105 protein-coding genes, 1 tRNA gene and 2 pseudogenes are annotated in these 104,771 nt (G+C 66.2%); 39 read left to right on the top strand and 69 right to left on the bottom strand.

Annotated features, from left to right (window positions below; translation table 11 throughout):
• Positions 1-457: pseudogene (locus HUU99_RS06260) on the top strand (peptidylprolyl isomerase); the annotation flags it as partial.
• 10 nt (positions 458-467) lie between these two features.
• Positions 468-1,979, top strand: coding sequence for an anthranilate synthase component I family protein (locus HUU99_RS06265; protein ID WP_174285809.1), 1,512 nt, complete (start codon positions 468-470; stop codon positions 1,977-1,979).
• Between the two features lie 10 nt (positions 1,980-1,989).
• Here HUU99_RS06265 and HUU99_RS06270 read toward each other — a convergent pair whose 3' ends face one another.
• Entirely contained in the window at positions 1,990-2,574 is a 585-nt protein-coding gene (locus HUU99_RS06270; protein ID WP_368039928.1) for a hypothetical protein, read from the bottom strand.
• On the opposite strand from HUU99_RS06270, the gene HUU99_RS06275 reads away from it, so the two are divergent.
• Genes HUU99_RS06275 through moaC form a run of 4 tightly spaced genes read left to right on the top strand, consistent with a single transcriptional unit; the run spans position 2,555 to position 5,371 of the window.
• Positions 2,555-3,139: an anthranilate synthase component II gene (locus tag HUU99_RS06275; RefSeq protein ID WP_174285718.1), complete on the top strand. Its 585-nt coding sequence runs from the start codon at positions 2,555-2,557 to the stop codon at positions 3,137-3,139. The two genes, HUU99_RS06270 and HUU99_RS06275, sit on opposite strands and share 20 nt — an antisense overlap.
• Positions 3,136-4,131 carry an anthranilate phosphoribosyltransferase gene (gene trpD, locus HUU99_RS06280; protein ID WP_174285719.1) on the top strand — a complete coding sequence of 332 codons (996 nt, stop codon included), beginning with the start codon at positions 3,136-3,138 and terminating at the stop codon, positions 4,129-4,131. The genes HUU99_RS06275 and trpD overlap by 4 nt, the downstream gene beginning before the upstream one ends.
• Positions 4,128-4,904: an indole-3-glycerol phosphate synthase TrpC gene (trpC, locus tag HUU99_RS06285; RefSeq protein ID WP_174285720.1), complete on the top strand. Its 777-nt coding sequence runs from the start codon at positions 4,128-4,130 to the stop codon at positions 4,902-4,904. Before trpD ends, trpC begins: the two co-directional genes overlap by 4 nt.
• Complete coding sequence (moaC, locus tag HUU99_RS06290) at positions 4,901-5,371, top strand: cyclic pyranopterin monophosphate synthase MoaC (protein WP_174285721.1); 471 nt, start codon at positions 4,901-4,903, stop codon at positions 5,369-5,371. Before trpC ends, moaC begins: the two co-directional genes overlap by 4 nt.
• Positions 5,372-5,391: 20 nt before the next feature.
• Here moaC and HUU99_RS15705 read toward each other — a convergent pair whose 3' ends face one another.
• Positions 5,392-5,520 carry a hypothetical protein gene (locus HUU99_RS15705; protein WP_302479977.1) on the bottom strand — a complete coding sequence of 43 codons (129 nt, stop codon included), beginning with the start codon at positions 5,518-5,520 and terminating at the stop codon, positions 5,392-5,394.
• Positions 5,521-5,670: 150 nt separating this feature from the next.
• On the opposite strand from HUU99_RS15705, the gene HUU99_RS06295 reads away from it, so the two are divergent.
• Positions 5,671-6,864: a molybdopterin molybdotransferase MoeA gene (locus HUU99_RS06295; protein WP_174285722.1), complete on the top strand. Its 1,194-nt coding sequence runs from the start codon at positions 5,671-5,673 to the stop codon at positions 6,862-6,864.
• A 55-nt stretch (positions 6,865-6,919) separates the two neighbouring features.
• Positions 6,920-7,582, top strand: coding sequence for a transcriptional repressor LexA (gene lexA, locus HUU99_RS06300; RefSeq protein WP_174285723.1), 663 nt, complete (start codon positions 6,920-6,922; stop codon positions 7,580-7,582).
• Between the two features lie 16 nt (positions 7,583-7,598).
• On the opposite strand, the pseudogene HUU99_RS06305 reads toward lexA, so the two are convergent.
• A pseudogene (locus tag HUU99_RS06305) lies at positions 7,599-9,665 on the bottom strand (ComEC/Rec2 family competence protein); the annotation flags it as partial.
• Between the two features lie 96 nt (positions 9,666-9,761).
• Between HUU99_RS06305 and gltX the strand changes: the two are divergent.
• The 3 genes from gltX to HUU99_RS06320 are packed head-to-tail and all read left to right on the top strand — an operon-like array spanning position 9,762 to position 12,751.
• On the top strand, positions 9,762-11,243 hold the full coding sequence (gene gltX, locus HUU99_RS06310) for a glutamate--tRNA ligase (RefSeq protein WP_174285724.1): 1,482 nt from the start codon (positions 9,762-9,764) through the stop codon (positions 11,241-11,243).
• A gap of 15 nt (positions 11,244-11,258) precedes the next feature.
• Entirely contained in the window at positions 11,259-12,542 is a 1,284-nt protein-coding gene (locus tag HUU99_RS06315; protein WP_174285725.1) for a citrate synthase, read from the top strand.
• Positions 12,542-12,751 (top strand): hypothetical protein, encoded by a 210-nt coding sequence (locus HUU99_RS06320; RefSeq protein ID WP_174285726.1) that lies wholly within the window; start codon positions 12,542-12,544, stop codon positions 12,749-12,751. Before HUU99_RS06315 ends, HUU99_RS06320 begins: the two co-directional genes overlap by 1 nt.
• On the opposite strand, the gene HUU99_RS06325 is transcribed toward HUU99_RS06320, so the two are convergent.
• Genes HUU99_RS06325 through HUU99_RS06340 form a run of 4 tightly spaced genes read right to left on the bottom strand, consistent with a single transcriptional unit; the run spans position 12,707 to position 16,741 of the window.
• Positions 12,707-14,098, bottom strand: coding sequence for a sensor histidine kinase (locus HUU99_RS06325; protein ID WP_174285727.1), 1,392 nt, complete (start codon positions 14,096-14,098; stop codon positions 12,707-12,709). The genes HUU99_RS06320 and HUU99_RS06325 overlap by 45 nt on opposite strands.
• Positions 14,095-15,201: a DUF2336 domain-containing protein gene (locus HUU99_RS06330; RefSeq protein WP_254602973.1), complete on the bottom strand. Its 1,107-nt coding sequence runs from the start codon at positions 15,199-15,201 to the stop codon at positions 14,095-14,097. Before HUU99_RS06330 ends, HUU99_RS06325 begins: the two co-directional genes overlap by 4 nt.
• A 21-nt stretch (positions 15,202-15,222) precedes the next feature.
• Positions 15,223-16,410, bottom strand: a complete 1,188-nt coding sequence (locus HUU99_RS06335) for a hypothetical protein (protein ID WP_174285728.1) — start codon at positions 16,408-16,410, stop codon at positions 15,223-15,225.
• 37 nt (positions 16,411-16,447) lie between these two features.
• Entirely contained in the window at positions 16,448-16,741 is a 294-nt protein-coding gene (locus tag HUU99_RS06340; protein WP_174285729.1) for an Hpt domain-containing protein, read from the bottom strand.
• A 103-nt stretch (positions 16,742-16,844) separates the two neighbouring features.
• Here HUU99_RS06340 and HUU99_RS06345 point away from each other — a divergent pair, with 103 nt between their 5' ends.
• The gene (locus HUU99_RS06345; RefSeq protein ID WP_174285730.1) at positions 16,845-19,157 is read left to right on the top strand and encodes a hypothetical protein; all 2,313 of its coding nucleotides are present in this window, start codon (positions 16,845-16,847) and stop codon (positions 19,155-19,157) included.
• Positions 19,158-19,502: 345 nt separating this feature from the next.
• On the opposite strand, the gene HUU99_RS06350 is transcribed toward HUU99_RS06345, so the two are convergent.
• The 35 genes from HUU99_RS06350 to relB all read right to left on the bottom strand — a co-directional run bounded on the left by HUU99_RS06350 (position 19,503) and on the right by relB (position 48,061).
• Positions 19,503-20,306 (bottom strand): DUF4886 domain-containing protein, encoded by an 804-nt coding sequence (locus HUU99_RS06350; RefSeq protein WP_174285731.1) that lies wholly within the window; start codon positions 20,304-20,306, stop codon positions 19,503-19,505.
• 120 nt (positions 20,307-20,426) lie between these two features.
• Positions 20,427-20,816 (bottom strand): hypothetical protein, encoded by a 390-nt coding sequence (locus tag HUU99_RS15375; protein ID WP_217430797.1) that lies wholly within the window; start codon positions 20,814-20,816, stop codon positions 20,427-20,429.
• A complete protein-coding gene (locus HUU99_RS15380; RefSeq protein ID WP_217430798.1) occupies positions 20,813-21,052 on the bottom strand; it encodes a hypothetical protein in 240 nt (79 codons plus the stop codon). The genes HUU99_RS15375 and HUU99_RS15380 overlap by 4 nt, the downstream gene beginning before the upstream one ends.
• A 348-nt stretch (positions 21,053-21,400) precedes the next feature.
• Complete coding sequence (locus tag HUU99_RS06360; protein WP_174285733.1) at positions 21,401-21,688, bottom strand: DUF1467 family protein; 288 nt, start codon at positions 21,686-21,688, stop codon at positions 21,401-21,403.
• A 7-nt stretch (positions 21,689-21,695) separates the two neighbouring features.
• On the bottom strand, positions 21,696-23,333 hold the full coding sequence (locus HUU99_RS06365; protein WP_174285734.1) for a ribonuclease J: 1,638 nt from the start codon (positions 23,331-23,333) through the stop codon (positions 21,696-21,698).
• A 65-nt stretch (positions 23,334-23,398) separates the two neighbouring features.
• Complete coding sequence (locus HUU99_RS06370; protein WP_174285735.1) at positions 23,399-24,175, bottom strand: type III pantothenate kinase; 777 nt, start codon at positions 24,173-24,175, stop codon at positions 23,399-23,401.
• Positions 24,176-24,185: 10 nt separating this feature from the next.
• Positions 24,186-24,980 carry a biotin--[acetyl-CoA-carboxylase] ligase gene (locus tag HUU99_RS06375; protein WP_254602976.1) on the bottom strand — a complete coding sequence of 265 codons (795 nt, stop codon included), beginning with the start codon at positions 24,978-24,980 and terminating at the stop codon, positions 24,186-24,188.
• 13 nt (positions 24,981-24,993) lie between these two features.
• Positions 24,994-26,439 carry an NADH-quinone oxidoreductase subunit NuoN gene (gene nuoN / locus HUU99_RS06380; protein WP_174285736.1) on the bottom strand — a complete coding sequence of 482 codons (1,446 nt, stop codon included), beginning with the start codon at positions 26,437-26,439 and terminating at the stop codon, positions 24,994-24,996.
• On the bottom strand, positions 26,439-27,959 hold the full coding sequence (locus tag HUU99_RS06385) for an NADH-quinone oxidoreductase subunit M (RefSeq protein ID WP_174285737.1): 1,521 nt from the start codon (positions 27,957-27,959) through the stop codon (positions 26,439-26,441). Before HUU99_RS06385 ends, nuoN begins: the two co-directional genes overlap by 1 nt.
• A 1-nt stretch (position 27,960) precedes the next feature.
• On the bottom strand, positions 27,961-30,039 hold the full coding sequence (gene nuoL / locus HUU99_RS06390; RefSeq protein WP_174285738.1) for an NADH-quinone oxidoreductase subunit L: 2,079 nt from the start codon (positions 30,037-30,039) through the stop codon (positions 27,961-27,963).
• 115 nt (positions 30,040-30,154) lie between these two features.
• Positions 30,155-30,463, bottom strand: coding sequence for an NADH-quinone oxidoreductase subunit NuoK (gene nuoK, locus HUU99_RS06395; protein ID WP_174285739.1), 309 nt, complete (start codon positions 30,461-30,463; stop codon positions 30,155-30,157).
• Entirely contained in the window at positions 30,460-31,071 is a 612-nt protein-coding gene (locus tag HUU99_RS06400; RefSeq protein WP_174285740.1) for an NADH-quinone oxidoreductase subunit J, read from the bottom strand. Before HUU99_RS06400 ends, nuoK begins: the two co-directional genes overlap by 4 nt.
• Before the next feature lie 123 nt (positions 31,072-31,194).
• The gene (nuoI, locus tag HUU99_RS06405; RefSeq protein WP_174285741.1) at positions 31,195-31,680 is read right to left on the bottom strand and encodes an NADH-quinone oxidoreductase subunit NuoI; all 486 of its coding nucleotides are present in this window, start codon (positions 31,678-31,680) and stop codon (positions 31,195-31,197) included.
• On the bottom strand, positions 31,677-32,729 hold the full coding sequence (gene nuoH, locus HUU99_RS06410; RefSeq protein WP_174285742.1) for an NADH-quinone oxidoreductase subunit NuoH: 1,053 nt from the start codon (positions 32,727-32,729) through the stop codon (positions 31,677-31,679). The genes nuoI and nuoH overlap by 4 nt, the downstream gene beginning before the upstream one ends.
• The gene (locus tag HUU99_RS06415; RefSeq protein WP_174285743.1) at positions 32,726-33,127 is read right to left on the bottom strand and encodes a clan AA aspartic protease; all 402 of its coding nucleotides are present in this window, start codon (positions 33,125-33,127) and stop codon (positions 32,726-32,728) included. Before HUU99_RS06415 ends, nuoH begins: the two co-directional genes overlap by 4 nt.
• Positions 33,127-35,121, bottom strand: coding sequence for an NADH-quinone oxidoreductase subunit NuoG (nuoG, locus tag HUU99_RS06420; protein WP_174285744.1), 1,995 nt, complete (start codon positions 35,119-35,121; stop codon positions 33,127-33,129). Before nuoG ends, HUU99_RS06415 begins: the two co-directional genes overlap by 1 nt.
• Position 35,122: 1 nt before the next feature.
• Positions 35,123-35,836 (bottom strand): hypothetical protein, encoded by a 714-nt coding sequence (locus HUU99_RS06425; RefSeq protein WP_174285745.1) that lies wholly within the window; start codon positions 35,834-35,836, stop codon positions 35,123-35,125.
• Positions 35,833-37,134, bottom strand: coding sequence for an NADH-quinone oxidoreductase subunit NuoF (gene nuoF / locus HUU99_RS06430; RefSeq protein ID WP_174285746.1), 1,302 nt, complete (start codon positions 37,132-37,134; stop codon positions 35,833-35,835). The genes HUU99_RS06425 and nuoF overlap by 4 nt, the downstream gene beginning before the upstream one ends.
• The gene (locus HUU99_RS06435; RefSeq protein ID WP_174285747.1) at positions 37,124-37,402 is read right to left on the bottom strand and encodes a hypothetical protein; all 279 of its coding nucleotides are present in this window, start codon (positions 37,400-37,402) and stop codon (positions 37,124-37,126) included. Before HUU99_RS06435 ends, nuoF begins: the two co-directional genes overlap by 11 nt.
• A complete protein-coding gene (locus HUU99_RS06440) occupies positions 37,395-38,069 on the bottom strand; it encodes a complex I 24 kDa subunit family protein (RefSeq protein WP_174285748.1) in 675 nt (224 codons plus the stop codon). The genes HUU99_RS06435 and HUU99_RS06440 overlap by 8 nt, the downstream gene beginning before the upstream one ends.
• Positions 38,062-38,601, bottom strand: coding sequence for a hypothetical protein (locus tag HUU99_RS06445; protein WP_174285749.1), 540 nt, complete (start codon positions 38,599-38,601; stop codon positions 38,062-38,064). The genes HUU99_RS06440 and HUU99_RS06445 overlap by 8 nt, the downstream gene beginning before the upstream one ends.
• Before the next feature lie 2 nt (positions 38,602-38,603).
• Complete coding sequence (locus HUU99_RS06450) at positions 38,604-39,818, bottom strand: NADH-quinone oxidoreductase subunit D (RefSeq protein WP_375380083.1); 1,215 nt, start codon at positions 39,816-39,818, stop codon at positions 38,604-38,606.
• A 17-nt stretch (positions 39,819-39,835) separates the two neighbouring features.
• Positions 39,836-40,681: an NADH-quinone oxidoreductase subunit C gene (locus HUU99_RS06455; protein WP_174285751.1), complete on the bottom strand. Its 846-nt coding sequence runs from the start codon at positions 40,679-40,681 to the stop codon at positions 39,836-39,838.
• On the bottom strand, positions 40,678-41,217 hold the full coding sequence (locus tag HUU99_RS06460; RefSeq protein WP_174285813.1) for a NuoB/complex I 20 kDa subunit family protein: 540 nt from the start codon (positions 41,215-41,217) through the stop codon (positions 40,678-40,680). The genes HUU99_RS06455 and HUU99_RS06460 overlap by 4 nt, the downstream gene beginning before the upstream one ends.
• A gap of 17 nt (positions 41,218-41,234) precedes the next feature.
• Positions 41,235-41,609: an NADH-quinone oxidoreductase subunit A gene (gene ndhC / locus HUU99_RS06465; RefSeq protein WP_174285752.1), complete on the bottom strand. Its 375-nt coding sequence runs from the start codon at positions 41,607-41,609 to the stop codon at positions 41,235-41,237.
• A gap of 129 nt (positions 41,610-41,738) precedes the next feature.
• Complete coding sequence (locus tag HUU99_RS06470; protein WP_174285753.1) at positions 41,739-42,551, bottom strand: inositol monophosphatase family protein; 813 nt, start codon at positions 42,549-42,551, stop codon at positions 41,739-41,741.
• Positions 42,552-42,694: 143 nt separating this feature from the next.
• Positions 42,695-43,258: an elongation factor P gene (gene efp / locus HUU99_RS06475; protein ID WP_174285754.1), complete on the bottom strand. Its 564-nt coding sequence runs from the start codon at positions 43,256-43,258 to the stop codon at positions 42,695-42,697.
• Between the two features lie 71 nt (positions 43,259-43,329).
• Positions 43,330-43,926 carry a M23 family metallopeptidase gene (locus HUU99_RS06480; RefSeq protein WP_174285755.1) on the bottom strand — a complete coding sequence of 199 codons (597 nt, stop codon included), beginning with the start codon at positions 43,924-43,926 and terminating at the stop codon, positions 43,330-43,332.
• Positions 43,927-43,930: 4 nt separating this feature from the next.
• Positions 43,931-44,968 carry a L,D-transpeptidase family protein gene (locus HUU99_RS06485; protein WP_174285756.1) on the bottom strand — a complete coding sequence of 346 codons (1,038 nt, stop codon included), beginning with the start codon at positions 44,966-44,968 and terminating at the stop codon, positions 43,931-43,933.
• 62 nt (positions 44,969-45,030) lie between these two features.
• On the bottom strand, positions 45,031-45,708 hold the full coding sequence (gene thiE, locus HUU99_RS06490) for a thiamine phosphate synthase (protein WP_174285757.1): 678 nt from the start codon (positions 45,706-45,708) through the stop codon (positions 45,031-45,033).
• Positions 45,701-46,177, bottom strand: coding sequence for a hypothetical protein (locus HUU99_RS06495; protein WP_254602979.1), 477 nt, complete (start codon positions 46,175-46,177; stop codon positions 45,701-45,703). Before HUU99_RS06495 ends, thiE begins: the two co-directional genes overlap by 8 nt.
• 38 nt (positions 46,178-46,215) lie before the next feature.
• On the bottom strand, positions 46,216-46,542 hold the full coding sequence (locus tag HUU99_RS06500) for a DUF2834 domain-containing protein (RefSeq protein WP_217430799.1): 327 nt from the start codon (positions 46,540-46,542) through the stop codon (positions 46,216-46,218).
• 2 nt (positions 46,543-46,544) lie between these two features.
• The gene (locus HUU99_RS06505; protein ID WP_174285759.1) at positions 46,545-47,453 is read right to left on the bottom strand and encodes a class I fructose-bisphosphate aldolase; all 909 of its coding nucleotides are present in this window, start codon (positions 47,451-47,453) and stop codon (positions 46,545-46,547) included.
• A gap of 18 nt (positions 47,454-47,471) precedes the next feature.
• Entirely contained in the window at positions 47,472-47,798 is a 327-nt protein-coding gene (locus HUU99_RS06510) for a type II toxin-antitoxin system PemK/MazF family toxin (RefSeq protein ID WP_174285760.1), read from the bottom strand.
• Positions 47,795-48,061 (bottom strand): type II toxin-antitoxin system RelB family antitoxin, encoded by a 267-nt coding sequence (gene relB, locus HUU99_RS06515; RefSeq protein ID WP_174285761.1) that lies wholly within the window; start codon positions 48,059-48,061, stop codon positions 47,795-47,797. Before relB ends, HUU99_RS06510 begins: the two co-directional genes overlap by 4 nt.
• Positions 48,062-48,229: 168 nt before the next feature.
• On the opposite strand from relB, the gene HUU99_RS06520 reads away from it, so the two are divergent.
• On the top strand, positions 48,230-48,718 hold the full coding sequence (locus tag HUU99_RS06520; protein WP_375380084.1) for a TlpA family protein disulfide reductase: 489 nt from the start codon (positions 48,230-48,232) through the stop codon (positions 48,716-48,718).
• Here the strand turns inward: HUU99_RS06520 and HUU99_RS06525 are convergent.
• Together HUU99_RS06525 and gap are read right to left on the bottom strand one after the other, a co-directional pair.
• A complete protein-coding gene (locus tag HUU99_RS06525) occupies positions 48,715-49,905 on the bottom strand; it encodes a phosphoglycerate kinase (RefSeq protein ID WP_174285763.1) in 1,191 nt (396 codons plus the stop codon). The genes HUU99_RS06520 and HUU99_RS06525 overlap by 4 nt on opposite strands.
• A gap of 108 nt (positions 49,906-50,013) precedes the next feature.
• The gene (gap, locus tag HUU99_RS06530; RefSeq protein ID WP_174285764.1) at positions 50,014-51,024 is read right to left on the bottom strand and encodes a type I glyceraldehyde-3-phosphate dehydrogenase; all 1,011 of its coding nucleotides are present in this window, start codon (positions 51,022-51,024) and stop codon (positions 50,014-50,016) included.
• Between the two features lie 191 nt (positions 51,025-51,215).
• On the opposite strand from gap, the gene HUU99_RS06535 reads away from it, so the two are divergent.
• The 4 genes from HUU99_RS06535 to HUU99_RS06550 all read left to right on the top strand — a co-directional run bounded on the left by HUU99_RS06535 (position 51,216) and on the right by HUU99_RS06550 (position 52,727).
• On the top strand, positions 51,216-51,401 hold the full coding sequence (locus tag HUU99_RS06535) for a hypothetical protein (protein WP_174285765.1): 186 nt from the start codon (positions 51,216-51,218) through the stop codon (positions 51,399-51,401).
• Positions 51,401-51,709: a cell division protein ZapA gene (locus tag HUU99_RS06540; RefSeq protein WP_174285766.1), complete on the top strand. Its 309-nt coding sequence runs from the start codon at positions 51,401-51,403 to the stop codon at positions 51,707-51,709. Before HUU99_RS06535 ends, HUU99_RS06540 begins: the two co-directional genes overlap by 1 nt.
• Positions 51,710-51,987: 278 nt before the next feature.
• Positions 51,988-52,536 (top strand): 5-formyltetrahydrofolate cyclo-ligase, encoded by a 549-nt coding sequence (locus HUU99_RS06545; protein ID WP_174285767.1) that lies wholly within the window; start codon positions 51,988-51,990, stop codon positions 52,534-52,536.
• Positions 52,533-52,727: a DUF2842 domain-containing protein gene (locus HUU99_RS06550; RefSeq protein WP_174285768.1), complete on the top strand. Its 195-nt coding sequence runs from the start codon at positions 52,533-52,535 to the stop codon at positions 52,725-52,727. The genes HUU99_RS06545 and HUU99_RS06550 overlap by 4 nt, the downstream gene beginning before the upstream one ends.
• A 223-nt stretch (positions 52,728-52,950) precedes the next feature.
• Here HUU99_RS06550 and HUU99_RS06555 read toward each other — a convergent pair.
• Both HUU99_RS06555 and HUU99_RS06560 read right to left on the bottom strand, forming a co-directional pair.
• A tRNA-Asp gene (locus HUU99_RS06555) sits at positions 52,951-53,027 on the bottom strand.
• 45 nt (positions 53,028-53,072) lie between these two features.
• A complete protein-coding gene (locus tag HUU99_RS06560) occupies positions 53,073-54,227 on the bottom strand; it encodes an AI-2E family transporter (protein ID WP_174285815.1) in 1,155 nt (384 codons plus the stop codon).
• Between the two features lie 143 nt (positions 54,228-54,370).
• Here HUU99_RS06560 and glpK point away from each other — a divergent pair, with 143 nt between their 5' ends.
• Positions 54,371-55,834, top strand: coding sequence for a glycerol kinase GlpK (glpK, locus tag HUU99_RS06565; protein ID WP_174285769.1), 1,464 nt, complete (start codon positions 54,371-54,373; stop codon positions 55,832-55,834).
• Positions 55,835-55,878: 44 nt separating this feature from the next.
• Here glpK and HUU99_RS06570 read toward each other — a convergent pair whose 3' ends face one another.
• Positions 55,879-56,184 carry a hypothetical protein gene (locus HUU99_RS06570; RefSeq protein ID WP_174285770.1) on the bottom strand — a complete coding sequence of 102 codons (306 nt, stop codon included), beginning with the start codon at positions 56,182-56,184 and terminating at the stop codon, positions 55,879-55,881.
• Between the two features lie 11 nt (positions 56,185-56,195).
• On the opposite strand from HUU99_RS06570, the gene HUU99_RS06575 reads away from it, so the two are divergent.
• A complete protein-coding gene (locus HUU99_RS06575; protein WP_254602981.1) occupies positions 56,196-57,083 on the top strand; it encodes a Crp/Fnr family transcriptional regulator in 888 nt (295 codons plus the stop codon).
• Between the two features lie 47 nt (positions 57,084-57,130).
• On the opposite strand, the gene HUU99_RS06580 is transcribed toward HUU99_RS06575, so the two are convergent.
• Entirely contained in the window at positions 57,131-58,837 is a 1,707-nt protein-coding gene (locus HUU99_RS06580; RefSeq protein WP_174285817.1) for a class I adenylate-forming enzyme family protein, read from the bottom strand.
• 172 nt (positions 58,838-59,009) lie between these two features.
• Here HUU99_RS06580 and HUU99_RS06585 point away from each other — a divergent pair, with 172 nt between their 5' ends.
• The 5 genes from HUU99_RS06585 (at position 59,010) to HUU99_RS06605 (ending at position 65,830) form a co-directional block, all read left to right on the top strand.
• The gene (locus HUU99_RS06585; protein ID WP_254602983.1) at positions 59,010-60,245 is read left to right on the top strand and encodes a serine hydrolase domain-containing protein; all 1,236 of its coding nucleotides are present in this window, start codon (positions 59,010-59,012) and stop codon (positions 60,243-60,245) included.
• A 113-nt stretch (positions 60,246-60,358) separates the two neighbouring features.
• Positions 60,359-62,374 (top strand): 3-hydroxyacyl-CoA dehydrogenase NAD-binding domain-containing protein, encoded by a 2,016-nt coding sequence (locus HUU99_RS06590; protein WP_174285772.1) that lies wholly within the window; start codon positions 60,359-60,361, stop codon positions 62,372-62,374.
• 110 nt (positions 62,375-62,484) lie between these two features.
• Complete coding sequence (locus tag HUU99_RS06595; RefSeq protein WP_174285773.1) at positions 62,485-63,678, top strand: acyl-CoA dehydrogenase family protein; 1,194 nt, start codon at positions 62,485-62,487, stop codon at positions 63,676-63,678.
• Between the two features lie 105 nt (positions 63,679-63,783).
• A complete protein-coding gene (locus HUU99_RS06600; RefSeq protein WP_174285774.1) occupies positions 63,784-64,911 on the top strand; it encodes an acyl-CoA dehydrogenase family protein in 1,128 nt (375 codons plus the stop codon).
• Positions 64,912-64,954: 43 nt separating this feature from the next.
• The gene (locus HUU99_RS06605; RefSeq protein WP_174285775.1) at positions 64,955-65,830 is read left to right on the top strand and encodes an acyl-CoA thioesterase; all 876 of its coding nucleotides are present in this window, start codon (positions 64,955-64,957) and stop codon (positions 65,828-65,830) included.
• 86 nt (positions 65,831-65,916) lie between these two features.
• On the opposite strand, the gene HUU99_RS06610 is transcribed toward HUU99_RS06605, so the two are convergent.
• From HUU99_RS06610 to HUU99_RS06630, 5 genes are all read right to left on the bottom strand, one after another.
• Complete coding sequence (locus HUU99_RS06610) at positions 65,917-66,714, bottom strand: SDR family NAD(P)-dependent oxidoreductase (RefSeq protein ID WP_174285776.1); 798 nt, start codon at positions 66,712-66,714, stop codon at positions 65,917-65,919.
• A 17-nt stretch (positions 66,715-66,731) separates the two neighbouring features.
• Positions 66,732-67,496 carry an SDR family NAD(P)-dependent oxidoreductase gene (locus HUU99_RS06615; protein WP_174285777.1) on the bottom strand — a complete coding sequence of 255 codons (765 nt, stop codon included), beginning with the start codon at positions 67,494-67,496 and terminating at the stop codon, positions 66,732-66,734.
• A 102-nt stretch (positions 67,497-67,598) separates the two neighbouring features.
• Positions 67,599-68,651, bottom strand: coding sequence for a phosphotransferase family protein (locus HUU99_RS06620; RefSeq protein ID WP_174285778.1), 1,053 nt, complete (start codon positions 68,649-68,651; stop codon positions 67,599-67,601).
• A gap of 112 nt (positions 68,652-68,763) precedes the next feature.
• Positions 68,764-69,846 (bottom strand): Zn-dependent alcohol dehydrogenase, encoded by a 1,083-nt coding sequence (locus HUU99_RS06625; protein WP_174285779.1) that lies wholly within the window; start codon positions 69,844-69,846, stop codon positions 68,764-68,766.
• Between the two features lie 97 nt (positions 69,847-69,943).
• The gene (locus HUU99_RS06630; RefSeq protein ID WP_174285780.1) at positions 69,944-71,227 is read right to left on the bottom strand and encodes an acyl-CoA dehydrogenase family protein; all 1,284 of its coding nucleotides are present in this window, start codon (positions 71,225-71,227) and stop codon (positions 69,944-69,946) included.
• 163 nt (positions 71,228-71,390) lie between these two features.
• On the opposite strand from HUU99_RS06630, the gene HUU99_RS06635 reads away from it, so the two are divergent.
• Positions 71,391-72,629 (top strand): TetR/AcrR family transcriptional regulator, encoded by a 1,239-nt coding sequence (locus HUU99_RS06635; RefSeq protein WP_174285781.1) that lies wholly within the window; start codon positions 71,391-71,393, stop codon positions 72,627-72,629.
• A 162-nt stretch (positions 72,630-72,791) separates the two neighbouring features.
• Here HUU99_RS06635 and HUU99_RS06640 read toward each other — a convergent pair whose 3' ends face one another.
• A complete protein-coding gene (locus tag HUU99_RS06640) occupies positions 72,792-74,036 on the bottom strand; it encodes a metal-dependent hydrolase family protein (RefSeq protein ID WP_174285782.1) in 1,245 nt (414 codons plus the stop codon).
• A 51-nt stretch (positions 74,037-74,087) separates the two neighbouring features.
• Between HUU99_RS06640 and HUU99_RS06645 the strand changes: the two genes are divergently transcribed.
• A complete protein-coding gene (locus HUU99_RS06645) occupies positions 74,088-76,280 on the top strand; it encodes a penicillin acylase family protein (protein ID WP_174285783.1) in 2,193 nt (730 codons plus the stop codon).
• A gap of 95 nt (positions 76,281-76,375) precedes the next feature.
• Here HUU99_RS06645 and HUU99_RS06650 read toward each other — a convergent pair whose 3' ends face one another.
• A complete protein-coding gene (locus HUU99_RS06650; protein ID WP_174285784.1) occupies positions 76,376-76,936 on the bottom strand; it encodes a DUF4337 domain-containing protein in 561 nt (186 codons plus the stop codon).
• Positions 76,937-77,058: 122 nt separating this feature from the next.
• Between HUU99_RS06650 and HUU99_RS06655 the strand changes: the two genes are divergently transcribed.
• From HUU99_RS06655 to HUU99_RS06675, 5 genes are all read left to right on the top strand, one after another.
• Positions 77,059-77,580, top strand: coding sequence for a 2Fe-2S iron-sulfur cluster-binding protein (locus HUU99_RS06655; protein ID WP_174285785.1), 522 nt, complete (start codon positions 77,059-77,061; stop codon positions 77,578-77,580).
• Entirely contained in the window at positions 77,577-78,590 is a 1,014-nt protein-coding gene (locus tag HUU99_RS06660; protein ID WP_174285786.1) for an FAD binding domain-containing protein, read from the top strand. Before HUU99_RS06655 ends, HUU99_RS06660 begins: the two co-directional genes overlap by 4 nt.
• Positions 78,587-80,920, top strand: a complete 2,334-nt coding sequence (locus tag HUU99_RS06665; protein WP_174285787.1) for a xanthine dehydrogenase family protein molybdopterin-binding subunit — start codon at positions 78,587-78,589, stop codon at positions 80,918-80,920. Before HUU99_RS06660 ends, HUU99_RS06665 begins: the two co-directional genes overlap by 4 nt.
• Before the next feature lie 110 nt (positions 80,921-81,030).
• Positions 81,031-83,904 carry a M16 family metallopeptidase gene (locus HUU99_RS06670; protein ID WP_217430800.1) on the top strand — a complete coding sequence of 958 codons (2,874 nt, stop codon included), beginning with the start codon at positions 81,031-81,033 and terminating at the stop codon, positions 83,902-83,904.
• Positions 83,901-85,082 (top strand): CaiB/BaiF CoA transferase family protein, encoded by a 1,182-nt coding sequence (locus HUU99_RS06675; RefSeq protein WP_174285789.1) that lies wholly within the window; start codon positions 83,901-83,903, stop codon positions 85,080-85,082. Before HUU99_RS06670 ends, HUU99_RS06675 begins: the two co-directional genes overlap by 4 nt.
• A gap of 25 nt (positions 85,083-85,107) precedes the next feature.
• Here HUU99_RS06675 and HUU99_RS06680 read toward each other — a convergent pair whose 3' ends face one another.
• The 8 genes from HUU99_RS06680 to HUU99_RS06715 all read right to left on the bottom strand — a co-directional run bounded on the left by HUU99_RS06680 (position 85,108) and on the right by HUU99_RS06715 (position 91,311).
• Positions 85,108-85,518 carry an Hpt domain-containing protein gene (locus HUU99_RS06680; RefSeq protein WP_254602985.1) on the bottom strand — a complete coding sequence of 137 codons (411 nt, stop codon included), beginning with the start codon at positions 85,516-85,518 and terminating at the stop codon, positions 85,108-85,110.
• A 116-nt stretch (positions 85,519-85,634) separates the two neighbouring features.
• The gene (der, locus tag HUU99_RS06685) at positions 85,635-87,014 is read right to left on the bottom strand and encodes a ribosome biogenesis GTPase Der (RefSeq protein WP_174285791.1); all 1,380 of its coding nucleotides are present in this window, start codon (positions 87,012-87,014) and stop codon (positions 85,635-85,637) included.
• 131 nt (positions 87,015-87,145) lie between these two features.
• Positions 87,146-88,468, bottom strand: a complete 1,323-nt coding sequence (locus tag HUU99_RS06690; protein ID WP_174285792.1) for an outer membrane protein assembly factor BamB family protein — start codon at positions 88,466-88,468, stop codon at positions 87,146-87,148.
• Positions 88,465-89,184 carry a tetratricopeptide repeat protein gene (locus tag HUU99_RS06695; protein ID WP_174285793.1) on the bottom strand — a complete coding sequence of 240 codons (720 nt, stop codon included), beginning with the start codon at positions 89,182-89,184 and terminating at the stop codon, positions 88,465-88,467. The genes HUU99_RS06690 and HUU99_RS06695 overlap by 4 nt, the downstream gene beginning before the upstream one ends.
• A 70-nt stretch (positions 89,185-89,254) precedes the next feature.
• Positions 89,255-90,115, bottom strand: coding sequence for a 3-methyl-2-oxobutanoate hydroxymethyltransferase (gene panB / locus HUU99_RS06700; protein ID WP_174285794.1), 861 nt, complete (start codon positions 90,113-90,115; stop codon positions 89,255-89,257).
• A 33-nt stretch (positions 90,116-90,148) separates the two neighbouring features.
• Positions 90,149-90,583 (bottom strand): hypothetical protein, encoded by a 435-nt coding sequence (locus HUU99_RS06705; protein WP_174285795.1) that lies wholly within the window; start codon positions 90,581-90,583, stop codon positions 90,149-90,151.
• A gap of 78 nt (positions 90,584-90,661) precedes the next feature.
• The gene (locus HUU99_RS06710; protein ID WP_174285796.1) at positions 90,662-90,943 is read right to left on the bottom strand and encodes a DUF427 domain-containing protein; all 282 of its coding nucleotides are present in this window, start codon (positions 90,941-90,943) and stop codon (positions 90,662-90,664) included.
• Between the two features lie 11 nt (positions 90,944-90,954).
• Positions 90,955-91,311, bottom strand: coding sequence for an ArsC family reductase (locus tag HUU99_RS06715; protein ID WP_174285818.1), 357 nt, complete (start codon positions 91,309-91,311; stop codon positions 90,955-90,957).
• Positions 91,312-91,390: 79 nt separating this feature from the next.
• Here HUU99_RS06715 and HUU99_RS06720 point away from each other — a divergent pair, with 79 nt between their 5' ends.
• The 4 genes from HUU99_RS06720 (at position 91,391) to HUU99_RS06735 (ending at position 96,258) form a co-directional block, all read left to right on the top strand.
• Positions 91,391-93,442, top strand: coding sequence for an NAD(+) synthase (locus HUU99_RS06720; protein ID WP_174285797.1), 2,052 nt, complete (start codon positions 91,391-91,393; stop codon positions 93,440-93,442).
• Positions 93,443-93,513: 71 nt separating this feature from the next.
• Positions 93,514-94,392, top strand: a complete 879-nt coding sequence (locus HUU99_RS06725) for a CDP-alcohol phosphatidyltransferase family protein (protein WP_174285798.1) — start codon at positions 93,514-93,516, stop codon at positions 94,390-94,392.
• Positions 94,392-95,483, top strand: a complete 1,092-nt coding sequence (locus tag HUU99_RS06730; protein WP_174285799.1) for an inositol-3-phosphate synthase — start codon at positions 94,392-94,394, stop codon at positions 95,481-95,483. The genes HUU99_RS06725 and HUU99_RS06730 overlap by 1 nt, the downstream gene beginning before the upstream one ends.
• A gap of 4 nt (positions 95,484-95,487) precedes the next feature.
• Positions 95,488-96,258, top strand: a complete 771-nt coding sequence (locus HUU99_RS06735; RefSeq protein WP_174285800.1) for an NTP transferase domain-containing protein — start codon at positions 95,488-95,490, stop codon at positions 96,256-96,258.
• On the opposite strand, the gene HUU99_RS06740 is transcribed toward HUU99_RS06735, so the two are convergent.
• The 5 genes from HUU99_RS06740 to HUU99_RS06760 all read right to left on the bottom strand — a co-directional run bounded on the left by HUU99_RS06740 (position 96,186) and on the right by HUU99_RS06760 (position 99,536).
• Complete coding sequence (locus tag HUU99_RS06740) at positions 96,186-96,608, bottom strand: winged helix DNA-binding protein (RefSeq protein ID WP_174285801.1); 423 nt, start codon at positions 96,606-96,608, stop codon at positions 96,186-96,188. The two genes, HUU99_RS06735 and HUU99_RS06740, sit on opposite strands and share 73 nt — an antisense overlap.
• A gap of 33 nt (positions 96,609-96,641) precedes the next feature.
• Positions 96,642-97,085, bottom strand: coding sequence for a hypothetical protein (locus HUU99_RS06745; RefSeq protein WP_174285802.1), 444 nt, complete (start codon positions 97,083-97,085; stop codon positions 96,642-96,644).
• Positions 97,086-97,137: 52 nt separating this feature from the next.
• Positions 97,138-97,479, bottom strand: coding sequence for a hypothetical protein (locus tag HUU99_RS06750; protein ID WP_174285803.1), 342 nt, complete (start codon positions 97,477-97,479; stop codon positions 97,138-97,140).
• 48 nt (positions 97,480-97,527) lie between these two features.
• On the bottom strand, positions 97,528-98,052 hold the full coding sequence (locus HUU99_RS06755; RefSeq protein ID WP_174285804.1) for a sigma factor-like helix-turn-helix DNA-binding protein: 525 nt from the start codon (positions 98,050-98,052) through the stop codon (positions 97,528-97,530).
• An 89-nt stretch (positions 98,053-98,141) separates the two neighbouring features.
• Positions 98,142-99,536, bottom strand: a complete 1,395-nt coding sequence (locus HUU99_RS06760) for an APC family permease (RefSeq protein WP_254602987.1) — start codon at positions 99,534-99,536, stop codon at positions 98,142-98,144.
• A gap of 174 nt (positions 99,537-99,710) precedes the next feature.
• Between HUU99_RS06760 and HUU99_RS06765 the strand changes: the two genes are divergently transcribed.
• The 3 genes from HUU99_RS06765 (at position 99,711) to HUU99_RS06775 (ending at position 102,607) form a co-directional block, all read left to right on the top strand.
• Positions 99,711-100,763: an acetamidase/formamidase family protein gene (locus HUU99_RS06765; RefSeq protein ID WP_254602992.1), complete on the top strand. Its 1,053-nt coding sequence runs from the start codon at positions 99,711-99,713 to the stop codon at positions 100,761-100,763.
• 72 nt (positions 100,764-100,835) lie between these two features.
• Positions 100,836-101,285: a DUF2231 domain-containing protein gene (locus HUU99_RS06770; protein WP_174285805.1), complete on the top strand. Its 450-nt coding sequence runs from the start codon at positions 100,836-100,838 to the stop codon at positions 101,283-101,285.
• The gene (locus HUU99_RS06775) at positions 101,285-102,607 is read left to right on the top strand and encodes a PQQ-dependent sugar dehydrogenase (protein WP_174285806.1); all 1,323 of its coding nucleotides are present in this window, start codon (positions 101,285-101,287) and stop codon (positions 102,605-102,607) included. The genes HUU99_RS06770 and HUU99_RS06775 overlap by 1 nt, the downstream gene beginning before the upstream one ends.
• A 42-nt stretch (positions 102,608-102,649) precedes the next feature.
• On the opposite strand, the gene HUU99_RS06780 is transcribed toward HUU99_RS06775, so the two are convergent.
• Positions 102,650-103,930, bottom strand: a complete 1,281-nt coding sequence (locus HUU99_RS06780; RefSeq protein ID WP_174285807.1) for a glycoside hydrolase family 130 protein — start codon at positions 103,928-103,930, stop codon at positions 102,650-102,652.
• A gap of 143 nt (positions 103,931-104,073) precedes the next feature.
• Here HUU99_RS06780 and HUU99_RS06785 point away from each other — a divergent pair, with 143 nt between their 5' ends.
• Entirely contained in the window at positions 104,074-104,760 is a 687-nt protein-coding gene (locus tag HUU99_RS06785) for a retropepsin-like aspartic protease family protein (RefSeq protein WP_174285808.1), read from the top strand.
• The last annotated feature ends 11 nt before the right edge of the window (positions 104,761-104,771 follow it).

Consider the following 104,771-nt stretch of genomic DNA (forward strand, 5'->3'; position numbering starts at 1 on the left):
TCGTGCGAGCCAGGCGGCGCGGGTCATGGCGACCGCGGTCGTCGCCGCGGCGAACAGGGGCACCCCGCTTGCGAAGGCCGTCGCCGACAGCGGTGCGAAACTGCCCGCGCCGCGCCCGATCACCGCCACGCGCGCGCAGATCGCGGCCAACCCGCGCGCCGTCCCCGCGCCGCTCGCGCTGATGTTCTCGATGCCGGCGAACAGCACCAGGATGCTCGAAGCACCGGCCGGTGCCGGCTATTTCCTGGTGCGGGTGGATCGGGTCGTACCCGGCAATGCGACCGGCAACGCTGCCGTCATCGCCGCGACCCAGCGCGACATGGGCCACGGCGTCGGCGGCGAATATGTCGAGCAATTCATCAAGGCGGTCCGTGCGCAGGTCGGCGTGAAGACCGACCCGGGTGCCGTCGCGAAAGTGCGCGCCGACCTGCTGGGGCAGACCAATTCCGGCAACTGACCGGGCGGCGATCGGCGGCGGCAGTCGTACCGCGGAGGCCGTCGCGGCGGTCGCCGGCGGGCAGCCCACGCTCGTGTGGCGGCGGACGATCGCGGACACCGAAACGCCCGTCGCCGCCGCGCTGAAGCTGATCGAGCCGGGGCGCGGCGATTTCCTGCTCGAATCGGTCGAAGGCGGAACGACGCGCGGGCGGCATAGCCTGATCGGGCTCGCGCCGGACCTGGTGTTCCGTGCGGCCGGACAGCAGGCGGCGATCAACCGACGCTGGGCGATCGACCGCGCGGCGTTCGAACCCTGTGCGCAGCCGACGCTCGCCGCGCTTCGGGCGTTGGTCGCGGAGATCGCCGCCGACGTCCCAGCCGAGTTGCCACGTGCGCTGGCGTGTCTGGTCGGGTATTTCGGGTACGAGACGATCGGACTCGTGGAGACGTTGGCACAGCCGGATGCCAATCCGCTGGGCCTGCCCGACATGATGTTCGTGCGACCGTCGGTCATATTGGTGTTCGACCGGTTGACCGATGCGCTGTTCCTGGTCGCGCCGGCCTGGCCCGATCCTGCGCGCGACCCTGCCGCCATTGTCGCAGCGGCGGCGGAGCGTCTCGATGCCGTCGCCGCGCGGTTGGCGAGCGCAACGTTGCCTCCGCCGGCCCGGACCGATGCGCCATTGCCCGAATATACGCCCGCAATGACACCCGATCGCTACGCAGCGATGGTATCTCGTGCGCAGGACTATATCATAGCGGGGGATATTTTCCAGGTCGTGCTGGCGCAGCGGTTTTCGACGCCCTTTCCGCTTCCCGCGTTCGAACTCTATCGTTCGCTTCGGCGGATCAATCCATCGCCGTTCCTCTACCATCTCGACCTGCCTGGCTTCGCGCTGGTCGGCTCCAGCCCCGAAATCCTGGTTCGGGTGCGCGATGGAGAGGTCACGATCCGGCCGATCGCCGGCACCCGCCCGCGCGGCAGGACCGAAGCCGAAGACGAGGCCAACCGCGCGAGCCTGCTCGCCGACGCGAAGGAACGCGCCGAACATCTGATGCTGCTCGATCTGGGGCGCAACGATGTCGGGCGTTCAGCGTCACCCGGCAGCGTCCGGGTGACGGACAGCTACACGGTCGAACGCTATAGTCATGTCATGCACATCGTCTCGAACGTCGTCGGGCGGCTGGCAGACGGCAGGGACGCGCTAGACGCGCTGTTCGCCGGGTTCCCGGCGGGCACCGTCAGCGGCGCGCCGAAGCTGCGAGCGTGCCAGATCATCGCCGAACTCGAACCCGAACGCCGCGGTGCGTATGCCGGCGGCGTCGGCTATTTCTCGCCGGACGGATCGATGGATTCGTGCATCGTCCTCCGCACCGCAGTGGTGAAGGACGGCACGATCCATGCGCAGGCCGGCGCGGGCATCGTCGCCGAGAGTGTGCCCGAAAACGAGCAGCGCGAATGCGAAGCGAAGGCCGGCGCGATCCTGGCCGCCGCACGCGAGGCGCTCACCCGTGCGGGCAATGCCGGGTTCGGTCAATAGACCGGTCGGATCAGGGGACCTGGCTGGCCTCCGCCGCCCTGGCACGACGATCCGCAGCCCATTGCTGATTGGCTTGGAGCGCACAACCGCTCTGCCCGCCCGTCCCGACCGGCGAACAGGTATCGGGCAAACCACCCGCCTCGCGCCCGATATGGTCGAGTTCCGCAGCGGTATTTGCCCAGCTTTGGCGCGAAGCCGGGATCGGGCCGGAATCACGAAGCGTCTTGGGAATGCGATAGGGTTCCGGGATCGTCGAGCAGACGACGATATCCGTCGCCGTCGATTCTGGGCATTTCTGCCCATTGGCCAAGGTAACGCTGCGAATGCGCTCCGGTGGCTTCCCGGTCTCCGCCTGCTTGTCCGGCGTCGCCGCCGTCGTGGCGGCGGGAACGGTCTGGGCCGATGCCATGGCGGGCAATGCCGTCAGCGCAATGGCGAATGATATACGGAACATTTGCAATCTCCTGACAGCCACAACGTCTCGCACGTCGCATTGCTCCCTCCTGAATACGTCTGCATCGATTTCACGAAACGGCGACATTGCGCCCGCGCCGCCTTCGTCTATGGCGGCGCGCATGATCCTGGTGATCGACAACTACGACAGCTTCACCTGGAACCTGGTCCATTACCTGATGGAGCTGGGCGCGCCGGTCGAGGTCGTGCGCAACGACGCGATGTCGGCGGGCCAGGCGCTGTCCAGCGGGGCGGATGCGTTCCTGATCTCGCCGGGGCCGGGCACGCCGACCGAGGCCGGTATCTCGCTCGATCTGGTCGCCGCCTGTGTCGATGCCGGACGGCCCTTGCTCGGCGTGTGCCTGGGCCATCAGGCGATCGGCCGGTATTTCGGCGGGCAGGTGGTGCGCGGCGGTCTGATGCACGGCAAGACATCGCCGATCGTCCATGACGGCACGGGCCTGTTCGCCGGGTTGCCCTCACCCTTCGTCGCGACGCGCTATCATTCGCTGATCGTCGAAGACGTGCCTGCGGACCTGATCGCCAATGCGCGAACGGAGGATGGCATCGTCATGGGATTGCGCCACCGCACGCTGCCGATCCACGGGGTCCAATTCCATCCCGAAAGCGTCGCGACGGAACATGGCCACGCGATGCTGGCCAATTTCCTGGCGATCGCGGGCATGTCCGCGAAGGCGATCGCATGACGACGATCGCGCTGCTGCCCGACCCGTCGTCGCCGCTTTCGCACGAAACCGCGCGGGCGGCCTTTGCCGACATGCTCGACGGGCACGCGAGCGAGGATGCGATCGCGAAATTTCTGATCGGACTGACCGACCGCGGCGAGACCGCGATCGAAATCGCCGAGGCCGCGCGCGCGCTGCGCCGACGGATGATCCCGATCGACGCGCCGGCCGGTGCGATCGACGTCTGCGGAACGGGCGGCGACGGCCATCACACCCTCAACGTATCGACCGCCGTCGCGCTGGTCGTCGCCGCTTGCGGCGTACCGGTCGCCAAGCACGGCAACCGCGCCGCTTCGTCCAAGGCGGGTGCAGCGGACACGCTGGAGGCTCTGGGGCTCGACCTGGAGATTGCGGGCGCGACCGCCGAGGCGAGTTTGTGCGACATCGGCATCGCCTTCCTCTTCGCCGCCAATCACCACCCGGTCATGCGGCGGATCACCCCGATCCGGCAGCGGATCGGCCGGCGGACGATCTTCAACCTGATGGGGCCGCTGGCGAACCCCGCCGGCGTGACGCGCCAGTTGATCGGCATCGCCCGCCCCGATTATGCGCCGCTCTATGCCGAGGCTCTGGCGCAACTGGGTAGCGAGGCCGCATTGGTCGTGTCGGGCGAGGAGGGGCTGGACGAACTGTCGGGCACGGGGCCGAGCGTTGCGGTGTCGGTCGGCACGGTCGATCTTTCGACGCTCATCACGCCGGAAGATGCCGGATTGTCCCGCCACCCCGTGACCGCGATCCGCGGCGGGGACCCGGCGCACAATGCGGCGGCACTCCGGCGATTGCTGGGCCGCGAGGGCGGCGCGTATCGCGACTCGGTCCTGCTGAACGCCGCCGCCGCCCTCGTCGTCGCGGGTCGTACCGACGCATTGATCGATGGCGCCGCCATGGCCGCGGAGGCGATCGACGACGGCCGCGCCGCCGCGCTGCTCGACCGGTGGATCGCCTACCGATGAACATGCTCGACCGCATCATCGAGACCAAACGCGCGGAGGTCGCTGCGCGCAAGGCCACGACCTCGCTCGCCGGTCTGGAAGCGGGCATAGCCGCGATGTCCGCGCCGCGTGGGTTTCGTGCCGCGCTCGATGCCGCACCGGGCCATGCGCTGATCGCCGAGATCAAGAAGGCGAGCCCGTCGAAGGGTCTGATCCGCGCCGATTTCGATCCGCCAGCGCATGCGCGCGCCTATCAGGCCGGCGGGGCGGCGTGCCTGTCGGTGCTGACCGACGAGGCGTGGTTCCAAGGCGCGGACAGCTATCTGGTCGCGGCGCGCGAGGCGGTCGCGATCCCGGTGCTGCGCAAGGATTTCATGATCGATCCCTGGCAAGTGACCGAAGCGCGCGCGATCGGCGCGGATGCGATCCTGATCATCGTCGCCGCTTTGGACGACGTGCGGATGGCGGAGATCGAGGCGTGTGCGATCGATTGCGGCATGGACGTGCTGGTCGAGGTGCATGACGAGCGCGAACTGGGGCGGGCGCTGAAGCTGAAATCGCGATTGATCGGGGTGAACAATCGCGATCTCCGCGACTTCTCGATCGACTTTCAGCGGACCTACGAACTGGTCGGCAAGGCACCCGCCGGCTGTACCTTCGTCGCCGAAAGCGGACTGGCGACTCGCGCCGATCTCGATTCGATGGCTGCGCATGGCGTGCGCTGTTTCCTGATCGGCGAGGCGCTGATGCGGGCAGAGGATATCGAAGCGGCGACCCGGGGATTGTTGGGATGAACGGCCTCACGCATCTGGACGCCGACGGTGCCGCGCGCATGGTCGATGTCGGCGGGAAGCCGGCGACGCGGCGCGAGGCCGTCGCGACCGGCCGTATCACGATGTCCCCCGACGCGCTGCACGCCATCGCGGACGGCGCGACGAAGAAGGGCGACGTGCTCGCCGTCGCGCGCGTCGCCGGCATCATGGCGGCGAAGCGGACCAGCGAGCTGATCCCGCTATGTCATCCGCTGCCATTGTCCCGCGTGGACATCGCGCTGGCGATCGGTGAGGATTCGATCATCGTGACCGCGACCGCAGCGACCGAGGGACCCACCGGGGTCGAGATGGAAGCGCTGACCGCCGCAACCGTCGCGTTGCTCACGATCTACGATATGGCGAAGGCGATCGACCGGGCCATGACGATCGAGGGCATTCGCCTCTTGCGCAAGAGCGGCGGACGATCGGGCGACTGGACGACGCCTTAGCGTCGGAACCTATCCGCCGTTCAGATGAAACCCAGCGCCGTTGCCAGAAACAGAGACGCGCAGATGGCGACGCCCGATCCGAACATCGTCGCGCCGTCGCTCATTCCGCGGTTGAGACACGTGCATACGACCTGGCTGAAATGTTCCATCATCCGCACTCCTGACCGACGGCACTCTATTGGCATCTCCGATCCGACCGCGATGGTGCGACTCGTCCCCGGCCGCGTCAAGACAGCGACGCTGCCCCATCATAGAGAAACCTTGCGCCATGCCCCGCCGCCCGCTTACGCCGCGCCAGGATGACCGCCGCTCCTCCCCTTCGCCCCGTGGCCGACGCGCAGGCGCGTCTGTTCGCGATGGCGTCGCGCGTTTCGCGCGAGGACCTGCCGATCGCCCGCGCGGCGGGGCGCTGGACGCGTGCGCCGGTCGTGGCCCGGCGGACTCAGCCTGCCGCCGATCTGTCGGCGATGGACGGTTATGCGATCCGCTTCGCCGATCGACCAGGGCCCTGGCATGTCGTCGGGGAAAGCGCGGCGGGTCGACCGTTCGCGGGCGCGATGCTGCCCGGTCAGGCGGTACGCATCTTCACCGGTGCCGCGATGCCCGATGGCGGCGACAGCGTCCTGATCCAGGAAGAGGCCGGCCGCGACGGCATCATGCTCCATCTGGCAGGCGAAGGGCCGGTTCGGAAGGGCGGCAATGTCCGTCCGCGCGGGCTGGATTTCCACGAGGGCACCGTCCTGATCGAGAGGGGCGAGCGGATGACCCCGGCGCGGATCGCGGTCGCGGCCACCGGCGGCGCATCCACCATCGGCGTCGGCCGACGGATCCGCGTGGCGATTGCCGCGACGGGCGACGAACTGGTGCCGGCGGGACATGCAACGGACGGCATGGCGCTTCCCGAATCGAACGGCATCATGCTCGCGGCGATGCTGGCGAACGATGCCGTCGACGTCGTCGATCTCGGCATCCTGCCCGATCGGCTGGACGTGATGACCGACGCCTTTGCGGCGGTCGATGCGGATATGCTCGTGACGACGGGCGGAGCGTCGGTCGGGGATCACGATCTCGTCCGTCCCGCGTTGCTGGCGGCGGGCGGCACGATCGATTTCTGGCGGATCGCGCTGCGGCCCGGCAAGCCGATGATCGCCGGGCGGCTGAAGGATGCGATCGTGCTGGGACTGCCAGGCAATCCGGTTTCCGCCTTCGTCACCGCGACGTTGTTCGTCCGTCCGCTCGTCGCGTATATGGCGGGTGCCCGCGATCCGTTGCCGCGAACCCTATGCGTGACGCTCGGGGAGGCCCTGCCCCCGAACGGCCCGCGCACCGATTATCTGCGCGGCGAAATCCGCGACGGGCTGGCTTACGCCTCCACCTTCCAGGACAGTTCGATGCTCCTGACGCTCGCACGGTCGAATTGCCTGATCGTGCGGCCCGGAGGCGCTCCGGCCGCGCTACGCGGCGACTTGGCGGACATCCTGGTCATCGCTTGACGACGCTGTTTATGTTCCATATAGGTTCCGCGTCTGTTCTGGACGGAGGAACGCCATGCTCACGCGCAAACAGCACGAACTCGTCTGCTTCATCAACGATCGTCTCAACGATACCGGCGTTTCGCCCTCGTTTGAGGAGATGAAGGACGCGCTGGACCTGAAATCGAAATCGGGCGTCCACCGCCTCATCTCGGCGCTGGAAGAACGCCACTTTATCCGCCGCCTGCCCAACCGCGCGCGCGCGCTGGAGATCTTGCGCATGCCCGAGCGGCCGGAACGCAAGGTCGCGCCGTCCCGCCCGACGAATATCCGCCCCGCCCCCGAACCTGCCAATGACGTGGTCGAGATCCCGCTGCACGGGCGGATCGCGGCGGGTGTGCCGATCGAGGCGTTCGAGGGCAGTGCGATGCTCGCCGTGCCCGCGGCGCTCCTCGGATCGGGCGAGCATTACGCGCTCGAAGTCGCGGGCGACTCGATGGTGGAGGCCGGCATACTCGACGGCGACTATGCGCTGATCCGCCGGACGGAGACGGCGCGCGACGGCGAGATCGTGGTCGCGCTGATCGACGACAGCGAGGCGACGCTCAAATATTTCCGGCGCGAGGGGGCGATGGTCCGGCTCGATCCGGCGAACCGCGCCTATGATCCGCAGCGTTATTCCCCGGCACAGATCCGCGTACAGGGTAAGCTTTCCGGCCTGTTGCGCCGGTACGATTGAGCCTGACGGGGTCGCGCCAGGGGTGACGGTCGCCGGGCTGTTCCACCGTCGTGACCGTAGCGCGCGATAGTAAGATCGCGATCCCTCCGGTCTTCGCGAGCATCGGCTTGTCCAGCTTGAGCCAGCGCGGGGTGCAGGTCCGCGGCAGGCGACGATCGCTGATCACGATATCGGCGTCACCGCATGCGGCGACGAAGGGTGCGATCGGCATCGGATAGGCGCTGCGCGTAGCGGCGATCCGCCAGCGACGGCCAGCGACGATCCGGTCCGCGACGCACATGTCGCGACTGCACCGCGTGCCGGGATCGTCGGACATCAGTCCCGCTTCGGCCAGCACGCCGCTATTCTCGCCGAGCGTCGCGCGGGCGTAATCGCCGGTCCGGTCCCGCAGCAGCGCCAGCCCGCCTCCGGCGGTGCGCAGCGCCACATGGCGGCCGTCCCCCGTCACCAGGAGGTCGGGCGCGCGCGTCGTCAACGACCAGCACGCGCCGACGATGATCGCCGCCGACCCCCACCACCGCACCCGCGTCCGCCACAGCGCGAGCCACGTCATGCCCGCCATCATCAGCGCGAAGGTGCCGGTCGACATGGCGGGCAATGCGGTCACCGATCCCGGCGCCGCGGCGGTGATGTGCGCAATCCACAACAACAGCGCGAGCGACTTGGCGGTCAGCCACCAGAAGGGCGCGCCGAGCCCGGCCGTGTTGAACAATAGCGCCAGCGCCTCCACCGGCATGACGACGAAGGTCGTCAGCGGGATCGCGACGATGTTGGCGACCGCGCCGTAGACGCCCGCCTTGTGGAAATGGAACACCGCGATCGGCATCAGTGCCAGTTCGACGACGATTCCCGTCAGCAGCAACGATCCGCCTTCGCGCAGGATGCGCCGCGCCCTCCGCTCCTCATGCGCGCCGAACAGCGCCGCGATCCGCGGATGTTCGTGAAGCGCCATGATCGACGTGACCGCGGCGAAGGACAGCTGGAAACTGGGCCCCGAGATCGACTCGGGCCAGAACAGCATGACGACGACCGCCCCCGCCGCCACGAGCCGCAGCGTCATCGCCTGCCGCCCCAGCGCCAGCGCCACCAGCACACCGAGCGCCGCCACGCACGACCGGATCGTCGGCACCTCCGCCCCGGTCAGCAACGTATAGCCGATCGCCGCCACCGCCCCGGCCAGCGCGGCGATCAATGGCAGTCGCGTGTTGAGCGCCAGCCACGGCGAGAGCGCGAGCAGCCGCAACACCACCAGCATCGTCGCCGCGACCGCCGCGGTGATGTGCAGCCCGCTGACCGACAATAGATGCGCAAGCCCCGCCTTGCGCAGCGCATCCGAGTCGGCCTGCGTGATCGACCCGACGTCGCCGGTGGCGAGCGACGCCGCGATGCCGCCCGCGCTGCCCGCGATATGATCGGTTATGATTCGCGTCAGCCCGGCGCGAAGCCCGGAACTCGCACCGCCCGGCGTCACGATCGTCACCGGCGCGAAGCCGCGTCCGGTCGCGCCGATCTGCGCGAACCACGCGGTCTGCGCGAAATCATAGGCACCGGGTACTGCGGGTCCGGGCGGGGGCAGCAACCGCGCTCGCAGCTTCAATACCGCCCCGGGGGTCAACCCGATCGGGGCATCGGCCGTCGCGAGATTGACCCGTATCCGCGGCGGCAATCTGGTCGGCTTGCCGCCAGCATTGGTAGCACCCGGCAGCGGCAGCAACGTCAGGCGCACGAGATCGCGCGCGGTCAGCGGCTCGATCCGCTCCACCCGCGCGGTCATCGATGCCACCACGGGTCCGCCCAGCACCGGTGCCGCGACGCGTTCCGAACGCGACCAGACCAGCCCGAGCCCAAGCGAGGCCGACAGTGCGGCGATCGCCACCGCTCGGGACGTCCGGTCGCCCCGCCCCGCGGCAGCCGCACCGGCCGCGATCGCCGCGAAGCACAGCGCCGCGATCGTCCAGTCGTGCGCGTCCGGCAGCAGGAACCAGGCGGCGACCCCCGCCCCCATCGCCACCGGCACCCACAAGGCAAGCTGGTCGCGCTCGGCCTCGAGCCAGGTTTCGAGGACCGCATACGCGCGCGACATTCTCGCCCGCGCGCCGAATTGTCGGCGCGCGGGACGCATGCTAGGGGCTGCCACGGCTGAACTGGCCATCGATCCTCAGTCTGGGAGCACGCGCGTTTGGGCGCAACCGTCGATACCGGCACGGGGGCACCCGCCGCCGAACCTGCCGCCAGTCCAAACGTCACCGGCGGCAAGGTCGTCACGCGTTTCGCGCCTTCGCCGACGGGATATCTGCATTTGGGCGGCGCGCGTACCGCGTTGTTCAACTGGCTCTATGCGCGTCATCATGGCGGCACTTTCCTGTTGCGGATCGAGGACACCGATCGCGCGCGGTCGACGCAGCAGGCGATCGACGCGATCCTTCAGGGGATGCACTGGCTCGGGCTCGATACCGACGCGGCACCCACCTATCAGTTCGCGCGGGCCGAACGCCATGCAGCGGTCGCGCATGCGATGGTCGCGCACGGTCACGCCTATCGCTGCTATCTGACACCCGACGAACTTGCTGCGATGAGGGCAGACGCACAGGCGGCGAAGAAACCGCTTCGCGTCCGCAGCCCCTGGCGCGACGCCGGCACCCAGGCCGCAGACCGCCCCTTCGTCGTCCGGCTGAAAGCCCCGCAGGACGGCGAGACGACGATCGACGACCGGGTGCAGGGCACGGTTACCGTCCGGAATGCCGAACTCGACGATCTCGTCCTGCTGCGATCGGACGGTACGCCGACCTATATGCTCGCGGTCGTGGTCGACGATCACGACATGGGCGTGACGCACGTCATCCGCGGCGACGATCACCTGAACAACGCGTTCCGCCAGTTGCCGATCATCCGTGCGATGGACGCGATCGAGACGCGAGAGGGCTCGGGCGGCTGGCCCGATCCTGTCTACGCGCACATTCCGCTGATCCATGGATCGGACGGCGCGAAACTGTCCAAACGGCACGGCGCGGTCGGGATCGAGGCGTACCGCGACGAGATGGGTATCTTGCCGGAAGCGCTCGACAATTACCTGTTGAGGCTCGGTTGGGGACATGGCGACGACGAGATCATTTCGCGCGACGATGCCGTCCGCTGGTTCGATCTGGCGGGCGTCGGAAAATCGCCATCGCGTTTCGACCTGAAGAAGCTGGAGAATCTGAACGGCCACTATATTCGCGAGGCCGACGACGCGCGGCTCGCGGCGCTGGTGGCGGGGATGGGCGGGTATCCCGATGCTACGCTGCTCGAACGCGCGATGCCGTCGTTGAAACCCCGCGCCGCCAATCTGAACGAATTGTCCGATAGCGCGATCTTCCTGTTCGCGACCCGCCCGCTCGTTCCCGACGAAGGCGCAGCAGCACTGCTGACCGCCGATGCGCGTATCATTCTCGTCGCCGCCCACGCCGCGCTTGACGCGGTGCACAACTGGGATACGGAAGCGCTCGAAGCCGCAGTGCGGCGGGTGGCGGAGGACCGGGCGGTGAAGCTCGGTCAGGTCGCGCAACCGCTTCGTGCCGCGCTCACCGGACGCAAGACCTCGCCCGGTATCTTCGATGTCCTTGCGCTGCTCGGGCGCGAGGAAAGCCTGGGTCGGATCGACGACGCCATGCGCGCCATTTAGGGAAGGACGAACGCCATGACCGACGCTGCAAAGATTGCCCTGGGCGACGCCAGTTTCGAATATCCCGTGCTGTCGGGCACCGTCGGTCCGGATGTCGTGGATATCCGCAAATTCTACGGCCAGACCGACGCTTTCACCTATGATCCAGGCTTCACCTCGACCGCGAGCTGCCAGTCGAAGATCACGTACATCGATGGTGATGAGGGCGTACTGCTCCACCGCGGCTATGCGATCGGCGAATTGGCCGAGCAATCCAGCTTCATGGAAGTCTGCTATCTGCTGCTCAACGGCGAACTGCCGTCGGCGGACGAATTGAAGGTCTTCAGCCGGACGATCACCCGTCACACGATGGTGCACGAACAGCTTGCCACCTTCTTCCGCGGATTTCGCCGCGATGCGCATCCGATGGCGATCATGTGCGGCGTTGTCGGTGCGCTCAGCGCCTTCTACCACGATTCGACCGACGTCCATGATCCCGAACAGCGCGTGATCGCCAGCCACCGGCTGATCGCGAAAATGCCGACGCTTGCTGCGATGGCGTATAAATACAGCCTGGGGCAGCCCTTCCTCTATCCCGACAATTCGCTGAGCTACACCGGCAATTTCCTGCGCATGACGTTCGGCGTGCCTGCCGAGCCCTACGAGGTGAACCCGGTGATCGAGCGGGCGATGGACCGCATCTTCATCCTACACGCCGATCACGAACAGAACGCCTCGACCTCGACCGTTCGCCTTGCGGGGTCGTCGGGGGCCAATCCGTTCGCATGCATCGCGGCGGGGATCGCCTGCCTGTGGGGGCCGGCGCATGGCGGGGCAAACGAGGCGGCGCTGAATATGCTGCACCAGATCGGCACGCCGGACCGCATTCCCGAATTCATCGCGCGGGCAAAGGACAAGAACGATCCTTTCCGGCTGATGGGTTTCGGCCACCGCGTGTACAAGAACTACGATCCACGCGCGACCGTGATGCAGCAGACGGTGCGCGAAGTGTTCGAGGAACTGAACGTCAGCAACCCGGTGTTCGACGTTGCGCTGCAGCTCGAGGAAATGGCGCTCAACGATCCCTATTTCGTCGAGAAGAAGCTGTTTCCGAACGTCGATTTCTATTCGGGCGTCATCCTGTCGGCGATCGGGTTCCCGACATCGATGTTCACCGTGCTGTTCGCTCTCGCCCGCACGGTGGGCTGGGTGGCGCAGTGGAACGAAATGATCACCGATCCCGACCAGAAGATCGGTCGTCCGCGCCAGCTCTACACCGGCGCGACGCAGCGCACATACGCTCCTGTCGGTCAGCGCTGATGGGCGTTCTGCGTGGCGTCCTGATCCTGGTCGGCGCGCTTGCGATCTTGATGGGGTTGTTGTGGATCGGCCAGGGATCCGGCCTCGTCCACTGGCCGGCGTCCAGCTTCATGCTGGACCAGCGGCCCTGGGCCTATCGCGGGTTGGTGCTGGCCGGACTCGGTCTAATGACGGTGCTGATCGCGCGCCGGATCGGTCTGCGCCGGTAGCGTCAGCGTGAACGACGCGCCGGCGTCCGGCGCGCTTTCCACCGTCAGATCGCCCGACATCGCACGTGCCAGCCGCCGCGCGATGTAGAGGCCGAGGCCGCTGCCACCCGGTTCGCTGGTATCGACACGCTCGAACTTGTCGAAGATTCGCGCCTGGTCTTCGGACGCGATCCCCTTGCCGGCATCGATCACGGTGACGGTCGCCAGCGTGCCATCGCCAGCCGCTCGCACGACCACCTGCGATCCACGCGGCGAATAGCGGACCGCATTGCCGATCAGATTGACCAGGATTTGCAGCGTGCGCCGGAAGTCTCCGGTCGCGGGAACCGCCAGATCGATCGGCGGCCGATCGATCGCGACCCCCGCGTTCGCCGCGCGGACGCCGAGCAAACCAGCCGCTCGGCGCGCGACATCGGCAAGGTCGATCGAATCGCGGGGTAGCGTGAAATCCGCCCCTTCCACCGCCTGCAGATCGACCAGATCGTCCACCAGCCCGAGCAGATGACGGCCCGCCCCCGCGATATCCGCGGCATAGTCCGCATAATCCTGGCGAAGGGGGCCGTCCGCTTGCGCGTTGATGCTGTCGGCGTTCGCGATGATCCGCGCGAGCGGCGTGCGCAACGCCTTGTCGAGCCCCGATGCGAACGCGGCGGACAAGGGCGGCGGGGCCGGCGGCGGCGGGGCGACCTCCTCCTCCGCCATCCGCGCGACACCGACATAGCCGGCAAAACCGCCTGCATCGTCGAGCCGGACCGACGCGGACAACAGAACGGATCGCCCATTGGCTTTCAGCGTCGCCGCGACCGAATCGATCGCTCGCCGCCGGGCGAAGGTGCCGAGCAGCGGCGTCGCCCCTTCGGCGATATGCAGCGAAAACAACGCGGTCAGCGGCTTGCCCAGGACCGCCAATGTGTCGAACCCATAGGCCGGCCCGGCGCTCAGCGTCACGAACGTCAGTCTTTGTGCGGCGTCGGTCTCCCAACGCCAATCGCCGCCGGCGCGAACGAAGTCGAACGCCGCGCGTCCGCTCGCGTGCGATGCCCCGCGCCATGGCTGCACCTCGCGCCAGCCGCTCGCGGACAATCGGACCCGATCGCCCTCGGGCTGCGCGCGTACCCACAGATCGATATCCGCCTCGTCGGCCGCGACCACGACGCCACGCGACACGACGATGCCGAGCCGCCGGGCGAGCCGCGCGATCGTCGCAAGTTGCGGCACCGCGAGCACCGCGCCGATCGTACCGCCGGCGCGGACGTTGAGGCTTGCGATCGCGGGATCGGCCTCGACCAGCCGCCCGTCACGATCGATCGTCGCATGCGCGACCGCCTGTCCGGGGATCGCGTTCATGCCGGATGCCTCGCCAGCGCCGCGAGCGCAGCGCGGAAATCCCGGTCGAGCGACAGCGGGGCCAGCGCCGCCGCCGCTTCCCCGGGATCGACTGCGGCGATATCGTCGAGCGCATCGGCAAAGGCTTCGAGATCGCGTGCCGGGTCCGCATCCGCCAGCGCGAGCCCGATCCGCGCGATCGTCGGTCGGTCGAGCGCGAGCGCGCGCAGCGCCAGCCACAGGCGTTCGCCGTCGGGTTCGATGACGATCGCCCGCGCCGCATCATGGCCGATGCCCAGCGCGCAGGCGATGATCGCGACGAAGAACGCCAATTGGCGGTCGCCGATGGCCTCGATCAGCAACCCGGCCAGTTCGTCCGCGCGCGCATCGACCGCCACCGCCAGCCGCATCGCGACCGCATCGACCCGTTCGCCCTCGTCATGCCCCGCGAGACTGCGCTGCGCCGCGTCGGCGATAGCGCGATCGGTTTCGCGGTCGCTGGTCCCGAGCGCCTCGCGGATACCGGCGGCGATCCACCAGACGATCCGGTGATGGAGTTCGGCGGGAAGCTCGCTGTTCCCCGCGATCCCGCTGGCGTTCGCGCTGCGTCGCCGGCTCTCCGCGGCCAACAGCGCGGTCGCGGCCGCAGCGACGATGGTGTCGGGTACGCCCGCGAGCCGGACGATCAGGCTCGCTTCGTCCGGTCCGGCGACCGCGGTGGGCAGCGCGTCGGCGATCAGGTCGTGACGAACGCGCGCGAGCAATTCGTCGATCAGCGCGCGGTCGCGCAACAGCCCGGCCTTCGCGAGCCGGTTGGCGATATCGCCGCCGCTGGTCAGCACCGTCTCCGCACGACCGGTCGCCCCGCGACCGACGAGCAGCCGCGCGGCATGTCGCCGGATATCCGCCTCGATCGCGGCGACGATCCCGTTCAGCACGCGCGCCAGCATCAGGCGCGTGCGTTCGTCCAGCCTGTCGCCTTCGGGAAGGAAGAAATCCGCGATAGCGCCCGACAGCCGGGCATCGGCACGGGCACGGGCACGCTCGGCACGCACCGCCGCGCTGCTCGTGCGACGGGCCGAGACGGCGCTCGCGGGATCCGGTTCGACCGACATGACGTGCATGCTAACGCTCCGTCGTTAAAGTCAGGCTAAGGCTTTCGAACGACAATCCTCGATTGCCGCCGAAAGCGTCGCCAGCGCGTAGATCGCAGCGGCACCGAGCGCCGCCAGCGGCAGCCCCACGGTCGTCAGGACCGTCGCGATCAGCAGATACGCAACCGGCTTTCCCCACCACAACCGCCGCCGTTTCTCGTCGATGGCACGTTCGCCGAGCATCGCGAGTGCGACCAGCGACAGCGCGCAGATCCGCGCGGCACCATCGGCCGACCGCACGCTTTCGATCTGACCGAGCAGCAGCAGCGCGACCGCCGGGAGAACGATCGCCGCGATCGTCGCCGTCCGCGCGACCGCATCGTCGTCGCGCAATCGTGCCAGCGCGGCGGCGAGCGACAGTCCGATCGCACCGAGCGTGGCGAGCATCAGTCCCGTCGCCACCAGCCCGAACGCCTCACCCGCCAGCCCGAACGCGCCGATCATCCCGGCCCCCGCCGCGACCGCGGTGCCCGCGACGTCGCGATCGACCAGCCGCGGCAGAAGCAGGCGGGCGATCGGTGCCACCACGAACCGGTCGAACCAGCCGCGCCGATCGGACACGATCGCCGCCAGCACCAGCCGGCCCCGCCCCGTCAGCGCCTGCGCGCTCCGTTCGATCCCATGTCCGTCGTGCAGCGCCGCCTCCGGCAGCAGGATATTGGCCGCCTGGGCCTGCGCGGCAATCCGGATCAGCGTCGACTGCACGTCGTACTCGCGGGGCAGCAGCGCGAGTTCGACGATCCGCCGCGGATCGAGCCGCGCGATCCCGGCCCAGGCCAGTTGCCCGCCGACTCGTTCGAAACCCGGCGACGCATCCTCCTGCGGCACGACCAGCAGCGCGTCTCCGCCCTCGCCCGCCAGCATCCTGACCGTCGACGCCGTCGTGATCAGCCCGTCGCCGAGCATGAGGATCCGTGACAGCGGGTGCAGCTTCTCGACCGCCTCCGCCGCGGACCGTACCGCGTCGACCGCCACGCCCCGCCGCCCGATCCGAGTCATCGCACCGATCAGCTGGGGGGTGAGCCGCGCCACCACGACGATGATCTGCGCCGCGCCGGCTTCGATCAGCAGCCGTGCCTGATATTCGATCAGGGTGACGCCCCCGAACGGCAGCGTCGCGGCCAATTGGCCCGGACGATCGTCCGCATCGTGCGTGGCGAGGAGCAGGCCGGCGAGCATCGTCGGCTGTTAGGGGAACCGATCCGCAAGCGATAGATCAGAGCCGCGCGATCGTCCGCTTGAGTTTCGCGAGCAATGCGCGGTCGCCCGGGGTGCCGGACGCGGCGTCGGCGGCGAGCGCCATCAGCCGCACCGCGCCGAAACTCGCCGCCAACCCCTTCAGCCGCCACGCCGCGGTCCGCCATGCCTCGGCGTCCTGCGCCACCTCCATCGACGCCAGCGCCTTCACCGCCCCCTCGGCGAAAGCCAGCCGCAATTCGGCGATCAGCAGGGGTTCGTCGCCGACCGCGGCAGCGAGCGCCGCATCGATTGCTCCGGGATCATATGCCATCGTCCGACGCTACGATAACAGGTCTTAAGGCATGGTTTCGGCGGCGTTTCACGTTGGCGACAAAACATGGTAAACCTGCGCTGCGGATACGAATGGGGGTTCGATGATCGTGGACATACGCGCCGAACGCAGCCGTGCTGCGGCCGCGGGGGAGGAGCGGGCGTTGCCGATCGAACCCGCCGGCGACGCCGGATTCGGACCGGGTTTCGCCGAAGTGCCGCTCGACCTCGGCAGCTTCGCCGACCCCGCCGACGACGCCCCTCCCCCGGGTCGCGCGGTCGCCGCGATCGTCGCCGCACTGGCCGTTATCGGCTGGCTGGGCGGTGTGATGTGGCTGGCAGGACCCGCCATCCCCATGTTGCACGCCGCCGCGCTGGTCGAGTTCGTCGGCGCGCTCTGCGTCGTCCCGGCGCTCATCGGCGTGATCTGGCTGCTCGCGCTTCGCACCAGCCGAACCGAGGCGCGCCGCTTCGCCCGCACCGGCAGCGCGATGCGCGCCGAGGCGGCCAGCCTGGAACGAACGCTCGCGGTGATGTCGGCGTCGATCGCGGCGAACCGTGCGGCGCTCGGCGAACAGATCACGCAATTGATGAACACCGGCGATGTCGCGACCGAGCGGCTGGCGTCGATCGGCCGGCGGATGGCGGACGAGATCGCCGAAGCCGATCTGCACGCACGCGGACTGGCCGACGCCGCCGCCGCGGCGAAGGGCAGCATCGACATCGTCCTGGCCTCGCTGCCCCATGCGCAGTCGGAAACGCGCGCCGTCGCCGCCTTGCTCGACCAGGCGGGGCTGAGCGCGAGCGAACAGGCCGCGGCGCTCGATGCGCAGATCGTCGCGCTGGCCACCCACGCCCGCGAGGCGGAGACGCTTGCCGACGGTGCGGCACAGCGGCTGGCGGCGCATATCACCCGCATGGAGGCGACCAGCGAGACCGCGGGCACGCGGCTGGAGGCAACCGCCGCGGACATGTCGTCCGCGGTCGACGGGCTGCTCGGCCGCACCGCCGACGCGATCGACGAAGCGCGTAAGGGCATCGCGGCGCAGGGCGACGCGATGCTGGCGATGGTCGGCGCGAACCAGGCGATGCTCGACAGCGGCGCACGGGCGAGCGCGGATGCGTTCGCCGAACGGATCGCCGACATCGAACGCGCGGTCGACGGCATCACCGACCGGCTGGACGCGCAGCGCCGCACCGGCGAATCGATCGTCGCCGGGCTCGACGACAGCATCGCCGCCACCGCGGACCGGCTCGGCGCGCTCCACACGCAGGGCATCGACCGGTCGCAGATCCTCGCCGCCTCGATCAGCGCGCTCGGCGGATCGGCGAATGCGATGACCGAGGCGCTGCGCACGGGCGATGCGATGGCGACCCGGACGATCGGCACCACCGAGTCGCTGCTGATCGCGCTCGACGCCGCCACGCGGGAAATCGACGAGACGCTGCCCGATGCGCTCGACCGGCTCGATACCCGCATCGCCGCCAGCAAGGCGATCGTCGTGCAGGCGAAACCCGAATTGCTGGCGCTCGTGACCGCCGCGGAAAGCACGCACGACGCGATCGAGGCGATCGCGGGCGTCATCGCCGACCAACGCCGCACGCTCGATCAACTGTCCAGCGCGCTGATCGATACGCTGACGCAAGGACGGAGCAAGGCGGACGCGCTCGGCCAAATGGTCGACGAGACGATCGGCCGCACCCATCGCTTCGCCGAAGAGGCCGCGCCACGCCTGATCGAGGCGCTGCTTCGCGTCCGCGATACCGCCGCGGTCGCCGCGGACAAGGCGCGCGAGACGCTGGCGACGGTCATCCCCGACGCCGCCGACGCATTGGAAGCCGCCAGCGTCGAGGCGATGCGCCGGGCGACGGGCGATACGGTCGAACGCCAGATCCGCGCGATCGGCGATGCGACCGATGCCGCGGTCGACGCCGCAACCCGCGCCACCGCGCGCCTGTCGATCCAGGTCCAGGCGATCGCCGACCAGACCGCGATCGTCGAGACGCGCATCGAGGACGCCCGCGCCGAACGCGAGGAGTCGGATCGCGATACCTTCGCGCGCCGGGTGTCGCTGCTGATCGAATCGCTCAATTCCGCGTCGATCGATGTCGCCCGCATCCTGGCTCCCGACATCTCCGACAGCGCCTGGGCGGCGTATCTGAAGGGCGACCGCGGCGTCTTCACCCGGCGTGCGGTCCGCGTGCTGGAGGCGGGCGAAGCGCGCGAGATCGTTCGGCTGTACGACGACGACACGGGCTTTCGCGATCACGTCAACCGCTACATCCACGATTTCGAGGCGATGCTTCGCGCGGTGCTGGCACAACGCGACGGATCGCCGCTGGGAGTGACGCTGCTGTCGTCCGACATGGGCAAGCTGTACGTTGCCCTGGCGCAGGCGATCGAGCGGTTGCGATAGGGCGGATCGGACCGCGGCGGATGCCGTCCGGCCCCGAGTCGCGGCGCTACGGTTGCAACAAACGCAATCGGAAGTGGACGAACCACACGCTACGTCCGCGCGGAAACACCCCCGCGCGAAGATTTGGCGATCGAGCGAAGACATGCGGCGGACGAGGGTGGCGACCATGCCGGCGATCGATCACGAAATGCGGTATGTAGGACAGCGGTTTCGAGTTCGACGGTGCGTTTGTGGCTATGTCCACAGGGGGTGGTCAGCGGTCTGACCGCTTTCGAGGCTTCATCACAGGGTACCCGGCGGCTTTTAGCTGTCAACGCGAGGGCGAGCGGCTAACTTCCCGTGATGTCAATCAGCTTTGGCCTCCTCATACTCCCTGACTTCTTGCCGAAGTGAAGCGGCTACCCCAACATCCAAACCCGAAGGTACGTAAGAGACCTGTCCGACATCGCGCTTCGACAAGTCGCCGTAAAGTAGGAGGGCGAACAGATAACTGCCCGCAAGTGTAGGATGATTCCCATCCTCTGTCAGGGTCATCTTGGGAAATGATCTCTGGGTTTGCGCCCATAGCTGACCGATATTGGCCAGCTTCGCACCGGTCCGCTCGCTGAGGGACTGCGACGCCGACTGCACTGCGGTGTAGTACGCGTTGCGCCCGCTGCCATCTGGGTCACCATCGTCCCACAGCCTGGCGTCGTAATTCCAATTGACCACCAGCCGGACCGCAGGCGCGGTCGGACGCGCAGCTTCGATCAGGCGGGCCCCATAGGTCTGGAAGCTGCTGGCTTGCTCGTCGCTGGACTGCGCGCGGCTCTCCCCCTGCACGATCACGTCGTCCCAGTGCTCGCGGACAAGGTCGCGCACCTTCGGATCAACCCAGAGCGTTTCGAGGCTGGCCCCGGGCTCCGCTTCGGTTGTGATGTCGTAACGCTGGGGATCGCCGGCTGAATCTGCCATGCCACGGATCATGTCCGGCATTTCGTGATAGAAGGTGCGGCTGTTACCGAGTATGAGAACCTTGTGCGCGGGCCGGTGATCGAAGGAATCTAACGCGTGAATGAATAAAGCATGCGCAGTCCTGGGTTGGGCGAACTCGAACCAGCTCACTGCACCGAAAAGCAGGAGCAACAACAACGGACGTACGTATGTCATGGCAAACCAAGTAGCTCATTCCGTTGAAAAAACGGTAACGTAAGACGACTGTTCGAACCTTATCATCGCGACCATCGCAGACATGGCGGTGATAATCCTGATCATGCCGCCTTTGCCGGATCAGCCAACCCATGCTGGACAGCGCTGCAGACTTCCTTCGGGCAGTGATAGGCCGTCAACCGCCATGATCCGCGTCGCTTTGCCTGCGCGCTGAACGGTAACCCCAACGCAATAGCCGTTGGGATTGGTGTGCTCGACCGGACCAAATGCGGAAAGATAATCGAACGCCGGAATTTCGAACCGTCCGGGATAGTCACGCAATGAGATTCGATAGTCTGGTCCACCCCGCCCGTGATGGATTGACCCGGACCAGACGCGGAGGGTGCTTTCATACGCGACCAGATGATCGCCGCGAAAGACGACCGCCTCTCGCATACGTTGTAAGAGGCCTAACGTCATCATCGAGCAGATGGCAGCGGTGACAACCGAAGAGGTTATGACGACCGTCACCAGCTGAGACTGAGCGGTCGCTGACGGAAGCCATGAGCAAGGCATAGGGCGCCCAAGCCAATGCCGACCACATAAGACCAGCTTTCCAGGCTTCTGGGCGGATAGAGCTCCTTGCCGGTATCGGTGAAGACCGCGACCAGCGACATCATCCCCCATAGGGAGATGATTAATATGGGCAGCCAGGAACCCATAAAGACCGGGACGGATGTGGCTTTCGTATCAGTATTGCCTGGCATACCGCAACTATGACTCGCAACAATGAAGAATAGATTAGGCGGTGATGGGCGTCGTTATAGGCTTGCGATGCGCCCTAATTTCCGATTGGGTAACACAAAAGATAGCACGCGGACCTTGCCGGAATAAGTCTTAGGCCAGCAGGAGTTGGGACGTGACGGTAGTGCCGTCGCCGCTGAACAGGCTTCCCGAACCCTATTCATCATTTGGTTGTCCAGAGTTGCTTGTCGAACATGCAAGACGGGGCCGATGCGAGATCGTCGAAAGGTAGGTTTCGGAACGCCGTGCCGCCCTGAGAAACGTCCGAGTCTGACCGAAAGCACCCATTCGTCTTACCGAGCCTTGTCGGCTCACCCGCCCGCGAACGCTCGCTCGCTATCGTGGAAGACGTCGAAGGTCTGCGGCGTGATCCAGCCGAACGCATAGTTCAGCTGGAACAGCGCGAACAGTATCGTCGCGACGACCGTGACCCGTTTCGCGATCCGCCCGACCAGGAATTCGTGCGGTGCGCTTTCGGCCTGGCCGGGGATCGGATCGCCGCCCGCCTCGCGCGTCGTGCGGACGCCGAACGGCAGGACGAGGAAGACCGAGAACGCCCAGAACAGGACGTAGATCGCGACCATCGACGTCCAGCGCATCGCCCGGTCAGCCCTGGATCACCAGCACATCGACGATCGGCTTCTTGCCGGTCCACCGCGTCGCGACCTTGCGGACCGCAAGCCGCAGCGATTCGCGGAACTTCTCCGAATCGCGCGGGCGGTCCCGAAGAGCCTGCTCGACCCCCTGGACGACATCGTCGATGAACGCGGCACGATCCTCCTCGACGGGAATGCCCTGGAGGCGGACCTGCGGCGAACCGATCACACGCCCGTCGCGCCCGATCGCCACCGCCAGCGAAATCTGGCCGTTCAGCGCCAGCTTGCGCCGGTCGTTGATCGTGCCGCCGTCAGCGGGCAGGATCACGTCGCCGTCCAGCACCAGCCGTCCGACCTTCGCGGTGCCGATCTTCTTGGCGGGACCGGGCGCGAGGCGGATGATGTCGCCATCGGTCTGGACGATCGCCTGCGGAATGCCTTCGGACAGGCCGTAGCGCGCCTGCTCCATCAGGTGGCGCATCTCGCCGTGGACGGGGATCAGCTTCTCGGGCCGGATCCAGTCGTACATCTGCGCCAGCTCCGGCCGGCCGGGATGCCCGGACACATGGACATGCGCCTGCCGCTCGGTGATCATCTCCACGCCCTTGCCGGCGAGGATGTTCTGGATGCGGCCGATCGCGACCTCGTTGCCGGGGATCTGCTTGGACGAGAAGATGACCGCGTCCCCGGCCTCGAGCTGGATCGTGTGGCTGCCGTCCGCCACGCGCGCCAGTGCGGCGCGCGCCTCGCCCTGGCCGCCGGTCGCGACGATCAGCACCTTGTCGCGCGGCAGCCGCATCGCCGCTTCGGGATCGATCGTCTCGGGGAAACCCTTGAAGTACCCGCAGGCGCGGCCGACCTTCAGGATGCGGTCGAGCGAGCGCCCGGTGACGCACAGCTTGCGCCCGCTTTCCTTCGCGACCTCGCCAAGCGTCACCAGCCGCGCCGCGTTCGATGCGAACGAGGTGACGAGGACGCGGCCCTTCGCCTTGGCGACGGTCTCGGACAAGCCGATCCGGACGCTGCTTTCCGACCCGGACGCCTCGGTGTTGAAGACATTGGTCGAATCGCAGACCAGCACCTCGACCCCGTCGTCGCCGATCGCGGCGAGTTGCGCCGCGGTCGCGGGATTGCCGATGATCGGCGCGGCGTCGAGCTTCCAGTCGCCGGTATGGAACACCCGGCCGACGGGGGTGTCGATCAGCAGCGCGTTCGCCTCCGGGATCGAATGCGACACGCCGACGAAGGTGAAACCGAACGGGCCGACCTTGAACGGCTTGTCGGGTTCGACGAGCTTCAGCGTCACGCGGTTCGCGATGCCCTCTTCCTCCAGCTTCCCGCGGATCAGACCGGCGGTGAAGGCGGTGGCGTAGAGCGGCACGCCCAGATCCTCGGCGAGGTAGGGCAGCGCGCCGATATGATCTTCATGTCCGTGCGTCAGCACGATGCCGACGAGATCGCCCAGCCGTTCCTCGATGAAGGACAGATCGGGCAGGATCACGTCGATGCCGGGATAGCCCGCATCCGCGAAGGTGATACCGCAATCGACCATCACCCATTTGCCCTGGCAGCCGTAGAGATTGACGTTCATGCCGATCTCGCCCGAGCCACCGAGCGCGCAGAACAGAAGTTCGTTCTTGGGAGTCATTGAAAGCTTTCGAAAAAGGAAATGGAAGCGCGCCCGCGGGCCGGTCGGCGCGAGCGCTGATTGCGTCACATATGGGCGCGATCCCACAGCATCGCCAGCCCCTTGATCGTCAGGTCGGGTTCGATCACGTCGAACAGCGTGGTATGGCGCTCGAACAAGGTGGCGAGGCCACCGGTGGCGACGACCTTGACGGGCCGTCCGACCTCGATCTTCATCCGCGCGACCAGCCCCTCGATCATGGAAACATAGCCCCAATAGATGCCGATATGCATCTGATCGGTGGTGTTGCGGCCGATGACGCTGGTATCCGACGGCGTCTCGATCGCGATGCGCGGCAGCTTGGCGGCGGCGGTGACGAGCGCGTCGAGCGACAGGTTGATACCCGGCGCGATGATCCCGCCCTTGTATGCGCCCGAATAGTCGACGAGATCGACCGTCGTGGCGGTGCCGAAATCGATGACGATCAGGTCGCCGGGATGCAGCGCATGCGCCGCGATCGTGTTGACCGCACGATCCGCGCCGAGCGACGCGGGTTCGTCGACGTCGATCGCGACGCCCCATTCCACGGGCGGCTTGCCCGCGATCAGCGCCTCGGTCCTGAAATATTTGCTGCTCAGCACCTGGAGATTGTGCAGCGCGCGCGGAACGACCGTCGCGACGATCACGCCGGTCACGTCGTCGCGAGTATAGCCTTCCAGCGTCAGCAGCTGGCTGAGCCAGACCGCATATTCGTCCGCGGTCCGCCTGGGATCGGTCGCGATCCGCCAGCGCGCCTTGACCCGGTCGCCCGCGACCAGCGCGAAGACGACATTGGTGTTCCCGGCATCGATCGCGAGCAGCATCGGCGGTACCTTACAGCAGGAAGACGTCGGCGGCGTGAATGACACGCCGCTCGCCGCCCGCCAAGCGCAGCATGAGCGCGCCGTCCGCGTCGAGCCCGTCGAACAGCCCGTCGATCGCAGCGCCGTCCGGCAGCCGGGCGGTCAACGCGGTGCCTACGGGGTGCGCACGATCCAGCCAGCGGGCGCGGATCGGCGCGAGTCCTTCGCCGCGCCACCGATCCAGCCAGCGCGCGAACGCCTCGGCCAGCGTTTCGGCGAAGTCCGCGGGGGAGACCGTCGCGCCGCGATCCGCGAGGCTTGTCGTCGGACGGTCGGACAGATCGGGATGATGCGCGAGGTTGACGCCGATACCGACGACCACTGCGTCGTCGGCGCGTTCGAGCAGGATGCCAGAGAGTTTCGCGCCGTCTAGGACGAGGTCGTTGGGCCATTTGAGCTCCAACTCACCCCGGCGAAGGCCGGGGCCCAGTTGGGAGAACGGTAATTGGCGAGCGCCACCCGCCGTCACATCGACCTTAGCGACTGAGCCCCGGCCTTCGCCGGGGTGGAGATATACGGACACTCCCTCCTCCACCGCCACCGCCGCCACGAGCGCCAGTGTCGCCGCAGCGGGATCGGTTCCCCGGAGCCGCACCAACGTACTCGCGTAGAAATTCCCAACCGGGGACACCCAGGCCCGCCCCAGCCGACCCCGACCCGCGGATTGTCGCTCGGCCCGCAACCAGACCGCCTCGCCGGTGCCGCTCCGCGCGAGCGCCAGCATGTCGGCGTTGGTCGATCCCGTCTCCGCGACGGTACGGATCATGCGCAGCGCGATCCTAGAAAAGCGACTGTGCCGCCGCCATCGTCCAGCCGCCGATCAGCGGGATCGCCAGATAGCCGAAGGGCGAGATGAATATCGCCGCGATCGCGATCAGCCCCCCCTCGACCTTGTTCTCCACCGGCGGGAACGCGGTTGCGGGGTCGTCGAAATACATCGTCTTCACGATGCGCAGGTAATAATACGCCCCGATCACCGACGCCGCGATCCCGACCACCGCCAGCGGAAACAGCCCCGCCGCGACGGCCGCGTGGAACACCGCGAACTTCGCGTAGAAGCCGAACAGCGGCGGAATACCCGCCAGCGAGAACATGAAGATGGCCAGCGCCGCCGCCAGTCCCGGCCGGGTGCGCGACATGCCTGCAAGGTTGGCGATGCTCTCGACCGGCTGGCCGTCCTCCCCGCGCATCTGGAGCACGACCAGGAACGACCCGAGCGTCATCGCGACGTAGATCGTCAGATACATCAGCACGCTCGCCACGCCCTCCCGCGTGCCCGCCGCCAGACCGATCAGCGCGAAGCCGACATTGTTGATCGACGAATAGGCCAGCAGCCGCTTGACGTTGCTCTGCCCGATCGCCGCGACCGCGCCGAGGATGATCGACAGGAGCGCGGCGCAAATGACGATCTGCCGCCACTCATTGCTCGCCGGCCCCATCGCCTCGACCGCGACGCGGACGCTGAGCGCGAGCGCCGCGACCTTTGGTGCCGACGCGAAGAACGCGGTGACGGGGGTCGGCGCGCCTTCATAGACGTCGGGCGTCCACATGTGGAACGGCACCGCGGAGATCTTGAACGCCAGCCCTGCGAACACGAACACCAGCCCGAACAGCAGCCCCAGCGACTTCGACCCCGCATAGGCAGTCGCGATCCCGTCGAACATCGTCGTACCGCTGAACCCATAGACCAGGCTGATCCCGTATAGCAGGATGCCGCTCGCCAGCGCGCCGAGCACGAAATATTTAAGCCCCGCCTCCGCGGATCGCCCGTCGCGCCGCATGAAGCTGGCCAGCACATAGGCCGAAAGACTCTGCAGCTCCAAGCCGACATACAGCGTCAGCATGTCCGCGGCGGAGACCATGATCCCCATGCCGGCCGCCGACAGCAGGATCAGCACCGGATATTCCGGGCGAAGATCGTCGCCCGTCGTCCGGCGGAAGAAGTCGGGCGCCATCACGATCGCGATCGCGGAGGCGATATAGACCAGGACCTTGGCGAACGCGGCGAACGCGTCGGCGCGGTACAGCCCGTCGAACGCCGGGCCGCCCGAGCCGGCCGGCCCGAGCAGGGCGATCCCCGCCCCCGCCAGCACGAACACCGACGCGATCGAGATGAACCGGGTCGATTGCTGGCCACCCCAGGCGGCCACCAGCATCAGCGCGACCGCGCCGAGCGACAGGATCAGCTCGGGCAAGGTCATCGTCAGACTTGCGAGATAATCCATTACTGTGCCTCCGCTTGCGCGCGGGGCAAGAGTCGACCGGCCGTCGGGCGGCTGTCGCTGGGCGGCGCGGCGGGGTCGAGCCGTGCGAGCAGCACCCCGACATCCTTGCGCATCGGGCTGAGGAAGCTTTCGGGATAGATGCCCATCCACAGCACGACCGCCGCGATCGGCGCGAGCAGCCAAAGCTCGCGCCCGTCCATGTCCGTCATCGTGCGCACGTCGTCCGCCTTGATCTCGCCGAACGCCACGCGGCGATACAGATACAGCATATATCCGGCACCCAGGATGATCCCCGTGGTGCAGAGCAACGCCGTCCAGGTCGACACCTGGTATGTCCCCATCAACGACAGGAACTCGGCGACGAAGCCGCTCGTCCCCGGCAGCCCGATCGACGCCATCGTGAAGAACAGGAAGAACAGCGCATAGCGCGGCATGTTGATGCTCAACCCGCCATAGCGACTGATCTCGCGGGTGTGCAGCCGGTCGTAGATGACCCCGACGCACAGGAAAAGCGCGCCCGATACCAGCCCATGGCTGAGCATCATCAGCATCGCGCCCTCGATCCCCTGCCGGTTGAACGCGTAGAGACCGATCGTCACGATCGCCATGTGCGCGACCGACGAATAGGCGATCAGCTTCTTCATATCGTTCTGCACCAGCGCGACGAGGCTGGTGTAGACCACCGCGATCGCCGAGAGCGTGAAGATCAGCCAGGTCAGCTGTCCGCTCGCGCCCGGGAACATCGGCAGCAGGAAGCGCAGAAACCCGTATCCGCCGAGCTTCAGCAGGACACCCGCCAGGATCACCGATCCCGCGGTCGGTGCCTGGACGTGCGCGTCTGGCAGCCAGGTGTGGACCGGCCACATCGGCATCTTCACCGCGAACGACGCGAAGAAGGCGAGCCACAGCCAGGTCTGGACATGGCCTGCGAAGTCATATTGCATCAGCGCCGGGATACTCGTCGTGCCCGCATGGATCGCCATGTACAGCATGGCGATGAACATCAGGACCGAGCCGAGCAGCGTATAGAGGAAGAATTTGTACGACGCGTAGATGCGGTTCGCGCCGCCCCAGATGCCGATGATGAGGTACATCGGGATCAGCCCGGCCTCGAAGAAGATGTAGAACAGGAACAAATCCTGCGCTGCGAAGGTACCGATCATCAGCACCTCGGTCAGCAGGAACGCCGCCATATATTCGGGCACGCGCGTCGTGATCGCCCGCCAGCTCGCGCCGATGCAGATCGGCATCAGGAACACGCTCAGCATGATGAGCAGCAGCGCGAAACCGTCGATGCCGAGCGCCCAGTTGAAGCTGCCGAACACGGGCGCGTATTCGACGAACTGCCACTGCGCGCCGCCGATGTCGTAGGTGGACCACAGGACGATGCCGAGCGCGAGATCGATCAGCGTCGCTGCCAGCGCCAGCCGACGGGCATTGTCCGCCGACACGAACAGACAGACGATCGCCGCAGCCATCGGGACCGCCAGCATGACGGAGAGGATCGGGAAACCGGTCATCTTACAGTCCGATCGCCCAGGTGACCGCAGCGGTAAGTCCGATCAGCATGACGAAGGCATAGGTGTAGACATATCCCGTCTGGAGGCGTCCGGCGGCGCGGCTGCCCATCTGCACGACCCAGGCCGAACCGTCGGGGCCGAACCGGTTGATCGTCTGTTCGTCGCCGCGGTGCCATAACAGACGCCCGATCGCGAAAGCCGGACGGACGAAGAGCAGGGCGTACAGCTCGTCGAAATACCATTTGTGCAGCAGAAAATCATACAGCACCGCGAACTGCCCCGCGACGTGCGCGGGAAAATCGCGATTGCGGATATAGCCATACCAGGCGGTGAACAGCCCGAGCAGCATCGCGATCGCGGTGCCGAGCTTGATCGGCACGGGCACGCTTTCCATCGCCTCCATCAATTCCCCGCGGAACGCGACCGCGCCGTGCCAATAGGTCCGGCCTGCCATCGGCTCGATGAAGAATCCCTTGAACACGAACCCTGCCGCGACCGCACCGACTGACAATATCATCAGCGGGATCAGCATGTTGAGCGGGCTTTCATGCGGATGATAGCCGCCGGTGCCGACGGGAAGGTCATGCTGCCCCGGCGCATGCGCGTCGGGGGCATGACCGGCATGTTCGTCCGCCGCTTCGTCGTGATGCCCATGCGCCCCATCATGATCGTGGGCGTGCAGCGCGTGCTGGATATTCTCCGACTGCGCCCAGCGCGGCTGACCCCAGAAGGTCAGGAACATCAGCCGCCACGAATAGAAACTGGTGAGCAGCGCGACGAGCACGCCGACGATCCACACGCCGACATTGCCCGACGCCCACGCGCCCTCGATGATCGCATCCTTCGAATGGAAGCCCGCGAACCCGATCTGCGGCAGGCCCCAGACGCCGGGAATGCCGACGCCGGTGATCGCGAGCGTTCCCGCCATCATGCCCCAGAACGTCACCGGGATCTTCTTCCTGAGGCCGCCATAGAAGCGCATGTCCTGTTCGTGATGCATCGCGTGGATCACGCTACCCGCGCCGAGGAACAGCAGCGCCTTGAAGAAGGCGTGCGTGAAGAGGTGGAACATCGCGGAGCCGTACGCGCCGATGCCGGCCGCGAAGAACATGTAGCCGAGCTGCGAACAGGTCGAATAGGCGATCACCCGCTTGATGTCGGTCTGCACCAGCGCGACCGTCGCGGCGAACAGGCACGTCGCCGCACCGATCGTCGTCACGAACGTCAGCGCGGCCGGCGACGTCTCGAACATCGGCGACAGGCGGCACACCATGAACACGCCGGCGGTCACCATCGTCGCAGCATGGATCAGCGCGGACACGGGCGTCGGCCCCTCCATCGCGTCGGGCAGCCAGGTGTGGAGGCCGAGCTGCGCCGACTTGCCCATCGCGCCGACGAACAGCAGCAGGCACAGCACCGTCATCGTATCCGCGCGGAACCACAGGAAGCCGATCGTCGACCCGGCCATGTGCGGCGCGGCGGCGAGGATATCGGGGATCGACACCGTCTTGAAGACCAGGAACGTGCCGAAGATGCCGAGCATGAAGCCCAGATCGCCGACGCGGTTGACGACGAAAGCCTTGATCGCCGCGGCATTGGCGGAGGGTTTCCTGAACCAGAAGCCGATCAGCAGGTAGCTCGCCAGCCCGACGCCTTCCCAGCCGAAGAACATCTGGACCAGGTTGTTCGCGGTCACCAGCATCAGCATCGCGAAGGTGAACAGCGACAGATACGCGAAGAAGCGCGGCTGGTCCGGGTCCTCCGCCATATAGCCCCAGCTGTACAGATGGACGAGCGCCGACACCGACGTGATGACGACGAGCATCACCGCGGTCAGTGCATCGACGCGCAGCGCCCACGCGACATCCATGTCGCCCGACCGGATCCAGTCGAGCACCGGCTCCACCGTCGGGCCGCTGGTGCCGTTCAGATAGCCGAAGAAGATCGGCCAGGCGAGCGCGCAGGAGGCGAACAGCGCCGCCGTCGTCACGACCTTGGCAGGGACGTTCCCGATCGCGCGATTGCCGAACCCGGCGACGATTGCGGCGAGCAGTGGCAGGAAGACGAGCAACTGGATCACACGTTCAAAACCTTACCGTCACCCCGGCCTTGTGCCGGGGTCCAGAGCCAAGCAGCGCCACGCCCGTGACCCTGGACCCCGGCACAAGGCCGGGGTGACGAAATAGACAACCGCATCACCCCTTCATCCGGTTGACGTCGTCGACCGCGATCGTCCCGCGGCCGCGGAAATAGATGACGAGGATCGCCAGCCCGATCGCCGCCTCGCCCGCCGCCACCGTCAGCACGAACATCGCGAACACCTGCCCGACCAGATCGTGGAGATAGGCCGAGAAGGCGACGAAATTGATGTTCACCGCCAGCAGGATCAGCTCGATCGCCATCAGGATGACGATCAGGTTCTTGCGGTTCAGGAAGATGCCGAGCACCCCCATCGTAAACAGGATCGCCGCGACGACGAGATAATGGATAAGGCCGATCGTCATATCTCGACCCCCTGCCCGACCGTCGGCCGGGTATTGCGCGTCGCGTCCTGCGGCCGTCTGGCGACCTGGCGCGAGACGTTCTGCGCGCGGACGCCGCTGCGTTCGCGGTGGGTCAGCACGATCGCGCCGATCATCGCGACCAGCAGGACCAGCCCGGCACCCTCGAACACGAACAGATAGCGCGTATAGAGCAGATTGCCGATCGCCCGGATGTTGGGCACCGCATCGACGATCGGCGACGCGCGCCGGCCGAGCTGGATCGGCCCGGTACTCCACGCGCCGACCGCGATCAGCATCTCCGCCGCCAGCGCGACCGCGACCGCCAGTCCGATCCCGAAATAGCGCGCGATCCCGCTTCGCATCTCGGACACGTCGATGTCGAGCATCATCACGACGAACAGGAACAGCACCGCGACCGCGCCGACATAAACGATGACGAGCAGCATCGCGATGAACTCCGCGCCGACGAGGACCATCAGCCCGGCGGCATTGAAGAACGCCAGGATCAGCCACATCACCGAATGCACGGGGTTGCGCGACGATATCGTCATCGCCGCGGACACGAGGATGACGAACGCGAAGAGGTAGAAGGCGATAGCCTGGATCATGAGTTCGTAACCCCCGCGAAAGCGGAGGCCCATCGCGCGACGGCGGTGGCAAGCCCGACGAGCAGGAACTGGATTCCCGCTTTCGCGGGAATGACGGTGGCAGGGTGAATCATGTCGCGCCGCCTACCGGTACGGCGCATCGGCGGCAAGGTTCGCCGCGATCGCGCCTTCCCAGCGGTCGCCATTATCGAGCAGCTTGGACTTGTCGTAGATCAGTTCCTCGCGCGTCTCGGTCGCGAAGTCCAGGTTCGGCCCCTCGACGATCGCATCGACCGGGCACGCCTCCGCACATAGCCCGCAATAGATGCACTTGGTCATGTCGATATCGTAACGCGTCGTCCGACGGCTGCCGTCGTCGCGCGGCTCGGACTCGATCGTGATGGCGAGCGCGGGGCACACCGCCTCGCACAATTTGCACGCGATGCACCGCTCCTCGCCATTGGGGTACCGGCGCAGCGCATGCTCGCCGCGAAACCGCGGGCTGAGCGGGTTGCGCTCATAGGGATAGTTGATCGTCGCTTTTGTCTTGAAGAAATACTTCAAGGTGAGCGCGTGCGCTTTGAGGAATTCCCACAGCGTGAAGGCCTTGACGTATTGCGCGACGCTCATGAACCGACCCCTACGCGCATCCCCATCAGGACGCCGGACACCAAGAAAACCCAGAATAGCGAGAAGGGCAGGAAGATCTTCCATCCCAGCCGCATCAGCTGGTCGTAGCGATAGCGCGGCACCGTCGCCTTCACCCAGCTGAACAGGAAGAAGAAGAACAGCATCTTGACGAACAGCCAGACGATGCCCGGAATCCAGTAGAGCGGCGCCCAGTCGACCGGCGGCAGCCACCCGCCCCAGAACAAGGTCGCGTTCAGCACGCACATCAGGATGACATTGGCATATTCGCCGAGCCAATAGAGCGCGAACGACATGCTCGAATATTCGGTCTGATACCCCGCGACGAGTTCGCTCTCCGCCTCGGTCAGGTCGAACGGCGCGCGCTGCGTCTCCGCCAGCGAGGAGATGAAGAACATCACCGCCATCGGGAACAGCAGCGGGTTCACGATGAAGCCGTTGAGGTGCAGATAGACGTTCCGCTGCGCCATCACGATGCCGCTGAGGTTGAACGTCCCCGACCACAAGACGACCGAGATCAGGATGAACCCGATCGCGACCTCGTAACTGACCATCTGCGCCGCCGCACGAAGCGCCGAGTAGAAGGGGTATTTCGAGTTCGACGCCCAGCCCGCAAGGATGATGCCGTACACGCCGAGCGACGAGGTCGCGAGGACGTAAAGCAGCCCGACATTGATGTCCGCCAGCACCACCCCCGCCTGGAACGGCACCACCGCCCATACGATCAGCGCGACGGTGAAGGTGATGATCGGCGCGATCAGGAACAGCACGCGGTTGGCGGCGGACGGAATGATGGTTTCCTGCAGGAACACCTTCAGCCCGTCGGCAAAGCTCTGCATCAGGCCGAACGGGCCGACGACGTTGGGGCCACGGCGTAGCGCCATCGCCGCCCAGATCTTGCGATCGGCATAGATGATCATCGCGACCGCGAGCATCAGCGGGAGCGCGATGACGAGGATGCCGACGATGGTCGCGACGAACCACGCCCAGCCGTAGGAGAAGCCGACGGTGGTGTTGAAGAAGGCGGTCATTTGCGAGTCATGCGGTGGCTCATCACCATCGCTCCAGGAATATCGGGGTTTTGGGGATTGGGGATCAACTGTTCCCGTCGCGGATCGATCAGTACGTCCATCGCCTGCATCGGTATCGCGCCGAGCAACACCATATCGCCCATCACCATCGCACCCGTGAACGCATGACGACCGAACACCTCGACCTTTATCGGTCCGACATAATCCACGGACACCTTGCGGCCATCGGCGACAGTGACGATGCGCTGTTCGATTGCGGACAGCCTCAATTGCTTGGCTACCAGGGAGGGGATGCACAGATCGATCGACCCGGAATCAACCAAGGCGTTGGCATCAACCTCCTCGAGGTCGGGCTTGGCCGCGTTCGCCAGCCGAATATGCTGAAAGATGGTGCCCATTATTCTGCCGCCTCTGCGAAACCTTCGCCGTGCACCAGCTCCGCCGAACACCGCTGCATCGTCGGGCTCGCGCGACAGATCGCGTTGGTCAGGTAGAAATCCTTGATCGGATAGCCGGCCAGCACGCCCTCACCCTTTGCCTCGATCGACGGCACGGACCACTCGAACGTCGCCAGCATCTGATGCCGAAGCGCCGGCACCGCGGTATACATCTCCTCGCGAAGCCCCTCCAGACTGTCGAACGGAAGCGTCGCACCGAGCACTTCGGACAGCGCCCGGAAGATCGTCCAGTCCTCGCGCGCATCGCCCGGCGCGAACACCGCCCGCTCGCCGCGCTGTACCCTGCCCTCCAGGTTCACCCATGTCCCCGATCTCTCGGCATAGGTCACGCCCGGCAGGATCACGTCCGCCACCGCCGCGCCCTTGTCACCGTGATGGCCGACGAACACCTTGAACCCGGCGAACTTGCCGAAATCCACCTCGTCCGCGCCGAGGAAGAAGCCGAGCTTTGCCCCCATCACGTCCGCGATCCCGCCCGCCTGTGCATAACCGAGCATCAGACCGCCCATCCGGCTGGCCGCCATATGGACGACGTTGAACCCGTTCCAGCCGTCCTTGACCAAGCCCAGCGGCTCGACCAGCGCGAGCGCGGCACCGTGGCCACCCTTCAAAGCCCCTCCGCCGACGATAACCATCGGCCGCTCGGCCTTGCCGAACGCCTCCATCACCATATCGGGCAGCGCACCGAGCAATGCCAGATCGTCGCCCAGCCATTCGGCCTTGTACGTCAGGTCGGTCTCCGGCCCGATCGCGAAGACCTTCGCCCCCTTCTTGATCGCCTTGCGGACGCGCGTGTTCACCAACGGCGCTTCCCAGCGCAAATTGGTGCCGACCAGCAGGATCACGTCCGCCCGCTCGGTACCGGCGATCGTCGTGTTGAAATTCACCGCTGCAAGGCTCGACGTGTCATACGCCATCCCCGTCTGCCGCCCTTCGAGCAGCGTCGACCCCAGTTTCTCGACCAGCATCTTGGCCGCGAACATCGTCTCGCAATCGACCAGATCGCCCGCGATCGCCGCGACGCTCGATCCGGCACCAACCGCCTTGATCGCCGCGAACGCCTCGTCCCAGGTCGCGGGCACCAGCTTGCCGTTCATCCGCACATAGGGCTTGTCGAGCCGCCGCCGCACGAGCCCGTCGACCGCATGGCGCGTCTTGTCGGTCGCCCATTCCTCGTTCACGTCCTCGTTGATCCGCGGCACGCAGCGCAGCACCTGCCGACCGCGGCTGTCGAGCCGGATGTTCGTGCCGACCGCGTCCATCACGTCGATCGTCAGCGTCTTGCGCAGCTCCCACGGCCGCGCCTCGAACGCATAGGGCTTCGACGTCAGCGCGCCGACCGGACACAGGTCGACGACGTTGCCCGACAATTCGCTCGTCACCGCCTCTTCGAGGTACGAGGTGATCTGCATGTTCTCGCCGCGGTAGATCGCACCGATCTCCTCGACGCCCGCCACTTCCTCGGCGAATCGGATGCAGCGCGTGCACTGGATGCAGCGGGTCATGACCGTCTTCACGATCGGCCCCATATATTTCTCGGTGACCGCACGCTTGTTCTCGTCGTAGCGCGAATGGCCGCGGCCATAGGCTATCGACTGGTCCTGAAGGTCGCATTCGCCGCCCTGATCGCAGATCGGGCAGTCGAGCGGATGGTTGATGAGGAGGAATTCCATCATCCCCTCGCGCGCATTCTTCACCATCGGCGTATTGGTGAAGATCTCCTGTTTGTCCGCCGCCGGCAGCGCGCAGCTTGCCTGCGGCTTGGGAGGGCCGGGCTTCACTTCGACCAGGCACATCCGGCAATTGCCCGCGATGCTGAGGCGCTCGTGATAGCAGAACCGCGGGATCTCCTTGCCGGCAAGTTCGCACGCCTGGAGCACGGTCGCGCCTTGCGGCACCTCGATCTCGACGCCGTCGACTTTGACTAGGGGCATGTCACTTCTTCTCAGGCGTGGGAACGGTCGCTGGGACCGGAGACGTTAGCCGGTGATACAAAGCTTCGGCCAGCGTCGCGCGAATGCCTTGACGGTTGGCCGTCAGCTTCACATTCGCAGCAAGACACGGACCCATCGAAGGGGACAGCGCATGAAGCGCTGCCAGTTCTTCATCGCTTTCGGGGTGCGTCGCAAGCACGGCCCTGATCCCCGCGGGATTGGTCGCGGCGACGCATATACCCATATCCTCGACAGCCGCTGCGCGGCCGGACACTGCTCCCCACGGGCTGACATAAACGCGCGTCAGCGGCAGCGCAGGCGGTGTCGAGCGTGCAAAGCGGCTTTCGATCAATGCCTCGGCGATCATGCCACGATATAGGTCGGTAGGAATATTCAATCGCTGTTCGTTACCGAACTCGGAGCTGATCTGCGAATTTGTACATTGAATTTCGCGCCCCAGATTATTCCGCGCGGCTGCGGTTCCCTTAGGATCGGTCAGCGCCAGATAGTCCGCACTTTGCGCCGATCGGCGATGTACGACACATTCGGCATAGAGGTGCGAGTCAACGACCGACTGCGCAACGGGCTTGCCGGAGGCAGTCTGCTGACGCTGCGCCACACGCGATCCGATTTCGGCTTCCTGCGCCGAAGCTGGCCCCGTAAGACTAGAGCAAATCGCGGCAGCGGCCAACAAGATCGTCCAATGCCAGCTCACTCCGCCGCCTCCATCATCGGCGACAGATCGCCACCCCTGTCGTGGATGCGGCGTTCCATCTCGGGGCGGAAATGCTTGATGAGGCCCTGGATGGGCCATGCGGCGGCGTCGCCCAGCGCGCAGATCGAATGCCCCTCGACCTGTTTCGTTACCTGCTGGAGCATGTCGATCTCGGACAGTTCGGCGTCGCCGGTGCGCATCCGCTCCATCACGCGCCACATCCAGCCCGTGCCCTCGCGGCACGGCGTGCACTGGCCGCAGCTCTCGTGCTTGTAGAAATAGCTGATGCGGCTGATCGCGCGGACGATATCGGTCGACTTGTCCATCACGATCACCGCCGCGGTGCCGAGGCCCGAGCCGACCTTCTTGAGCCCGTCGAAGTCCATCGGGCAGTCCATGATCTCGGCCGCGGGGACGAGCGGCACGGACGATCCGCCGGGGATGACCGCGAGCAGATTGTCCCACCCCCCGCGGATGCCGCCGCAATGCGTCTCGATCAGCTCGCGGAAGGTGATGCCCATCGCCTCCTCGACGACGCAAGGGCGGTTCACATGGCCGCTGATCTGGAACAGCTTGGTGCCCTTGTTGCCTTCCGCGCCGAAGCTGGAGAACCATTCGGCACCCCGCCGAAGGATCGTCGGCGCGACCGCGATCGATTCGACGTTGTTGACCGTCGTCGGACAACCATAGAGCCCGGCCCCGGCCGGGAAGGGCGGCTTGAGGCGCGGCTGGCCCTTCTTGCCCTCCAGGCTTTCCAGCATCGCGGTCTCTTCGCCGCAGATATACGCGCCAGCGCCGCGGTGGACGAACACGTCGAAGTCGTAACCGGAACCGCAGGCATTCTTCCCGATCAGCCCCGCGTCATAGGCCTCGGCGACTGCGGCGTAGAGCACTTCCGCCTCGCGGATATATTCGCCGCGGATATAGATATAGGCCGCCCGCGCGCGCATCGCATAGCCGGCGATCAGCGCGCCTTCGATCAGCTTGTGCGGATCGTGGCGCATGATCTCGCGGTCCTTGCAGGAACCGGGCTCGGATTCGTCCGCATTGATGACGAGGAAGTTCGGCCGGTCGGGCTTCGGCTCCTTGGGCATGAACGACCATTTCGTGCCGGTCGGGAACCCCGCGCCGCCACGGCCGCGCAGGCCGCTGGCTTTCATGACATCGATGATCGCGTCCTGGCCCTTGGCCATCAACGCGGCGGTATCGTCCCAGTCCCCGCGCACACGCGCGGCGTCCAGCTTCCAGGACTGGAAGCCGTACAGATTGGTGAAGATGCGATCCTTGTCAGCGAGCATTAGTCGCCTCCAGTGCCTTCACCCGGCGTTCGACCTCGACGAAGTCCGCTCGCAGATTGTCGATGCTCGAATGAATGCTGGCCAAATGACCGATGAGCGACTGCTCGATCTGATTTTGACTGCTCAAGCGACGTTCGATGTTAGCAAGTCGATCTTCCATCTTGCCTTCGAACGTATCGATGCGCTGCTCCATCGTATCGAATCGAGCGTTGAGCCGACGAAACTGCTCGCCCATGAAATTCACGACGCCGTCGTTTTCCTCAGCCATTCGCCCACGCCCCCCGATAATCGTGGTTCGCGTCCACCATTTCCTTCAGCGTCGTCGGCCCGCCTTCGGGGCAACTCGTCTGACGTCCGATCGTCGAGCCGGGTTTCGGATGCTCGCCCCTGGCCAGCGCATCGAGCACCGCGGCGGTACGATCGTAATCCAGGTCCTCGTAATTGTCGTCGTTGATCTGCACCATCGGCGCGTTGGCGCACACGCCCAGACACTCGACCTCGGTCAGCGTGAAGAGGCCATCGGGCGTCGTCCCGCCCTTGATTAGCCCACGGTTCTTGCACGCGGCGAGCACGTCATCGGAGCCGGCGAGCATGCACGGCGTCGTCCCGCAGACCTGCACGTGATAGCGCCCGACCGGCGCCAGGTTAAACATCGTGTAGAAGGTCGCGACCTCGTACACGCGCATGTACGGCACGCCGATCTGGCGTGCGACGAACTCGATGACGGGCACGGGCAGCCAGCCTTGCGTCTGCGTTTCCGCACCGACCTGACGCTGGGCGAGGTCGAGTAGCGGCAACGACGCCGATTGCTCGCGCCCCTTGGGATAGCGGCCGAGGATTTCGTTCGCCTTGACCTGGTTCTCGTCCGTCCACGCGAACGCGCCCCAGCGGGCGCGGGTCTCGGCCTCGTCGGGGATACGGAAACTTTCAGTCATAATCGGACTGCCAAAGTTCGACGTGCTGAACGGAATCAGTGATCGGCTTGCCGGGCGCACTCATGCTAAGGATGACCAGAGTTCGCGGGCCAAAATTAGTACATTCATTTGCCTCACCCGGATTCAACCGTGGTATTCTTTTTCCCTGTTGATCAAAATCGGGCAAGCCTCTCCGCGATTCTGACAATCTAACGCGCTTTTGGAACATCATTACTAGCGAGTTACCTGAATAAAAGCCGTTTATGGGCTTGGTCGGACACCCCCCTTTTATCATCAGTACGAGCTTTTGCTTTAGACTACGGTCCGCGTCAGCGACCGCTGTATTCTGAACCGGCATACCATTTCGATTAACGGATATTTTGTCATCAAACAGTGCTAACAATTGGTCGTCAGACTCTACTTCCAGCGCTGCCGAAACCATCTTGTTGAGACGAACCAGCTGATCAAATGGCGGCGGCGGACCAAGCCAAGCAGCCATGGTCGCGACTGTTGCGAACGACGCTGTAATGCAGGCCAATACTGGATAAGCCATCCTCACCGGTCGCACTCCCCGAACACGATATCCATCGCGCCCAGCACCGCGGTCGTGTCCGCCAGCATATGGCCCTTCATCATGAAGTCCATCGCCTGCAAATGGCTGAACGCGGTCGGGCGGATCTTGCAGCGATAGGGTTTGTTCGATCCATCCGCGACCAGATATACGCCGAACTCCCCCTTCGGACTTTCGGTCGCGACGTACACGTCGCCCGCGGGCACGTGATAGCCCTCGGTATAGAGCTTGAAGTGGTGGATCAGCGCTTCCATCGACTGCTTCATCTCGCCCCGCTTGGGCGGGACCACCTTGCGGTCGAGGCTGGCGATCGGTCCCTCGGGCATCTCGCGCAGACACTGCTTCATGATCTTCGCTGACTGGCGCACCTCCTCGACCCGCACCATGAACCGGTCGTAGCAATCGCCGCGCGTGCCGACCGGCACCTCGAAGTCCATCCGGTCGTAGACGTCGTAGGGCTGCGACTTGCGCAGATCCCATGCGATGCCGGAACCGCGGATCATCGGGCCCGAGAAGCCCCATTTGATCGCGTCCTCGCGGCTCACCACCGCGATGTCGACATTGCGCTGCTTGAAGATTCGGTTGTCCGCGACGAGGCTGATCGCATCCTCGAACAATCGCGGCAGGCGCGTATCGAGCCAGTCGCCGATATCGGTCAGCAGCTTCAGCGGCACGTCCTGATGCACGCCGCCGGGCCGGAAGTAATTGTGATGCATCCGCGCGCCCGACATGCGCTCGAAGAAGCCGTAGCAATCCTCGCGGACTTCGAACATCCAGAGGTTCGGCGTCATCGCGCCCACGTCCATGACGTGGCTGCCGAGGTTCAGCATGTGGTTCGAGATGCGCGTCAACTCGGCGAAGAACACGCGCAGATATTGCGCGCGCAGCGGTACTTCGAGATCGAGCAGCTTCTCGATCGCCAGCACGAAGCTGTGTTCCATGCACAGCGGCGAGCAGTAATCGAGCCGGTCGAAATAGGGCAGCGCCTGCATGTAGGTCTTGTATTCGATCAGCTTCTCGGTGCCGCGGTGGAGCAGCCCGACATGCGGATCGATCCGCTCGACGATCTCGCCGTCCAGCTCCATCACCAGCCGCAGCACGCCGTGCGCGGCGGGATGCTGGGGTCCGAAGTTGATCGTGTAATTCTCGATCGTGACGTCGCCGGTCGCGGGATCGACGGCATCCTCGCGGCTCAGCACCTGGTCGACATAGTCGCTCACTGGTTCTGTCCTCCATGCTTGCCTGGCGATACATCGGGATCGACGGGCCTGGAACCCGCATCGCTCGATGGCTTGCCAGACCCCGTATCGTTGGTGCTTGCCATGTCTTTCTTCGCATAGCCTTCGCTGGGTGCGCTCGGCGCGCGCGTCGCCGACTTTGCCGAGTCCGCCTTCTGGACCGCATCCGCGGACAATGGCGTCGGCGCGCCCTTCGCCTCGGGCAATCCGCCCTTCTCGTCGCCTGGCAGGACGTAGCTCGCGCCCTCCCAGGGGCTCTGGAAATCGAAGGTACGGAAATCCTGGTCGAGCTGGACAGGCTCGTACACGACGCGCTTCTCCTGTTCGGAATAGCGCATCTCGACATAGCCGGTCATCGGGAAGTCCTTGCGCAGCGGATGCCCGCGAAAACCGTAATCGGTCAGGATTCGCCGCAGATCGCGGTTTCCGGAAAAGAGTACGCCGTAAAGGTCGTAGACCTCGCGCTCCAGCCAGCCGGCGACCGGCCACAGATCGGTCACCGACGGCACCGGCCTGGTTTCGTCGGTCTGGACGTGGACGCGAATACGGTGGTTTCGCGTGAGCGACAACAGACAATAGACGACCTCGAACCGCTCCTCGCCGCGATCGGGGTAATCGACGCCGGCGATCTCCATCAGCTGCTGATATTCCAGTCCCGGGGTATCGCGCAGGATCGTCAACGCGGGGACGATCGCGTCGCGGCGGACATGGAGCGCGATCTCGCCGACGCGCTCGACCGTGTCGACCAGATACACGCCGAGCGCGGCACGCGCCGCTTCGACCACGCCGTCGTTCGTCGTATAGGCGGGGGCCGGCGCTCTCACCGTTCCACGCTCCCGCTGCGTCGGATCTTCCGCTGCAACTGCATGATGCCGTACAGCAAAGCCTCCGCGGTCGGGGGGCAGCCGGGGACGTAGATGTCGACCGGCACCACCCGGTCGCAGCCGCGGACCACGCTGTAGCTATAATGGTAATAGCCGCCGCCGTTCGCGCAACTCCCCATCGAGATGACGTATTTGGGCTCCGACATCTGATCGTAGACCTTGCGGAGCGCAGGTGCCATCTTGTTGCACAGCGTGCCGGCGACGATCATCACGTCCGACTGGCGCGGGGACGCGCGCGGCGCGGCGCCGAAGCGTTCGAGGTCGTAGCGCGGCATGTTGACGTGGATCATCTCGACCGCGCAGCATGCGAGCCCGAACGTCATCCACCAGAGCGAGCCGGTGCGCGCCCATTGGAACAGATCCTCGGTCGAGGTGACCAGGAAACCCTTGTCGGTCAGTTCCCCGTTCAGGCCGTCGAAATACGCCGGATCGGGTTTTACGATCGATGCGCTTTCGGGATTGTTGACCAATCCGATCGGCCCGGAATGTGCCTCTATTCCCAATCGAGCGCTCCCTTCTTCCAGGCATAGGCAAGACCCAATGCCAGTTCGGCGATGAAGCCCATCATCGCGAACCATGCGACCCACCCGAGATGGAAGACGCTGACCGCCCAGGGATAGATGAACGCCGCCTCCAGATCGAACACGATGAAGAGGATAGCGACGAGGTAGAACCGCACGTCGAACTGGCTCCGCGGGTCCTCGAACGCGGGGAAGCCGCATTCATATTCGCTCAGCTTCTCCGCATCCGGCTTGTGCGTGCCCGTCAGACGCGAGACGAGCATCGGCAGGAACACGAACGTGCTCGACAAGGCGAGCGCCACCCCCAGGAAAAGGAGGATCGGCAGATAGTGCGACAGGTCGACCAAGAGGCTTCTCGCAAGTGCGAAGGGAACAGGGCTGCCTTAGGAGGATGGGCGAAGGGGAGCAAGGCGTGGCAGGCGTCAGAATCGCGCGTAGTTGACCTCGATTGGTGCCTTTGATCGGAAGGCGGACCTTTACCGCAAGGCCCCCGCCACCAGCTTGTGAAGCTTGGAATGGATGCCGTCGTTCGCGGCCAGGAATTCGTTGCGTTCCATCGCGCGGTCGCCGCCGCGGAAATCGGTGACGAAACCGCCCGCTTCCTTCACCAGCAACAGTCCGGCGGCGACATCCCATGGCTGGAGGCCCGATTCCCAATAGGCGTCGTATCGCCCTGCCGCGACCCAGGCGAGATCGAGCGCGGCGGAACCGAAACGACGGATGCCCGCGACCTGCGGCGCGACAGCGCCGAAGATCCGGCTCCACTGCACGAAATCGCCATGCCCCATGAACGGGATGCCCGTCGCGACGAGGCATTCGGACAGCTCACGCCGCGCGGACACGCGCAACCTTTGGTCGGTATGCCACGCACCCCGGCCCTTCTCCGCCCAGAAACTCTCGTCGGTCAGCGGCTGGTAGACGAGCGCGGTCGTGATCTCGCGCTTACCGTTCGCCATTGGCTCCTCGACCGCGATCGAGATGGAGAAATGCGGGATGCCGTGGAGGAAGTTCGAGGTGCCGTCGAGCGGATCGACGATAAAGCGCGGCTTGTTCGGATCGCCCGCGACCTCGCCGCGCTCCTCCATCAGGAACCCCCAGTCGGGACGGGCGTGGCTCAGTTCCTCATATAGAGTCTGTTCGGCGCGCTGGTCCGCCATCGACACGAAATCCGCGGGGCCCTTGCGGCTGACCTGCAGCTGCTGGACCTCGTTGAAGTCGCGCCGCAACCGCGGTGCCGCCTTGCGCGCGGCGCGTTCGATGACGGTCATGAGGCCGGAATGGCTGGGCATTTGCTTCTTCTTCCCCCCTCCCTTTCAAGGGAGGGGCTGGGGGTGGGTCGCGCCGTCAGGCACCGCGGGCAAAGCCCGCGTCGTCGGCCAAGCGATGCTTGCCGGCCGGTCGGCCGATTGTGCGATTAGCTTCGCTATTCGTCTCAATCAGCACGACGAACGTACGTCTGCTCGTACACATCGACGACAATCTTCGTGCCCGCACCGATATGCGGCGGCACCATCACGCGGACGCCGTTGTCGAGGATCGCGGGCTTGTAGCTGGACGAGGCCGTCTGCCCCTTTACCACCGCGTCCGCCTCGACGATCATCGCTTCGATCGTATCGGGGAGCTGCACCGATATGGGGCGCTCGTCGTACAGTTCCATGACGACATCCATGCCGTCCTGCAGGAACGCCGCGGCGTCGCCGAGAATGCCCGCATCCAGCGTGATCTGTTCGTAATTGACCTTGTCCATGAAGGTCAGCGTATCGCCGTCGCGGAACAGATACTGGAAATCCACGGTATCGAGCCGGACGCGCTCCAGGCTCTCGGCCGAACGGAAGCGGACATTGTTCTTGCGGCCGTCGATCAGGTTTTTCAGCTCGACCTGCATATACGCGCCGCCCTTGCCGGGCTGGGTATGCTGGATCTTCACGGCGCGCCAGATGCCGCCTTCATATTCGATGATGTTGCCCGGACGGATTTCGACCGCGTTGATCTTCATGGGGATACCTGCTGGAAAGAACGACAAGGAAAGCCGGAGGGGGGAACCTCGCGGCAATCCGAGGCGGCGCATTAGCCCGGCAGGTGCCCTGCCGCAAGCAAGGGGTAGGGATCGATGTCCTCGCCCTGCCACCAATGCTCCTCGGGCCGCATGCGCGTCAGCCCGAAATGAAGGTGGAAATTGCCAACCCCCGCATCGCCGGTATCGCCGACATAGCCGAGCGGATCGCCGGCCTTGACCGTCGATCCCTCACGGATATTCGCGGCATAGCCGGCCAGATGCGCGTAATAATAGGTCCAGCGACGATCCCGCGATCGGACGTACAATGTCGTGCCACCGCGTACGCTGTGGAACAGCTTCTCCACCGTGCCGGCCGCAGCGGCGACGACCATCGTCCGCGCAGGTGCCGGGATATCGGTCCCGTGGTGCACCCGCGTGCCACCTTCGCGCGGATCGCCCCAGTCGTCGCGCAGGTCGCCACGCGCAATCCCGGCGACCGGGACGATCAGCGCATCCCCTCCGCGTGACGGTGCGGCTACGACGCGGGGCTCGACCGCGCGGATGCTGTCGCGGATCCGCACCGCGCTTAGGCCGAACGACGTCATCGACAGGAACGCCGCCACCGCGACCGCGATTACGCCGAGGACCCACCAGCCGACGCGGCTCATTCGCCTATTCCTGGAAGATCGCCGGCGTCCCGGGGCGGATCATCATCGCCAGCCGCGCCGCGTTCCAGTTCGCCAGACGAACGCAGCCATGGCTTTCGGTCCGTCCGATCAGCGAAGGCTCCGGGGTGCCGTGGATGCCGTAATGTTCCTTCGACAAATCCAGCCAGACGACACCGACCGGACCGTTCGGTCCCGCCGGCAGCATCGCCTTCTTCTCGCCCTTCTTGGCATCCCAGAACAGGGCCGGGTTGAAGTGGAATTTGGGATTATAGTCCGCGCCGTAGATCTTCCACGTTCCGAGCGGCAGCGGGTCGTGCGTGCTCCCCGTCGTCACCTGGAACTGCGCGACCAGCTTGCCGTTCGCGTCATAGGCGCGCAATACCTTGTCCGATTTGCTGACCACGACCTTGGCCGCCACCGGCTGCGTCGAATCGACGTTCAGCATCGCCAGCGTCGCGCGCCATTCGGGCTTCAGCTTCGGATCGTAATCCTGCCGATCCGGCAGCGCATCGGGGAACACGACCTTCGTCCCGACGGTCAGCTTCGTGTCGGCACTGTTGAGCGCCACCAGCGTTTCGGGCGTCGTGTGGAACCCCTCGGCCAGCTTCTCCATCGGCGTGCGGTAGTTGAGCGCGGGCAGCTTGGCCTGCGCATCCTCGCCATGCGGGATTTCGGGGGTATACTGATAGTCCAGCATCTCCTTCGTCAGCGCGATCTCGACCGTCGGCCGCCAATGGCGATAGGGGAACAGCGCCTTCAGCGTCGCCGCGTCGGGGTCGCCCGTCACGGGCAGCCCCTGACTTTCCTGAAATCCCTTGATCGCCGCCGTGAACGACATGCCGCGATGGCCGTCGAGGACACCCGGCGAAAACCCGAGATGGTCCAGGATCACCTGCACGTGCAGCACGTCCATATCGAGCTTCGCCGCGGAGGCGGCGGCCGGTGTCGGGGTGGCGACGGATGCAGGGGTCGCAGCGGGCGTCTGCGCCATGACGGATGCAGCCGCACCCAAAACGGATGCGACGATAATCGATTTTACCATGACCTGCTCCCCGGAACTCATACGCTCCGCCATCCAACACATAAAACATGGATAAGGTCCGGTCAGCCGAGCAAGGCCGTAAACGCGTCGATCGCCGCCCCTTCGTCGCCGCCCCAGACCGCGTTCGACACCGCGATGAAATCGGTGCCCGCGTCGATGAGCGTCCCCGCATTGGCAGGCGTGATCCCGCCGATGGCGACCGAAGGGATTTCGAAGATCGTCGCCCACCAGGACAGGATCGACGGGTCCGGCCGGTGTTTCGTCACCTTCGTTTCGGTGGGATAGAAGGCACCGAACGCGACATAGTCCGCGCCATTCTCCCCCGCCTCCATCGCCAGGTGGCGGCTGTCGTGGCACGTCACCCCGATCTGCGCCGTCGCGCCCAGTTCCGCGCGCGCCTCCCGGGGGTCGCCGTCGCCCTGCCCCAGATGTACCCCGTCCGCACCCAGCCGTTTCGCGAGCGCCACGCTGTCGTTGACGATGAAGGCGACATCGGCGTCGGCGCAAATCCGTTGCAGCGGTTCGGCAAGCCGCGCTGCCTCGTGCTGATCGACATCCTTCACCCGGAACTGGAACGCCGCGACCGGCCCGGCACCGAGCGCACGCGCCAGCCGGTCGGGAAATGTACCGCCAACCGCGAGCGGCGAGACGAGATAGAGCTGGCACGGCGGCCGCCGCAGATCCCGGACGAAGGCCGCCGCGAAATCGGGGTCGAGCGGGCCGAGCGGGTCTTCAGTCATCGGCCGCGCCTAGCCGCTCCATCGCCGCGACGAAAGCCGTGCGATCGTCGAGGCGATGCGCGACCGCATCGATCGACCGTCGCCCGACCCGTTGCGGCACGGCGAGTTCGACGACGATGTTGGGATAGGCGATCAACGCGAGATTGAGCGTCGCACGGCGTTTCACGAACGCGGCGTCCCATTGGCCGCGCAACCCGGCGATGTCGCTCACGGGTATCGCGACCCTCTTTAGCGTCCCGGCGCGCATTACCAGCATCCCGGCATCCAGCGTCACCGGCAAGCGCCGGAACGAACGGATACCCGCGACCAGCCAGACGATCGATGCGAGGGTCGCGATCGATAGGACGATCGCGACCGCGGGTTTCCACATCGCGAGCAGCGCGTGGACGACGACGAACTCTATCGACGCCAGTCCGACCAGCACCCACATCATCGGCGCGACCGAGCGATGATAGGCGAAGTCCTGCATTCAGGGAGCGCCGAGTCCGGCGAGCGGCCGATCCGGCGTCACGACCTAAGCGCCCGTTCACGCAGCGCGAGGAAGATCGGCAGTCCGCTCGATCCGCCCACCAGAAGCGTCGCCGCGATCGCCACCCATGCATGCCCCACCCTATCGCGCTTCGCCTGTACGATAACGAACAGGATCACGACGACTGCCGAGACGATGACATCAAAGGCGAAAAAACTGCTGATCCGATTGACGAACAGATCGCCTAAGAAGCGACCGACATCCAGCCCGTTCGCCGCGACCCAAGACACGAACGGAACGAGCGGAAGCACGGTGCCGGCCACCGCAAAGGCAATGTAGGCCGTCAGCAGCTTGCCGCGCCGCAATCTCATTCCTCGCCCAGATAGATGCGGATGATGCGATCCAGCATCGCCAGCGCCTCGTCGCGCGGGCGCTGGAAGGTGTTGCGGCCGATGATCGAGCCGTGACCGCCGCCGTCGCGGATGTCGCGCGCATCCTGGAACACCGAATCCTCGCCCTTCGACGCGCCACCCGAAAAGACGTTGATCCGCCGCCCGGCAAAGCTCGCCTGAACCATATGCGCCACCCGCTTCGACTGGGTCGACCAATCGCCCTTGGCGTAGATCGGCTTGGCTTCCTTTTGCTCGATATGATCGGTCGGCAACTTGGTCTTGATGATGTGCGCACCGAGCAACGCCGCCATATGCGCGGCATAGGCCCCGACGTCGAGCGCGAGTTCGCCGTCCTTCGTCAGATCGCCGCCGCGCGGGTAGCTCCAGATCACGGTCGCGATGCCGGCCGCCTTCGCTTCTTCGGACAGCGCGCGGATTTCCTCCATCATGTCGAAGATCTTGTCCGACCCCGGATACAGCGTGAAGCCGATCGCCGCGCAGCCCAGCCGAACCGCATCCGCCACGCTGCCCGTGATCGCCTGATCGATCGAGGTCGCCCAGCTGTTCGAGCTGTTGACCTTCAGAATCGTCGGCATCTGCGCGCCGAACGTGTCGGCACCCGCCTCGATCATGCCGAGCGGCGCGGCGAAGGCGGACAGCCCGGCGTCGATCGCCAATTGCCAATGGTAATGCGGATCATATCCGGCCGGGTTGATCGCGAAGCTGCGCGCGGGGCCATGCTCGAAACCCTGGTCGACCGGCAGGATCAGAAGCTTGCCGGTACCGCCCAATCGCCCCTGCATCAGGATCCGCGCGAGATTGGCCTTCACGGCAGGGCTGGTGGATTCGAATTTGTCGAGGATCGTCTTAACGGCGGGGGTCATCAGGTATCTCCTTGCGATCTATAGAGAGAGCCAGCGCCGAAGCGCCTGGTCCACGGAAAACATCACCTCGTCGGGAACGTGGCCGATCAGTCCACCGATCCGTTCGCGCCTGATTGCCTGAACAAGGTCGATCTCGACCTCGCTATCCTTGAGCAGACCGTTGTCCCCGGTCGGTGAAAGCGAAATGCGGTACAGATGATCGCCCGACGTCGCGCCGGTAATCGGACATACGGTGATCCCCGGGTGATAGGCATTGAACTCGTCGGCCTGTACGATCAGGCTCGGCCTGGGCTTGGTCGAGAAATCGCCACGGCCAAGCGCGGCGACGATATCGCCGCGTTTCACGACCGATGCGGATCGGTGCCGGTCAGATCATTCAAATCGTCATCGGCCGCCGCCAATATCTCCCATGCCCGGTCTTCGTCGGTCCACCCCCGCGCTGCCGCGCGCAAGGACTGTCGCCGCGCTTCCGCCAGATATGCCTCGTCATGGCGTTCGACATAGCGCCGTACCGCCTCGCGGGCGATATCGCTCTTGCTGCGACCCTGCGACCGCGCGACCGCGGCGAGACGCTGTTCCAATTCACTATCGATCCTGACGCCCAGCATCGCGGGATGCTCCTGTTCAACATGTAAAACATAAGGCCGTCTTTCGCTTGGCGCAACCGTGGATGCCTCGTCGAAACGGGAAAGGACGGATTGACGAACGGCCGCAAATCCTATTCGCTGTGCTGGAACAGGGAGCAAATGATGAAGCGGCGAACGATCTCGACATTGATGTTCGCGGTGGCGGCGAGCCTGTCGGTGGGTGCCGCGGCGAAGGATCCCAAGATCGGTGCGCCCGCGCCCAGGTTCGAGCTGACGCTGATCGACGGCACGAAAGTCTCGTCCGACGAATTGCGCGGGCAGGTCGTCGTACTGAATTTCTGGGCGACCTGGTGCGGGCCGTGCAAGCGTGAGTTGCCTTTGCTCGACGCCTATTACCGTATCCAGAAGCCCCATGGCCTTCGCGTGTTCGCCGTGGCGACCGAAGACTCGCTACCGATGTACCAGCTCAAGCCGCTCTTCGCCGCGCTGGCGATCCCCTCGGCACGGCGGATGAAGGGGCCCTATGGGGACATGCATGCGGTCCCGACGAACTTCGTGATCGACCGCGCGGGCGTGGTGCGTTACGCGAAGGCGGGCGCGTTCGATCTGGACGCGATGAACACGCTGCTCGTACCGCTGCTCCGGGAACCCGTCCCGGCCCCCGCCCCCGTCACCTAGCGCTTGAGCGCAGCGACGCCGGGGAGGTCGCGCCCCTCCATCCATTCCAGGAACGCGCCCCCCGCGGTCGACACGAAGGTGAAATCTGCGGCGACCCCCGCCTGGTTCAGCGCAGCGACGGTATCGCCGCCGCCAGCGACCGACACCAGGCTGCCGTCCTGCGTCAGCGCGGCGGCCGTCCGCGCGAGGGCAACCGTCGCGGTATCGAACGGCGGCGTCTCGAACGCACCGAGTGGCCCGTTCCAAACCAGTGTCCGGCAATTCTTCAGAACGTCGGCCAGCGATTCGACCGCGGCGGGGCCGATATCCAGGATCATCTCGTCCGCCGCGACTTCATAGACGTTGACGATGCGCGTCGGGGGATCGGCCCTGAATTCCTTCGCGACCACCACGTCATAGGGCAGATGGACGGTGCAGCCGGCGCGGTCCGCGGTCGCCAATATGTCCTCCGCGGTCGCGGCGAGATCATGCTCGCACAGGCTCTTGCCGACATTTACCCCGCGCGCGGCAAGAAACGTGTTCGCCATTCCGCCGCCGATGATGAGGTGATCGACCAACCCGACGAGATGTTCGAGCACCGCCAGTTTGCTCGACACCTTCGCGCCGCCGACGACGGCCGCAACGGGATGCGAAGGGTCGCCGAGCGCCTTCTCCAGCGCGTCCAGTTCCGCCTCCATCGCGCGGCCGGCGAAGGCGGGGAGCCGATGCGCCAGCCCTTCGGTCGATGCGTGCGCACGGTGGGCGGCGGAAAAGGCGTCGTTGACGTAGAGATCGCCGAGCGCGGCGAAGCGGTCGATCGTCGCCGGATCGTTGGTTTCCTCGCCCGCGAAGAAGCGCGTATTCTCCAGCACCGCGATATCGCCCGGTCGCAGCGTCGCGACCGCGTCGGCCGCGCCGTCCCAGTCGACGAAGCGCACCGGTCGGCCGAGCACGCGCGAATAGGGTGCGGTCAAGGGCGCAAGCGACATCGACGGATCGCGCTGCCCCTTCGGCCGGCCGAAATGCGCGAGGATCAGAACGATCGCACCGCGGTCGGCCAGTTCGCCGATCGTCGCCAGGGTGGCGCGCAGCCGCGTGTCGTCGGTTATGTGCCCATCCGCCATCGGCACGTTCAAATCCTCACGGACCAGCACGCGCCGGCCGCGGATCTCACCCATATCGTCCAGTGTTCTGAAAGCCTTGGTCATGATAGCTCGATCCTGATCTCATCGTCGCAATCGAGACACCGTCCCTGCGGTCGTCAGGATACTCGACTTCGCCCGAAGCGACGGTTGGTGTGCTGCGTCCACCGCCGCCTATAGAAACGCCGCCATCGCGGTCGCGGTGTCGACCATGCGGTTCGAGAAGCCCCATTCATTGTCGTACCAGCTCAGCACACGGACAAGCTTGCCGTCGATCACCGCGGTTTCCAGGCTGTCCACCGTCGAGGATTGCGGCGTGTGCATCAGGTCGATCGACACCAGCGGCTCGTCGGTATAGCCGAGAATACCCTTCAGCGGACCGTTTTCCGACGCCTCCTTCAGCACTGCGTTCACTTCCTCGCGTGTCGTGTCGCGCGACGGGGTGAAGGTCAGGTCGATCATGCTGACATCGGGCACCGGCACGCGAATCGCGGAACCGTCCAGCTTGCCCTTCAATTCGGGCAGCACCTCGGCGACCGCCCGGGCCGCGCCCGTCGTGGTCGGGATCATCGACATCCCCGCGGCGCGTGCGCGGCGCAGATCGGGGTGGATCTGGTCGAGAATCTTCTGATCGTTGGTATAGGCGTGGACCGTCGTCATCAGCCCGCGCTCGATCCCGATCGTGTCGTTCAACACCTTGGCGACAGGCGCCAGGCAATTGGTCGTGCACGACGCGTTGGATACGATATTGTGATCCGCGGTCAGCTTGTCGTGATTGACCCCGAACACGACCGTCAGGTCGACGCCCTTGCCCGGCGCGGAGATCAGCACCTTCTTCGCGCCTGCATCGATATGCTTCCGGCACGCGACATTGTCGGTGAAGAAGCCGGTGCATTCCAGGACGATATCGACGCCCAGTTCCCTGTGCGGCAGGTTCGCCGGATCGCGTTGCGCGGTGACGCGGATATGCTTGCCGTCGACGACCAGGTCCTCGCCCTCGGCATGGACGTCGCCGGGGTAGCGGCCATGTATGCTGTCGCGGCTGAACAGCCAGGCATTCGACGTCGCATCCGCCAGATCGTTGATCGCGACCAGGTCGATCGTGCCGTCGCCGCGCTCCAGGATCGCGCGCGCGACCAGGCGGCCGATCCGACCAAAGCCGTTGATCGCAATCTTCACCGTCATCGTCACAACCCCACAATTATCTGATTACAGGCTGTTTCCTGCGGCGCAGCAGCGACCGTTCACCGTCCTGCGCACGCACATCCCGCCGCGAGTCGCTCGCGGTCGGGCCTGCCTTCGCGGCGCGGATCGCGCGTGTCAACCTGTCGCGATTGGCATGTTGCAGCGGACCGGTGCCATGCTATCGCGTGCCGATGACGGATCAAACGAGTTCGGCCGCAGCGCGTATCGATGCGGCGATTGCAAGAATCGAGGCGGCGATCGGCGCGCGCGCCGATGCATCGGATGCGCTTGCCCGGCGTCATGCGGCGCTGAAGGCACGCATGGCGGAGGCGGTCAGCGCGCTTGACGACGTGATCGCACGCGGGGGCGCCGGCTGATGTCCGAAGTGACACTGTCGATCGGCGGGCGGTCGCATATCGTCGGCTGCCGCGACGGCGAGGAGGACCGCGTCCGCACGCTCGGCGCGATGATCGACGAACGCTGGGGGCCGGCGCAGCGCGCGGCGGGGGGGCTGAACGGCGAACGCGCGATGCTGTTCGTCGCGCTGATGCTGGCGGACGATCTCGACGAGGCACTGACCCGCCCGCCCGAGGGCGCGGCGGTCAGCGAGACGGCGCTGGCCCGGATCGCCGATCGTCTCGAAACGCTCGCGGCGACCCTTGAGCAAAGCCCGCCGACATCCTAAGTCGGTGGCGGCGGGTTCTGCCCGGTACGAGCCTTTATTATCCCTGAGGCTATTCATCATCCATAGGGGGCTGTCCCTGTTAGGACCCTGGTCCAAAGCATATGGTCCCCACCTGACGTACCGTGCGTCAGTGGATAACCCGGCACACGGCCATGGTGGGCCCGCCACCGCACGATGCGCATGTCGATAGCGGCGCTGTCGACAAGATGCGCCCGCACGATCGGACCCGGCGCGAGCCGAGCGTCGACGACGCGGCTTTGCCGCGGCGTGCTTCGCCGATGACGGATAAGCGTACGCTCCGCGTGCAATTGCGCGCGCGCCGCGCCATGGCGATCGAGACGACGATCCCCGTCCCCTCCGCCTTCCGCGCACGCCTGTCACCCGGCCTAACCGTTGCCTCCTATATACCGATCCGCGGCGAAGCGGACCCGTCGCCGCTTGCGCGTGCGGCGGTTGAGGCGGGATGTGCGATCCTGCTGCCGCATGTCGTCGATCGTGCGACGCCGCTGCGGTTTCTGGCCTGGGATACCGAGGCTGCGCTCGCCGCCGGGCCGTTCGGGCTGCATCAGCCCGCCGCCGATGCCACCGAGCATGTGCCCGACATCGTCCTGACGCCGCTGGTCGGGTTCGACCGGCTGGGCAACCGGCTGGGCCAGGGTGCGGGGCATTACGACCGTGCGTTCGCCCGCCATCCCGGTGCATGGCGGGTCGGCGTCGCGCTGTCGGTGCAGGAAGTCGACGCGCTTGCCGTCGATCCCTGGGACATGCCGCTCCACGCCGTCGCCACCGAGAAGGAATGGATCATGCTCGATAGGGTGCCGTCATGACGCCGAGCTGGCGCAAACCCGCGGGTGCGCTTGCGATCGTCGCGTTGATCGTCGTCTGGTGCGGGTTGGTGGTGAGCTTGTCGGGGATCGTTGGGGGGTGGCACTGGGTGTTGCAGGCGGTGTTCTATTTGGTCGCCGGGATCGTCTGGATTGCGCCGTTGAAGCCCGTGCTGCGGTGGATGGAGCGCTAGCGACGAGACGGGCTGGCGTGAGCCAGCGCGCATGTCGCAAGCTCGGCCAGCGCAGCGAAGCGTGCCACAGGGCGCAGCTTCGCTGCGTCTGACGGCGTGCGGGGAAGGTGAGGAGGTCTGCGAAGAGCGCCGCGGCGAAGCCGCGTCGTCGGACGGGCTGACGCCGCCGGCCGAGCTTGCGCGTCTCGTTAATAGCTTCGCTATTTACGTGCGCGCTACGCTTTGGCGCGAGTGACGGGGCTCGAACCCGCGACCTCCGGCGTGACAGGCCGGCGCTCTAACCAACTGAGCTACACCCGCTTGGAAAGCGTGAGGCGCGGCACCTATGCGAGGGTCGGTGGGCTGTCAACCGCGCGTTTCGTCCTCCTCGCCGCGCGGTCGCCTCCGCCCCCGCGACGGCTGGACCAGCGTGCCATGTTCGAACAGGAAGCCCGCGATGTCGGGCTTGCCCGCCGCCTGCAGGACGGTCTGCACGATGATGAGCAGCGGTACCGCGAGCAGCGCCCCCGCCGTTCCCCAGACCCAGCCCCAGAAACTGAGCGAGATGAGGATCAGGAGCGGGCTGATCGTCAGCCGGTGGCCGACGACGAACGGCGTGATCGCATTCGCCTCCACCAGATGCAGCCCGTACATGATCGCCGGCGGCAACAGCGCGAGCCAGATGTCGTCGAACGTCATCAGTCCGCCGACCGCGAGCAGAAACGCCCCGACGATCGGCCCGAAATACGGCACATAGTTCAACAGCGCGACGATGCCGCCCCACATCGCCGGATACGGCATTCCCACCCAGTACAACGCGATACCGGTGATGCAGCCGAGGATGATGTTGATGAGCGTGATCGTGCCGAGATACGCCGACACGTCGTCGACGATGTCCTGGATCACCCGCGCGGTCGCCATCGCGCCGTCGAAGCTGGTGCGGCCGGTGATCGTCCGCCGGCGCATCCGCGTCCACCCTGACAGGAAGAAGAACACGATCAGCACGCCGAACACGAATTGCACGATCACGGTCGGCGCGGACGTCGCGGCGAGTTCCAGAATCGAACTGGGCGGCGCGACCGCGGCCGTCGGCGACGATCGGATCGGGGCCGACGCCACCGTGCGGATCGCGCGATTGAGATATTTCTCCAGGTGCGAATACAGATCGAGCAGCGGTTTCAGATTGTCCTGAATCTGCCCGATCCGGTTCGGCAACAGGCGGAAGAATTCGGTCGCCGGCACCAGGATCGCCGCGATGGCGATGTTGGCGACGATGAGGAACGCCAGGATGCAGAATATCGCGGCAAGCGGCGACGGCACATGACGCCGCTCCAGCCATTCGAGGATCGGCACCATGGCAACCGAAATCACCAGCGCGATCGTCAGCGGCAGGAAGAACTCCGCCCCCGATTTCAGCGCGAAAGGCGTCGCCAGCAGCAAGCCGATCGCGGCGGTCAGAGTCAGCGCGGCGAGCAGCCGGTCGCGACGCATCGCGATCCGCGTCGCCTCCTCGGCGGCCATGCCCGCGGGCACGCCCAGGATGCTATCGCCGACCAGGGGATCGGTTTCCGCCGCGGGCGGCCTGCCCTCGAAATTGCCCAGATCAGCCATGGCCGCACCCTATCCGCATTTCCCGCCACGACAATCCCGGCTAGCATCGCCGGATGAACCAATTCCTGCTGGTGATCGACGAAGGCACGACCTCGACGCGCGCCATGCTGTTCGACCGGGACGGCCGCTGCCACGCCAGCGAAGCCACCGAACTGACGCAATCTTATCCCCGCCCCGGCTGGGTCGAGCATGATGCGGCCGAAATCTGGCGCAAGACGCTGCGCGTCACCGCGGCGATGGTCGCGCAAGCGGGCGGCGCGGCGCGGATCGCGGCGATCGGCATCACCAACCAGCGCGAGACGGTCGTCTTCTGGGACCGCGAGACCGGCGAGCCGCTGGCTCCCGCCATCGTCTGGCAGGATCGCCGAACCGCGGACATCTGTGCGCGGCTTCGTGACGAGGGACATGAGGCGACGGTACAGGCGAAGACCGGGCTGCTGCTCGACCCGTATTTCTCCGGCTCGAAGATCGGCTGGGCGATGCGCGAATGGCCGCAACTGGCGGCGGCGGGCGATCGGCTTGCGGTGGGCACGATCGAGAGCTGGCTCGTCTGGAAATTGACCGGTGGCATCCACATCAGCGACGCGACCAACGCCAGCCGGACCACGCTGATGGCGATCGGCGGGGGCGGCTGGGACGACGAACTGATCGACCTGTTCGACGTGCCGCGCGGCGCGCTGCCCGAGATCGTCGATTGCGCCGGCCGCTTCGGCGAGACGACCGCGTTCGGCGCGGCGATCCCGATCTGTGGCCTTGCGGGCGACCAGCAGGCGGCGACGATCGGCCAGGCGTGCCTGACGCCGGGCGAAACCAAGGCGACGTTCGGCACCGGTGCGTTCGTGCTGACCCAGGCGGGCGCGAGCCCGCCCACCTCGCGCCACCGGCTGCTGTCGACGATCGCGTGGCAGCTGAAGGGCGAGCGCGCCTATGCGCTGGAAGGATCGGTGTTCGTCGCGGGCAGCCTCGTCAAATGGCTGCGCGATACGCTGGGGCTGATCGGCGACGTGCGCGAGACCGATGCGCTGGCCCGGTCGGTGTCGGACAATGGCGGCGTGTACCTCGTGCCCGCGCTCAGCGGCCTCGGCGCGCCGTGGTGGCGGCCGGATGCGCGCGCGGCGATCTCGGGCTTGAGCTTCGCGACCGGCAAGGCGCATGTCGTCCGCGCCGCACTGGAGGCGATGGCGCACCAGGCGCACGACCTGAAGACCGCCTTCGCCGCGGACGGCCAGGACTGGCAGACGCTGCGCATCGACGGCGGCATGGTGGCGAACGACTGGATGGCGCAGGACCTGGCGGACATGCTCGGCGTGACGGTCGAGCGACCGGCCATGGCCGAGACGACGGCGTTAGGCGCAGCGATGCTGGCGGGGGTCGGCGTCGGGATGTTCGCCGACCTGACCGAGGCATCGGCGATGCGCGGCACGGTTGAGAACTTCACGCCCCAACTGGGCGCAGACGCGCGGCACACGCGACTGACGGGCTGGGCCGCAGCGGTCGGGGCCGCGGTCGGGGGTTAGGCAGCCCCGTCCATTCCCGATAAGACCGCCTCCTACGCCGTGGCCTACCTCACCAAACTTGGGGGTGTCGGCGAGCCGCCGCCGTCGGTCGCCAACGATGCTGCTATCGACGACAGCAGCCCATGCGACCGCCAAAGCGACGTCGCGTCGCCATTCGCCTCCTCCGCCTGATCGAATTGCACGCTGACGGCTCGCTCGACGATGTCGACCGCCTCGCCCGTGCTCAACGTCGATGTCTCGCACAGTCCATGGATCAGGCTTTCGACCAGCAATAGCGCGGCAAGGCCATGGGGATCGCCGGAAGGTTGCAAACTGTTCCGCGTCGTCGGATCATTGTCATTCGTGGTCATAAAACGCCTCGTTGGCGGCAAGAGCGCGTATCCACGCTCAACTCGCGACGCCCGGGGAACCGGGTCGACAAACCTCCAATACCCCGTCCGATTTTCGACGACCACAATCTATAATAACAATGAACAATAAGATTTGTTATATTACGAGTTCGCCATCATCGGTAAAACCGTCGCGCATGAGCAATCAGTTCGTCCAGAAATTGAGCGGCTTAGCCGAACTGAGCCCCAATGACGTGGCGGCGCTCGAAGCGGCCACGGCGCGGCCTCGACGATACGCTGCAAGGCAGGATCTGATACGGGAAGGCGACGAGCCCGGGCCGATGTTCGTGGTGCTGGAGGGATGGGTCTGCCGATACAAGATCCTGCCGACGGGAACGCGGCAGATCGTCGCGTTCCTGATGCCGGGCGACGCCTGCGACTTGCACATCAAGCTGCTGGCGGAAATGGATCACAGCATACAGACCATTACCGCCGCGCGCGTCGCCACCATATCCCGGTCCGAGATCGATGCGCTGATGGACAACCATCCAAACATCGCACGTGCGATGTACATCGCCCAGCTGGTCGACGAAGGCGTCATGCGCGCCTGGATCGTCAGCATCGGCCGCCGCACCTCCCCCCAGCGCGTGGCGCATCTGATCTGCGAATTGTACCTGCGCGCGCACAATGTCGGCATGACGACGGGCGAGTCGTTCGATCTGCCGATATCCCAGATCATCCTCGCCGATGCGCTCGGCATGACCGCGGTCCATATCAATCGCGTGCTCAAGGAACTGCGGCTGGCGGGAGCGATGGCGGTGAACCGCGGCAGCGTCACGATATCGAATCCGGTCAGGCTCGTCCAAATCGCGGGTTTCGATGAGAATTATCTGCATCGGCGACTGCGTCGGTTGATTTGAGTCGCACGGCGAGCGGGCGGTCCCGTGTCCGACCGGGGAGCGGTCGTCTAAGCCGCCACCCCCACCCGCTGGTCGAACAACGCCTTCAAGTCCTTTTTCAGGATCTTCCCGTTCGCGTTGCGCGGCAGCGTCGCCTCGACGAACCGAATCGCCACCGGGACCTTGAACCCGGCAAGCCGCTCGCGCACCCACGCCTGCAATTCCGACTCGGTCGCGTGCTCGCCGGGTGCCAGATGGACGACCGCGGCGGGTTCCTCGCCCAAGGTGCGGTGAGCCAGGCCGATCAGCGCGCAGTCGGTGACGGCGGGGTGCGCGTAGAGGGCGTTTTCGACTTCGATCGAATAGATATTCTCGCCGCCGCGGATCACGATGTCCTTCGCGCGGTCGACGATGGTGCAGAAACCCTCGTCGTCGATCGTTGCCAGATCGCCGGTGCGGACCCAGCCGTCGATGAAGGTCGCCGCGGTCGCTTCGGGCTTGTTCCAATAGCCGGCGACGATCATCGGGCCCCGCGCCCATAATTCGCCGATGTCGCCGGGCGGCACTTCGCCGACGCCATCCTCGCCGACGATCTTCAGGTCCGCGACCGCGACCGCGGCCCCGGCGCTCGACGGTCGGTTGAGATAATCCTCCGCGACGTTGCTCGTCACCGTCGCCATCGTCTCGGTCATGCCCCAGCCATTCGTCGGCAGCGCGCCGAATTCGGCATGGATACGTCGCACCAGTTCGGGCGCGGACGGCGCACCGCCATAGGCGATCGAGTCGAGGCTGGAGAGATCGTAGTTCGCGCGGTCGGGATGTTCGAGCAACTGCCACGCGATCGTCGGCACGCCGCCGGTGACGTTCACCTTCTCCCGCTCGATCAGTTCCATCGCGCGGACCGTGTCCCAGCGGCGCATGAAGACCATCGATCCGCCGGTCGCGATCGTCCCCATCATCGCCGACGAACAGGCCGTGACGTGGAACAGCGGAATGACGGTCAGCGCGGTGCGCGGTGTCGGCTCCGGCGGCACGACCCCGCGCCGCAGCGCCGCGCGTGCCGAGGCATAGCCCGACGACAGGATATTGGTCATCAGGTTGCGGTGCGTGCCGAGCGCTCCCTTCGGCGCGCCGGTCGTACCGCTGGTGTAGAAGATCGTCGCCGGATCGTCGGGCGCGATCGCGGCGGTGGGGATCGCTCGATCGGGCAGGCGCGCCCAGTCGTGCGGGGTCCCGATCGAATCCTCCAGTCGGAGGGCCCCCTCCCCCACCGCGGTCGAGGCACGGCTGACGATGATGTGACGCAGTCCGGGCAACGCGGGATAATGCGGCGCCAGGCGCGTATGGCGCTCGTCGTCGACGACCAGCACCGATGCGCCGGAGTCGGACAAGCCATATTCCAGCTCCGCCCCCGTCCACCACGCGTTGAGCGGCACGACGATCGCGCCGAGGCTGGCCGCGGCGAAGAATATGACGGGCCATTCGGGCAGGTTGCGCATCGCCAGCGCGACGCGGTCGCCGCGCCGGACGTCCAATGACAGCAGATGTTCGGCAAAGGCCGCGGTGGCGCGGTAATTCGCCTCATAGGTGACGCGCTCGTCGTCCAGGATGGTGAACAGCCGATCGCCATGCGCGCGTGCCGCGGTCGCGAGCCAGGCGAGCGAAGGCGGCGCGTTCTTCCACACCCGGGTCGGCACGCCGCGGATGGCGACCGTCTCCATTTCGAACTTCGCGCCCGGCGCGGTCAGCGCCGTGCGAGCGGCGTCCATCGACATGGCGGGCCACTCCGGATCGATCGCGACGATCGGGTCATCATTCACGCATACATCTCCGAACTTGAAGGTCGGGTTTGCCCCGACGTCGATTTATGGCGAGGTTAGTGTTGATTCAGGGCGCGCTCAAGGCAATAGGGGCGACACGGTTAGAAACGAGGGTATGGATCAGCGCGTGACGACGACCACCTCCCCCACCCGCGGGTTCGATGCCGGTCGGCTGGCGGCGATCGATGCGTTCGTGAAGGCACGCTATCTCGACAGCGGACTGCTGCCCCATGCGCAATTGCTGGTCGCACAAAGCGGCGAGATCGCGCATTTCTCACACCAGGGCGCAGGCCGTGCGACGGATTCGAAGGGCGGCGGCGCGACGATCGACGAATCGTCGCTGTTCCGGATCGCGTCGATGACCAAGCCGATCACCTCGATCGCATTCATGATGTTGGTGGAGGAGGGCAAGGTTGCGCTCGACACGCCGGTGCACCATGTCCTGCCCGAGCTGAAGGGCATTGGCGTCTACGATGGCGGTGGCGCGGGGGTACCGTTCCGGACGAAGCCGACCACCGAACCGATGCGGATGGCCGACCTGCTGCGGCATACCTCGGGGCTGACGTACAGCTTCCAGAACCGGTCGAACATCGATGCCGCGTACCGGACGGGACGGATCGAAAGCTGGCATGGCCAGCTCGACTTGCAGGGACTGGTCGCCGCGCTAGCCGATATCCCGCTCGAATTCTCGCCGGGCACGGCGTGGAATTACTCGGTGTCGACCGATGTGCTCGGCGCGGTGGTCGAACGCGTTTCGGGGCAGGCGCTCGACGATTTCTTCCGCACGCGCATCTTCGCCCCGCTCGGCATGGACGACACGTTCTTTGCGGTGCCGCCGGACAAGATCGACCGGTTGACCGATTGCTGGACGTTCGATCCGGCAAAGGGCCGCGTGATTTACGACCGCGGTGCGGAGAGCATCTGGAGCCGCCAGCCGAAAATGCTTTCGGGCGGCGGCGGGCTGGTGTCGAGCGCGCTGGATTACCACCGTTTCTGCCGGATGTGCCTTGGCGGCGGGACGCTGGACGGCGTACGGCTGATCGGTCGCAAGACGCTGGAGCTTATGACGCAGAATCATTTGCCCGGCGGCGGCGATCTGGCGAGCCTGTCCAAATCGCTGTTCAGCGAGACCACCAATGCCGGCACCGGTTTCGGCCTCGGTTTCGCGGTCACGATCGATCCGGCGCGGTCGATGGTGCCCGGATCGGTCGGCGAATATTATTGGGGCGGCATGTTCTCGACCGCGTTCTTCGTCGATCCGGTCGAGCAGGTGTCGATGGTCTTCATGACGCAATTGTCGCCGAGCACGCTTTACCCGATCCGTCGCGAACTGAAGACGATGATCTACGCCGCACTGAATTAGTCTTGCTTCGTCATCCCGGGCTCGTCCCGGGATCCAGAGTCGCTGACGATCCGCCTTGTGGCTCTGGATGCCGGGACGAGCCCGGCATGACGGAATCTATCAGGAGCAATACCATGACCAGCCCGATCCGCACCGAACGCCATGACGACGTCATGGTCATCATATCCGACAACCCGCCCGTCAACGCGCTCGGCGCGGCTGTCCGTCAGGGACTGGCGGCTGCGATCACCGAAGGTCTGGACGACGACGCCATCGCTGCGATGGTCATCCGCTGCGACGGTCGCACGTTCTTCGCCGGCGCTGACATCACCGAATTCGGCAAGCCGATGCAGGAGCCGGGCTTGCCGACCGTCGTCGACATGATCGAAGCGTCGTCAAAGCCGGTCGTCGCGGCGATCCACGGCACCGCGCTGGGCGGCGGATGCGAGGTCACGCTCGGCTGCCATTACCGTGTCGCAACCCCGTCGGCGAAGATCGGCACGCCCGAAGTGAAGCTCGGCCTGCTGCCCGGCGCGGGCGGCACGCAGCGTATCCCACGGATCGCCGGCGTCGCGCTCGCGCTGGAAATGACCGCGAAGGGTGATCCGATCTCCGCGAAGAAGGCGCTCGACGCCGGGCTGGTGGACAGGATCGTCGGCGAGGATACGCTGGCCGAGGATGCCATCGCCTTCGCGCGCGAGATGGCGGAGCACCGCCCCCTGCCCCGCGCGTCGGAGAAAATCGCGAAGCCCGACCCCGACGCCGTCGCCGCGTTCAGGAAGGAGAACGCCCGCCGCTTCCGCGGATTCGAGGCACCCGCCGCGAACATCGCCTGTGTCGAGAAGGCGGCGGACGGATCGAGCTTCGCCGACGGCATCGCGTTCGAGCGGTCGGAATTCATGCGGCTGATGTCGGGCACCCAGTCCGCGGCGCAGCGCCATCTGTTCTTCGCCGAGCGCCAGGCCGCGAAGGTCGACGACGTGCCGACCGACGTGAAGCTTCGCCCGATCAACAAGGTCGGCGTGATCGGTGCCGGCACGATGGGCGGCGGTATCGCGATGAACTTCTTGTCGGCGGGGGTCCCGGTGACGATCGTCGAGATGCAGCAGGAGGCGCTCGATCGCGGTGCGGGCGTCATCCGCAAGAATTACGAGGCGACCGCGGCGAAGGGCCGGATGAAGCCCGAACAGGTCGAGGCCGCGATGGGCGCGCTGACGCCGACGCTCGATTTCGCCGCGCTCGCGGAATGCGACCTCGTCATCGAGGCGGTGTACGAGAATATGGACGTCAAGAAGGACATCTTCACGAAGCTCGACACGCTATGCAAGCCGGGCGCGATCCTGGCGTCGAACACGTCGTATCTGAACGTCGACGAGATCGCCGCCTGCACCAAGCGTCCCGAAGACGTGGTCGGCATGCATTTCTTCTCGCCCGCCAACGTCATGAAACTGCTCGAAGTGGTCCGCGGCGAGAAGACCGGACCCGACGTGCTGGCGACCGTCATGGCGCTGGCGAAAAAGATCAAGAAGGTCGCGGTGGTAGCCGGTGTCACCTACGGCTTCATCGGCAACCGCATGCTGATGCCGCGCCAGGTCGAGGCGATGAAGCTGCTGATGGAGGGTGCCACGCCCGAACAGATCGACAAGGTCCATGTCGCGTTCGGGATGCCGATGGGGCCGTTCCAGATGAGCGATCTCGCCGGCGTCGATATCGGCTGGCACCGCGACCCGACCCGGATCGAAAGCATCCGCGACGCGCTCGCCGCCGAGGGACGCTGGGGGCAGAAAACGGGGAAGGGGTTCTACGATTACGACGAGAAGCGTCAGCCGACACCTTCGCCGCGCGTCGCCGAGATCGTCGCGGATTTCCGCGCGAAGACCGGCACGCCGCAGCACGAGATCACCGATCAGGAGATCGTCGAGCGCACGTTATACCCGATGGTCAACGAAGGCGCGCTGATCCTGGAAGAAGGCAAGGCGCAGCGCGCGTCGGACGTCGATGTCGTGTGGATCTACGGCTATGGCTGGCCGGTCTATCGCGGCGGCCCGATGTTCTGGGCGCAGAGCGAGGGATACGACAAGGTCGTCGCAGGGCTCGAGAAGCACGGCTTCGCGGTCGCGGAGAGTCTGCGGGATGGGACGATCAAGTGACGACGTCGGGTCCCCTGCGTCACCCCGGCCTCGTGCCGGGGTCCAGAGCCCCAAGCGCGACGTCTGTGGCTCTAGATGCCGGGACAAGCCCGGCATGACGGGAGAGTAGAATGACCGACATCAGCATCGACCAGTTCCGCACCGAAACACGCGCCTGGCTGGCGGACAATTGCCCGCCCGAAATGCGCGAGCCGCTGCGCAGCGACAAGGATGCCTGTTGGGGCGGCCGCAGCTACGATCCCGCCGCCAATCCGCCCCAGGCGGCATGGCTGAAGGTGATGGGTGAACGCGGCTGGACGGTCCCCGATTGGCCGACGACCTATGGCGGCGGCGGCCTGACCCCCGCGCAGACCAAGGTCCTGCGCGAGGAGATGGCGGCGATCCGCGCGCGCAATCCGCTCAATTCGTTCGGCATCTCGATGCTCGGGCCGGCGCTCCTGAAATACGGCACCGAAGCGCAGAAGCTGGACCACCTGCCCAAGATCGCGCGCGGCGAGATCCGCTGGTGCCAGGGCTATAGCGAACCCAATGCGGGCTCCGATCTCGCCGGCCTGGCGACATCGGCGGACGATGCGGGCGATCACTACGTCATCAACGGCCAGAAGGTGTGGACCAGTTACGCCGACAAGGCCGACTGGATCTTCTGCCTGGTCCGCACCAGCAAGGAATCGAAGCAGGGCGGAATCAGTTTCGTGCTGTTCGACATGGCCTCCCCCGGCGTCTCGACCAAGCCGATCCTGTTGATATCGGGCTATTCGCCGTTCTGCGAAACGTTCTTCGATGACGTGAAGGTGCCCAAAAACCAGCGCGTGCACGAAGAGAACAAGGGCTGGGACGTCGCGAAATACCTGCTCGGCCATGAGCGCGAGATGATCTCCGGCATGGGGCTGGCTTCGTCGAGCGGCAATCCGCTGATCGAGGGTGCGCTGGCGACGGTGGGTCTCGATCATGATGGCCGTCTTGCCGACCCTCTGCTGCGCGGCGCGATCGCTTTGTTCGAAGTGCGGGCGAAGGCGTTCGGGGCGATGTCGGAACGCTTCATCGACCAGTTGAAGGCGGGCCAGGCACACCCCGCGCAGCCGAGCATGATGAAATATTACGGTACCGAATTGAACAAGAGCCGATACGAACTGATGATGGCGGCGGGCGGATCGGACTCGCTGGAATGGGAAAGCGATGGCTCGGATGGCGGTCGCGATGCGCGCGCCTGGCTGCGGACGAAGGCGAATTCGATCGAGGGCGGGACGAGCGAGGTTCAGCTGAACATCATCGCCAAGCGGATCCTGGAATTGCCTGGGGCGTAAACCAGTCCCCACCGTCACCCCGGCCTTGTGCCGGGGTCCAGAGCAAACAGCGCCACGCCCGGAACCCTGGATCCCGGCACGAGGCCGGGATGACGAGAAGATGAAATGCCACTGTATCTGACCGAAGACCAGACCGCCCTCCAGGATACGATCCGTGACTTCGTCGCCGACGCGGCCCCCGTCAGCCACATGCGCAAACTGCGCGACGACAAGGACCCGACCGGCTTCAGCCGCGACTTATGGAAGCAGTTCGCGGAAATGGGCTTTACCGGCATCCTGGTCGGCGAGGACCAGGGCGGGCTCGGCATGGGGCATGTCGAGGCGGGCGTGGTGCTGGAGGAAATCGGGCGCAACCTGTCGCCCTCCCCGTTCCTGACGACGGCAGTGGCGACGGTCGCGGCGCTGAAGGGCACCGCGGCGGCGGATCGCTGGTTTCCCGGGATCGTTGCGGGCGATACCGTCGCCGCGCTGGCGATCGACGAGGGGGCCAAGCACCGCGACAGCGTCGCGATGAAGGCGGAGCGGTCGGGCAATGGCTTCAGACTGACCGGCACCAAGCAGTTCGTGACGCATGGGCATGTCGCCGACCTGTTGATCGTCGCCGCACGGACCGCCGGATCGGCGAGCGATACGGACGGGATCACGCTGTTCGCGGTCGAGAAGGATGCGGCCGGATTGACCGCGACGCCCGAACGGCTCGCCGATTCGAGCATCGCCGCGCGGCTGACGCTGGAGGGCGTGGAACTGGATGCCGATGCGGTGATCGGCGAGGTCGATTCGGGTCGCGCAGTCCTGGACCGGCTGCTGCGCGCGGGGCGGACCGGCGCATCGGCGGAACTGCTCGGCGTCGGCGGCGGCGCGATGGACATGACCGTCGGCTATCTCAAGCAACGAAAGCAGTTCGGTACGCTGATCGGCAGCTTCCAGGCGCTTCAGCACCGCGCCGCGCATCTCTACAGCGAAATGGAGGTCGCGCGCGCGGCGGTGCTGAAGGCGCAGCAGCTGCTGGACGCCGGATCGGACACGGCCGACGCCGCGGTCTCGGTCGCGAAGGCGATGACCGCGCTCGCGACCACGCTGTCGGTGCAGGAGGGCGTGCAGATGCATGGCGGCATCGGCATGACCGACGAATACGACATCGGCTTCTTCATGAAGCGCGCGCGGGTGCTGGCGGAGATGTTCGGCGACGCGAACTTCCATGCCGACCGGCTGGCAGTCGCGGCGGGGTATTGAACTGAACAATCCTCCCCGGCACGGGGAGGAATGGAGGCTTGATATGACCGACCCCGCCCCCGCATCCCTCGCCCAGGGCCTCGTCGACCTCCTCGACGTCGAGGAGATCGACACCGACCTCTACCGCGGCGCGCGCCAGCCGGGCGGGGCCGGGCGCGTATTCGGTGGGCAGGTCATCGGGCAGGCGCTGCAGGCGGCGCAGCGCTCCGTCGGGGAGCCCAAGACCGCGCATTCGCTTCACGCCTATTTCGTCCGGCCCGGCGACGAGGCGCACCCGATCATCTACCGCGTGGTGCGCGATTTCGACGGGCGCAGCTTCGCCAACCGGCGCGTGATCGCGATGCAAGGCGGCGTGCCGATCCTCAACATGACCGCGTCGTTCCAGCCCCCGGAGGACGGCCTGCATCATCAGGACGCGATGCCCGACGTACCGGGTCCGGAATCGCTCAAATCCGAACGCGAATTGCGGCTGGACGTGATCGACCGCGTGCCCGAACGATACCGCGCTTTCATGCTTCGCCCGCGGCCTATCGACATTCGGCCGGTCTCGCCGCGCAGTTGGTTCGGCGACACGAAGCAGCAGCAGCCGCAATATAGCTGGTTCCGCATCTGCGCGCCCGTCGGCGACGATCCCGCGCTCCACCGCGCCATCCTGGCCTATGCGTCGGACATGACGCTGCTGGGGACCTGTACGCTGGAGCACGGCGTCCACTGGCTGACCGACAATCTGCAGACCGCGAGCCTCGATCATGCGATCTGGCTGCACGAGCCGTTCCGCGCGGACGAATGGCTGCTCTACGCCACCGACAGCCCCTGGGCGGGGCATGCGCGCGGGTTCAACCGGGGGCAGGTGTTCGCCGCGGACGGGCGGCTGGTGGCGAGCGTCGCGCAGGAGGGGCTGATCAGGTTGCGGGAGTAATCCCGTGTTCCTGCGAACGCAGCAACCCGGAGCGGCGCGCGTCACGCTCGTGATCCTGGGCTCCTGCGTTTGCAGGAGAACACGCGCTACACCGCCGTTCGCCCGTACTCCTGCTTCGTCACCGGATGGCTCGAAGACAGCCCGCCATCCACCGCGATCGCCTGACCGTTGACATAGCTTGCCGCATCGGACGCGAGGAACAGTGCGACTTCCGCCAGTTCCTCGGGCTGCGCACCGCGGCGAAGCGGGTTGAGGCGGCCGACCCGGTCCATCTTGCCCGCGTCGCGCGCGTAATCGAAGGTCGGTTTGGTCATCCCCGTCTCGGTCAGACCGGGGCAGATCGCGTTGACGCGGACGTTCGATCCCGACAATTGCTGCGCGGAGACCTGCGCGAGATTGATGACGCCGGCCTTGGACGCCGAATAGGCCGGGGAGCCGGCACCGGACCGGATGCCTGCGACGGACGCGGTCAGGACGATCGCGCCGCCCCCCCGTTTGGCGATCTCGGGCGCGGCGTGCTTGATCGCCAGGAATGGTCCGATCAAATTCACCCGCAACACCTCGGTGATGAGCGCGACGTCGGTATCGAAGATGTTCGCCATGCCCCCCGAAATACCCGCGTTCGCGAACATGATGTCGAGGCCGCCGAACTGCTCCCCGGCCAGAGCGACCGCGCGCGCCACGTCTTGCTCGGCCCCCGCATCGATCCGGATCGCGACCGCGGTGCCGCCCGCGTCGGCGATCATCCGGACGGTCTCGTCCGCCCCTTCGGTCCGGTCCGCGGCGACGACCATGCCGCCCTCGGCCGCGAACTGCCGGGCGGCGGCACGACCGATGCCCGAGCCCGCCCCGGTCACGACGATCGATTTATCGGTGAAGCGCATGCGACTCTCCTGTGGCATCAGATCGTCACTCCGCCATCGACGACGATCGTCTGTCCGGTCATGTAACTGCTTGCCGCGGACGCCAGGAACACGACCGCGCCGGCGATTTCGTGTGGTTCGCCGATCCGGCCGAGCGGCGTGGCGCGGTTGCGCGCGGCGACGGCCTTCTCGTCCTCCCATAGCGCCTTGGCGAAGTCGGTCCTGATCAGGCCGGGCGCGATGCAGTTCACGCGGACATTGTCGCCGCCGAATTCATGCGCCAGATTGCGGGCGAGTTGCATGTCCGCCGCCTTGGAAATCGCGTACGCGCCGATCGTCGCTGTTCCACGCAAACCGCCGATCGACGACACGATGATGATCGATCCGTCCTTGCGCTCGCGCATGTCGGGCGCGACCATCGCGATCAGCCAGTGGTTGGAGACGATGTTGTTGTCGAGGACCTTGCGGAACTGATCGTCGCTGATCCCGGCCTGCGGGCCGTAATAGGGGTTCGATGCGGCGTTGCAGACCAGCACGTCGATCCGTCCGAACGCAGCACGGGTTTCGTCGACGAGCTGCTGCAACGCCGCCTTGTCGGAGAGGCCGGCCGCGACGGCGATCGCGGTCCCGTCGCCATATTCGCCGTTGAGTTCGGCAGCGACCGCGTCGCACGCGGCCTGCTTGCGGCTTGAGACGACGATCTTCGACCCGTGCGCCGCCATCTCGAACGCCGCGGCCTTGCCGATGCCGCGGGTCGAACCGGTGATGATCGCGACCTTGCCGGTCAGGTCGAATTGCGACATCTGTATCTTCCACTCTACGGTCTCCTGCGAACGCAGGAGCCCAGGGTTAATTCGCGTGACGCTCGTGACCCTGGGTTCCTGCGTTCGCAGGAACACGAAGGTTCAAGCCCCCGCCAGTTCCGCGAAGCCCCAGCTTGCCGCTGCCAGCCGGTACACCCCCGCTGCGGACTTCTCCGCCTGGGCGCTGGATGCGGTGCCTTCGACGATCCGCTTCTTGATCCCTTGGACGATTCCGGTCAGCCGGAAGAGGTTGAACGCGAAATACCAATTGAGGTCGGGCACGTCGTCGCGCCCGGTGCGCGCGCAATAGCGGCGGGTCATGTCCTCGATCGTCGGTATCCCGGTCGCCGGTCCGGTGCGGCCGAGCACCCCCGACCGGCCCTCGGGCTCGGTCACCCAGCTCATCAGGAAATAGCTGAAATCCGCCAGCGGATCGCCAAGCGTGGATAGTTCCCAGTCGAGGACCGCGATCACCTTCGGCTCGGCGTTCGCGAAGATCATGTTGTCGATCCGGTAATCGCCGTGGACGATCGACGTGCGCGTCTGTTCGGGCACGGTGCGCGGCAGGAAATCGATCAGCCGCTCGACCTCCGGCATCGTCTCGGTCTCGGACGCACGATATTGCCGGGTCCAACGCTCGACCTGGCGCGTGAAGTAATTGCCCGGCTTGCCGTAGTCGCCGAGACCGGCGGCGGCGTAGTCGACATTGTGGAGATCGGCGAGCGTGTCGCACATCGCCCCATAGACCGCCGTGCGTTCCGTGGGCGCATAGTCCGGCAGCGTCCCGTCCCACAGGTTGCGCCCGTCCGCGAGACCCATGACGTAGAACATCGCGCCGATGACTCGCTCGTCGGTGCACAGCCCATAGGGCCGCGCGACGGGAAAACCGGTCGGATGCAGCCCCGCGATCAGCCGGTATTCGCGGTCGACGGCATGCGCACTCGGCAATAACGGGCCATAGGGCTTGCGGCGAAGGACGTATGCTCCCGACGGGCTGTCGATCCGGTACGTCGGGTTCGACTGGCCACCGGCGAACTTCGCATAGCTCAGCGGGCCGGTGAAGCCGGCGACGTTGGCCGCCATCCATTCGCTCAGCCTCGCCTCGTCGAGCCGATCCTTGCCCTCGGCGGGGATGGTCCTGATTTCACCGGTCATGACACCCCTCCTTCGTCATCCCGGGCTCGTCCCGGGATCCAGGGCAACAAGCGCCGCCGTTTCTGGCTCTGGATCCCGGGACGAGCCCGGGATGACGCAAGCATGAGCACCATCACGAGAACGTGATCACGCTGCGGGTCGTGTCGCCCTTGCGCAGCTCGTCGAACGCGTCGTTGATCCGTTCGAGCGGCATCCGGTCGGCGATGATCGTGTCGAGATCGAGCAACCCGCGCAGGTAGAAATCCACCAGCCGCGGGATGTCGACGGGGAAATGGTTGCGGCCCATCAGCGCACCCTGCAGCTTCTTGTCCGCCAGCAGGTCGAGCGCGGACAGCCCGACCTTTTCGCCGAGCGGCATCATCCCGAGGATCGTCGCGGTGCCACCGCGGCGCAGCACCTTGACCGCGGTGGCGGCGGACGGCGCGCGGCCGACCGCCTCGATCGAATGATGCACGCCGCCGCGACTGATCTCGACGACCTCGTCCGCGGCGGTGTCGGACAGCGCGTCGATCGCGTGCGTCGCACCCAGCTTCTCGGCCAGCGCCCGCTTCTCGGGGACGGGATCGAGCGCGATGATCTTGCCCGCGCCCGCGATCTTCGCAGCGTTGACCGCGGCCAGCCCGATGCCGCCGCAGCCGACGATGCACACCGTCTCGCCGGGCACGATCGCGGCGGCGTTGAACACCGCCCCCGCCCCCGTGGTGACCGCACAGCCGAGGAGCGCCGCGCGGTCCATCGGCATGTCGCGGTCGATCGCGACGCAGGCATGTTCGTGGACCAGCATCATCTCGGCATAGCCGCTGAGGTTCAGCATCTGCGCGATCGGCTTGTCGCCCAGCATCAGCCGCGGTGCCGACCCCTTGGGCCGCTTGACGCCGGAGCTGATGCACAAAGACATGCGGCCGGTGACGCAGAATTCGCAGTGGCCGCAAAAGGCGGACAGGCAGGTGACGACGTGATCGCCGACCTTCACCGTCGACACCTCGCCCCCGACCGCCTCGACGACGCCCGCCGCCTCGTGGCCCGGGATGCCGGGCAGCGCGTGCGGATAGGTGCCGTCGACGAAATGCAAATCGCTGCGGCACACGCCGCAGGCGACGGTGCGGATCAGCACCTCGTGTGCGGCGGGCTTGTCGATGGCCACGTCCTCGATGCTGAGGGGCGTCTTGGCTTCGAAGAGGACGGCGGCTTTCACGTTGTTCCACTTTCGTTGATCCTGCCCTCACCCTTTCGCTCCCGCTGGGAGAGGCAAAAGACGCCGAAGGCGGCGAAGGGCGAGGACAGTCTGTTAACTACCGGCTGACGCCCACATCCCCGCTCGACACCCGGTCGCTGTTGCGCGCGCCGTGCTTGCCGAATTCATTGCGTGCGATCGATCGGTTGTGGACCTCGTCCGGGCCGTCGGCGAAGCGAAGCGTGCGCATCGCGGCCCAGTCGTGCGCCAGGCGGAAATCGCCCGATACGCCGCCGCCGCCATGCGCCTGGATCGCGTCGTCGAGGATTCGCAGCGCCATGTTGGGCGCCTGCACCTTGATCATCGAGATCTCGAGCTGTGCCGCCTTGTTGCCGGCCCGATCCATCATGTCCGCGGCCTTCAGGCATAGCAGCCGGGTCATCTCGATATCGATCCGCGCGGTCGCGATGCGCTCTTCCCAGACCGAGAAGTCGGCGATCCGCTTGCCGAATGCGGTGCGGCTCAGCAGCCGCTTGGCCATCGCCTCGATCGCGGTCTCCGCGACGCCGATCGTGCGCATGCAGTGATGGATGCGCCCCGGCCCGAGCCGACCCTGCGCGATCTCGAAGCCACGGCCTTCGCCGAGCAGGACGTTCTCGACGGGCACGCGGACATTCTCCAGCACGACCTCGCCGTGCCCGTGCGGCGCGTGATCATACCCGTAGACCGAAAGCATCCGCTTGATCGTGACGCCGGGCGTATCGAGCGGTACCAGCACCTGCGATTGCTGCTGGTGACGCGAGCCTTCGAAGCTGGTCTTGCCCATCGTGATCGCGATCCGGCAGCGCGGATCGCCGACGCCCGACGACCACCATTTGGTGCCGTTGATGACATAGTCATCGCCGTCGCGGACGATCGACGTTTCGATGTTGGTCGCGTCGGACGATGCGACCGCCGGCTCGGTCATCAGGAAGGCGGAGCGGATCGTCCCTTCCATCAGCGGCTTCAGCCACCGCTCCTTCTGCTCGCGCGTGCCGTAACGGTGAAACACCTCCATGTTGCCCGTGTCCGGCGCGGAGCAGTTGAAGCATTCGCTCGCCCAGCCGACCTTGCCCATCTCCTCGGCGCACAGGGCATATTCGAGGTTGGTGAGCTGCGTGCCTTCGAACGCGAAACTGTCGTCGACATGCGTCTGGCCCGAGTGCGGCGGCATGAAGAAATTCCACAGGCCGGCCGTCTTGGCCTTGGCCTTGACCTCCTCGATCACGGGGATCACCTTCCAGCGATCGCCCTCGTGATGCTGCGCGTCATACTCGGCCTGGCGGGGGCGGATATTGGTATCGATGAATTCCTTCACCCGGTCACGGAAATAGGTCTCGCGTTCGCTCAGCGTGAAATCCACCGGGTCTCTCCATGCCAGGATTTTCGTATGTCGAGGGCTCGCTTAGACCGTACCGCATCTTCGGTAAAGTGGCCCGCCCGGTGGAATGACGGAGCGTTTCGGGCCATCCCGCGCTTCCAAGAAAACACTGTTTCTTCTAAACGAAGCTGATACGGTACCGGAAATGGCGGGGCGCGAGACGATCGAGGAGGAAGCGGCCGGGACCAAGCGGTTCCGGGCCAAACGCGACGCCATCCTGTCCGCCGCGGCGGAGGCGATCAACGAACAAAGCGCCAAGGGCATGACCTTCGCCGACGTCGCACGGCGCGTCGGGCTGAACACCACCAGCGTGACCTATTATTTCAAGCGCAAGGAGGATCTGGCCGCCGCGGCGTTCGAATATACGCTCGACTATCTGCTGGTCATGCTCGACGCCGCGCTAGAGGCACCGACGGCGAGGGAGCGGGTCCGCCGCTACCTCGCGCTCAACATGGCGCGGCTGGCGCGGATCGAACGCGGCGAGGAGCGTCCGTTCGCGGTGCTGTCCGATCTTCGCGCGACCGAGGACCCGATCCGCAACCGGCTGATGAACGGCTGGCGCGAGGTGTTCCGCCGGACACGCGCCTTATGGGGTCCGGCGACCGGCCGCGCACAGACCGATCTTCACGGGGCACGGGCGCATGTGCTGCTGGAGAACACTTTCTGGCTGCCGATCTGGCTGATGCGCTACGATCTCGAGCAATATGACCGGATCGAGACACGGCTGATGGACGTGTTCGCGAACGGGATTGCCGGCCCGGACGTGCGCTGGGCACCGACGATGCTGTCGCTCGATCATCCGGACGCCGAGGCGGGACGCGACGCATTCCTGCTGGCGGCGACCAGGCTGATCAACGAACTGGGCTATCGCGGTGCCAGCGTCCAGCGGATCGCGTCCGAGCTGAACGTGACCAAGGGCAGTTTCTACCACCATCTCGACGCCAAGGACGAGTTGGTCATCGCATGCTACAAGCGCAGCTTCGACACGATCGGCACCGCGCAGACGCTGGCGGACTCGGAAACCGGCAGCCATTGGCACCGGCTGTCGAGCACGATCGCGACGCTCCTCGACATCCAGTTCGCGGAACGTGCGCCGTTGCTTCGTACCACCGCGTTGTCCGGATTGCCGCATCACGCGCGCGATGCGATGGTCGACCGGTCGAACCGGATCGCGCGGCGCTATGCCGGCACGATCATGGATGGTATCGCCGAAGGGTCCTGCCGCCCGGTCGATGCACTGATCGCCGCGCAGACGCTGATGGCATTGCAGAACGCAGCGTTCGACATGCGCAAATGGGCGGGCACGATGCCGCGCGAGCGGGCGATCGCGATGTATGCGTCGACTTTGCTGTTCGGTCTGTTCGACGATCGGGCGGTGGACTGAACGCCTTTGGATAAGCATCGCCCGACTTGATCCCCTCCCCGGCGAAGGCCGGGGCCCATTTGCCCAGGTTTCCGTAATGAGGGACATCGCGCCGCCGCGTGTGTCTCGCAAATGGGCCCCGGCCTTCGCCGGGGAGGGGTAAGGGCAGGCACGGAGCAAGCCCTACCGCACCACCCGCCCGCCCTTCATCACCAGTCTCACCGACCGAACCGCGGCGACATCGACCGTCGGATCGCCCTCGACCGCGACCAGATCGGCAAGCAGCCCCGGTTTCACCCGCCCCACCTTGTCGTCGATCCGGAAGATATGCGCGTTCCCGCTCGTCGCCGCGATCAGCACTTGCGCCGCGGGCATCCCGGCCGCCTGCATCAGCACCATCTCGCGCGCGTTGGTGCCGTGGGCGTAGACGCCGACGTCGCCGCCCATGCAGATCGGCACCCCCGCCGCCCGCGCCATCCGGAACGAGTCGCGGTTCAGCCGTACGCTGTCGGGCGCGGGCTCCTGCCCCTTCCACCCGCGATAGCGCGCGGTCGCGTCCGACGCGGCGAGCGTGGTGCACAGCGCGATCCCGTGGTCGTGCATCGCGCGGAAGATGTCGGGCGTGCCGCCATAGCCATGCTCGATCGTATCGACCCCGGCGGCGATCGCGCGGCGCATCCCCTCGGGCGTAACGCTGTGGACCGCGACGATCCGGCCGGCGTCGTGCGCCGCCGCGGTCGCCGCCGCCATTTCCGCAGCGGACAAGGTCGGACGACTCCCCTCCCCGCCCTGGTAATGATAGTCGGCGTACAGTTTCACGATGTCCGCCCCGCCCGCGATCTGATCGCGGACCGCGCGGACGATGTCGTCGACGCCGCTGACTTCCTGCGCGCCCTGTGGCACGCGGACGCCGGGTTCGAATCCCTTCGGACCGTACGCGCCCTCCGCGACGATCGCCCTGGTCGCGACGAGCAGACGCGGCCCCGGCACGATGCCCTTTTCGATCGCCTGTTTCAGCCCGACGTCTGCGAACCCGGCACCCTCGGTCCCGAGATCGCGCTCGCTGGTGAAGCCCGCCATCAGCGTCGCTTCCGCCTGCGCAACCGCGCGCGCGGTGCGCAGCGCGAGCGGTTCGTGGAGGACCTGGTCGTCCCACGGCGTCTCGTCATACGGGTGCAAGAACAGATGGCTGTGCCCCTCGATCATCCCGGGCATCAGCGTGTCGCCGGGCAGGTCGATCGTCGTCGTGCCGGCGGGTACCGACAGCGAAGGCCCGACCGCGGCGATCCGGTCGCCCTCCACCAGCACCTGCCAGCCCGAATGCGGCTTCGGATCGGTGCCGTCGAACACCTGCGCCGGCCGTAGCAGGATCGTCTGCGCGGTCGCCGGGGTGGCGACGCAGAGGGCGGCGAGGACGATCCATTTCATGGTGCTGACGACCTTCTTGCGGGGCGGACGGACGAGGGATAGCCTCCCGCGATGCACAGACCTAGCCACCGCCTCGCCTATTTGTCGCTGCCGATCCTGTTCGTCGCCCAAGCTGCACCGGCGGCGACACCCGACGAGCAGGTTCGCTGGCATGCGCGTGCCGCGGCGACGACGATCACGCGCGACGACTGGGGCATCGCGCATATCGCGGGCAAGACCGATGCCGATGCGGTCTTCGGGATGACCTATACGCAGGCGGAAGATGATTTCGCGCGGATCGAGGCGAATTATCTGACCGCGCTCGGCCGCACCGCGGAGGCGGAGGGCGAGGAAGCGATCTGGCAGGATCTGCGGCAGCGTCTGTATGTCGATCCGCTCGTGCTGCAACGCCAGTATCGCGAGAGTCCGGCATGGCTGCGAACGCTGATGGATGCGTGGGCCGACGGGCTGAACTTCTATTTGTCGACCCACCCGGCGGTGCACCCGAAGGTGCTGACGCATTTCGAGCCATGGATGGCGCTGAGCTTCACCGAAGGCAGCATCGGCGGCGATATCGAGCGGATTTCGCTGTCGGGGTTGCAGCAATTCTACGGCGGGAAGCCGGTCGCCGCGACCCCGGAGGAAACCGGGGCGCGGCCACGGGAGCCGAAGGGGTCCAACGGCATCGCCATCGCGCCGAAGAACACTGCGAACGGCCATGCGCTGCTGCTCATCAATCCGCACACCAGCTTCTATTTCCGGTCGGAACTGCAGATGACGAGCGGCGAAGGGCTGAACGCCTATGGCGCGGTGACGTGGGGGCAGTTCTTCGTCTATCAGGGCTGGAACGCGCATACCGGCTGGATGCACACCTCTTCGGGCGTCGACAATGTCGACGAATTCGCGGAGACGATCGCATTCCCCCGCGTCGGTCCGCTCCGGTACAGATATGGCCGCGAGTGGCGGCCGCTGGTCGGTACCGCCGTCACCCTCTCCTATCGCAAGCCGGACGGAACGACGGGCACGCGCCAATTCACGACCTATGCGAGCCGGCATGGTCCGATCGTCCGCAAGGACGGCACCAAGTGGATCGCGGAGGCGCTGATGTGGCGACGGGTACCGGCGCTCGAACAAAGCTTCCTTCGCACCAAACAGTCCGACCTCGCGTCGTATCTGAAGGTCGCCGCGCTCCAGGCGAACAGTTCGAACGACACGCTGTTCGCGGACACCAGGGGGGAGATCGCCTATCTCCACCCGCAATTCGTCCCCGTCCGCGACGACCGGTTCGACTATACCCGCCCCGTCGACGGTGCCGACCCTGCGACCGACTGGAAGGGGCTGCATCCCCTCGCTTCGTTGCCGCAAGCGATCGACCCGGAGGTCGGCTGGGCGTTCAACACCAACGATCAGCCCTGGGGCGCGGCCGGGCCGGACAGCCCGCGCAAGGCGGACTACCCGCGCTACATGGATCAGGCGGGCGAGAACGAGCGCGGGGTGCACGCGACGATGCTGCTGACCGACAAGCACGACTTCACGCGCGAGCGCCTGCGTCAGGCGGCGTTCGACAGCTATCTGCCCGCCTTCGCGCGGCTGCTGCCGATGCTGACCGCCGCTTACGACGCGCTCCCCGCGGGCGATGCGCGACGCCGGCAACTGGCGGCACCGATCGGGTTGCTTCGCCGATGGGACGATCGCTGGAGCGCCGATTCCGCCGCCACCTCGCTGGCGGTCTTTTGGGGTGACATGCTGTGGTCCGACGTCGGCGCGTTCGCGAAGGCGGAGCGGATGAACGTGCCCGATTATATCGCGACCCGCGTCACCGCCGACGCCAAGCTCGCCGCGCTGGCGCAGGCGGTCGATCGGCTGACGCGCGACTTCGGGCGCTGGCAGGTGCCATGGGGCGAGATCAACCGCTTCCAGCGGCTGGACGACCGGATCGCGCCGCATTTCGACGATGCCGCACCAAGCCTGCCCGTGCCCTTCACCTCCGCGCAATGGGGATCGCTCGCCTCGTTCGGCGCGCATCCCTATGCGAACACCAGGAAATATTACGGCACCAGCGGCAACAGCTTCGTCGCGATCGTCGAATTCGGCCCGCGTGTCGAGGCATGGGCGGTGACCGCGGGGGGCGAAAGCGGCGACCCGGCCTCGCCGCACTTCGCGGACCAGGCGCTGCGCTACACGAAGGGCGATCTGCGGCCGGTGTATTTCTGGCCCGACGAACTGGCGGGGCATGTCGAGCGGCGATATCGGCCGGGGGAGTGAAGTCGCTGTTTCATCGGCCACCCCGGCGAAGGCAGTGTCGCTTGTGGCCTCTGGCTCCCGCTTTCGCGGAAGAACAAAGCTTCAGATCATGACCTTCAGAACCAGGCCAGGATCGCGAGCACCGTGCCCACCGCCGCCGACGCACCCGCGCCCCAGAACAACCAGCGGCGGCGGGTCAACGCGCTGATCGAAGCGAGCGCGATGGCGATCTGGATGAACGTCATCGCGATCGCCAGCCGGGTGTGGGGCGACAATGCGTGAACCGATTCCGCATTGGCCTCGTCGGACTTCCGATCGAATTCCTCCGCCTGCGTCTTCAGCGCCGTCGCGCGGTCGCGGTATTTGGCCGCGTCGCCGGCCGATGCGGCCGCACCAGGCGCGATCTTCGCGACCGTCTCGGCCAGATGCCGCTTGATATCCTCCGCCTGGTAATAGGCCCAGCCGTCCGACGCGCGCGCCTTCATCAGCACCGCCTCGTTCTTGTAATACAGCGCATCGTTCTGCGTGTGGCCGCCAAGGAAACTGACGATGGCGCCCAGTGTCGCGAGCACCGCAGAGAACAAGGCGATCTTCTGGCTCAGCGGTTCATGATGGTGCGCGCCCTCCTCGATGGCTTCCTCATGCGCGCCGCGGATTTCATAGTCTTCTTCGGGCATCGAATCCTCGCATCGGTTCGCCCGTTGGTACCGCGCGCTTCAGCGGATCGCCAGTCGCGACGGAACTTGCAACCATGCGGTGCCTCACGCGTAGTCGCAGTACCGGCGGATAGGGGTGCGGCATGCAATTCACGATCAACGGCGACCCGGTGGAGGCGGCGTTCGACGTGCGCACTTCGCTGCTCGATCTGCTGCGCGATCACCTCGGGCTGACGGGATCGAAAAAGGGCTGCAACCAGGGTGCGTGCGGGGCATGCACGGTGCTGGTCGATGGCGAACGGATCAATGCCTGCCTCGCGCTCGCGGTCCAGTATCAGGGTCGATCGATCACGACCGTCGAGGGACTGGCAAGCGACGGTACGCTCCACCCGCTGCAACGCGCGTTCATCGAACATGACGGGCTCCAGTGCGGCTATTGCACGCCGGGCCAGCTCTGCTCGGCGGTCGCGATGGCAGGCGAGGCGGAGCGCGGCGTCCCCAGCGTCGTGACGGCAGACCTGTCGGCAGGCACAGTGACGCTCGATCACGACGAACTGCGCGAGCGGATGAGCGGCAATCTGTGTCGCTGCGGCGCGTATAACGGCATCATCGATGCGATCGCCGAAACCTATTCCGTGGACGCAGCGAAGCGGGAGGCGGCATGACCCCGTTCACCTATGCCAGAGCGGACAGCATACCCGATGCGTTATGGCTGGCGGGCGACGATGCCGGCGCGCGGTATCTGGGGGGCGGTACGAACCTGGTCGATCTGATGCGCGAAGGGATCGAACGCCCCGCGACCGTCGTCGACGTCACCGGTCTGTCGGATTCGATCACGACGGAGGACGACGGCGGCCTTACGATTGGCGCGGCGACGACTAATACGGCCCTGGCCGCCGATACTGCGGTGCGGGAACGCTATCCGGTTCTGGCGCGCGCGATCCTCAGCGGTGCGTCGGGCCAGATCCGCAACATGGCGACGGTGGGGGGCAACATCCTCCAGCGGACGCGCTGCACCTATTTCTACGACGATGCGGCACGCTGCAACAAGCGCGTCCCGGGCGCTGGATGCGATGCGCTGGACGGGTTCAACCGTATCCATGCGATCCTCGGCGCGTCCCCGGCCTGCGTCGCGACTCACCCGTCCGACATGTGCGTCGCGCTGGCGGCACTGGACGCGGTCGTGCATCTGGATGGGCCGGGCGGCGCGCGGACCGTACCGCTGGTGGATTTCCATATGTTGCCCGGCAATACGCCGAACGTCGAAACGATATCGCGCCCGCACGACCTCATCACCGCGGTGTCGCTACCCCCGCTGTCGTTCGGCGCGCGATCGGCGTACCGCAAGGTCCGCGACCGGGCGAGCTACGCCTTCGCGCTGGTATCGGTCGCCGCCGCGATCGACATCCAGGACGGCATGGTCCGCGATGTCCGGCTGGCGCTCGGCGGGGTCGCGGCGAAACCCTGGCGAGCGTCGATCGCCGAACGGATGTTGCGCGGCCAGCCTGCAACGGCGACGCATTTCGCGGAGGCCGCGATGGCGGAACTCGCGGAGGCGAAGGGCTTGCGCGACAATGCGTTCAAGATCGAACTGACCAGGCGTACGATCGTCGCCGTGCTCGGCGAATTGACCGGTTCCGCCATACCCGGCGAACCGGCGGGAGAAACCGCATGAGCATCGTCGATACCGTCAAGGAAACGGCGCAGGGTCTTGTGAAAAGCGCGATGGAACGACTGGTGCCGCTGGCTCCCGACCGCTGGATCCCGGGCGGCGTCCCCGACCCGCTGATCGCGCGCAAGCATGGGCTGATCGGCACGCCGGTCTCGCGGCTGGACGGACCGCTGAAGGTGCAGGGTTCCGCGCGGTTCGCCGCCGAGGTGAAACTCGATGACATGACCCATGCCGCATTGGTCTACGGCGCGATCCCGCGCGGCCGGATCGCTGCCCTGGACACCGGAGCAGCAGAGACCGCGCCGGGTGTCGTGCTGGTGATGACCCACCGCAATGCGCCGCGGATGAACCCGCCGGCGGTGTTCGGCTCGTCCCCCACCGCTGTCGGTCCGAGCGATCTGCCGATCATGCAGGACGACCGCATCCACTGGAACGGGCAGCCGATCGCGCTGGTGCTCGCCGAGACACAAGAGCAGGCGGACCATGCCGCGTCGCTGATCGTCGCGACCTATGCGGTGGAGCCGTCGACCTCGTCCTTCGCCGAAGCGAAAGCGGCGGGTGCCGAACCCGGGCTGTTCATGGGCCAGCCGCTGTTGAACGAGATCGGCGATGCGGACGCCGAGTTCGCTGCGGCACCGTACAAGGTCGACAACGTCTATCGCACCCCGCGTCACAATCACAACGCGATCGAACCGCATGCCGCCATCCTGGCGTGGGAGGGCGATACGCTGCGGATCCACGACGCCAGCCAGATGGTGACCGGGACGGCGGCGACGATCGCCGATGTGTTCGATCTGAAGCCCGAAGAGGTTCGGATCACGTCGCCTTATGTCGGCGGCGGTTTCGGCTCGAAAGGACTGTGGGACCACCAGATCCTGGCCGCCGCGGCGGCGAAGCTCGCCGGGCGACCGGTGCGGATCGTGCTGTCGCGCGAAGGCGTGTACCGGATCGTCGGCGGCCGGACGCAGACCGAACAGCGAGTCGCGATCGGCGCGCAGCCGGACGGCCATTTCGCTGCGCTGATTCACACCGGCACCGTCCCGATGTCGCCGCACAACAACATGCCCGAGCCCTTCGTCGTCGGGACGCGCGCGGCCTATGCTGCGGACAGTTTCAAGCTGTCGGTCGAGACGGTGCGGATGAACATGCTCGCCAACACCTTCATGCGTGCGCCGGGCGAAGCGCCGGGCACCTTCGCACTGGAATCCGCGATCGACGAGCTGGCCGTCGAACTGGGTATCGATCCCGTCGAACTGCGGATCCGCAACGAGCCGGACGTCGATCCGATCTCCGGGCGACCCTTTTCGTCGCGTCACATCGTCGAGGCATGGCGCGCGGGCGCGGCGCGGTTCGGCTGGGACAAGCGGAACGCCGTACCCGGATCGCGGCGCGAGGGCGAATGGCTGATCGGCATGGGCTGCGCGACGGGCACCTATCCCTATTACCGGATGCCGGGCGCGGCGGCGCGATTGACCATCGACCGTACCGGGAAGGCGCTGGTCGAGGTCGCCGCGCACGAGATGGGCATGGGCACGTCGACGACCACCGCGATGGTCGCCGCCGAACGGCTGGGTCTGCCGATCGAGCGGGTCGAGGTCCGCTACGCCGATACCATCATCCCCGGCACGATCATGGCCGGCGGATCGCAGCAGACCGCGGCAATCGGCGCGGCAGTGATCGCGGCACACAATGCGATGGTCGCGGAATTGCTGACGCTCGCCGGCAACGACTCGCCGCTGGCCGGACTCTCCCCCGATGAGGTCGGCAGCGAGGACGGCGGCCTCGCCAAGCTGGACGACCCGAGCCGGCGCGAAAGCTATACCTCGATCCTGGCGCGGGCGCAGCGCGACGGCGTGACGGTCTCGGAACAGGCCAGCCAGCCGCTCGAACTGATGCATTGGTCGATGCATTCGCACAGCGCGATCTTCTGCGAGATGCGGGTCAACGCCGTCACCGGCGAACCGCGGGTCGGCCGGATCCTCGGCGCGTTCGATTGCGGCCGGATCCTGAACGCGAAGACCGCGCGCAGCCAGTTCCGCGGCGGGATCATCATGGGGCTCGGCATGGCGCTGATGGAGGAAACGCAGTTCGACGAGCGATCGGGGCGGATCATGAACCCGAGCCTTGCCGAATATCACGTCCCCGTCCATCTCGACGTGCCCGACATCGACGTGATCTGGACCGACATCGCCGATCCGCACACGCCGATGGGTGCGCACGGCGTCGGCGAGATCGGGATCACCGGCGTTGCCGCCGCGGTCGCCAACGCGGTCTACAACGCGACGGGCAAACGCATCCGCGATCTGCCGATCACGCTCGACAAGCTGCTCTGACGCGGCGAAATCGCGGCGGCGTCGGACCGTTCCATCGACGATCGAATGATCCTGTCCTAATGATCCGTCGCCGACGACCCGCAGTGCGTTGGCACAGGGATAAGTGGATGGTGGATTTGCGGTTCGCGTCGATAAGCGTGTTTGCGTTCGCCTCGATCCAGGCCCCTGCCACAGCCGACGCGCAATCAGCCCAGGCAAGCATCGCGCCGACCGTCGTCGTCCCCAGGCCCGCCGCCAGCTGGCCGACGATCGGCAGCGACGTTCCGCTCGATCCGGCCTGGCACACGGGCACGCTTGCCAACGGCGTCCGCTACGCCGTGCGGCGCGGCAAGCAACCGCCGGGGACGATCTCGGTTCGCGTCCGCATGGACGTCGGCGCGCTGATGGAACGCGACGAGCAGCAAGGCTGGTCGCACCTCGTCGAGCACATGGTTTTCCGCGGCACCGCGCATTACCCCGATGGCGAGGGCGTCCGCGTCTGGCAGCGACTGGGTGCCAGTTTCGGCAGCGATACCAATGCCTTCACCGCGCTTCGTTCGACGACCTATGCGCTCGACCTGCCCCGCGCCGACGCCGCATCCTATAGCCAGGCGCTGTCGGTGTTGTCGGACATGCTGACCAGCGCGACGATCGATCCGAAATTGCTGACGACCGAGAGGGCCGTCGTCATGGCGGAACGCGCACAACGCATGCCGCCGCTCGTTCGCAAGATGCGCGAGACGACGCAGCCCTTGTTCTTCGCGGGCACCAAGTCCGCGACCCGTGATATCGCGGGCAACGACGCTACGCTGAATGGCGCTAGCGCGAGCGCGCTTCGGGCCTATTACAAGGCATGGTACCGGCCGTCGCGCGCCGTCGTGGTCGTCGTCGGCGATGCCGACCCGGCGCTGCTGGAACAGGGCGTACGCACCGCATTCGGCGCCTGGACAGCGGAGGGCGCAGAGCCGACCGAGCCCGATTACGGCACCCCGCGCGCGCCGGCCACGTCCGTCGCGACGGTCAGCGATCCGCAACTGCCGTCGCAAGCGATCCTCGCGCTCGTCACCCCGCACGACGACGGCGTCTATACCATCGCGCGGCAGCAGCGCAATTTCGTCGATGCGGTCGCGATCGGCATCCTGCGCCGCCGCCTGGACAGCGTGGCACAGCGCGGAGAATCGATCATCCTCGCAACCGTCGGGGTAACCCGGCAACGCCATATCGAGGACGAGGTGATCGTCGCGATCACGCCCAAGCCCGGACAATGGTCGCAAGCGCTGGAGGCGACGTATCGCGTGCTGAACGGCGCATTGGCCGCGCCGCCATCGCAGGCGGAGGTCGACGAACAGACCGCAAAGCTGATCCAGTCCTTGTCCTCCGCCGTCAGCACCGAACAGACCCTGGCGTCCGCCGCGGTCGCCAATGGTTTCGTCGGCAGTATCGATCAGCAGGGCGGAACCGCAGCACCGATTTTCTACCTGCGTCTGTTCGCGCTCCAGCGCGCGACGCTGACCCCGGACGTGATCCAGTCCGCAATCAAGCGATTGCTCGCACCCGATCCGCGGCTGCTGATCGCGTCGAACGTGCCGGTGCCCGTCGAGACCGCCGCCAAGGCGCTCGCGAGCAGCCGCGCGGCCGCCGCGGATGCCGGCGTCGCGGTGCGCGAGGTATCGCTGGCGCAACTGACGCTCGCCGGGCAACCCGCCACCGTCACCGGGTCGGACAAGATCGCGGATCTGGGGATCGAACGGGTTCATCTGTCCAACGGGGTCGAGATCGACCTGAAACAGACCGCGTTCGAAAAGAACCGGATCCGCGTTGTCGTGACGTTCGGGCACGGGCTGCTCGGCGAAACGACGGCGGGCGCATCCAGCCTGTGGAGCTCGGCAGCGGTGACGGCGGGCGGGATCGGCCCGTTCTCGGCCGATGAACTGGAGCGGCTGGGGGCGGGGCGCGCCATCCTCTTCGGGTTCGGCGTCGGCGTCGACCGGTTCACCTTCACGGGCGCCAGCGGGCGGCGCGACGTCGAATCGATGATGAAGCTGATGGCGGCCGAACTGACCCAGCCGCAATTCCGCGCCGCGCCGCTCGGCCGGCTGCGCGATGCGGTGGGGGTCGGCTATCAAAGCACCTTCAGCCAGCCGGTTTCGGTGTTTCAGCGGTTCGGCGCGCCCTATCTGCACGGCGGCGACGCACGGTTCGCCCCGCTGCCGCCGCTATCGACCGTCGAGGGCCTGACGCTGCCCGATTTCCGGAGCTTCTGGTCGAAGCGGTTGGCAAGCGGACCGTTGCGCGTCCTGATCGTCGGCGATTTCGACCGCGATGCGACGGTCGCGGCGGTCGCACGCACGATCGGGACGCTCGCGCCCCGTACCGACGATAGGCCGCCCGCCTCGCTCGTCGACGTAAAGGCCGATGTGCCCGCCAGGGGACCGGTGCAGCTGCATCACGAGGGCGATCCGCTCCAGGCCGTCGTCGCCAAGGCGTATCCGACGATCGGGCTGCTGGACGACGTGCCGACCTCGACCGCGCTCGACATCGCAGCGCGGCTGGTCGAGACGCGGATGATCGAGCAGTTCCGCGAACAGCAGGGGGGCACCTATTCCCCCTTCGCCAGCCACCCGCAGTCCAGTGCGATGCCGCATTACGGCGTCTTCCTGGCGGGGGCGCAGCTGCAGACGGGGCGGATCGACGATTTCACCCGCGCGCTGAACGCGATCATCGTCGATCTCGGCGCGCATGGTCCGACCCCCGACGCGCTGGCCCGCGCGCGGACCGTGGCATCGAGCGCGTCGGAGCGCGCGCTGAGCGACAACGGCTATTGGATGAACGTCCTGACCGGCGATCTGGACGATCCGCGCTATCTCGCGTTCACGAAAGCCGCGGTATCGCGCTGGACGGACGTGACCCCGGCGACCGTGAAGGCCGCGGTCGCGCGCTATCTGCGCCCCGAACGCGGCTTCGCGATCGAAGTGCTGCCCGTCGCGCCTACCGTGACGAAGTGACAGCTGGCGACCCCGATCTCGCGCCGCGCCCGCTCGCCGGGCTGCGCGTGCTCGAACTCGCGCGGATCCTCGCCGGGCCCTGGGCGGGACAATTGCTCGCCGATCTCGGGGCGGACGTCATCAAGATCGAGCGACCCGGCGAAGGCGACGACACGCGCCATTGGGGTCCACCCTTCCTGACCGCCGCGGACGGTACGGGTCTGGACGCCGCCTATTTCCATAGCTGCAATCGCGGCAAGCGGTCCGTCGCGATCGATATCGCCACGCCCGAGGGGCAGGCGCGCGTTGCCGCGCTTGCGGACGAGGCGGATGTCGTGATCGAGAATTTCAAGGTCGGCGGGCTTGCGCGCTACGGCCTGGACGCCGCGACGCTGCGCGCGCGGAACCCGCGGCTGGTCTATTGCTCGATTACCGGCTTCGGCCAGACCGGCCCGTATGCGCCGCGTGCCGGATATGATTTCATCATCCAGGGCATGGGCGGCGCCATGTCGATCACCGGTGAGCCCGACGGCCCACCGCAGAAGAGCGGCGTCGCCTATGCCGATGTATTCACCGGGGTCTACGCGACCGTCGCGATCCTCGCCGCGATCGAACGGCGGCACGCGACCGGCGAGGGTACGACGATCGACATGGCGTTGCTCGACACGCAGGTCGGCGTACTCGGCAACCAGGCGCTGAACTGGATGGCCAGCGGGGTGGTCCCGTTACGGATGGGTAACGGCCATGTGAATCTGGCACCGTATCAGAGCCTGCCGACCGCGGACGGCGATCTGATCGTCGCGGTCGGCAACGACCGGCAATTCGCCAGATTATGCGACGTGCTCGGGGTGCCTGCGATGGCCGGCGACGCGCGGTTCGCGACCAATCCGGCGCGGGTCGTCAACCGCAAGGCGCTGATCCCGGCGCTGACCGCGCTGACCGTGGAGCACCGAAGCGCCGACCTGCTCGCCGCGCTGGAGGCGGCCGGGGTCCCGGTCGGCGCGGTCAACCGGATCGACCAGGTCTTCGCCGATCCGCAGGTAGTGGCGCGCGGGATGCGGCTGTCGCTGCCCGAGGCTGCTGGCGGGACGTTGCCGGGGCTGGCCGCGCCGATCGTGATGGACGGCGTTCGCGTCGGAAGCGGGCACCCGTCGCCTCGGCTGGGGGAACATGCCGGGGCGGATTGGTTGGCCCGATAGTCTGAATCGCGTCCGGCGCGGCGGTTCAGGCCCGTCCGAACCCCGTTCCGCGGCGACCGAACCCGCCCGCGACCGGTCGGCGTTCGACCAGCGGGCTGGCTTCGCGTTCCAGCAAGGTCAGCGTTTCCTCGAACAACGGGCGTAGCTTCACGACCGACGCCATCGCCTGCTCGGGCGTGTCCTGCAGCTCGACGCAGTCGCGCGCGATGTCTTCGATCTCCTGCGCGAGTGCGGCGAGCGGTTCGGCGCCGAACTGGCGCGCCTCCCCCTTCAACGTATGCGCCGGTATCACGAGAGCCGCCGCGTTCTGCGCGCGGATCGCCGCCTCGATCGCGGCGACCGACTTCACGCCGTCTTCCCGGAAATAGCCGAGGATGCGGACGAACCCGGCGCCAAGCTCGCTGCGTGCGTGCGAATAGGCGGTCCAGTCGACCAACGTGCTTCCTTCGAACGACACCGCTGTCTCCCGTCCACGCGACCATATGACGCGGCTTCGACGTTCACCCTAAGCGGAGACGGTAAATAACCCGTTGCGATTGCGTCGCCGTGCGGTCAGGCGCGGTCGCGGTCGAACGGGTTCTTCGGCGCGCGCATCGTCAGCCGGACCGGCACCGCGCCGAAGCCCAGGTCGCGGCGCATCGAATTGACCAGATACCGCTCGTAACTCGCCGGCAATTGATCGACCCGCGTGCCGAAGATCACGAAGCTCGGCGGGCGCGACTTCACTTGCGTGACATAGCGCAGCTTCACCCGCTTGCCGCCGGGCGCAGGGGGCGGGTTCGCCTCGATCGCGCGTTCGAACCAGCGGTTGAGTTCCCCCGTCGGCACGCGTTTCGACCACGCGTCGCGCGTCTCGAACGCGGCGGCGATCAGCTGGTCGATCCCCTTCCCCGTCGCAGCCGAGACGGTCATGACGGTCACGCCCTTCACCTGACTGAGCCCGTCCTCCAGCGCGCGCTTGACGCCGTTGAACAGACTGGAGGCGTTTTCCGCCACGTCCCATTTGTTCAGCGCGATGACGATCGCCCGTCCTTCCTCCAGCACGCGGTCGGCGATCCGCAGATCCTGCGCCTCCAGCCCCAAAGTCGCGTCGAGCAGCAGCACGACCACCTCCGCGAAATCGACCGCGTGCAGCGCGTCGGCGACGGACATCTTCTCCAGCTTGTCCTGCACCTTCGCCCGCTTGCGCATGCCCGCGGTGTCGATCAACCGGACCTGCCGCGGGTGGCCGTCCTTGTCATGCCACGTCCAGTCGACCGCAATCGAATCGCGCGTGATCCCGGCCTCGGGCCCGGTGATCATCCGGTCTTCGCCCAGCATCTTGTTCACGAGCGTCGATTTGCCCGCGTTCGGGCGTCCGACGATGGCGAGCTTCAGCGGTGCGTCGGGACGTTCATCGTCCTCGTCCTCGAACGCCTCTTCGACGCCCTCGGGTTCGAGCAAGGGCAACAGCGCGTCGAACAGGTCGCCCATGCCCTCGCCATGTTCGGCCGATAGCTGGACGGGATCGCCGAACCCCAGCGCCAGTGCCTCGATGATGCCCTGCTCGCCGGCGCGGCCTTCCGCCTTGTTCGCGGCGATCACGACGGGCGTGCTCGACGCCCGAAGCCACCGTGCGATCTCCTCGTCGAGCGGGACGATCCCGGCGCGCGAATCGATCAGGAACAAGGCGACGTCCGCCTGCGCCACCGCGGCTTCGGTCTGCTGGCGCATCCGGCCGGGCAATGTCTGGACGTCGTGATCCTCGTAGCCGGCGGTGTCGATGATCCGGAAATCGAGCCCGATCAGCGACGCATCGCCCTCGCGCCGATCGCGCGTGACGCCGGGCCGGTCGTCGACCAGCGCCAGTTTCTTGCCGACGAGGCGGTTGAACAGCGTCGATTTGCCGACGTTCGGACGGCCGACGATCGCGACGACGGGAATTTTTGCCATCGCCGGACCCTAGACGAACGGCGCGGTTTCGTCACCCTAGGTCCGTCATGCCGGGCTCGTCCCGGCATCCAGAGCCGCCCGGGATGTCCTTTAGCTCTGGATCCCGGGACGAGCCCGGGATGACGGGGGCATCACTTATACGCGCTGATCCGCCCGCGCTCGTCGAGCACGTACAATATCTGGTTCGCCACCACCGCCGGCAGGCTGAACCCGTCCTTCACCTCGATCGTATCCGCGATCGTGCCGTCGCCGGGCAGCACGAAGGTGATCTGGCCTTCGGAATTGGTCAGCACCAGCCGGTTGCCCGCCAGGACCGGGCCGTACCAGTTGATCGGCCCCGACTTGTTCTTCGCCTTGCGATAGCGCGGCAGCTGCGCGATCCAGCGCGCCTTGCCGGTCGCGCGCGCGATGCAGATCAGGCGGGCGTCGTCGGTGACGACGAACAGCCAATCGCCGGCGACCCACGGCGTCGAGATGCCGGCGAGATTTTGTTCCCACAGCCGCTGCCCGGTCGACAGCTCCAGCGCGACCATTCGCCCGCCCTGTCCGACCGCATAGACCTTGCCGTTGTCGATCACCGGATCGGCATCGACATCGGCCAGGCTCGACACCGATGTGCTGACCGAGGTCCGCGACAGCGCGTCCTGCCACAGCACGCGGCCGTTCTCGTACCGATAGGCGTTCAGTTCGCCGCTGGAGAAGCCGGCGACGACCGATCCCTGGCTGGCGGCGGGTGCCGCGACGCCGAACACGCCCTGCGACTCCAGCGTGCCGGAACCGGTCCACTGGACCTTGCCGTCCGACTCGCCGATCGCGAAGATCTGGTTGTCCTGCGTCAGCACGTACAGCACGCCGTTCGCGATCGTCGGGGCACCGCGAAGCGGACCGCCGGGCTTCGCCCGCCACGCGACCTTGCCCGTCGCCGCCGCCATCGCGACGACATCGCCCAGGCCGTCGGTCGCGAACGCTTGGCCGTCGTCATAGCTGACGCCACCGCCGAAGCGCGCCGCGCTGTTGCGGCTCCGCTCCGCCAGCGTGGTCGACCACAGCACCGCGCCGGTATCCGCCGCAAAGGCGTGCACCACGGAATCGACGTCGATCGCGAACAGCTTGTTGTCGGCGATCACCGGCGGCGACGCGAGCGGTTCGCGCGACGAACCGCCGTTGATCGATGCCTGCCACAGCCGCACCGGCTTCGCCGCGAGCGTCAGATGTCCCATCGATTTCGACGCGTTGCCGCCCGATTGCGTCCAGCTGTCGTTGACCGCGGGCGCGGGCAGCAGCACCGAAACGTTCGCGATCGTCTTGTCGGTTTCGATTCCGTTTTCGGAAACCAGGATCGGAATCCGGTTGCCGACCGTCGGCGTCCGTTTGACATGGCCCTTGAACACGCCGCAGGCGCTCAGGCCCATCAGCGCGACGATCGCGATCGACGCCCGGAACTTCGTCTTCATTGCGCTTTCACGTCCTGATTGAGAGTTGGCGCCGCTATCGCCGCGGAGGCATCGACGCCGAGTAATCCCGCCATCTGAACCGCGCGTTGACGGATGGTCTGCGGCACCGCGTCGTCGCGCGCGATCTGGCCGAACAGCGCGCCCGCCAGATCGCGCCGACCGGTCCGCAAGTCCGCGATCGCCATCATCTCGCCCGCGCTGCCGAACCACGGGTTGCCGGGCACCGCAAGCGGGCGCAGCCGATCGATCACGACTTGCGGCTTCAGCATATCATATTCGGCGGAGGTCTGACGCACGAGCGCAAGGTTGCGGAACGCATCGGCTTGCGCGGTATCGCTGGCGACGGTGGCGAACAGCGTCGCGGCGCGCTTCAGATCGTTCTTTTGGAGCGCGATGTCCGCCTGACTGAAGATCGCGAGCGCACGGTAGCCGGGGCGGCTGGACTGCGCGATCGGTGCCAGTTTCGCCTGCGCATCGGGAAACTTTCCCGCGCCGAGCAAGTCGAACGCCTCCTGCAGCTTCTCGCCTTCGACCCCCGCCGCGGCCTCCTGATGGTGCTGCCAGTACAGGACACCTCCGAAGATCGCGAGCGCGGCGACGATCGCGACGACCACCCACCGACCCCAGCGGGTCCAGAAACCGGCGAGTTGATCGCGGCGCAGTTCCTCGTCGACCTCGCGCAGGAAAGCTTCGTTGGAATGGGGCGTGATGGCCAAGGATGGCTCCGAAAACGTGCAAGAGAAGTTCCACGGACCTTAGCCGCGGCGCGTCGAAAACGAAAGCGCGTCAATCCCTGGGTGCGTAGACCTGATCGGAGCCGGGGAACGCGCGCGACCGGACGTCGGCGGCGTAGGTTTCGACCGCCGCCGAAATCCGCCCCGCCAGATCGTCGAACCGCTTCACGAATCGCGGCGTGCGTTCGAACATTCCGAGCATGTCTTCTGCCACCAGCACCTGCCCGTCGCACCGTGCCGACGCGCCGATGCCGATCGTAGGACACGCGACCGTCTGCGTCAGTTCGACCGCGATCGGCTCGACGACCCCCTCGACGACCAGCGCGAACGCGCCGGCTTCGGCGACCGCGCGACCGTCGGCGACGATCTTCGCAGCCTCCTCGGGTGTGCGGCCGCGCGCGCCATATCCGCCGAGCGCGTTGACCGCCTGCGGGGTCAGGCCGACATGCCCCATGACCGGGATACCGCGTTCGCCGAGAAACTTGACGGTCGGACCCATCGCGGTCCCGCCCTCCAGCTTCACCGCCGCCGCGCCGGTCTGTTTCAATAACCACGCCGCGCTTTCGAACGCCTTTTCGGGCGATGCCTCGTAACTGCCGAACGGCATGTCGATGACGACGACCGCATGATAGCTTCCCCGCACCACCGCCGCGCCGTGCGCCGCCATCATATCGAGCGTGACCGGCACGGTGGACGGCAAACCATAGACCACCTGCCCCAGGCTGTCCCCGACCAGCAGCAGGTCGCAATGCGGATCGAGCAGCTGCGCGGTGCGAACGGTATAGGCGGTCAGCATCACCAGCGGCGTCTTGCCCTTCGCGCGGCGGATCGCGGGGATCGTCAGGCGCTTCATCGGCGCGGGCGTCGGGTTCGCGCGGCTGGTCGCCGTGTCGATGGTATAGGTCGCGGACATGGAACGCGCGATAGACTGGTGCGGCGTCCGCCGCTAGCCGATCCAGCGCCGCGCGCGCGCCGTGCGTGCGAGCCACAGCTGCCCGATCGCGATCAGCACGATGATCGCCGGAAAGCCCGTCGCCACCGCCGCACCCTTGTGCGCGATGATGTCGGTGGCGACGAACATATAGCAGAACATGATCACGACCGTGACCAACGCGACGACCGCCAGCGGCACCGCCGCGCGCAGCCGGGCGAGCAGCGCCGCCGCGCCCAGCGTCCCGCTGAGCACCGCGACCGCGAAACACGGGTTATACCAGGCCGGCAGCGCGGCGTAGAGTGCTCGGTCATAAGCGCTCGCCGGCCCCATCGCCTCCGCCCCCAGACGCAATTGCTGGAGACAGGAATAGCAACCGAGCAGGCCCCAGAGCAGCAGGATCAGCGCGACGATAATGAACCATGACGGTGCGCGCGTTCGTGATGTCATCTTGCCCTCCCCCGAAAGGCGAACTGTGCGAGCGTCAGCCGCGTGAAGCAAGCTCTTCGGTGCGTAGCAGTTTCGCCGTCAGGCGACCGTCACGCCTTTCCAGAACGCGTACCGATCCTTGATGTCCTTCGCGGCCGGCTTCGGGTCCGGGTAATACCACACCGCATCGACATTGCGCTTCCCGTCCACAACGATCGTCTTGTACCGCGCGGTACCCTTCCACGGACAGACCGAAGTCGTCGCGCTGTCCTCGATCAGCGCGGAGTCGATGCTGTCGGCGGGGAAATAGGCGTTGTTCTCGACGGTCACGATATCGTCCGAGGTCGCGATGACGTTGTCGTTCCAAGTGGCGGTCGGCATGGCTGGGTTCCTTAGTCGCCCCCCGGCGCGAGCATAATATAGGTATCGGGGGTGAAACCCACCAGCAACGCCCCGCCCGATTCCACCACGGGCCGACGGATCGCGGAGGGATAAGCGAGCATGATCGCGATCGCCCGGTCCCGGTCGATCGCCGCCTTGTCGTTCTCGGGCAGCTTGCGGAAGGTGGTGCCGGCACGGTTGAGCAGTGTTTCCCAGCCGAGCAGATCGACCCAGCGTTCCAGTTTGCCGCGGTCGACGCCCGCCACCTTGTAGTCGTGAAAGGCATAGGCGATGCCATGCGCGTCCAACCAGGCCCGCGCCTTCTTGACCGTATCGCAGTTGCGGATGCCGTACACCGTCGTCGTCATGTCGTGCAGGGTAACCAGCCGGGCCGCCGACGCAAACCCCATGCTGGCGGACCCGCCGCAGCACCGCTAGACAGCGGCGATGGCGCGTCATCCGTTCTTTTCGATCCACACCCACGGCCTGATCCGCGTCGCCGCCGCGACGCCGGTGGCGAGCGTCGGCGATACGGTGGCGAACGCCGCCGCGACGATCGCGCTGGCGGAGCAGGGCCATGCGCAAGGGGTCGACCTGATCGTCTTCCCCGAACTCAATCTCACCAGCTACGCGATCGACGATCTCCATCTCCAGACCGCGCAGCATCACGCGACGGAAGCGGCGATCGCGCGGGTGGTCGCGGCGAGCGAGACCCTGTCGCCGGTGCTGCTGGTCGGTGCAGCGCTGCCGCGGAACGGGCGGCTTTATAACTGCGCGGTCGCCATCGCACGCGGGCGGCTCCTCGGCGTGGTGCCGAAGACGTTTCTCCCCAACTACCGGGAATATTACGAGAAACGCTGGTTCGCCAGCGGCGCGGGAATCGCGGCACCCTGTCATATCACGCTGGCGGGCCAGACCGCCCCGTTCGGCACCGACCTGATCTTCGCCGCGGACGATCTCGAGCATTTCGTGTTCCACGCCGAGATTTGCGAGGATTACTGGGCCCCGACGCCGCCTTCGACCATCGGCGCGCTGGCGGGGGCGCTGATCTGCTGCAATCTGTCGGCGTCCAACGTCGTGATCGGCAAGGCGCGCGAGCGGGCGATGCTGTCCGCGGCGCAAAGCGCGCGGGCCGTCTGCGCCTATGTTTATTCTGCGGCCGGGCCGGGCGAAAGCACGACCGATCTCGCCTGGGACGGTCAGGGCATGATCCACGAACTGGGCGAATTGATCGCCGAATCGCGCCGCTTCGCGAGCGACGGCGAATTGCTGGTCGCCGATATCGATGCCGAACGGATCGAGCAGGAACGGATGCGGACCGGTACCTTCAACGATGCCGCGCGGCTGGCGAACGATCCCGAAAGTCGTTTCAGGCGGGTAACGTTCAAGCACGACATGGGACAGGCGGACATCGGCCTTATGCGCGACGTTCGCCGCTTTCCCTTCGTCCCGAACGACCCCGGGAAGCGCGACGCGGACTGCTACGAAGCCTTCAACATCCAGGTCGAAGGTCTGGCAAAGCGGATCGTTGCCGCGGATGCGAAAACGCTGGTCATCGGCGTTTCCGGTGGTCTCGATTCGACCCATGCGCTGATCGTCGCGGCCAAGGCGATGGACCGGTTGCAGCGACCGCGCGACCATATTCTGGGCTTCACGATGCCCGGTTTTGCGACCAGTGAGGGCACGAAGGGCAATGCGTGGGAATTGATGCGCGCGCTGCGCATCGCCGCCGCGGAGATCGATATCCGCCCCGCCGCGTCTAGGATGCTGGAGGATATCGGGCATCCCTTCGCGCACGGCGATCCGGTCTACGACGTGACGTTCGAAAATGTGCAGGCGGGGCTGCGCACCGATTACCTGTTCCGCCTGGCCAACCAGCGCGGCGGACTGGTCGTCGGCACCGGCGATCTGAGCGAACTGGCACTCGGCTGGTGCACATACGGCGTCGGCGACCAGATGAGCCATTACGGCGTCAATGCGGGCGTGCCGAAGACGCTGATCCAATTTCTGATCCGCTGGTGTATCCGCACCGACCAATATGACGCGGCGACGCATGACGTGCTGGCGGCGATCCTCGCGACCGAGATTTCGCCCGAACTCGTTCCCGCGGGCGCGGACGGCGCGATCCAAAGTACGGAGTCACGGATCGGGCCGTATGCGCTGAACGATTTCTTCGTCCATTACGTCGTTCGCCACGGTATGGCCCCGTCGAAGATCGCGTTCCTCGCCTGGCATGCCTGGCGCGATGCCGAAGCCGGGCGTTGGCCCGCGGATTTCCCGGCGGACGCGCGCGTCGCCTACGATCTGACGACCATCGCCGGCTGGCTGGAGAAGTTTCTGGTCCGGTTCTTTACGACCAGCCAGTTCAAGCGGTCCGCTATGCCCAATGGCCCGAAAGTGTCCGCCGGCGGCGCCCTGTCGCCGCGCGGCGACTGGCGCGCGCCATCCGACGGGACCGCGGCAGCGTGGCTGGCCGAACTGTCGAGCGCATTGCCGTAACGGCGTATCTTAGCCGCGCATGAATAAGCTTTCTTGCATAACAAACGCCTCCGGCGCATTATGAAATTCTTATGACATCCCTCCCTCCGGACGGGTCGCGCGATCGCCGGATCGAGGCTTGGTCCAATCTGTGGCTGATTCATCCCGCGGCGCGTGCGCTGCTGCCGCGCGCGCTTCGGATGCGGCTGTCGGCGAATGCCGTGTCGATCCTCGGCCTCATCGTCGGGATATTGGCCGCGCTGTGTTATGCGCGGTGGCAACATCCGCTTGCCGCCATCGCCGGGCTCGCGCTGTCGGTCGCGTGGCTGATCGCCGATGGACTGGACGGGATGATCGCACGCGCGACGCAAACGGCCAGCGCGCTCGGCCGGATGCTGGACGGGTTGTGTGATCACGGTGTCTTCATCCTGATCTATGTCGCGATGGCGCTGTCGATCGGTACCGTCGAGGGCTGGGCACTGGCCGTGACGGCTGGTGCAGCGCATATGGTGCAATCGAGCTTGTACGAAGGTGAGCGCGGGCGTTTCCACCGCCGGGCGAAAGGTGTGGCGCTGATCGCGACGCCGATCACGGGCAACGCGCTGGTCCGGTTCTACGATTATGTCGCGGGCGTGCCCGACCGCGCAGGCGCGCGGTTCGAACGGCTGCTGGCACGCAGCGACGATCCCATCGCCCTTGGCGAACGTTATGCCGATGCTGCCGTCGCGCCGATGCGGTTCATGACGATGCTGTCCGCCAATACCCGGGTATGGACCATCTGCGTCGCCTGCCTATTGGGCAATCCCCGCATCTTCTGGTGGGTCGAAATCGCGCCTATGACGATTGTATCGATCGTCGGGCTCTTATGGCATCGCCGCGTCGAACACGGGTTCACCGACGGGTCGCCATTTCATTCGGGCACGTCCGACGACCGGTTCGCCCCCGCCTTCGCAAAGGAACAAGGTCGCTGATGACTAGCATTCGTATCGCCGTCGTGGGAATTGGCAATTGCGCCAGTTCGCTCGTCCAGGGCCTGGAACATTACCGGGAAGGCGCGAACGACGTCGTCGGCCTGATGCATCTCGACATGGGCGGTTACCGGCCAAGCGACATCAAGGTCGTTGCGGCTTGGGATATCGATCGTCGCAAGGTGGGCAAGGATGTCGCGGAGGCGATCTTCGCCAAGCCGAACTGCACCGCGATCTTCGCGGCCAATGTCGCCGCAACCGGTACCGTTGTGAAGATGGGCCGTACACTGGACGGTGTCGCCGAACATATGGAGGCGTATAACGACGATCGGACCTTCCTTCCGGCGGACCTGCCCGAGCCGACCAAGGAAGACGTCGTCCGTGAATTGCGCGAAAGCGGCACCGACGTGCTGATGAACTACCTGCCCGTCGGCAGCCAGGAGGCGACCGAATTCTACGCCGAATGCGCGATCGAGGCGGGCGTCGCGTTCGTCAACAACATCCCGGTCTTCATCGCCTCCAACCCCGAATGGGCCGCGAAGTTCGAGGCGGCGGGCGTGCCGATCATCGGCGACGACATCAAGGCGCAGCTGGGCGCGACGATCGTTCACCGTGTGCTGACCGACCTGTTCGCCAAGCGCGGGGTCAAGCTCGATCGCACGTATCAGCTGAACACCGGCGGCAACACGGACTTCCTGAACATGTCGAACCGCAAGCGGCTCGCGTCCAAGAAGGTATCGAAGACCGAAGCGGTGCAGTCGGTCGCGGCGGAGCGGCTGGAAGACGAGAACATCCATGTCGGCCCGAGCGACTATGTCGCGTGGCAGAACGACAACAAGGTCTGCTTTCTGCGGATGGAAGGCCAGCTGTTCGGCGGCGTGCCGATGAACCTGGAGCTTCGCCTGTCGGTCGAAGACTCGCCCAATTCGGCCGGCGTCGCGATCGACATGATCCGATGCGCCAAGATCGCGAGCGACCGTGGCCTGCGCGGCGTGATCGATCCGGCATCCGCCTATTTCTGCAAGCATCCGCGCACGCAGATGACCGACGATCTGGCACAGGTCGCGGTCGAAGAGTTCATCAAGGCGGCCTGACCGCGTGATCCGCACCGGGCTGTTGCTGGCCGCCGGCGAAGGTAGCCGACTGCGCGATGCCGCTGCGTCCAAGCCGCTTTGTCCGGTCGGCGGCGTCCCGCTGATCGACCATGCACTGACGGGCATGGCTGCGGCCGGTTTGACGCGGGTCGTCGTGGTGCTCGGCTATCTGCACGGTGCGATAGAGCGACATCTCGCGGCGCGCGACTGGCCGTTGGCGGTGGAGACGGTGCGTGTCGCCGATCACCGGCTGCCCAACGGCGTATCGGTGTTGGCCGGAGCGAGCGCTCTGGCCGGCGGGGACGCGGTGCTGGCGATGTGCGACCATCTGGTCGACCCGGCGCTGTATCTCCGGCTCGCGGAAATCGGTACGCAGGGCGGTGCGACGCTGGGCATCGATCGGCGGCTGGGGCATCCTTGGGTCGATCCCGACGACGTGACCCGCGTCGCGACCGACCGCACATCGATCGTCACGATCGGCAAACATCTGGAACCGCATGACGCTTATGACACCGGCGTGTTCGCGATCGGGCCCGCGCTGATAGATGCGCTGGCGTCGCTGGACGCGCCGTCGTTGACCGAAGGCATGCGATTGCTCGCCGCACGCAGGGCGGCGCATGTGGTCGATTGTAGCGACATCGACTGGATCGACGTCGACGATCCGCCCGCGCTTGCCAAAGCGGAACGCTGGATCGCCCGGCGTCAGTCGGCGGCGCGCTCGTCTTCGAACAGGGTGACCATGGCGTTCCAGCCCTTCGCGGTCAGTCGGACATAGGTCCGCCGGCCGTCATGCTCGTCCGCGATCCGGTCGATCAGGCCGCGTTCGACGAGCAGGGTGATATAGCGAAGCGCCGTTGCGGAGGATGACCGCGACCCGATGCAAACCGCGGTAACGCTAAGGTCGCGCCCGTCTTCGTCCGACAGGAACAGGTCGAGCAGGATATTCCAGGCGGGATCGGCAAACAGTCCCTTGCCCAGCGCAGACTGTCGCCGTGCGCCGATGGCATAGGCCAGCCGTGCGCGTTCCATCATCGCGGCAGTAGCGACCAGCCGGTCGGGCCGGTGCCGCCGGTAATCGCCGCCGTGCCGCATTCGGCGCTCGGTCGCGTTCGACAAAATCGTCATTGGAAATGCTTTCGGATTGCTAAGGCGGGCGGATCAGCGGACGCTCCAATCCAGATCGGAACCCGCCACCGCGAGACGCCGCTGATGCCGAAGCGTCGCGGCCGCCAGAATAAGAACCATCGGGTAGCTCCAGACCGAAAGCAGTATGGCGTACGCCATGCTCACGACGGACGGATCGATCGCCTTCGCGATATGCGCACCCGCCCCGAGCGCCTGAAGCGCCGAGAGCCAGATCGGCCAGAACCGATCCGCGTAGAGCGCCAGCGTCACGAGCGCCACGAGCAGCACGACATCGACCGCCAGGATGCCGATCTCGATCCCGAAATAGGGTGCCACGGAGCCGAGAAAGAATATACGCGTCAACAGCGCCGCGACCAGCAGCAAGCCCCCGGCCAGTCGTTCCGGTGCCCCGCCCCGCACGAAAGCGTAGAGCGACGCCAGCAATTGGATCAGGTTGAAGACAACGATATAGACCATCGACGCGACGGTGGCAGGCGGCGGATCGCAGGACCGGCCGCCTGCCGAACCTTCAGGCCACGGCCGCAAGCATGACGGCCGGATGTTCGTCGATCGACGCGGGCGGACATCCTTCCGCGCCATAACCGCGCAATCCGATGGCGCCCTTCGTATCGAACAGCGCGCGATGCGCCTCCACCATGCGCTGGCGTGCGCGGACCAGATCGGCTGCCGCATCGGACAGGAGCTGGAGCGCGTCGAGTCCCGTGGCGAGCGGCAGCTTTGCGGCGAGGCGTTGACGCATGAACGTCGAAACGCATTCGCTGGTCAGCATCGCCGCCTCGTCGGCCGCCGCTTCCGCCTTGAGAAAATGTGCCGCCACGGTGTCCACGGCGTGCCGTCGTTCCTTGAGCATGTGTCTTCCCCCCACGAGCGGCAATGCCGCTTCCCCGCCGTCGATAGGTCAGCGGCGTGCGGGCCGGTGGTCCTTAACGATGCCAGACAGCGTCACCGCCATGTTCAGCACCGCAACCGAAGACACCGCCACGAACAGCGTTACCGCCATGATCACACCGAGCCGTTGCAGCACGGTCAGGTCATTGCGGGTCCTGCCGCCGACCCGGTGGCCGGGCGACGACAGCCCGATCAACCGGCGGACGAGCCACCACGGCTCGTCCTGCCCCATCTCTGGCAGGGAAAAGGCCGCGGGGGGAAGGTCGATCGGATCGCATGGCAGCCGATCGGACGTGCCGTCCTCCGCGACTGACTCGGGCTCGGCGAAAGGCGTACCTTCGGTCATGGCCAGCGCCCGCGCTGCGGCGAAACGAGACCGCGCACCGAGGATCTGGACCGCGCGTTCGATCCGCTTGTCGACTGCAGAGGGAGACACGCCGAGCAAATGGGCGATCTCCTTGGAATTATGATGCGTCGCGACCAGCCGCAGGCACGCCCGCTGCGGCTCGGTCAGCGAATCCGTCATGACGCGCATGGCAAGCTTGTCCATCCGCGCAAGCTGCTGTGGGTCGATTTATATTGCAAGATCGTTCTTTCCCATCTTCTTACGGCGGGAAAGCGCCCTCATCGAACCGGTTCGACGGGGTCGTGGATCACCCAGGTGCCGCGGCGGCGCAGGACGCACAGATAGTATGCGGCGGAGAGCAGGACCTGCGCCAGCGTCGCGATCAGGCTGGGTCGACCTTCGTCCGGGTCGAGCCAGCTGGTGTAGACGACATAGCCGAGCGCGAGGATCGTCAGGACCGGAGCGACGGGGTAGAACGGCATCCGGAATGGCGCATGGTCGGTCGCACCGGTATGCCGTCCGACCATCGCCGCCAGCGCGATACCCGCATAGATCGCGATGAGCCCCGCACCGCTCAGCACCAGCAGCAGGGTCAGCGGCAGGAAGCAGCAGAGCATGCCGATCCCCCCGACCAACAGCGTCGCGAGCCATGGCGAATCGAAGCGCGGATGGATCGCCAGCATCCACCGGTCGACCGGCCGCCCCCAGGCACCATCGCGTCCGGTGCTGTAGAAGAACCGCGCGCAGGCCAGGATACATGCGATCGACGCGTTGATGATCGCGATGACGACGCCGACCGCCATCCACCCCGCCAGCACTGACCCGCTGCGCGCGACGACCATCGTCCCGAACGGGTCCTCCGACGTAAAACTGGCCGCCAGATCGGGTGCCCCGACCAGCAAGGCCGCGATCGGCAGCGCCTCCAGCAGCAGCGTCGCGACGAGGGCGAGCATCACCGCACGCCCGATCCGGTTCGGCGCGTCGTGCAACTCCTCGCCGAAATATACCGCGGAGCCATAGCCGTTGAGCGCGAAGATCGCGATCGAGGTCGCCAACCCGATCGAGGCCGGCGATGCGGCGATCAGCCCCTGCCCCGCCGGCATGACCGGGTGGAGCAGCAGCGCGGCGAACGAATTGATCGGATGTGCGAACCCCAGCGCGGCGACGACCAGCAGCGCGAGCATCTCGATGGCCAGGAAGACACCCGTGACGACGGCGTTGACGCGGATGTTGAGCAGACCGACGATCGTCGACAGCCCGACGACCGCGATCGCGACGGGTACCTGCGGCAGACCGGGCATCACCGTCGACAGCACCGCGCTGACCCCCAGCCCGAGAACGGGCGGGAAGAGGAGGTTGTTGAAGACGTTGACCCCGAGCATCACGAAGCCCGCCAGCGGCCCGAGCGTTCGCGCGACCTGGACATATTCGCCCCCGGCGATCGGCCAGACCGAGGAAAGTTCGGCATAAACGAACGCGGTGGCGACGCAGACGACCCCTGCCAGTGCCAACGCCCAGATCGTCCCGCTGCCGGCGGCGTGGAGCATGCCCGGCACGATGACGAAAACCGACGACGCCGGCGTCGCGACCGACAGCGTGAGGAACAGCACGCCGAGCAGACCGAGCGAGCGCGACAAGGGCCGGACGACCGGTACGATCTGACTGTCGAGCAATGGTCCCCCCGGGCCGTCTCCACGGCCGCCCGGGGGTCATAGGCAATGTTGGGCGATGTGCGAAGCCCCGTGCCGGCGTGGCGTCGATCGATGTCCGCACCGCGCCGTCACTGGCGTCCCGGGGCCGCCGCGTGCATGCTCGCAATCGGACAGCGAACAGGGAGAACGCCGGTGATGCACAAGGCTCGACAAATGCTGCTGGCGGGGACCGTAGCCCTCTTCGCCGGCGGTCCGGCAATCGCCGGTACGTACGAACTGAAACCCACGCCGCAGACGGTCGCCTGGGGGCATTACGACGCCGCGGACAAGCCGGTAATGACGGTCAGGTCGGGCGATACCGTCGTCGTCCACACGCTGCTGACCAACAGCCCGACGGGACTCGAGAAGGCCGGGGTCGCGCCCGGCGACGTCGAGCCGGCACTGCGCGCGGTGTTCGACGGCGTCCCCGCCGCCGCCCGGGGGCCGGGCGGGCACATCCTGACCGGGCCGATCGCGATCGCGGACGCGGAGCCGGGCGACGTGCTGGAGATACGGATCAAGCGGATCGATCTCGCCATCCCCTATGCATATAACGCATTCCGCTACGGTGCCGGGTTCCTGACCGACGATTTTCCCTATGCCCGCATGAAGATCGTGCCGCTCGACAAAACGCGCATGATCGGGCGGTTCGCGCCCGGCGTCGATGTGCCGCTGCATCCGTTCTTCGGCAGCATGGGCGTCGCGCCACCCCCCGCATTCGGACGCTATGATTCCGCACCGCCGACGATCAACGGCGGCAACATGGACGACAAGGCACTGGTCGCCGGCACGACGCTGTTCCTGCCCGTCTATGCACCGGGGGCGTTGTTCCAGGTCGGCGACGGGCATGCCGCGCAAGGCAATGGCGAGGTCGACATCACCGCGCTCGAGACGTCGTTGGTCGGCACCTTCCAGTTCGTGCTTCACAAGCATGTCACCCCCGCCCCAGGGGCGCCGACGCCGCCAATCTACCCCCGTGCGGAGACACCCGACGCGTACATCGCGATGGGCTTCGACGACGACCTGTCGAACGCGACGCGAAAGGCGCTACGCAACATGATCGATTTCCTGGTGGCGCAAAAAGGCATGACCCGGGACGACGCCTATATGCTCGTCAGCGTGGCCGGCGACGTCGAAGTGACCGAACTGGTGGATCGCAACAAGGGCGTGCATGTAATGTTGCGAAAGGCGTTGTTCGCGGCACGCTGACGGAACATCGCGGTAAAGCGGAACGTACAATGCCCTGACGCGGCGTCGCTTGCCGCAAACGGGGATTGCAGCATGGCCACGACCTATCCGAAATACCCGTCCGGTGCCGGGTGGCATCCGATCCATGGACTGCTCGCCGCCTATCCGATCGCCTGCTTCACCGGTGCCTTCCTGACCGACATCGCCTATGCCGAAACCTACAACATGCAATGGGCGAACTTCTCGATCTGGCTGATCACCGCCGGGCTGGTGATGGGTGTGCTGGCGGCGGTCGTCGGCATCGTAGATTTCGTCGCGAGCAAGCGCGTGCGCGCGCATCGGCCGGGCTGGTTTCATTCCGTCGGCAACGCACTGGTCCTGCTGCTCTCGCTGTGGAATGCGTTCGTCCACAGCCGCGATGCGTACACTTCGGTCGTGCCCATGGGAATTATCCTGTCCGGGATCGTGACGGTCCTCGTGCTCGTCACCGCGTGGATCGGCAATTCGATCGTCTATCGCCAACAGGCCGGAGGTGTCCGCTGATGTCCGCCAATCATCCTGTCGCCGCCTTGTGGCGGCTCGCGCTCGGTACCGGGCTGGTCGCACTCGCAGCGTGCGGCGGATCGAGCAAGATGGATGCGATGACCCAGGTCGGCCCGAACCCGCCGCTGCCGGAGCAGAACCAGTATCTCGTCCCGCCGATGCACGTCGCGCCGGTCGATCGGTGGAAGGACGGCGCGATGCCGGTCGTCGCGCCGGGGCTGAAGATCGCCCCGTTGGCGACCGGCTTCTCGCATCCGCGGTCGCTCTACGTCCTGCCCGACGGCGACGTCCTGGTCGTCGAGAGCAGCGGTCCCCCCGCCCCGGTGAACCGGCCCAAGGAACTCATAATGGGGTTCGTCCAGATGTTCGCCGGTGCGGGTGCGAAGGGCGCGCAGCGGATCACGTTGCTGCGCGATACCGATGGCGACGGAAAACCCGACGTCCGAACGATTTTCATCGATCATCTGAACTCGCCGTTCGGTGTGGCGCTGGTCGGCGGCGACCTGTATGTCGCCAACACCGACGCGATCGTCCGTTTTCCCTATAAGACCGGCCAGACGACGATAACCGCCCCCGGTACCGAGCTGACCGCACTACCCGGTGGGCCGATCGACCATCACTGGACCAAGAGTCTCGCCGCCAGCCCCGACGGCACGAAGCTGTATGTCGGCATCGGATCGAACAGCAACATCACCGAAAACGGCATTGGAGCAGAACTGGGCCGCGCCGATATCTGGGAGGTCGATCGGGCGTCCGGCGCACACCGCATCTTCGCCAGCGGGCTCCGCAATCCCAACGGCCTGTCCTGGGAACCGCATACCAAGCAGCTATGGGCGGTCGTCAACGAACGCGACGAACTCGGGCCGAACCTGGTTCCCGATTACATGACGTCAGTTAAGGACGGTGCGTTCTATGGCTGGCCATACAGCTATTGGGGGCAGCACGTCGATCCGCGCGTGATGCCACGGCGGCCCGATCTGGTGGCGAAGGCGATCCTCCCCGACTACAGCCTTAGTTCGCATGTCGCGCCGTTGGGCATGACCTTCTACGGATCGGCGAACCTGCCGGTGCAGTATCGCGGCGGTGCGTTCGTCGGCGAACATGGCAGCTGGGATCGCAACCCGCTGAACGGCTACAAGGTCGTGTACATTCCTTTCGCCGGCGGCAAGCCCGCAGGCAAGACGCAGGACGTCGTCACCGGGTTCGTCGGCCCCAACGGCAAGGCGCATGGCCGGCCGGTCGGGCTTGCGGTCGACAAGGCGGGCGCGCTGCTGATCGCGGACGATCTGGGCGACACCGTCTGGCGCGTCACCGGCGGCTGACGCCGGACAGCCCCGCCCCGGTCGAGCGGCGGGGCTGTCCGATCACACCATCGCGGCAAGAAGATCGTCGATAGAGAGCGTGGCCAATGTCGTGAAATAGTCGGCGACGCCGTAGGGCAGCAGCAGCCTTCGCCCGTTCGCGAGCGATCCGCAGCTATAGACGACATTTGGGACATAGCCGTCCCTTTCCCCCGGGCTCGGCTCGACGATCGGTCTGGGGGTGCGCGCCAGAACCTTCGACGGGTCGTCCTTGTCGAGCAAGGCCGCCCCCATGCAATAATTGCGCACCGTCCCGACGCCGTGCGTCAGCACCAGCCAGCCCTCGTCGATCTCGATCGGCGACCCGCAATTGCCCATCTGGACGAATTCCCACGGGTATCTGGGCTCGATCAGCTTGTGTCCGCCCTCCCAGTGGCGGATATCGTCCGACATCATGAGCCAGATATTCTCGCTGTCCTGACGCGACAGCATCGCGTAGCGGCCGCCGACCTTGCGTGGAAACAATGCCATGCCCTTCGCCGCCGCCGCATTACCGGTCATCGGGCGCAGGTTGAAGGTCAGGAAATCGTCGGTTTCCAGTAACTCGGACCGTGCCTCCAGCCCGTTGAATGCGGTGTAGGTACCAAAATACTGCGTCTTGCCTTCGTCCTCGAACCGGACCAAGCGCATGTCCTCGATGCCCTGCCTCTGGCTGGGTGTGAGCGGAAACAGCACGGGCGTCGCCGATCCGACGTCGTTCGGCCAGCGCAGGGTCGTCTGATCCTGCTCGACGTCGCGCTGGTCGATGATCGGCGCGACCGAGATCGGGCGGGGGTCCTTTACCGTAACGCGGTCATCCGCATCCCACAGGCCGGCGCGAAACGTGACGGAGGACACATGGCCCTCCCCGATCGCGCGCAGCGACATCACGAACTTCACGGCCCCGGCCGGCGCATCCTTCTGGTCGGGATGGAGGACGATGCTCGGATTGAAGAGGGCAGCGGCCTCGTAGGAATATTCTTCGCAGAAATAGGCACCGATCAGCATGGCCTGATCGGTCCGCACCCCGTCGCAAGCAACGTCGAGCGCCTCGACCTCGTGAAACCGGCGCAACAACATATCGTCCACGTCGCGGTGGCGTTCATCGAGCGACTGGACGACGTTGCGGCGTTCCTCGGCCACCGCCGCCTCATCCATGGCGAGGATACGGTCGACGATGACCTGTGCCCGCGGGCGTGCGGGATCGCCGAACGCACCGGGGTATTCGGGGGCGAAGGGTCGCACGATCGTTCGGGAAGGATCGGGTTTCAAGGTGACTTCGGTCGAGGTCAGGAGTTCGTTCACGAAAGACCTTCCATTGGAATGCTGGCACGATGCGACGAACGTCCCATCGATCGGGTGCGAACGATCCTTCGCGCGCCACGGGCAACGCCGATATAGCGTAAAGCTTCAGCAATCATACAGGCCGACACGGCTATCGGCGGCAGATGAACGCGCTGTCCGCCGCCGGCCTGTCCGGGCATGAGGCTTCCCTCGTCGTTACGCTGGCAACGCTATTGCTCGTCGTCGTGATCGCCAGTCGCCTGCCGATCATCGGGCGACTGGTCCGGATCGCGACATGGATCGGTCTGCTCGCGCTGCTGGTGATGGTGGTACAGGACCGCGGCCGGTTCGACCCCTATTTGTCGCATGTCGTTCGGCTATTGCGACTGGACGATCAGAGCGTGGTCGGCGACGAAGTCCGGATCGCGATGTCGCCGGACGGCCATTTCTGGGCACGCGCGCGGATCGACGGGGTCCAACGGCGGCGGCTGGTCGACAGCGGTGCAACCGTCACCGCGCTGTCCACCGGCACCGCGGCCGCGGCGGGGCTCGATGTCGGCGATCCGATGTTCCCGATGGCGCTGCGCACCGCCAACGGCACGATCGCCGCGCAAACCGCGACGATCGGCACGCTGAGGCTCGGCGATGTCATCGCGCGCGACCTGCCGGTCGTCGTCTCGCCAGCGTTCGGCGATACCGACGTGCTCGGGATGAACTTTCTTTCCCAGCTAAAGTCCTGGCGCGTTGAGGGTAACATATTGATCCTGGTGCCACATCACCCGCAAAAAAAAGGCGATTATGTAGTTTGCAAACACGCAGAGCTTAGCGCAGCTTATTCCCCTTGCGAGTGACTTCGACGCAA

Source organism: Sphingomonas bacterium, assembly GCF_903642285.1.
GTDB lineage: Bacteria > Pseudomonadota > Alphaproteobacteria > Sphingomonadales > Sphingomonadaceae > Sphingomonas.

What these genes read in the sequence shown, in the direction of transcription:
- HUU99_RS06690 (WP_174285792.1), bottom strand. Translation starts at nt 88,468, where the DNA reads ATGAAGACGAAGTTCCGGGCGTCGATCGCGATCGTCGCGCTGATGGGC.
- HUU99_RS06605 (WP_174285775.1), top strand. Translation starts at nt 64,955, where the DNA reads ATGACCGACCCCGCCCCCGCATCCCTCGCCCAGGGCCTCGTCGACCTC.
- HUU99_RS06715 (WP_174285818.1), bottom strand. Translation starts at nt 91,311, where the DNA reads ATGACGACGACGGTGTACGGCATCCGCAACTGCGATACGGTCAAGAAG.
- HUU99_RS06495 (WP_254602979.1), bottom strand. Translation starts at nt 46,177, where the DNA reads ATGCAGGACTTCGCCTATCATCGCTCGGTCGCGCCGATGATGTGGGTG.
- nuoK (WP_174285739.1), bottom strand. Translation starts at nt 30,463, where the DNA reads ATGACGATCGGCCTTATCCATTATCTCGTCGTCGCGGCGATCCTGTTT.
- HUU99_RS06610 (WP_174285776.1), bottom strand. Translation starts at nt 66,714, where the DNA reads ATGCGCTTCACCGATAAATCGATCGTCGTGACCGGGGCGGGCTCGGGC.
- HUU99_RS06520 (WP_375380084.1), top strand. Translation starts at nt 48,230, where the DNA reads ATGTTCGCGGTGGCGGCGAGCCTGTCGGTGGGTGCCGCGGCGAAGGAT.
- HUU99_RS06415 (WP_174285743.1), bottom strand. Translation starts at nt 33,127, where the DNA reads ATGGGCACCATCTTTCAGCATATTCGGCTGGCGAACGCGGCCAAGCCC.
- trpD (WP_174285719.1), top strand. Translation starts at nt 3,136, where the DNA reads ATGACGACGATCGCGCTGCTGCCCGACCCGTCGTCGCCGCTTTCGCAC.
- HUU99_RS06710 (WP_174285796.1), bottom strand. Translation starts at nt 90,943, where the DNA reads ATGCCGACCGCCACTTGGAACGACAACGTCATCGCGACCTCGGACGAT.
- HUU99_RS06540 (WP_174285766.1), top strand. Translation starts at nt 51,401, where the DNA reads ATGTCCGAAGTGACACTGTCGATCGGCGGGCGGTCGCATATCGTCGGC.
- HUU99_RS06620 (WP_174285778.1), bottom strand. Translation starts at nt 68,651, where the DNA reads ATGACCGGTGAAATCAGGACCATCCCCGCCGAGGGCAAGGATCGGCTC.
- HUU99_RS06315 (WP_174285725.1), top strand. Translation starts at nt 11,259, where the DNA reads ATGACCGACGCTGCAAAGATTGCCCTGGGCGACGCCAGTTTCGAATAT.
- HUU99_RS06640 (WP_174285782.1), bottom strand. Translation starts at nt 74,036, where the DNA reads ATGAAATGGATCGTCCTCGCCGCCCTCTGCGTCGCCACCCCGGCGACC.
- lexA (WP_174285723.1), top strand. Translation starts at nt 6,920, where the DNA reads ATGCTCACGCGCAAACAGCACGAACTCGTCTGCTTCATCAACGATCGT.
- HUU99_RS06480 (WP_174285755.1), bottom strand. Translation starts at nt 43,926, where the DNA reads ATGAGCCGCGTCGGCTGGTGGGTCCTCGGCGTAATCGCGGTCGCGGTG.
- HUU99_RS06535 (WP_174285765.1), top strand. Translation starts at nt 51,216, where the DNA reads ATGACGGATCAAACGAGTTCGGCCGCAGCGCGTATCGATGCGGCGATT.
- HUU99_RS06275 (WP_174285718.1), top strand. Translation starts at nt 2,555, where the DNA reads ATGATCCTGGTGATCGACAACTACGACAGCTTCACCTGGAACCTGGTC.
- HUU99_RS06335 (WP_174285728.1), bottom strand. Translation starts at nt 16,410, where the DNA reads ATGCTCGCCGGCCTGCTCCTCGCCACGCACGATGCGGACGATCGTCCG.
- HUU99_RS06600 (WP_174285774.1), top strand. Translation starts at nt 63,784, where the DNA reads ATGCCACTGTATCTGACCGAAGACCAGACCGCCCTCCAGGATACGATC.
- efp (WP_174285754.1), bottom strand. Translation starts at nt 43,258, where the DNA reads ATGAAGATCAACGCGGTCGAAATCCGTCCGGGCAACATCATCGAATAT.
- HUU99_RS06725 (WP_174285798.1), top strand. Translation starts at nt 93,514, where the DNA reads ATGACATCCCTCCCTCCGGACGGGTCGCGCGATCGCCGGATCGAGGCT.
- HUU99_RS06470 (WP_174285753.1), bottom strand. Translation starts at nt 42,551, where the DNA reads ATGCCCAGCCATTCCGGCCTCATGACCGTCATCGAACGCGCCGCGCGC.
- moaC (WP_174285721.1), top strand. Translation starts at nt 4,901, where the DNA reads ATGAACGGCCTCACGCATCTGGACGCCGACGGTGCCGCGCGCATGGTC.
- trpC (WP_174285720.1), top strand. Translation starts at nt 4,128, where the DNA reads ATGAACATGCTCGACCGCATCATCGAGACCAAACGCGCGGAGGTCGCT.
- HUU99_RS06730 (WP_174285799.1), top strand. Translation starts at nt 94,392, where the DNA reads ATGACTAGCATTCGTATCGCCGTCGTGGGAATTGGCAATTGCGCCAGT.
- HUU99_RS06550 (WP_174285768.1), top strand. Translation starts at nt 52,533, where the DNA reads ATGACGCCGAGCTGGCGCAAACCCGCGGGTGCGCTTGCGATCGTCGCG.
- HUU99_RS06485 (WP_174285756.1), bottom strand. Translation starts at nt 44,968, where the DNA reads ATGGTAAAATCGATTATCGTCGCATCCGTTTTGGGTGCGGCTGCATCC.
- HUU99_RS06740 (WP_174285801.1), bottom strand. Translation starts at nt 96,608, where the DNA reads ATGACGATTTTGTCGAACGCGACCGAGCGCCGAATGCGGCACGGCGGC.
- HUU99_RS06350 (WP_174285731.1), bottom strand. Translation starts at nt 20,306, where the DNA reads ATGACATACGTACGTCCGTTGTTGTTGCTCCTGCTTTTCGGTGCAGTG.
- HUU99_RS06320 (WP_174285726.1), top strand. Translation starts at nt 12,542, where the DNA reads ATGGGCGTTCTGCGTGGCGTCCTGATCCTGGTCGGCGCGCTTGCGATC.
- HUU99_RS06360 (WP_174285733.1), bottom strand. Translation starts at nt 21,688, where the DNA reads ATGCGCTGGACGTCGATGGTCGCGATCTACGTCCTGTTCTGGGCGTTC.
- HUU99_RS06750 (WP_174285803.1), bottom strand. Translation starts at nt 97,479, where the DNA reads ATGCTCAAGGAACGACGGCACGCCGTGGACACCGTGGCGGCACATTTT.
- glpK (WP_174285769.1), top strand. Translation starts at nt 54,371, where the DNA reads ATGAACCAATTCCTGCTGGTGATCGACGAAGGCACGACCTCGACGCGC.
- HUU99_RS06525 (WP_174285763.1), bottom strand. Translation starts at nt 49,905, where the DNA reads ATGACCAAGGCTTTCAGAACACTGGACGATATGGGTGAGATCCGCGGC.
- HUU99_RS06400 (WP_174285740.1), bottom strand. Translation starts at nt 31,071, where the DNA reads ATGATCCAGGCTATCGCCTTCTACCTCTTCGCGTTCGTCATCCTCGTG.
- HUU99_RS06590 (WP_174285772.1), top strand. Translation starts at nt 60,359, where the DNA reads ATGACCAGCCCGATCCGCACCGAACGCCATGACGACGTCATGGTCATC.
- der (WP_174285791.1), bottom strand. Translation starts at nt 87,014, where the DNA reads ATGGCAAAAATTCCCGTCGTCGCGATCGTCGGCCGTCCGAACGTCGGC.
- HUU99_RS06595 (WP_174285773.1), top strand. Translation starts at nt 62,485, where the DNA reads ATGACCGACATCAGCATCGACCAGTTCCGCACCGAAACACGCGCCTGG.
- HUU99_RS06440 (WP_174285748.1), bottom strand. Translation starts at nt 38,069, where the DNA reads ATGACTGAAAGTTTCCGTATCCCCGACGAGGCCGAGACCCGCGCCCGC.
- HUU99_RS06365 (WP_174285734.1), bottom strand. Translation starts at nt 23,333, where the DNA reads ATGACTCCCAAGAACGAACTTCTGTTCTGCGCGCTCGGTGGCTCGGGC.
- HUU99_RS06580 (WP_174285817.1), bottom strand. Translation starts at nt 58,837, where the DNA reads ATGTCGATGGACGCCGCTCGCACGGCGCTGACCGCGCCGGGCGCGAAG.
- nuoI (WP_174285741.1), bottom strand. Translation starts at nt 31,680, where the DNA reads ATGAGCGTCGCGCAATACGTCAAGGCCTTCACGCTGTGGGAATTCCTC.
- HUU99_RS06330 (WP_254602973.1), bottom strand. Translation starts at nt 15,201, where the DNA reads ATGCACGTCATGTCGGTCGAACCGGATCCCGCGAGCGCCGTCTCGGCC.
- HUU99_RS06765 (WP_254602992.1), top strand. Translation starts at nt 99,711, where the DNA reads ATGCACAAGGCTCGACAAATGCTGCTGGCGGGGACCGTAGCCCTCTTC.
- HUU99_RS06650 (WP_174285784.1), bottom strand. Translation starts at nt 76,936, where the DNA reads ATGCCCGAAGAAGACTATGAAATCCGCGGCGCGCATGAGGAAGCCATC.
- HUU99_RS06665 (WP_174285787.1), top strand. Translation starts at nt 78,587, where the DNA reads ATGAGCATCGTCGATACCGTCAAGGAAACGGCGCAGGGTCTTGTGAAA.
- HUU99_RS06560 (WP_174285815.1), bottom strand. Translation starts at nt 54,227, where the DNA reads ATGGCCGCCGAGGAGGCGACGCGGATCGCGATGCGTCGCGACCGGCTG.
- panB (WP_174285794.1), bottom strand. Translation starts at nt 90,115, where the DNA reads ATGTCCGCGACCTATACCATCGACACGGCGACCAGCCGCGCGAACCCG.
- HUU99_RS06325 (WP_174285727.1), bottom strand. Translation starts at nt 14,098, where the DNA reads ATGAACGCGATCCCCGGACAGGCGGTCGCGCATGCGACGATCGATCGT.
- HUU99_RS06545 (WP_174285767.1), top strand. Translation starts at nt 51,988, where the DNA reads ATGACGGATAAGCGTACGCTCCGCGTGCAATTGCGCGCGCGCCGCGCC.
- nuoG (WP_174285744.1), bottom strand. Translation starts at nt 35,121, where the DNA reads ATGCCCCTAGTCAAAGTCGACGGCGTCGAGATCGAGGTGCCGCAAGGC.
- HUU99_RS06505 (WP_174285759.1), bottom strand. Translation starts at nt 47,453, where the DNA reads ATGACCCCCGCCGTTAAGACGATCCTCGACAAATTCGAATCCACCAGC.
- nuoN (WP_174285736.1), bottom strand. Translation starts at nt 26,439, where the DNA reads ATGGATTATCTCGCAAGTCTGACGATGACCTTGCCCGAGCTGATCCTG.
- HUU99_RS15380 (WP_217430798.1), bottom strand. Translation starts at nt 21,052, where the DNA reads ATGCCAGGCAATACTGATACGAAAGCCACATCCGTCCCGGTCTTTATG.
- HUU99_RS06755 (WP_174285804.1), bottom strand. Translation starts at nt 98,052, where the DNA reads ATGCGCGTCATGACGGATTCGCTGACCGAGCCGCAGCGGGCGTGCCTG.
- nuoH (WP_174285742.1), bottom strand. Translation starts at nt 32,729, where the DNA reads ATGACCGCCTTCTTCAACACCACCGTCGGCTTCTCCTACGGCTGGGCG.
- HUU99_RS06785 (WP_174285808.1), top strand. Translation starts at nt 104,074, where the DNA reads ATGAACGCGCTGTCCGCCGCCGGCCTGTCCGGGCATGAGGCTTCCCTC.
- HUU99_RS06745 (WP_174285802.1), bottom strand. Translation starts at nt 97,085, where the DNA reads ATGGTCTATATCGTTGTCTTCAACCTGATCCAATTGCTGGCGTCGCTC.
- HUU99_RS06375 (WP_254602976.1), bottom strand. Translation starts at nt 24,980, where the DNA reads ATGATCCGTACCGTCGCGGAGACGGGATCGACCAACGCCGACATGCTG.
- HUU99_RS06295 (WP_174285722.1), top strand. Translation starts at nt 5,671, where the DNA reads ATGACCGCCGCTCCTCCCCTTCGCCCCGTGGCCGACGCGCAGGCGCGT.
- relB (WP_174285761.1), bottom strand. Translation starts at nt 48,061, where the DNA reads ATGCTGGGCGTCAGGATCGATAGTGAATTGGAACAGCGTCTCGCCGCG.
- HUU99_RS15705 (WP_302479977.1), bottom strand. Translation starts at nt 5,520, where the DNA reads ATGGAACATTTCAGCCAGGTCGTATGCACGTGTCTCAACCGCGGAATG.
- HUU99_RS06720 (WP_174285797.1), top strand. Translation starts at nt 91,391, where the DNA reads ATGGCGCGTCATCCGTTCTTTTCGATCCACACCCACGGCCTGATCCGC.
- thiE (WP_174285757.1), bottom strand. Translation starts at nt 45,708, where the DNA reads ATGACTGAAGACCCGCTCGGCCCGCTCGACCCCGATTTCGCGGCGGCC.
- HUU99_RS06775 (WP_174285806.1), top strand. Translation starts at nt 101,285, where the DNA reads ATGTCCGCCAATCATCCTGTCGCCGCCTTGTGGCGGCTCGCGCTCGGT.
- HUU99_RS06655 (WP_174285785.1), top strand. Translation starts at nt 77,059, where the DNA reads ATGCAATTCACGATCAACGGCGACCCGGTGGAGGCGGCGTTCGACGTG.
- HUU99_RS06615 (WP_174285777.1), bottom strand. Translation starts at nt 67,496, where the DNA reads ATGTCGCAATTCGACCTGACCGGCAAGGTCGCGATCATCACCGGTTCG.
- gap (WP_174285764.1), bottom strand. Translation starts at nt 51,024, where the DNA reads ATGACGGTGAAGATTGCGATCAACGGCTTTGGTCGGATCGGCCGCCTG.
- HUU99_RS06445 (WP_174285749.1), bottom strand. Translation starts at nt 38,601, where the DNA reads ATGGCTTATCCAGTATTGGCCTGCATTACAGCGTCGTTCGCAACAGTC.
- HUU99_RS06435 (WP_174285747.1), bottom strand. Translation starts at nt 37,402, where the DNA reads ATGGCTGAGGAAAACGACGGCGTCGTGAATTTCATGGGCGAGCAGTTT.
- nuoF (WP_174285746.1), bottom strand. Translation starts at nt 37,134, where the DNA reads ATGCTCGCTGACAAGGATCGCATCTTCACCAATCTGTACGGCTTCCAG.
- HUU99_RS06345 (WP_174285730.1), top strand. Translation starts at nt 16,845, where the DNA reads ATGATCGTGGACATACGCGCCGAACGCAGCCGTGCTGCGGCCGCGGGG.
- HUU99_RS06370 (WP_174285735.1), bottom strand. Translation starts at nt 24,175, where the DNA reads ATGCTGCTCGCGATCGATGCCGGGAACACCAATGTCGTCTTCGCGCTG.
- HUU99_RS06660 (WP_174285786.1), top strand. Translation starts at nt 77,577, where the DNA reads ATGACCCCGTTCACCTATGCCAGAGCGGACAGCATACCCGATGCGTTA.
- HUU99_RS06635 (WP_174285781.1), top strand. Translation starts at nt 71,391, where the DNA reads ATGGCGGGGCGCGAGACGATCGAGGAGGAAGCGGCCGGGACCAAGCGG.
- HUU99_RS06645 (WP_174285783.1), top strand. Translation starts at nt 74,088, where the DNA reads ATGCACAGACCTAGCCACCGCCTCGCCTATTTGTCGCTGCCGATCCTG.
- HUU99_RS06705 (WP_174285795.1), bottom strand. Translation starts at nt 90,583, where the DNA reads ATGACATCACGAACGCGCGCACCGTCATGGTTCATTATCGTCGCGCTG.
- HUU99_RS06770 (WP_174285805.1), top strand. Translation starts at nt 100,836, where the DNA reads ATGGCCACGACCTATCCGAAATACCCGTCCGGTGCCGGGTGGCATCCG.
- HUU99_RS06570 (WP_174285770.1), bottom strand. Translation starts at nt 56,184, where the DNA reads ATGACCACGAATGACAATGATCCGACGACGCGGAACAGTTTGCAACCT.
- HUU99_RS06340 (WP_174285729.1), bottom strand. Translation starts at nt 16,741, where the DNA reads ATGGCATATGATCCCGGAGCAATCGATGCGGCGCTCGCTGCCGCGGTC.
- HUU99_RS06385 (WP_174285737.1), bottom strand. Translation starts at nt 27,959, where the DNA reads ATGACCGGTTTCCCGATCCTCTCCGTCATGCTGGCGGTCCCGATGGCT.